A 113772-nucleotide genomic window follows, 5' to 3' on the forward strand; every position below is an offset into this window, starting at 1 on the left:
GCTAGGCCGCCTCCGCCTCCGGCACCCAGGCCCGCAGCGCGTCCCCCGCGTCGTCGTACACGGGTACGTCCCGGCGCAGCCGGGTCAGATCCAGGACCCGGCCCGCGGTGCTGTCCGGGCGGACCACCACACGGACCCGGGTGTCCGGATGCAGCGACCTGCTGACGTCGCCGACGAGCCGCACGCCCTGGGAGTCCATGAAGCCGGTCCCGGAGAAGTCGAGGACCAGAACCCGGAGCCGGCCGGGCGCCCAGCGGACCGCGCTCAGCACGAGCGCCAGCACCTCGGAGGCATTGCCGAAGTCGATCTCGGGGGGAAGCGGCAGCAGCAGGCGGCCGGGGGGATCGTGCACAGCACGGAGTCGGGGCTGGACGGACACGGTACTCACCTGGCAGACATTCGTCCGGATACCGGCAAGGCCGTTCCTCACCCGTTCCGTCCATTGCACCACGCCCGTGCCCCATGGGGAAGCGCCTGCCCGGTGACCCACCTCATGGGCGGCACGCCGTCCCGCGGGACGTCCGTACGGTCATGACTGCCGGGATGTCCGAGACTCTGGACCGGGCGATGGTCCGCAGCAACGGGCTCGGCACGCTGCTGCGCGATCTGACCGACCGTGCCGTGCGGGAGGCGCCCGGCGCCGTGGCGAGCAGCAGCACGGTGCGCCGGGCGGACCGCCTGCTGACCCTCGCCGGCAGCAGCGGACCGCCGAGCGGCCCGGACCTGTACCGCTACGAGTACGGCGCGGGCCCGTGCGCGGCCGCCGCGGAGACCGGCGCCGAGCGGTGCGTCCCCGATCTGGCCGCGGACGACCGCTGGCCACGGTTCGCCCGCATCGCGCTGGCCGCCGGGGTGTGCGGCGTGCCGGCCGTCCCGCTGCGGCCGGCCGAGGGCGAGCCGGGCGCGGCCCTCAGCCTCTACGGCGAGCGGGCCGGTTCGCCCGCCGAGAGCCGCTCGGCGGCGCAGGTCTTCGCCGCCCGGGCCGCGGACGCGATCGACACGGTGCTGCGCGTCGAACGCCTGGGGCAGACCGCGGCCGATGTGCGCACCGCGCTGCTCTCCCGCAGCGTGATCGACCAGGCGATCGGGATGCTCTTGGCCCATGAGCGGATCGCTCCGGACCGGGCCCTGGAGCGGCTGCACCGCGCCTCACAGAACCGGAACATCAAACTCCGCGATCTCTGCGGCCTGTTGGTGGCGCGCACGGCCGAGGGCGCCTCAAGCGGCCGGCAGTGACTCCCCCTGCACCACCTGGATGTCCAGCTCCACCTTGAGCGTGGTCCCGATGGCCGCGACGCCCGCCTGGAGGATCTGGTTGTAGTTCATCGCGAAGTCCTCCCTGCGCAGCTCGGCCGTGGCGTGGAAGGCCGCCCGGGTGCCGCCCCACGGGTCCTCGCCGGTGCCCAGACAGGCCAGGTCCAGGTCGACCGGCCGCACGACCCCGCGCATCGCCAGCTCGCCGTGGACCGTCCAGCGGTCGGGCCCGGCCTCGGTGAGCCCGGTCGACCGGTAGGTGATCTCCGGATACCGCTCCACGTCGAGGAAGTCGGCGGACCGCAGATGCGTGTCGCGCAGGTCGTTGCCGGTGTCGATGGACGCCGCCGCGATCACCGCCTCCACCCGCGACGTGGTGATGTCGTCCGGGGCGATCTCCACGCTCCCGGTGAACTCGGTGAACCGGCCGCGCACGCTGGAGATGCCCAGATGCCGGGCGACCGCGGCCACGCTCGAGTGTGCCGGGTCGATGGTCCACGGCCCCGGCGGAGGCAGCTCGGTCCCGCCCCGCCGGGCCAGGGTCACCGTGCCGACCTCGGCCCGCCCGCTCGCGGTGACCAGGGCGCTCGCGGCGGCGGGCGCGTAGCCGACCGCCGTGACGATCACCGTGTAGGCGCCCGGAGCCAGCGGTGTCGCGTCCCGCACCGCTCCCTCGGCGTCCGCCTCGGCCCGCAGCACCTGCGCGCCGGTCCTGTCGGTCACCGTGACGACCGCGTGCGACACGGCCCATCCGTCCCGCGTACGGATCCTCGCGGTCAGTCCCATCCCGTTTCTCCCTGCAGAAACACGCACATGAGTCGAGGACGGCCCGCGGCCGGCGGTGCACCCGGAGCCCTCCGGGCACGCCCCGCCCGCCGCGGGCCGGAATCCGGCTACTCGCCGGGGTGGGCGAGTTCGATGTCGTGGCCGTCGACGCCCTGCCCGGCGACCGTGAGGGCCGTCGCCACGGGCGGGTAGCCGGTCGCGATCACGGTGTACTCGCCGGCGTCCAGGTCGGTGAAGGCGTACGCCCCGTCCGGGCCGGTGGTCGCCGTGCCGACGACGTTGCCCGCCCCGTCGACGAGCGTCACGCGGGCGTCGGCCAGCGGACCGTGCGGCGCCCGCACGACCCCCTGGACGCGGGCCCCCGCCTCCAGGCCGACCTCGACCCGGGTGACCCCGGCACCGCCCACCTCCACGGGCAGCGCGCGAGGCCGGAAGCCCTCGGCGCTGACCGCCACCGTCACCGTGCCCGGCACCAGTTCGGCCAGCGAGAACTCGCCCTGCTCACCCGTGGTGGCGGTGGCCATCAGGTCCCCGCGCACATCGGTCACCACGACCATCGCGTCCTTCACCGGCACCCCGCCGTCCGCGGCGCGCACCACGCCGGCCAGGCCGCTGGTGCCGCTGAGCAGCACGTCGTAGGAGACCGTCTCGTCGTTCACCACCACGGTGGAGGCCTGCGGCTGGTAGCCGTCGGCCGAGGCGATCAGCACGTACGAGCCCGCGCCGGGCGCGTCCACCGCGTAGGACCCGTCGTCCTGCGCGACCGACCGGCCCAGCTGCCGGCCGCCCAGCGAGATCAGCGTCACCGCGGCCCCCGCCACGGCCGCGCCGCCGTCCCCGCGCACCACACCGCGCACGGGCACACCGGATGCGGAGTTCCCCGCCTCGTCACTCGCCGGAGCGGCCGCGGCCGGCTGCTCCGGAGCCTCGACGGGGCCGGCCCCCGCCACAGCAGGAACCGCTTCCTGCTCCTTTTCCTTCTCCTTCTCCTTCGCCTCCTCGGCGGCCTGCGCCAGCGCGCCCGAGGTCTTCAGCGGGACCTCCTTGATGAACAGGGTCACCAGGAAGGCGAGGAAGGCGACCGGCGCGACGTACAGGAAGATGTCGGCGATGCCGTGCCCGTAGGCGCTCTCCAGCCACTCGCGGATGCCGGGCGGCAGCAGGTCCATGTCCGGGATCGAGCCCCCGCCGGACACCTGGGCGGCGGCTGCCTGCTCCTTCGGGCTCAGCTGCCCGATGGTGTCCTCGGCGTAGTGGCTGATCCGGGTGGCCATCACGGAGCCCAGCACCGAGACGCCCACCGCACCGCCGAGCGACCGGAAGAAGGTCACCACGGAGGAGGCGGCGCCCAGGTCGGTCGGGGCCACCTGGTTCTGGGTGCACAGCACCAGGTTCTGCATCATCATGCCGACGCCGAGACCCAGCAGAGCCATGAAGACCGCGATGTGCCAGTACGGGGTGTCGTAGCGCATGGTGCTCAGCAGGCCCAGGCCCGCGGTCAGCAGCACGCCGCCCGCCAGCAGCCAGGACTTCCACCGGCCGGTCTTGGTGATGATCAGGCCGGAGACCGTGGACGAGACGAACAGGCCGCCGATCATCGGGATGGTCATGACGCCGGACATGGTCGGCGACTTGCCCCGGGCCAGCTGGAAGTACTGGCTGAAGTAGACGGTGCCCGCGAACATCGCGATGCCGACGAACAGGGAGGCCAGCGAGGCCAGCGTGATGGTGCGGTTGCGGAACAGGCGCAGCGGAATGATCGGCTCGCTCGCCCTGGTCTCCACCACCAGGAAGATCAGCGCCAGCAGCACCGAACCACCGACCATGACCCCGGTCTGCCAGGACAGCCACGCGTACTTGTCGTCGGCGAAGGTCACCCAGATCAGCAGCAGGCAGACCGCGGCGGTGATGAAGAAGGCACCGGCCCAGTCGACCTTCACCTCGCGCCTGACCAGCGGCAGCTTCAGCGTCTTCTGCAGCACGAGCAGCGCTGTCACGGCGAACGGTACACCGACGTACAGGCACCAGCGCCAGCCCAGCCAGCTGGTGTCGGTGATGACACCGCCGAGCAGCGGGCCGCCGACGGTGGCGACGGCGAAGGTCGCGCCGAGGTAGCCGGAGTAACGGCCGCGCTCCCGCGGGGAGATCATCGCGGCCATGATGATCTGCGCCAGGGCGGCCAGACCGCCGGCGCCGAGCCCCTGGATGACACGGGCACCGATCAGCATGCCCGGGTTCTGCGCCAGGCCGGCCACCACGGAGCCGATCACGAAGATGATCAGGGCTATCTGGACCAGCGCCTTCTTGCTGACCAGGTCGGCCATCTTGCCCCACAGCGGGGTGGTCGCCGTCATCGCGAGGAGCGAGGAGGTGACCACCCAGGTGTAGGCGCTCTGGCCGCCGCCGAGGTCGGAGACGATCTCCGGCAGGGCGTTGGTGACGATGGTGGAGGACAGGATCGCGGCGAACATGCCGAGCAGCAGGCCGGACAGAGCCTCCATGATCTGCCGGTGCGTCATCGGAGCAGTGCTGTCGGAGGAGCCTCCCCCGTGCTTGGCATGAGCCCGCACACCGGATGGTGTGGTCGTTGCCATGGGCTTCCTTCTCTTATGTGCGTGCGGAGGTACGAGTGGTCTGAGTGGCGGGAGATGCTGCGCGGCAGTCGCCGAAGCTGTCCCTGAGGCGGCCCATCAGATGGGCGAGCCGGCCGATGTCGTCGTCGGACCAGTCGGCGAGGCGTTCGGCGAGCAGCTGGGTGGTGCGGCGGAACATCTCGTCGAGCTGGGCCTGGCCGGCGGGGGTGAGGTGCAGGATGCGGGAGCGTTTGTCCGCGGGGTCCGGGAAGCGTTCGATCCAGCCGCGTTCGGCGACGTGGGCGACGTGGCGGCTGGTGACGGACATGTCTACGGCGAGGAGCTCGGCGAGCCTGCTGATGCGCATGTCGCCGTGGCGGCTGAGCAGGGTCAGGACGGCCGCGGAGCCGCTCTGGCAGTCGGCCGGCATGATGCGGCGCAGCTCACGCTTCACGGCTCCGAAGGCGCTGAACTGACGGACCAGCTCTTCGTAGGGCGCCTGATCGGGCACGGCACCTCCCATTCGTTGCTTAGAGCAACCATAGATATTGATGGTTGCCGCAGGCAAATAAAACGGGGCTCCGTGGCCTCAAAACTTGGCAAAGGCAACTATTGGCGGCAGTAAAGGGGGCGCCGCCCGATCCCCTGTAGGGGTGCCGCCCGCTCCCTCGCCCCGTCCCGGCACCCGGAGCGGGTGCTCACCACGGCCACGTGAACCCCACGCAGCCGCACCGGACCTGCACAGCACCCCGCTTGGGCCCCCGGCCCGGGATTCGCTAGGGTCTCGGGGCATGGCTGACACCCACAACCCGCAGGGCAACCACGACCCGGCCGGCAGCACTCAGATGTTCCGCGCGTTCGTCGACGAGGCCTCCCAGGGCGGCCGGTCCAACGCCTCCGGCGGCGGCTCCCGCATCGGCCTGATCATCGGTGTCGTGGTGGCCGTGGCCGTCCTCGCGGCCGTCGCCTGGCTCGCGTTCAAGTAGGCCGAGGCGCACAGATCCGGCGCGTCGCGCGACACACGGCGGCCGCCGATGCGCTCGGTGAGCGCCCCGGCGGCCGGCTCCGCGTCAGTCGGTCAGTCGGAGATCAGACCTTCCCGCAACTGCGCCAGCGTCCGCGTCAGCAGCCGTGAGACGTGCATCTGCGAGATGCCGACCTCCTCACCGATCTGCGATTGCGTCATGTTCGCGAAGAACCGCAGCATGATGATCCGCCGCTCCCGCGGCGGCAGCTTCGCCAGCAGCGGCTTCAGCGACTCCCGGTACTCCACGCCCTCCAGGGCCGCGTCCTCGTAGCCCAGCCGGTCCGCCAGCGAGCCCTCGCCGCCGTCGTCCTCCGGGGCCGGCGAGTCCAGCGACGACGCCGTGTACGCGTTGCCGACGGCCAGCCCGTCGACGACGTCCTCCTCCGACACCCCGAGCACGGCCGCCAGTTCCGGCACCGTCGGCGACCGGTCCAGCTTCTGCGACAGCTCGTCACTCGCCTTGGTCAGCGCCAGCCGCAACTCCTGCAGCCGCCGCGGCACCCGCACCGACCAGGACGTGTCCCGGAAGAACCGCTTGATCTCGCCGACCACCGTCGGCATCGCGAACGTGGGGAACTCCACGCCCCGTTCGCAGTCGAACCGGTCGATCGCCTTGATCAGCCCGATCGTGCCGACCTGGACGATGTCCTCCATCGGCTCGTTGCGCGAGCGGAACCGCGCCGCCGCGTACCGCACGAGCGGCAGGTTCAGCTCGATCAGGGTGTCCCGGACGTACGCCCGCTCCGGGCTGTCCTCGTCCAGCGCGGCGAGCCGCAGGAACAGGGAGCGGGACAGAGTACGGGTGTCGAGAGCCTCGGTGGCCGACAGCTCCGCGGCAGGCTCGGCGTCCAGAGCCGTGCCTTCGTCGACGGGCGGGAGGACGGGCGGGACGGGGCCGAGTGCATCGAGAGCATCGGGCGCTGTCTCGCTCTCCGCGAGCGTGAGCACCTTCGAGCTGCCCTGGTCTGCGGACATGCCACCCCCTTTGGGTCGCGGGACGGTCGCGGCGAGCGCTCCCGTCCGAGGAACGCAGCCTTCACCTGAATACCGGCGCCGAGGCTCCGGCAAACGCGTCTCCGGCAGAATGTCACATGTCGGCAACGCGCTGTAGTGACATGTCGACATCCGAGATGCGAATCCGCCCTGGAAACAGGCGGTCTGACGGCGTTTCGGCCAAAAAGTAAGCACAGTTCCGCGGGTGGGCGATTCGCTCTTCGAGGTGATCCGTCGATCACCTGTCCGCCCGCGCACGGGCCCGGGTTCACGACCTTACGCGACCGCGACCGAGGCCCCGCTCCCGTCCGGCCGACTCGTCCGTCCGGCCGTCTCGCCTCGCGGCCCTCCCGGCCGTCTCGTCCGTCCGGCAGGGCTACGCATCGATCCTGTTCGCCGACCGCAGCCGCTGGAAACTCCGCGCCAGCAGGCGCGACACATGCATCTGCGAGACCCCGAGCTCCGCGCTGATCTGGGACTGCGTCAGATTGCTGTAGTACCGCAGCAGCAGAATCCGCTGCTCCCGCTCGGGCAGTTGCACCAGCAGATGCCGTACGAGGTCGCGGTGCTCCACACCGTCCAGCGCCGGGTCCTCGTAGCCGAGCCGGTCCAGCAGCCCGGGCAGCCCGTCGCCCTCCTGCGCAGCCTCCAGCGAGGTCGCGTGGTAGGAGCGCCCCGCCTCGATGCAGGAGAGCACCTCCTCCTCGCTGATGCGCAGCCGCTCGGCGATCTCGGCCGTCGTCGGGGTGCGCCCGAACGCGGTGGTCAAGTCCTCCGTCGCGCTGTTGACCTGCACCCACAGCTCGTGCAGCCGGCGCGGCACGTGCACGGTGCGCACATTGTCGCGGAAGTACCGCTTGATCTCGCCGACCACCGTCGGCATCGCGAAGGTCGGGAACTGCACGCCCCGGTCGGGGTCGAAGCGGTCGATGGCGTTGATGAGTCCGATGGTGCCGACCTGGACCACGTCCTCCATCGGCTCGTTGCGCGAGCGGAACCGTGCCGCGGCGTAGCGCACCAGCGGAAGATTGGCCTCGATGAGCGCCGCGCGTACGCGGGCGTGCTCCGGGGTGCCCGGTTCGAGCTCCTTGAGCTGGGCGAAGAGGACCTGGGTCAGTGCCCGTGTGTCGGCGCCCCGGCGCTTGGCGGGGACGGGTGCGGCTGCGGGAACCTCGTCCTGGGGCGGCGCAGTACTGGCCGACACGGTCAACGCCACCTCTTATCCGTCAACTCATCCGTCAAAAGCGGTCATAGCATCACAAGACAGGCTAACCGTGTGCAAGCACCGCATATTTCGTGTTGAGGGAGAAGGGGGGCGTCGCAGAAAGCATCACCAGCATGCGAAAACCCTCCGCCGTGACGACGGAGGGCACGAGGCGAACGGGTGAACCTGCCCTGTCGAGTACCCGATCGCAACGCGATCAGGGCTCGCTCGGAGCTCGGCCGGAGCTGGTCAGAACTCGTAGTCCGCGATCACCCAGGTGGAGAACTCCCGCCAGAGCGCCACCCCGGCCTGATGATCGGGGTGCTCCACATAGCGGCGCAGCGCGTCCGTGTCGTCGAACGCGGAGTTGATGGCGAAGTCGTAGGCGATGGGGCGGTCGCTGATGTTCCAGGCGCACTCCCAGAACCGGATCTCGGGGATCTTGCCCTCCAGAGAGCGGAAGGCCTCCACGCCCTTCACGACCCGGGGGTCGTCCCGCTCGACGCCCTCGTCGAGCTTGAAGAGCACGAGGTGGCGGATCATCACTTACCTCCGTTGGCCAGCCAGGTCATGAAGTCGCCGAGGGCCTTCGCGGCTTCCGAGATGCCCTCGAAGCCTATCTGGACGTAGTCCGCCGCCTTCTCCGGATCGGTGATGATCACATACAGCACGAAGACCGCGACCAGGTACACGGCGAGCTTCTTAGAGTTCACCGCCATCGCGGCCCTCCCCTGTCACAGTCGTCACGGTGATGCGCTGGTGTCACACGCCCGAACGGGCCCCATGATCGCACGAAGGGCCCCGTCCGACGACGGGGCCCTTCACAAGCGGTAGCGGAGGGATTTGAACCCTCGGTGACTTGCGCCACACTCGCTTTCGAGGCGAGCTCCTTCGGCCGCTCGGACACGCTACCGAGGGAGACCTTACAGCACAGTGCGGCGTGGTCCGAAATCGATATGCGTACGCACACCGGCGGGAAGCCGGCCGGCGCCTCACGGCCCCCGGGAGGGCCTCCTCACCGCCCCCGGGAAGAACCCTCACCGCCCCGGAAGAACTCCGTGAGCGGCCGGGCGCACTCCTCGGCGAGCACGCCCTCGATCACCTCGGGCCGGTGGTTGAGCCGCCGGTCGCGGACCAGGTCCCAGAGGGAGCCGACCGCGCCGGCCTTCTCGTCCCGGGCGCCGTAGACCACCCGGTCCACCCGGGCCTGCTGGATCGCGCCCGCGCACATGGTGCACGGCTCCAGCGTGACCACCAGGGTGCAGCCGGCCAGCCGCCACTCGCCGAGTGCGGCTGCGGCCCGCCGCAGCGCGAGCACCTCGGCGTGCGCCGTGGGGTCGTTGCCGGCCTCCCGCTCGTTGTGCGCGGAGGCCAGCACGGTGCTGCCGTCCGGGGCCAGCACCACGGCGCCCACGGGCACGTCCCCGCCGCTCACGGCGCGTTCGGCCTCGGCCAGGGCGAGCCGCATCGCGGGCCGCCAGGGGTCGCGTACCGGGTCCGGCGGCCCTGAGGTGTCCGTCATGATCAGCGGACGGTCTCCAGGACCTCCGAGGCGCCGAGCGCCTCGGCGATCGTGTTGACGGCGTCCTCGGTCAGCGTGGCCAGCTCCTTCTCGCTCACGCCCAGGTCCTCCAGGATCTGGGCGTCTCCGACCGGGCCGTGCGGTACGGACCCGGCGCCCGTGTCGGCGTCGTCGTCGGCGGGCTCGCCGTCCTCCGTTCCGTCGAGGTCGAGGGCGTCCAGGTCGGTGCCGTCGTCCCCGGGTTCACGGCCGAGCAGCTCGTCGGTGAGCAGAATCTCCCCGTAGCTGCTGCGGGACGCGGCTGCGGCGTCGGAGACGTAGATTCGAGGATCCTCGTCCTCGCCCTCCACGCGGACGACGCCGAACCAGCCGTCCTCCTGCTCGATCAGCACGAGCACCGTGTCCTCGTCGGGAGAGGCTTCCCGAGCCAGGTCGGCCAGATCGGACAGGGTCTCCACATCGTCGAGCTCTGTGTCGCTCGCTTCCCACCCGTCTTCGGTGCGCGCGAGCAGTGCGGCGAAGTACACCGTGACTCTCCCACTGGTCATAGGCGTGCCGGTTGGGGATCCTCCCGGCGGAGGTTGCGGGCGGCAAGTGCTCTTACGAGCCCACCCATTCGGAATCGTGGCAGAAACAAAGTCCCTGAGGGACGTCTTCGGCTCCCTGTGTCCGGCAGTTTTGATCGCATGTCGCGTCGCATGGTGTGTCGTGTGTGCCTGAGCGGGTCCGCGCGGGGCCCGCCGGCGCACGCGTTGTCGCCACATGCGGATCGTACGCGCGTGCCGTGTCCGCAGGGCCACTTCCGCCAACGCCCGTGTGTTCCCGTAGCTTCCCGGGACTTCCCGGAACTTTCCCCGGGGGACCGGGCTACCAGCGGAAGGTTCGCATCCGCATCGCGTGGCGCAGCCGGGCCGCCTTGGCGCGGCGCGGCTGGACGCGGTCGCGCAGGGCGCGCGCCTCGGCCAGCTCGCGCAGGAACAGTGCGCGCCGCCGGCGCCGCTCGTCCTCCGTCTCGGACACGCCGGGACCGCGGAGGGCCCCGGCGGACGGCGGATCGTCTCGGAAGTCCTGTTCAGGCATCGGCTCACCACCCCGGTCCGTTCCTCCCACCTTCCCCCCGACGGGCGGTTTGACGCCAGCGATCGGGTGACGGGCGGCCCGGCCCCGGTGCGGGCGGGCGGGGACGCCGGGGCAGCCGGGCCCGGCTACTGTGGGGGCATGCGTCTCCACGTCGTCGACCACCCCTTGGTCGCCCACAAGCTCACCACGCTGCGCGACCAGCGCACCGACTCCGCGACCTTCCGCCGTCTCGCCGACGAGCTGGTCACCCTGCTCGCCTATGAGGCGACGCGCGACGTGCGCACCGAGCAGGTGGACATCCAGACGCCGGTGGAGCGGACCACGGGCGTGAAGCTGTCCCACCCGCGGCCGCTGGTGGTGCCGATCCTGCGGGCCGGGCTCGGCATGCTGGACGGCATGGTCCGGCTGCTGCCGACCGCCGAGGTGGGCTTCCTCGGCATGATCCGCAACGAGGAGACGCTGCAGGCCTCCACGTATGCGACGCGGATGCCGGAGGATCTCTCCGGGCGTCAGGTGTATGTGCTGGACCCGATGCTGGCGACCGGGGGCACGCTGGTCGCGGCGATCCAGGAGCTGATCAAGCGCGGGGCGGACGATGTGACCGCCGTGGTGCTGCTGGCGGCGCCGGAGGGTGTGGAGGTCATGGAGCGGGAGCTGGCGGGGACGCCGGTGACGGTGGTGACGGCGGCGGTCGACCAGCGGCTCAACGAGCACGGGTACATCGTGCCGGGCCTCGGTGACGCCGGGGACCGCATGTACGGCGCGGCGGAGTAGCAGTCCCCGGGGGAGTCGTGCGCGGCGCGGCGGGGTACCGCCCGCGACCGCCCTCCCCGCTCTCGGACGCCGCCCGAGGGGCATGTCCTCGCCCCGGGGCGGCACGACCGCCCGCGGGCCACGAGCTCGCGAGCCGCTCAGCAGCCCTGCTTCGCCGTGGGGGTCGGGGAGGGCCGGGTGAGAGCGGTCAGGGCCTTGTCGGCGTCGGCCTTCTCGGCCAGGGCGCGGAACTTGTCGCCGATGATCAGATCGACCTCGGTGCCCTTGCGGGAGGCGTCGGTGCGGCGCTCGGCGCCGTCGACCTGGGTGGCGAGCACCTGCAGCGAGGTGTCACGGGCCGACGCGGGGCCGAGCAGCACCGCGGTGCCCTTGACCTTCTTGTCGTACTCCTTGGTCGCGTTGCCGATCTCGCCGATGACGAAGCCGCGCTTCTTCAGCTCGTCGGCGGTCTTCTTGGCCAGGCCGGAGCGGGTGGTGGCGTTGAGGACGTTGACCTTGAACGCGCCGGGCTCCGGCAGCGGGGCCGCGGTGGGCGTGGGGCCGGCCGCGGCGGCGCAGGCGGCCTTGGTGCCGGCGGCGCTCGCGGGATTGCCGCCTCCGGTGAAGACGTCGATGAGCTGGAGCGTGCCCCAGCCCGCGCCACCGAGCACGGCCGCACAGGCGATGGTGAGGACGACGAGCCTGCCCCGCCGGCGCCGTCGCATCCGCGGGTACTTGTCACCCGTGATCCGGTACTGGCCGCCCATGCCGGGGGGAGTCAGCATGCTCATGAGCGCAGCGTAGTGCGCTCCGGCGACTCTGCCTACTAGATGATCAATCGACTGGGTGCAGTCCGACCCGAAAGGGGCACTACGTCCCCCGGTGCCGGAGCGGCTCAGTCCAGTTCGAGCACGCGGGCGTGCAGCACCTGACGCTGCTGGAGCGCCGCGCGCACCGCGCGGTGCAGGCCGTCCTCCAGATACAGGTCGCCCTGCCACTTCACGACGTGTGCGAAGAGGTCGCCGTAGAAGGTCGAGTCCTCCGCGAGGAGGGTCTCGAGGTCGAGTTGTTGCTTTGTCGTCACCAGCTGATCGAGGCGGACCGGGCGCGGAGCCACGTCCGCCCACTGCCGGGTGCCCTCCCGGCCGTGGTCGGGGTACGGCCGGCCGTTTCCGATGCGCTTGAAGATCACACGGAAAGCCTACCGGTCGAGACGTTCCGGGCGCAGCCATGGCGACGCAGTGCGACGCTGAAAAAGACACCCGAAAGCCGGACGAAACGGGAACAGGTGCCCGAGATGAGCGAGCGCAAGACCATTCCGCAGGCCACCGCTCCCGAAGGGCCCGGCAGCGCCCCCGCCCTCCCCGAGGATGCCCTGAAGATCGCCGCCGGCTACGCCTTCGCCGGTCCCGCGCTGGACCTGGGCGCCCTTGTCTGGGACGGGCAGTGCCAGGCGGACGCGCAGATCAGGGTGCCGCTGTCGATGCTCAACCGGCACGGCCTGGTCGCGGGCGCCACCGGCACCGGCAAGACCAAGACGCTCCAGCTGATCGCCGAACAGCTCTCCGCGCAGGGTGTGCCCGTGTTCCTCGCGGACGTCAAGGGCGACCTGTCCGGCATCGCCAGGCCGGGCGAACCGGGGCCGCGGATCGAGGAACGCGCCCGTGACGTGCACCAGGAGTGGACCGCCACCGGCTTCCCCGCCGAGTTCTACGCCCTCGGCGGCATCGGCCCCGGCATCCCGGTGCGGGCCACCGTCACCAGCTTCGGGCCGCTGCTGCTGTCCAAGGTGCTGCAGCTCAACCAGACCCAGGAGCAGTCCCTCCAGCTGATCTTCCACTACGCCGACGGCAAGGGCCTCGAGCTGATCGACCTCAAGGACCTGCGGGCCGTCGTCGCCTTCCTGGCCTCGGACGAGGGCAAGCAGGAGCTGAAGTCCATCGGCGGTCTGTCCCCGGCGACCGCCGGGGTGATCCTGCGTTCCCTCACGGCCTTCGAGGCGGAGGGCGCCGCCTCCTTCTTCGGCGAGCCGGAGTTCGACACCGCCGAACTGCTGCGCACCACCGAGGACGGGCGGGGCGTCGTCTCGGTGCTGGAGCTGGCCGCCGTGCAGGACCGGCCGGTGCTGTTCTCCACCTTCCTGATGTGGCTGCTGGCGGACCTGTTCCACGATCTGCCCGAGGTCGGCGACATCGACCGGCCCAAGCTGGTCTTCTTCCTCGACGAGGCGCATCTGCTGTTCGACGACGCGTCCAGGGCGTTCCTGGACTCGATCACGCAGACGGTGCGGCTGATTCGCTCGAAAGGGGTCGGCGTGTTCTTCGTGACGCAGACCCCGAAGGACGTCCCGGCCGAGGTGCTCTCGCAGCTCGGCAACCGGGTGCAGCACGCGCTGCGCGCCTTCACCCCGGACGACCAGAAGGCGCTGAGGGCCACGGTGAAGACCTTCCCCGACTCCCCGTACGACCTGGAGGAGGTGCTCACCGGCCTCGGCATCGGGGAGGCCGCGGTGACCGTGCTCAGCGAGCGCGGCGCCCCGACCCCGGTGGCGGTGACCCGGCTGCGGGCGCCGCAGTCCCTGATGGGGCCGGTGCCGGCGGAGGAACTCGAGCGGGTGGTCCGGGAGTCGCCGGCGTACGAACGCTATGCACAGGCTGTGGACCGCGAGTCGGCGTACGAACGGCTCGCCGCGCGGCAGCAGGGGACGGGTGCGAAAGGGCCGGACGAGGTGCGCGAGGGAGGGGCGAAGGGCCCCGACGAGGTGCGTGCGGCCGGAGGGAAGGGCCCCGACGAGGTGCGCGGGGAGGCCGCCGGGGCGGGGAAGAGCGCCGGGCGGCGGGGTGCGCCGCGCGAGAAGCGGGAGGACGGCGGATCGCTGGTGGAGCAGGTCACGGGCAGCGGGGTGTTCACCTCGCTCGCCCGGTCGCTGGGCACGCAGATCGGGCGGGAGATCACCCGGTCCGTCTTCGGTACGGCGCGGCGGCGCCGGAGGCGTTAGCCGGTCTCGGGCCGGGCGGGTCCGGTAGCCGGCGTCACGTCCTGCGGCGGCGGAGGCGGTGTGGTCCGCCTCCGCCGCGTCATGTGTGCGCGTCAGCCGCGGCCCCGGCCGCGTTCGGGGGCGGTGCGCCGGCGTTCGGAGGCGTCCGCGGCCGGCGGAGCGGTCTTCCGCGCGGGCGCCTTCCTGCGGTCGGGCCGCGGGGGCAGGGGGGTGCCGTTGCGGGCTGCCTCGGCGCGCAGCAGGGCGCGCATGACGGCGTAGGGGTCTCGTAGCACGGGGTGTCTCCTGTTCCGGTGCGTTCCTCGTTCCGGTCGGTCGCTGTGCGCGAACCGGCGGGCGGGCGATGCCCGGTCCGGTCAGCAGCGCAGGACCACGGAGCGCAGGGCGTCCGGCGGGCGCGGGGGACGATGCGCCGGGGCCGGCCGGAGGAGGGTGAACGGAAGGCGGTGCGCGGCGAGGGGCGGGAAGGGCTCCGGGCGCGGGGCGGTGGGGTGCGGCCGGGCGGCTCGGGTGATGGGCCGCTGGGCGGTGTCCTGCGGGTCGAGTCCGGCGGAGGTGCTCTCCGAGCCGCCCGCGCAGCCGCCTCCGGCCACGGCCGGGACGGAGTCCGCCAGGGCCGGGTACGGGTGGGTGCCCTGCAGGAAGAGGGCGAGCAGGAGCACCAGTGACCGCAGCAGCAGGAGCGCGGGTCGGCGTCCGCCCGCCGGGGCCGGGCCGCTCATCCGGCCGGCGCCGGGACCCGGGCTCCGCGGGCCGGCCGGTGGCCACCGCGGACGCGGGCGGGGGCCAGGGGCCCGTCAGGTCCCCGCGAACGGTGCGGGCCGTGGGGACCTTGAGAGCCGGGCGAGCTGCGCGGGCCGTACGGGCCGTGCGGGTCGGTCGGCGCGTTCTGGTGCGGGTCGTGCGCGTCCGGCGGAGCGGGTGAGCCGGGGCTGCGCGGTCCACGCGGTGACGGCTCGTGCGGTCCGGGGCCGTGGCCGTCACGGGGGCCGCGCTCCGGATCCCAGGGAGAGCCGCTGGGGGGCTCGGTCATGCTTCCATCTGGGATCCGTGCGGTGCGGAAGGCCACCGGGGGGAGTCCATTGCGGTGGATTCCGGTTCGGCCTGTCTCCTGGTTCCCGGGGCGACGGTTCTCGGGGCGACGGGGCTATGACGTCTTCGCCGCCTTGGCGGCCTTGGCCGCGGCCTTCATCTCCTGCTTGTGGGCGCGCACCTTGGTCAGGGACTCGGGGCCGGTGATGTCGGCGACCGAGCGGTAGGCGCCGGGTTCGCCGTAGGCGCCGGCGGCCTCGCGCCAGCCCTCGGGCCGGACGCCGAGCTGCTTGCCGAGCAGGGCCAGGAAGATCTGGGCCTTCTGCTTGCCGAAGCCGGGCAGGTCCTGCAGCCGTCGGAGCAGTTCCGCGCCGCTGCCCACGTCCCGCCACACGGCCTCGGCGTCGCCGTCGTAGTGCTCGACGAGGTACCGGCACAGTTGCTGGATGCGGCCGGCCATCGAGCCGGGGTAGCGGTGCACCGCCGGCTTCTCGGCGAGCAGCGCCGCGAACGCCTCCGGGTCGTACGCGGCGATCTCGTGTGCGTCCAGGTCGTCGGCGCCCATCCGCCGGGCGATGGTCGCCGGGCCCTTGAACGCCCACTCCATCGGGATCTGCTGGTCCAGCAGCATGCCGGTCAGCGCGGCGAGCGGACTGCGGCCCAGCAGCGCGTCGGCCTCGGGGTCCTGGGCGAGGTGCAGAGTGACATCCATGCCCCGATGATCGCGCGCCGCGGCTCAGCTCGCGCGCCAGTACCCCAGGGCGTGCATCCGCTGCTTCGGCAGGTGCAGCTCCTTGCGGACGAAGGAACTGAGCGCCCGGGTGGTCCTGGCCTCGCAGGCGATCCAGACGTACGGGTCGGGCGTGGCGCGCAGCAGGCCGGGCAGCTCGGTGCGGACCCGCCGCACCAGGTGGTCGCCGTCCTCCTTGCGCGGCACCGCACGCACCTCGTGCCGCTCCGGGGCGGCGGCGCACGGCAGCCCGTCCAGCGAGCCCTCGAACCAGATGGTCGCCGGTGCGGAACCCAGCGCGCCGAGCAGCGAGTTGATCGCGGGCAGGGAGGCCGGGTCGCCGATCGCGAAGACGTGGGAGGGGACGGGGTCGGGGTGCTGGAAACCGGTGCCCTGGACGGTCGCCTCGATGGTGTCGCCGGCCTTCGCGGCGCGGGCCCAGTCGCTGGCGCAGCCCTCGTGCAGGGCGAACTCGACGGCGAAGGTCCCGGCGGCGGGGTCCGGGTCGACCAGGGTGTAGCCGCGCTGGTGCGGCTTGCCCGCGTTGTCGAACCACAGCCGCACCCACATGGTCGGGTGCACGTCGATCGCGCCGAGCAGCCCTCCGTCGGTGAAGTGGACCCTCCGGTAGTCCCCGGTGACGTCCTCGGCCCCTGTCACGGTGAGCACGAAGTCCTTCGCCCGCATCAGCTTGAGGACCGCGCCCTCCCATCCCCGCCCCTGCCCCATCGGTTGTTCACCCTTCGACTACGATTCCCGCACCAGTACTTAGGGGAGCCTAACCTAAAGGGGAATGAGGGCACAGTGGCCGGCGAGATCTTCCGGGACGCTTGGGGCATCCCGCACCTGCGAGCGGACAGCGCGCTCGAACTGGCCCGCGTCCAGGGCCGGGTCACCGCCCTCGACCGGGCCTGGCAGCTGGAGGTCGAGCGGCACCGGCTGCAGGGCACCTCCGCGTCCTTCCTCGGCGCCGAGGCCCTTCCCTGGGACCGGCTCGCCCGCCGGGCCCGGCTCGCCGACACGGCGCAGCGCTGCTTCGAGGCCCTGGAGCGCCGGGACCCGGAGACGGCGGAGTGGGTCCGGGCGTACGTGGACGGTGTCAATGAGGGGCTGAGTGCGGCGTCCGCCCCTGAGTTCGGGCGGGCCGGAGTGCTGCCGGGGCGCTGGAGACCCTGGACCCCGCTCGGGGTCTGGCTCGCCACGCACATCCTCTTCGCCGGCTTCCCCGCGAAGCTCTGGCGCGAACAGGTCGCCGCCCACCTCGGGGCGGACGCCATGGGGCTCTTCGCCGCCGACGGGCCCGGCACCTCCGGCAGCAACGGCTGGCTGGTCGCCGGGGAGCGCACCACCACCGGACACGCGGTGATCGCGGGCGACCCGCACCGCTTCATCGAGGACCCCGGCGTCTACCAGCAGATCCACCTGTCCTGCCCGGAGTTCGACGTCGTCGGCCTCGCCGTGCCGGGCGTCCCGGGCATCGCCCACTTCGGGCACACCGGCTCCGTCGCCTGGGCCATCACCAACGCCATGGCCGACTACCAGGACCTCTACCGCGAGCGACTGCGCCGCACCGGGGCCGGAATCGAGGCCCTGGACCCCGACGGCACGTGGCGGCGCGCCTCCCGGCACACCGAGACGATCGAGGTGGCCGGGGAGGAGCCGGTGGAGACGGAGGTCGTCGAGACCGCCCGCGGTCCGGTCGTCATCGGGGGACCCGAGGGCCCGGAGGACGGGACCACCGGAGCCGCCGACCCCTCCGCGCCCCCGCTCGCCGTCGCCCTGCGCTACCCGCCCCGCGTCACCGGGGACCTCGGCTTCTCCGCGCTGCTCCCCCTGCTGCGGGCCCGCACCGTCGGCGACGTCGACCGGGCCCTCGACCTGTGGGCGGAGCCCGTCAACGTCGTGCAGGCGGCCGACACGGACGGCGGCACCCTGCACCGGGTCGCGGGCCGGGTGCCGGTGCGGGCCGAGGCCAACCGCCGGCGCCTGGTGCCCGCTTGGGAACCCGGCCACGACTGGCGGGGGTGGCACGAGTCACCGCGGGCCGGGCTGACCCACGGGGTCGCCGTGATGGCGAACCAGCGCGGGCTCGCGGAGCCCCTCGGCGTCGAGTTCGCCCCGCCGCACCGAGCCGAGCGGATCGCCGAGCTGCTCGCAGGACGGGAGCGCTGGTCCGCCGCCGACATGCCCGCCATCCACACCGACACCCATCTCGCCTCCGCCGCCGCGCTGCTGGACCGGCTCGCCGCCCTCGACCCCGCGGGACTGAGCGGACCCGCCGCGGGTCTGCGCGAGCGGCTGCTCGGCTGGGACCGCCGCATGGACGCCGGCAGCCCCGAGGCCGCCCGCTACGCCGCGGTGCGCGGTGCGGTCGTACGGCGGCTCGCGGCACAACCGGCGTTCGCCGCGCTGGCCACGCCGCCCCCGTATCCCGAGGTGTTCCTGCCCTGGCTGGCGCTGCTGCCGCGGATCGGCTTCGCCCTGGAACACCTGCTGAACGCCCGCGAGTTGTTCGGCATCGACCGCACCGGCGTGGTGCGCGAGGCGCTCGAGGAGGTGGCCGCCCGGCCGCCCGCCGGCACCTGGGGCGACACCCACCGCCTGGCCCCGTGGCGGGCCCTGCCGCCGGAGGAGGCGGACCGGGAGCCGGGGCTGTCCGGCGATCACGACTGTGTGCTGTGCACCTCGGCCGTGCCCGGCGTCACCGACCTCGCCGCCCGCGGCCCCGCCGCCCGCTACGTCTGGGATCTGGCCCGGCGCGAGAACAGCGGCTGGGTGGTGCCGTTCGGCGCCTCCGGGGTGCCGGGCTCGCCCCACCACCGCGACCAGCAGCCGCTGTGGCTGGTGGGAGACCTCGTCCCGGTCGTCACCGACTGGGCGCAGCTGACGAAGGAGTCCGATGTCTGACCCGTACGCCTCCCGTCCGGCCGTCCACGAGCAGGAGGTCGACGGCTTCGGCCGGGTGCGCATCCTGCCGCTCGACGTGCCCGCCGACGCGCCCCTGCTGCACCGCTGGGTCAGCCAGGAACGCGCCGTCTTCTGGGGCATGAACGGTCTCACCGAGCGTCAAGTGGCGGAGATCTACGCCCACATGGACACCCTGGAGACCCATCACGCCTTTCTCGTGGTCAAGGACGGCACCCCGGCCGCGCTGCTGCAGACCTACGAGCCGGAGGCCGACCGGGTCGGCGAGTGCTACCCCGTCCGGCCGGGCGACATCGGCGTGCATCTGCTGATCGCGCCCGCCGAGGACGGCGCCGCCCGGCACGGCTGGACCGCCGGGCTGGCCACCGCGATAACGACCTATGTCTTCCACGGAATGGGCCGCCGCCGGGTGGTGATCGACCCGGACGTGGCCAACGAGAAGGCGATCGCCCGCTTCCTGCGGCTGGGCTTCCGGGCGGGCCCGGTGGTGGTGCTGCCCGAGGTCGACCTTCCGGATGTGTACGTGCCGGAGAAGAAGGCACAACTCGCCTTTCTCACCCACGAGGTAGCCTTCCGCAGGTGACGCCCGACGAACTGGTCGCCCACTTCCGTATGGAGCCGATCCCCCGCGAAGGAGGACGGTTCCGGCAGATGTGGGCCGGTCCGCAGCGCCCCGACGGCCGCCCCGAGGGCACCGCCATCGTCGCCCTGCTCACCGACCGGCCCGGCGACTTCTCCGCGCTGCACCGCCTGCCCACCGACGAGATCTGGCACTACTACCTGGGCGACCCGCTGCAGATGCTGCTGCTCTCCCCGGACGGCACGTCCCGCACGCCCGTGCTCGGCCCCGACGTCCTGGGCGGCCAGCACGTGCAGCTCACCGTCCCCGCAGGGACCTGGATGGGTGCCCGGGTGGCGCCGGGGCGGTCGTGGACGCTGTTCGGCTGCACCATGGCCCCGGGGTTCACCTGCGAGGGGTACGAGCAGGGGGACGCGGCGGAGCTGATCAACCGCTATCCGCAGCGTGCGGCGCAGATCATGGAACTCTGCCGCACATGACGGGACATGGACTGCTGACGGGTCAGGTCGCTCTGGTCACGGGTGCGGGCGGCGGCCTGGGGCGGGGCATCGCGCTGCGCCTCGCCGCGGAGGGCGCCAAGGTCGCGCTGCACTGCCGCACGGCGGTGACCTCCGCAGAGGAGACCGCCGCCCGGATCGAGGAGTCGGGCGGTGCGGCGGTGGTGCTGGCCGGGGCCGACCTCACCGACGAGGACGCCTGCCGGGACCTGGTGGCCCGGGCGGCCGAGTGGGGCGGCGGCACGCTGACCGCGCTGGTCAACAACGCGGGTGTGCAGCCCGTCCAGGAACTGCCCGGCATGACGGCGGCCGAGTGGCGGGCGGTGCTGGACACCAATGTCACCAGCGTCTTCGCCTGCACCCAGGCCGCGGCCGAGCGGATGCGGCGGAACGGCGGCGGCTCCGTCACCCACATCGCCTCCGTGGAGGCCCGTCTGCCCGCCCCGGCCCATGCGCACTACTGCGCCTCCAAGGCGGCGGTGGTGATGCACGCCCGCTCGGCGGCCCTCGAGTACGGCCCGTGGGGCGTGCGCGTCAACACGGTCTCGCCCGGGCTGATCGACCGCGAGGGCCTGGCGGAGGACTGGCCGGAGGGTGTGGCCCGCTGGCGCCGGGCCACCGGCCGCCTGGGCCGCCCCGAGGACATCGGCGACGCCTGCGCCTGGCTCGCCTCCCCGCTCGCCTCCTGGGTGACCGGCCACGACCTGGTCGTCGACGGAGGAGCCTCGGCCCGGCCGACCTGGTGAGCAGCCGGGGGCCTCGCGGCCCGGGCGCGATGAGCACAATGGGCCTGCCGTCCGTACTAGGCCAAAGGCGAGGCCAGGAGGCGAGTGGGTCGTGCGAGGGCTGCCAGACGAGGTGACCGGAACCGGCGGGAGGGGGCGCGGGCCGGACGGGGTCGCCGGCGGTCCGGGGGACCGGCGGCTGTCGCGGCTGATGCTGCTGGGCTCCCTGCTGGTACTGCTGGTCCTGGGCAGTGCCGCGCCCGCGGGCGCCCATGCCGCGCTGCGCTCCTCCGACCCGCCGGACGGCAGCGTCGTCAAGACCGCTCCCCGGCACATCACCCTCTCCTTCACGGAGTCCGTCGGCCTGCTGGAGGACTCGTTCCGGATCTACGGCCCCGACAACCGCCGCGTCCACCTGGGCGAGCCGGAGCACGCCCGGGACGCCCCCGACACCGCCCGGGTGGCGCTGCCCGGCGAACTGGCCGAGGGCACCTACACGGTCGCCTGGCGGGTGGTCTCCGCCGACAGCCACCCGGTGTCCGGCGCCTTCACCTTCTCCGTCGGCAAGCCCTCGCCCACCGCACCCGCCGCCCCCGCCGAACCGGACGAGCACCCGGTCACCGCGAGCCTCTACGACACCGCCCGCTATCTCACGTACATCGGCGCCGTGCTGCTGATCGGCGCGGCGGTGTTCGCGGTGCGGTGCCGTCCCGCCGACACCCGGCCGCTGCGGCTGCCGCTGTTCACCGGCTGGTGGACGCTGCTGGCCGGCACCGCGGTGCTGCTGGTGCTGCGCGCTCCCTACGAGAACGGCACCTCGCCGGCCACCGCCCTCGACCCCTCCGCCGTGGGCAGGGCCCTCACCGGGCGCCCGGGCCTCGCCCTGCTGGTCCGGCTGGCGCTGGTCCTGGTGACGGGCGCGGCTCTGCTGCTGCTCGCCCGGCGCCGCGCGTCCGGCCCGAGGCACCCCGTCCAGCTCGCGGCCGGTGCCGTGCTCGCCGTGGGGCTCGCCCTCACCTGGGCGGCGGCCGAGCACGCCTCGGCCGGGATCCAGGTGCCGGTGGCGATGGTCTCCTCGGTGGTGCATCTGCTGGCGACCGCCTGCTGGCTGGGGGGCCTGACCGCGCTGCTCCTCACCCTGCACCGGGCCCGGCGGCCGGTCTCGCCCGACACGGTCGCCCGCTTCTCCCGGCTGGCCTTCGCCTGCGTGGTCGTGCTCGCGGTGACCGGCGTCTACCAGTCCTGGCGCGGCCTCGGGTCCTGGCCGGCGCTCACCGGGACGTCCTACGGGCGGACCCTGCTGGTGAAGCTGGTCCTGGTGGCCGCGCTGCTGCTGGTCGCCGGCCTGTCCCGGCGCTGGACCGCACGCCTGGCCGCGCAGACCGCGGAGCCGCCCGGGGCGCGGCGGGCGCCGGAGCTGGTGGGGGTGTCCGCCGCCTCCGGGGCGGCCGCGGCAGGGCGGGCGCCCTCGTCGTCCGCCGCCGGTAGCGGGCCGCCGGTGTCCTCCGCGTCCGCGGGCGGCGGGGACGAGGGGCCGGTGTCACCGGACGCCGCCGGGGAGCCGCCGTCCCCGTCCCCGTCCCCGGAGGACGCCGGTCCGCACCGCCGCGCGCTGCGCCGCTCCGTGCTCGCCGAGGTGCTGGTCGCCGCGGTCGTGCTGCTGGTGACGACCGTCCTGACCAGCACTCTCCCGGCACGCGCCGAGGCGGAGGCGGCGTCCGGTGAGACCGCGGCGGCCCCCGTCGCCGGGCTGCCCGGTGCAGCCACGTTCCAGGTCCCCTTCGACACGGGCGCCCCGGGCGGCACCGGATGGGTGCAGGTCTCGCTCGACCCCGCCCGGGTCGGCGAGAACGGGGTGCAGGCGGTCGTGTTCGGCGCCGACGACGGCCTGGTCGCCGTGCCGGAGGTGCGGATGACCTTCACGCTGGAGTCCAGGGAGGTCGGGCCGATCGACGCCGGGCTCACCGACCGGGGCGGCTACTGGGCCACCAGCGACCTGACCCTGCCGCTGCCGGGCGAGTGGACGATGCGGCTGACGGTCAGGACCTCGGACGTGGACCAGGTGACCGAGACCCGGCGGGTGCGCATCAGCCGCTGACGCGGGTCTCGCCGTCCTCGGCGGGCGGTGGCGCCGTGGTGGAGCGCGGGATGATGTGCGTGGGCAGCACGATGTGCCGGCAGCGGTCCGCGGCGTCCGGATCGTCGATCAGCGACAGGGCCAGCTCCCCGGCCTCCCGCCCGAGGTCCTTCGGCGACTGGGCCACCGTGGACAGGTCGAACCAGTCCGCCAGCGGCTGGTCGTCGAAGCCGAGCACGGACATCCGCTCCGGCACCGGGATCCGCGACCTGCGCAGCGTCCACAGCACGGCCACGGCGACCCCGTCCTGCTCGGCGAAGACCGCGGTCGGCGGCTCCCGCAGGCTCAGCAGATGGCCCATCGCCTCCGCGGTGCTGCGCTTGTCGCCGGTGCGGATGCCCACCATCAGGTCCTCGTCGAGCTCGATGCCCGCCTCGGTCAGCGCCTGCTGGTAGCCGAGCAGCCGCTCGTTGGAGCTGAAGGAGAAGCCGCTGGCGCCGAGGGTGTGCAGGAACGCGATCCTGCGGTGGCCGAGGTTCAGCAGATGCCGGGTGCCGGCCGCGGCCGCGGCCACGTCGTCCACATAGACGCTGGGCCGCCCTTCGACGTGCTGGCTGACGTAGATGACCGGCATGCCGAGGTCGTCCAGGCGCGCCATCTCCTTGTCGTTGAGGTCGAAGGAGAACACCAGCAGGGCGTCGGCGTTGCGCCGGGCGGGGAGGCGGTCGAAGAACGAGGTCCGCTCGGCCATGTCGGGGATGAGATAGACGCTCAGTTCCATGCCGGCCGACCGCAGCAGCGGGCCCAGGCTGGACAGGGCCGCGCCCATGAACCACGCGTCGAGCGTGGGCACCAGCACCGCCACGTTCCCGGTCTTGCCGGTCACCAGGCTGGCCGCCTGCCGTGAGACGGCGAAGTTCAGCTCGCGCGCGGCCCGTTCGACCCGCGCGCGGACCTCGGGGGAGACGGTGGACAGACCGCGCAGGGTGCGCGAGACCGTGGAGGTGGAGACCCCGGCCCGTTCGGCCACATCGGCCATCGTGGGGTGGCGCTGAGCAGGTGGCATGAGCGGGACGTTAGCACAGGAAACGCTTGCCGGAGCCCCTCACGTGACAGCGCTGTCACGCTGGAAGAAACAGGACATGGAGGCTGGTAAGCCGTGTCCTGGGCGGCTGAATTCTCTTCATTACCCCGACGTAACGCATTGACTTCGACCTGGGGTGACCCTAGCGTGCAAGCGTTGTCACGGGAGAGGGCACACCTTCCGCCCGCTCTACCCCCCACCTGTGCTCTGAACTGCGGAAACGTCAGTGCGCCTGCTGATGACATCGCAGTCACAAACGTCCCCCGTATGCGCCCGTACGACGTGCGATCAGGAGATCCAGTGAAGACCAGAAGCACCCGAGCGATTCCGAGTGCGGCCGTGCTCACCGTGGGCGGGCTGCTGCTCACCGCCTGCGGTTCGTCCGGTGACGGCGGCTCCGGGCAGGCCGGCCCCGCCTCGTTCGAGGGGCGCGGGCCCATCAGCTACGTGGCCGCCAAGGACACCACCGGCACCATCCAGCCGTTGATCGACCGCTGGAACAAGCAGCACCCGGACGAGAAGGTCACCTTCATCCAGCTGCCCACCGACGCGGACGCCCAGCGGCAGCAGATGATCCAGAACGCGGAGACGAAGTCCGACGCCTACACGGTGCTCTCCCTCGACGTCGTGTGGACCTCGGAGTTCGCCGCCCACCAGTGGATCGACCGGCTGCCCGAGAAACAGTTCCCGCTCGGCAGGATGCTCGAGCCGGTGGTGGAGACCGCCAAGTACCGCGACGGCCTCTACGCGGTCCCGCACAGCTCCGACGGCGGCATGCTCTACTACCGCACCGACCTGCTGAAGAAGGCCGGCGTCAAGGCTCCCCCGAAGACCTGGGCGGAGATGAAGGACGCCTGCGCGAAGGTCCAGAAGCTGCCCGAGGGCAAGGGCGTGGGCTGCTACGCCGGTCAGTTCCAGAAGTACGAGGGCCTGACCGTGAACTTCTCCGAGGCCGTGCACTCGGCGGGCGGCGTGGTCACCGGACCCGACGGCAAGCCCGACGTCGACACCCCGGAGGCGAAGCAGGGCCTGGACTTCCTGGTCGGCTCGCTCAAGGACGGCACCATCCCCAAGAAGGCCGTCACCTACCTCGAGGAGGACGGCCGGCAGGCCTTCCAGAACGGCAAGCTGGTCTTCCTGCGCAACTGGCCCTACGTCTACTCCCACGCCCAGAAGAGCGACGTCAGGGGCAAGTTCGCGGTCGCTCCGCTGCCCGGCCTGAACGGCCCCGGCTCCTCCAGCCTCGGCGGGCACAACCTGGCCGTCTCGTCGTTCGCCAAGAACAAGGCGACGGCGCTCGACTTCATCAAGTTCATGACCAGCGAGCAGAGCACCGAGACCCTCCTGAAGGAGGCCTCGCTCGCCCCGCCGTACGCCTCCCTGTACGACGACCAGCAGCTGATCGACCAGTACCCCTACCTGCCGGTGCTCAAGGAGTCCATCGTGCGCGCCGTGCCCCGGCCCCGGGTGGTGCCCTACGGCGATGTGACCGCGTCGATCCAGCGGGAGGCCTACGCCGCGCTGACGGGCTCCAAGAGCAGCGCCGACGCGCTGAAGGCGCTGCAGGCCGACCTGCAGAAGTCCGTCGCGCAGTGAGGAGGCGGGCCGATGTCGCACACCCGTGTTCCCCCGCCGTCCCCGGACGCTGACGTCGTGACCGGTGCCCCGGCCGTGCCGGCCCGTACCGAACGCCCCGCCCCGCGCGGCGGGCGCAGGACGGTCCGTGCCACCAGCGGCACCGCCGGCATGGCCGCCCTGCTGGTGTCCCCGACGCTGCTGGTGCTGGCCGTCGTGGTGCTCTACCCGACGGTGATGGCGCTGCACGAGTCGCTGTACGGGCCGAAGGGCCTCGACCCCGAGACCGGGTTCATCAGCGACACCGAACCGTTCGTGGGCCTGCAGAACTACGCCGACATCCTCGGCGAGGCCGGTGAGCGCTTCTGGAACGCCTTCTGGAACACCACGTTCTTCACCGTCGTCACGGTCACCCTGGAGACGGTGATCGGGGTCGCCATGGCCCTGATCATGCACAAGGCGTTCCGCGGCCGCGGCTTCGTGCGGGCGGGCATCCTGATCCCCTGGGCCGTGCCCACGGCCATCTCCGGTCTGCTGTGGCGGTGGATCTTCAACAGCGACGGCGTGGCCAACGCCCTCCTCGGCCGGCAGATCCTGTGGACCAGTGAGGGCTTCCAGGCCAAGCTCGCGGTGATCGTCGCCGAGGTGTGGAAGACGGCCCCGTTCATCGGCCTGCTCGTGCTCGCCGGCCTCCAGGTGATCCCCAAGGAGGTGTACGAGGCCGCCCGCATCGACGGCGCCGGCCGGGCCCGCCGCTTCTGGCACGTCACCCTGCCGCTGGTGAAGCCCGCGCTGCTGGTGGCGGTGCTCTTCCGCTGCATGGACGCGCTCAGGATGTTCGACCTGCCGTACATCCTGATCGGTGCGCAGAAGAACTCGGTGGAGACGCTGTCGATGCTCGCCCAGAACGAGGCGTCCAACGTGCGCTTCGGGCCGGCCTCCGCCTACGCGGTGATCCTCTTCGTCTATGTCTTCCTGATCGCGCTGGCGTTCGTCCGGCTGCTGGGCACCGACCTGGTCGGGGACACCGGTACGCCGGAGCGGAGCCGGAGGTTCGGCCGGCGCCGCAAGTCCGCGGAGGTGACGGCATGACCGCTTCCACGCTCACGATCACACGGCGCCCCGCGCGGCGGCGCCGGCACAACGGCCTGCTGTACGCGGGAGTCGCGGCAGTGGTGATCTACTGCCTCGCCCCGTTCTACTGGATGCTGGTCTCCAGCCTGCGCCGCAGCTCGGACATCTTCGACACCTCGCTGCTGCCCTCGCCGGTGTCCTTCGAGAACTACACGAGGGTGTTCGACCCGGCCCAGGGGTTCGGGCGGGCGCTCCTCAACAGCCTGGTCGTCGCCGGGGTCACCACCGTGGCGGCGCTGCTGCTGGCGACGTTCACCGCGTACGCCATGGCCCGGCTGGAGTTCCGCTTCAAGCGGCTGATCCTCACCCTGATCATCGCCACCTCGATGTTCCCGGTGGTGTCGATCGTGGTGCCGCTGCTGAAGCTGTTCACCGACATCGGCTGGATCAACACCTACCAGTCGATGATCGTGCCGAGCATGTCCTTCGCGCTGCCGCTGGCGGTGTGGAACCTGACCACGTTCTTCCGGCAGATGCCGGACGAGCTGGAGCACGCCGCCATGGTGGACGGCTGCACCCGGGGCCAGGCCTTCCGCAAGATCATCATTCCGCTGGCCGCGCCGGGCATCTTCACCACCGCGATCATCACCTTCATCGCGGCCTGGAACGAGTTCCTCATCGCCCTGTCGATGACCAACCGCCCGGAGATGCAGACCGCCCCGGTCGCCATCTCCAAGTTCACCGGGGCCACGACGTGGGAGACCCCCTTCGGCAGCCAGATGGCCGCCGGAGTCGTGGTCACCATCCCCTTGGTGATCATGGTGCTGCTGTTCCAGCGCCGGATCGTCGCCGGCCTCACCGCCGGCGCGGCCAAGTAACCCCGTACCGCTGTCCGTCCGACCGTTCCCTCTTGCTCAGGAGTACTCGACGCCCATGTCCGGCACCGCAGCACCCTGGTGGCGCAGCGCCGTCATCTACCAGGTCTACATCCGCAGCTTCGCCGACGGTAACGGCGACGGCGTCGGTGACATCGCCGGCATCCGCTCCCGTCTGCCGTATCTGAAGTCGCTGGGTGTGGACGCCATCTGGATCAACCCCTGGTACAAGTCGCCCATGGCGGACCACGGTTACGACGTGGCCGACTTCCGGGAGATCGACCCGCTCTTCGGCTCCACCGCCGAGGCGGAGCGGCTGATCGAGGAGGCGCATGAGCACGGGATCCGCGTCATCCCGGACATCGTGCCCAACCACACCTCCGACCAGCACGCCTGGTTCCGCGCCGCACTGGAGGCGGGACCGGGCAGCCCGGAGCGTGAGCGCTACATCTTCCGCAAGGGGCGCGGGCCGGACGGCGCCGAACCGCCCAACGACTGGGTGTCCTGCTTCGGCGGCCCGGCCTGGACCCGCGTCCCGGACGGCGAGTGGTACCTGCACCTCTTCGCCCCCGAGCAGCCCGACCTCAACTGGCAGCACCCGGACGTGCTCGCGGAGTTCGAGTCGATCCTGCGCTTCTGGCTGAGCCGGGGCGTGGACGGCTTCCGCATCGACGTGGCGCACGGCCTGGTCAAACACCCCGACCTGCCCGACCTGCCGCCCCGCCGCGACCCCGACGCGGAGCCGTCCCGCCCGCACCAGGACCACCCGCACTGGGACCGCGACGAGGTCCACGACATCTACCGGGTCTGGCGCAAGATCGCCGACGAGTACCCCGGCGACCGCTGCTTCGTCGCCGAGGCCTGGGCGGACACCCCCGAGCGGCTCGCCGCCTACGTCCGCCCCGACGGTCTGCACACGGCGTTCAACTTCAACTTCCTGATGTCGGGCTGGGACGCCAAGGACCTGCGCGACGTCATCGACGATTCCCTCGCCATGCTCGGCGCGGTCGGGGCCCCCGCGACCTGGGTGCTCTCCAACCACGACGTCATGCGCCACCCCAGCCGCTTTGGCCGCGAACGCGTCCGGCGCTGGGCGGCCAACGAGCGCTACGTCCCCGAGGGCCCCCTCGACCTGGAGCTGGGCATCCGCCGGGCCCGCGCCGCGACCCTGCTGATGCTCGCCCTGCCCGGCGGCGCCTACATCTACCAGGGTGAGGAACTCGGCCTGCCCGAGGTCGAGGACCTCCCCGAGTCCGTGCTGCAGGACCCGGTCTGGGAGCGCTCGGGGCACACCGACCGGGGCCGCGACGGCTGCCGGGTGCCCATCCCGTGGTCCGGCGACAGCGCCCCCTACGGCTTCAGCCCCGACGACGCCACCGCGTCCCCCTGGCTGCCGCAGCCGGCCGGCTGGGCGCGCTACAGCGTGGCCGCGCAGACCGGCGACCCGGACTCCATGCTGGAGCTCTACCGCGCGGCCCTCGGGCTGCGCCGCGAGCACCCCGCCCTCGGTGACGGCGGCCTCACCTGGCTGGACGCCCCGGAGGGTGTGCTCGCCTTCACCCGCTCCCCGGGCTTCGTCTGCGTCGTCAACCTCTCCGCGGAGCCGTGCGAGCTGCCGCCGCACTCCTCCGTCCTGCTCGCCAGCGGTCCCCTGGAGGACGGCCTGCTGCCGGCGGACCAGGCGGTGTGGCTGCGGCAGTAGGCACCCCCTGGCCGGCATCGGCGGGTGGGCCGGCCGGCAGCAGCGATCGCCGCCGGCGGCCACCGGCTTTCCGGCCCGCTCCCGTCCCCCCCGGGGGGACGGGCCGGGACGAGCCCCGCCCCTCGGGGCGGTCGGGAAGCGCCCTTCCTCTTCGCTCCAGGGAACCCGGAAGGCGCACTTCCCGCCGGGCGTCCGGGACGGCCCCGCTCTCCGGGGGCACCCGGGAACCGCCCGGTCCTCCTCCGGGGCCGGGGCCGCGACGTGCCCGCGGTTTCCGGCCCCGGGGAGCCGGGCGCACAGGAGGTTCTCCAGGCCCGGACTGCCGGATGCCGAGGGGTTCCGCCAAGTGCCGGAGTCCTGCGCGCTGGGCCGGTCCGTCCGCCGGGTCGACGTGCGCGATCCGGGCGTTCTGCACGAGGCGAGCGCACGACGGCTGCGCACGGCGCTCGAAGGGAGGCGGTTCACCGGGACCCGGCGGCACGGCAAGCGGCTGCCGCCCGCGCCGGCGGCCCCGTGCTCGCGCTGCACTCCGGCATGACCGGCAGCCTGCACTGCGCCCGCCCCGGCGATCCCGTCCACGTGCACGACCGGGTGCCGTTCACCCTGACCGGCGGGCACCGGCTCCCCTACCGCGACCAGCGCAAGCCGAAGGGCCCGTGGCTGCCGGAGGACGCCGCCGCGGCGGACCGGCTGCTGCGGGACCAGGGGCCCGACGCCCCGGCGGTGGACCGCGACGGGTTCGAGGCAGCGCTGGCGGGGCGCCCTCCCGGGTCAAGGCCGTCCTCACCGACCAGTCCGCCCTGGCCGGGCTGGGCACTCTGCTGGCGGACGAGGTGCTCTGGCGGGCCGGAGTCACCCCCGCCCGGCGCGCGAGCGACCTCACCGAGGGCGAACGGCGGCGGCTGTACACCGGGATGCGCCGCGCCCTGCGCTCCACGGTCCCCGGCGGCCGCGTACCGGCACGCGACACCTGGCTCACCGGGCACCGCGACGCCCCCGACCCGCACTGCCCGCGCGGCGGCGGCCCGCTGCGCCGCTCCCGGCCGGCGGGCCGCGGCACGGTGTGGTGCCCCCGGTCCCGGCCCGAGGACGGGCCGCGGCGCTGACCGCGGCGGTTACCCTCTCGGGGTGACAGAGAACCTTCCTCCTTGCCCCAAGTGCTCCTGCGCCTACACCTACGAGATGAACACCCTGGTGGTCTGCCCGGAGTGCGCCCATGAGTGGTCGCTCGCCGACAGCACCGCCGAGGAGGCCGACGGCTCCGGCGAGCGCGTGGTCCGCGACTCGGTCGGCAATGTGCTGCAGGACGGCGACAGCGTGGTCGTCGTGAAGGCGCTCAAGGTCAAGGGCCACCCCACCGGGATCAAGGCCGGCACCAAGGTGCGCGGCATCCGTCTGGTCGACGGCGTCGACGGCCACGACATCGACTGCAGGATCGACGGCTTCGGCGCGATGCAGCTGAAGTCCAGCGTGGTCAAGAAGGCCTGACCCGGCCGGCCGCGCCCGTTTCCGGCCCGGCCCCTCCTCGCTTCCGCCTCCCGGGGCGTCGCGGTCCCGGCCTCCCGGGGCGTCGCGGTCCCGGCTTCCGGGGCGTCGCGGTCCCGGCTTCTTCGGGCATCGATGGATTGACGAATTGCAAAAATTCGCAATTGATTAGATGCTTTGCTGGTCATTCCCGCAGTTCCCGCCCCGCCGCGTTCCGCGCCGGGCGCCCGCGGGAGTCCGTCCAGACGCTGGGGAAGCCGAGGAGTCGTGTCCGTTCCGCTGTACCAGGCCAAGGCCGAGTTCTTCCGGATGCTCGGGCACCCGGTACGGATCCGGGTGCTGGAGCTGCTGCAGGAGGGGCCGCGGCCGGTGCGCGAGCTGCTCACCGAGATCGAGGTGGAGCCGTCCAGCCTCTCCCAGCAGCTGGCGGTGCTGCGGCGGTCCGGGATCGTCACCGCCACCCGCGAGGGCCCGACCGTCGTCTACGAGCTGGCCGGCGGTGACGTGGCCGATCTGATGCGGGCGGCGCGCCGGATCCTCACCGAGATGCTGGCCGGCCGCAACGAGCTGCTGACCGAGCTGCGGGACGGCGAGGTCGCCGCGCGATGAGCTCCAGGATCCGCCGGGCCGGGGCCCGGATCGTCTCGCTGCTGCCTGCCCGCGCCGACCTGAAGCAGATGGGCCGCGACCCCCGCAGGGACCTGCTGGCCGGGCTGACCGTCGCCATCGTGGCGCTGCCGCTCGCGCTCGGCTTCGGGGTGTCCTCCGGGCTCGGCGCGGAGGCCGGCCTGGCCACCGCCGTGGTCGCGGGCGCCCTGGCCGCCCTGTTCGGCGGCTCCAACCTCCAGGTGTCGGGGCCCACCGGCGCCATGACGGTGGTGCTCGTCCCGATCGTCGCCCAGCACGGCCCGGGCGGTGTGCTCACCGTCGGCCTGCTGGCCGGGCTGATGCTGGTCGCCCTCGCCGTGCTGCGGGCCGGCAAGTACATGCAGTACGTGCCCGCACCGGTGGTGGAGGGCTTCACCCTCGGCATCGCCTGCGTGATCGCCCTGCAGCAGGTGCCCAACGCCCTCGGCGTGCCCAAGCCGGAGGGCGAGCGGGTGCTCGTCGTCACCTGGCGGGCGGTCCAGGAGTTCTGGCACTCCCCGAACTGGACCGCCGTCGCCCTCGCCGTCTCGGTGGCCGCGGTCATGCTGATCGGCGCCCGGCTGCGCCCGTCCGTGCCCTTCTCGATCGTGGCGGTCATCGCCGCGACGGTGGTGGCCCAGGTCGCCGGCCTGGACGACGCGCAGCCCATCGGCGACCTCCCCGCCGGGCTCCCCGCGCCCTCGCTGTCCTTCCTCGAACCCGGTGAGCTGGGCACCCTGCTCGCCCCCGCGGTCGCGGTCGCCGCGCTGGCCGCCCTGGAGTCCCTGCTGTCGGCCTCCGTCGCCGACGGCATGACGGTCGGCCAGAAGCACGACCCGGACCGCGAACTGTTCGGCCAGGGCCTGGCCAACATCGCCTCGCCCCTGTTCGGCGGCGTCCCCGCGACCGGAGCCATCGCCCGCACCGCGGTCAACGTCCGCACCGGCGCGAGCTCCCGCCTCGCCTCCCTCACCCACGCCGCGGTCCTCGCCGTGATCGTCTTCGCGGCGGCCCCCCTGGTGTCCAGGATCCCGCTCGCCGCGCTCGCCGGCGTGCTGCTGGCCACCGCGGTCCGCATGGTCGAGGTGGGCTCCCTGCGCGCCATGGCGAAGGCCACCCGCTCCGACGCGCTGATCCTGGTCCTGACCGCGGTCGCCACCCTCGCCTTCGACCTCGTCTACGCCGTGATCACCGGCCTGCTCGTCGCCGGAGCCCTCGCCCTGCGCGCCGTCGCCAAGCAGGCCCGCCTCGACCAGGTCCCGCTCGACCGCGGCGACCACAGCGCCGAGGAGCACGCGCTGCTCGCCGAGCACATCGTCGCCTACCGCATCGACGGCCCGCTGTTCTTCGCCGCCGCCCACCGCTTCCTGCTGGAGCTGTCCGAGGTGGCCGACGTCCGCGTGGTCATCCTGCGCATGTCCCGGGTGACCACCATGGACGCCACCGGCGCCCTGGTCCTGAAGGACGCGGTGGAGAAGCTCAACCGGCGCGGCATCCTCGTGCTCGCCTCCGGCATACGCCCCGGCCAGCGCCAGGTCCTCGACTCCGTCGGCGCGCTGGAGCTGCTGCGGCCCACGGGCCGGGAGTTCGCGACGACCCCCGAGGCCATCCGCGCCGCCCGGGACCACCTGGAGACCACCGGCGTCCTCACCGTCCCGCCCGCCCGCACCCCGAGCGCCGCCGAGGACGGAGCCCTGCGCTGAGCCCGCGGCCGGCGCGGAACGGCCCCCGGGCCCTCACGCGACGTACTTCACACCGCCTCGCTTGGGTGCGGCCGGTGCCGCAGGCGAGGATGGGCCGCATGTGGGTGACGACTGTGTGCACGCGAGGCGCCGGGGCGCGGCCGGCGGGACCGTGCGGCCGGACCGCTGGGGAGGCGACGGCACGATGAGCACGCCGCTCTACCAGCTGAAGGCCGAGTTCTTCAAAACCCTCGGCCACCCGGCCCGCATCCGGGTCCTGGAACTGCTCAGCGAACGCGAGCACGCGGTCGCCGAGATGCTCCCCGAGGTGGGCATCGAACCGGCCCACCTCTCCCAGCAACTGGCCGTGCTGCGCCGGGCCAACCTGGTGGTGACCCGCAAGGAGGGCTCCACCGTTCACTACTCGCTCACCAGCCCGCATGTCGCCGAGCTGCTGCGCGTCGCCCGGACCATCCTCTCCGGCGTCCTGGCCGGCCAGGCGGAGCTCCTGGCGGACCTGCAGGCGACGAGCCAGGGTGAACCCGAGGGGCGCGCCCCGCGCTGACGCGGCGTCGGTGAAGCCCGGAGCGGACGCCTGCCGGGTCCAGGCCCGTCCCCGTACCGGACCTGAGCCGCCCTTGCCGGCACCGGAGCGCCCGTACCGGACCGGTGAAGGGCGCGACCGGTGTTGACGCGCACTTCGGTCGACTCCCCGTCCCACGCCCAGGGCCCGTGCCACGATGGCGAGGTGACGACCCCTCGGTCCTCCTCACCCGTCACCGGGAGCCCGCCGGCCGGTCCGCCCCGGGGCCTGGGCCCCCGCGCCGCCGTCGCCCTGGTGTTCACGTCCTCGGCCGCGGTGCTGGTGGTCGAGATCGTCGCCCTGCGGCTGCTCGCCCCCTACCTCGGGCTCACCCTCGAGACCAGCACCATGGTGATCGGCGTCGCCCTCACCGCGATCGCCGTCGGCTCCTGGACGGGCGGCCGCCTCGCCGACCAGATCGACCCCCGCCGGCTCCTGGGCCCGGCCCTCGGGGTGTCCGGAGCCGTCGTCGCCCTCACCCCCGCCGTGCTGCGCACCGCCGCCGAGCGGGCACCCGCGCTGCTCCTGCTGACCGCGGCGCTGACCATCCTGGTCCCGGGGGCCCTGCTGTCCGCCGTGACACCGATGGTGACCAAGCTGCGGCTGACCAGCCTCGCCGAGACCGGCACGGTGGTCGGGCGGCTGTCCGGCGTGGGCACCGCGGGCTCCATCGCCGGCACCGTCCTCACCGGCTTCGTCCTGGTGTCGCGGTTACCGGTCAGCGGCATCCTGATCGGCCTCGGCCTGCTGCTGGTGGCCGGTTCGGCGCTGGTGCAGTGGCGGGCGCGCGGCTGGAGCGGCGCCCCCGCCCTCACCCTGGCCGTGATGGCCGGCGGCCTGGCCACCACGGTCGCGCCCGGCGCCTGCGACCTGGAGACCCGGTACCACTGCGCCCAGGTCGTCACCGACCCCGGCCGCCCCGGCGGCCGCACCCTCCTCCTGGACGGCGTCCGCCACTCCTACGTCGACCTCGACGACCCCACCCACCTCGAGTTCACCTACGTACGCGCCCTCGCCGCCGTGGTCGACGCCACCCGCCCCGAGGGCGAGCCGCTGGCCGCCTACCACCTGGGCGGCGGCGGGCTCACCTTCCCCCGCTACCTCGCCGCCACCCGGCCCGGCACCCGCAGCGTCGTCTCCGAGATCGACAGCGGGGTCGTGCGGATCGACCGCGAGCGGCTCGGCCTCGGCTCGGTGCCCGGCGTCGAGGTACGGACCGAGGACGGCCGGCTGGGACTGCGCCGGCTGGACACCGGCAGCCGCGACCTGGTCGTCGGCGACGCCTTCGGGGGCTTCAGCGTGCCCTGGCACCTCACCACCGCCGAGGCGATGAGCGACGTACGGCGGGTGCTCGACGAGGACGGCCTCTACGCCGCCAACATCATCGACCACGGCGCCCTGGCCTTCGCCCGCGCCGAGGCCGCCACTCTCGCCCGGACCTTCGCGCACACCGCCCTCGCGGGACCTGTCGGCGGCACCCGCCCCGAGGGCGGCAACATGCTCCTCCTCGCCTCCGACCGCCCCTTCGACCCGCGCGCGCTGCAGGAAGCGCTCGACGCCCGCGGAACCGGCTGGCGGATCACCACCGGCAAGGCCCTCACCTCATGGATCGCCGGCGCCCGCCCGCTCACCGACGACCACGCCCCCGTCGACCAGCTCCTGGAGCCCTACGGCCCCAGTGGTGGCCGCTGACGCCGACGCCGCCGGCCTCCGGCACTTCTCCGCACGAGACACCCACGCTCCCGCTCACGGGGCCCGTCCCCGCCGGCGGCGCCCATGCCTTCCGCTCCCGGCACCTGGGTTCTCCCGCTCGCGGCGCCCGGCTCTCACCGCGCGGGCTGCACCGCCCGGGGCCTCGTGCCCTGGCCCGGTGCCGTCTCGCCCCCCCTCCGGCCGTCTGCGCCGGGTCGCCGTGCTCGTGCTCGAGGGTGCCAAGCCGCTCGACGTCGGGATCCCCGCGCAGGTGTTCACGACCCGCGCGAGCACGCCCTGCGAGGTGCGGGTGTGCGGGGCGGCGCCCGGGCTCGTGGCCGGCGCCGACGGGCTGTCGTGCTCGGTCGCCGACGGCCTGGACGCGCTGGGCTGGGCCCACATCGTCTTCATCCCCGGCCACCGCAACCCCGACCGCGACGACCCGCGGCCCGCCGTCGTCGAGGCGCTGCTCGCCGCCCACGAGCGGGGCACCCGGCTCGCGGCCATCTCCACGGCGCCTTCACCCTCGCCGCCACCGGCCTGCTCGACGGCCGCCACACCAAGGTCGTCGCCTGGTACGACAACGAGTGGGGCTTCTCCCACCGCGTCATCGACACCCTGGAACTCCTCGCGGCCCGCTGAGCGGGCAGCCGTCGGCAGGACATGGCCCCGGCCAGTGCCTGCGCCGACGGCTGCTCATGCGGATTCCCGATCACCGGCAGGGGGCCGACGGAATCCCCGGCCCCCTCGCCTGCTTCGTCCGCCGGTCAGAGCATGTGCGGTGCCAGTCCGGCCGTTCCGCCCCCGATGACCGGAACGAGCAGCACCAGCCACCCCCGCACGCTCCGCGTGGGCGATTCCTCCTGCCGGACCATCAGCGCCAGGGCCATGCCCGCCATGGCGGGAAGGACGATGCCGAGGATCGCGAGGACCAGCAGATTCGGCACGGAGTGGCGGGTGATGGCCCACCCGGCCCCCAGGCTGAGGGCCGCGGCGGTGATCATTTCTTCCGTCGGCTGGATGAGCCCCAGGCGAGGCCGGTCTGCCCCGGCAACCCGCGCCCCGGTACGGACGACGGCGAGCATCCAGATGATGCCTGCCACGACCAGCAGGGTTTCGCAGGCGAGGACTGTGCTCGCTGCCAGCACGTGATTCCCTTCGATCGTCGCTACGAGCAGGCGGCCTTTACGCCTTCGAGCCCCAGGAGCTGGGTTCCCACCCACTGGAGGTCGTTGGCCAGGGTGTGCTTCTTGCCCTTGCGGATCGCCTTGATCGCGCTCACGATCCGCTGCACGCCGACGCGTTTCGCGACCTTGACGATCTTCACCATCCTGGCGGCGGGCAGCAGATGGGTGCCGATGGCCACCGCCACCGCGCCCGTGCAGCCGAAGCCGGGCCAGCCGAAGCGGAGCTGAGCCCGTCCCGAGAGGTTCGCGTTCCGCTCCTTCTGCTTCAGGTAGTGATGGTGGCGAGGACGGCGCCCGCGGTGAGTGCCGAGACGAGCACAGCGGTACCGCGCGTGAAGAGAGTTCGGTCGGTCGTCCCGAAAGACATCTGTTCCCCGTGAACGTGCGTGCTGGTTGCGGTCGCGATCCCCGCCGTGTCGTGGAGGAGAGGACACCGAGAGGCGTGGAGCGTCCGCGTGGTCAAGATCAACTGAAACAGGCGCCGATGCCCGGGGCTGTGGTGGAGGCCACTGTTCCGCCTGCATTTTCCCGCCATTTCTGCGGTGATTACGCCTTCGTAACCTTTCGATCCCAGGTAGCTGAGGAATGGAACCTTCAGATGAAAATCGCGCTCGCCTGGTGCCCCGCCGCAGAGGTGCTCGATTGACCGGCCGTTCACAGGTACGAAACATTCCGAAATGAGTGATTCATCACCCAGGCGTAGGGTGTTTGCCGTGCGTTCGGTCACGTGCGTCGGGCAGTCCTGCGTCCTGAGCGCACTGCCTTCGGGCGCCCGAAATCGCCGCACGCGCTGCCGTGCGCCCGGGGCGGACCGGTGCTGCCATCTCGAGCCATCACACGGAGGAGTATTCATGGGCACGGTCACGACGTCCGACGGGGCGGCCATCTTCTACAAGGACTGGGGGCCGCGGGATGCGCAGCCCGTGGTGTTCCACCACGGCTGGCCGCTCAGTGCCGACGACTGGGACGCCCAGATGCTGTTCTTCCTGCAGCAGGGCTACCGGGTGATCGCCCATGACCGGCGCGGTCACGGGCGCTCCGAACAGACCGCCGGCGGTCACGAGATGGACACCTACGCCGCCGACGTCGCGGCGCTGACCGACGCCCTGGACCTGCGCGACGCCGTGCACATCGGCCACTCCACCGGCGGCGGAGAGGTGGCCCGGTATGTGGCGCGGGCCAAGCCGGGACGCGTCGCGAAGGCCGTGCTGGTGGGCGCGGTGCCGCCCATCATGGTCAAGTCGGAGAGCAACCCCCAGGGCACGCCGATCGAGGTCTTCGACGGCTTCCGCGCCTCTCTCGCCGCCAACCGCTCCCAGCTCTACAAGGAGGTGGCCTCCGGACCGTTCTACGGTTTCAACCGGCCCGGCGCGGAGGTCTCCCAGGGGCTGGTCGACAACTGGTGGCGGCAGGGAATGATGGGCGCCGCCAACGCCCACTACGAGTGCATCAAGGCCTTCTCGGAGACCGACTTCACCGAGGACCTGAAGCAGATCGAGGTGCCGGTGCTGGTGATGCACGGCACGGACGACCAGATCGTGCCCTACGAGGACTCGGCCCCCCTGTCCGTGAAGCTCCTGAAGAACGGGACGCTGAAGACCTACGAGGGCTACCCGCACGGCATGCTCTCGACCCACCCCGACGTCCTCAACCGCGACATCCTGGAGTGGCTCAAGTCATAGAGGACGGCGCGACGGGAGACGGCGAGAACAACGACGAGGGCCCCACCGGTGACCGGTGGGGCCCTCGTCTCGCCCTCTCGGGCGGCTGCGGAGGATACGAGATTCGAACTCGTGAGGGGTTGCCCCCAACACGCTTTCCAAGCGTGCGCCCTAGGCCGCTAGGCGAATCCTCCGCCGGAAACATTACATGACCGTGAGGAGTGCTCGCGAACTCGTTCCGCTCCCGGGGGATGAGGTAGCCTGTGCGGAGCCCCTCACGCGGCGCTATCTGACTGAACTCCCCCAGGGCCGGAAGGCAGCAAGGGTAGGTCGGCTCTGGCGGGTGCGTGGGGGGCGCTCGCGTTCCCGGGGACGGTCGGGCGCCGGGGGCGCCGGTTCTGCGGGCGGGTCTGGATGTCAGTGGACGCCTATAACCTCGTAGGCGTGTCGTCTCTCGCGCTGTACCGCCGCTATCGCCCGGAGTCGTTCGCCGAGGTCATCGGGCAGGAGCATGTCACTGACCCGTTGCAGCAGGCGCTGCGGAACAACCGGGTCAATCACGCGTACCTGTTCAGCGGTCCGCGTGGCTGCGGCAAGACGACCAGCGCGCGGATCCTGGCCCGCTGCCTGAACTGCGAGAAGGGCCCCACGCCCGACCCCTGCGGCGAGTGCCAGTCCTGCCGTGACCTCGCCCGCAACGGCCCCGGCTCCATCGACGTCATCGAGATCGACGCCGCGTCCCACGGCGGCGTGGACGACGCCCGCGACCTGCGCGAGAAGGCCTTCTTCGGTCCCGCCCGCAGCCGGTACAAGATCTACATCATCGACGAGGCCCACATGGTCACGTCGGCCGGCTTCAACGCGCTGCTCAAGGTCGTCGAGGAGCCGCCCGAGCATCTGAAGTTCATCTTCGCGACCACCGAGCCGGAGAAGGTCATCGGGACGATCCGCTCCCGGACCCACCACTACCCCTTCCGTCTCGTCCCCCCGGGCACCCTGCGGGACTACCTCGCCGAGGTCTGCCGCAAGGAGAACATCCCCGTCGAGGACGGGGTGCTGCCCCTCGTGGTGCGCGCCGGCGGCGGTTCCGTGCGTGACTCGATGTCGGTGATGGACCAGCTCCTCGCCGGCGCCGGGGACGACGGTGTGACGTATGCCATGGCCACCGCCCTGCTCGGCTACACGGACGGCTCGCTGCTCGACTCGATCGTGGAGGCGTTCGTCACGGGCGACGGCGCCGCCGCCTTCGAGGTCGTCGACCGGGTGATCGAGAGCGGCAACGACCCGCGCCGCTTCGTCGCCGATCTGCTGGAGCGGCTGCGGGACCTGGTCATCCTGGCCGCCGTTCCCGACGCGGCCGAGAAGGGGCTCATCGACGCCCCCGCCGATGTGGTCGAGCGGATGCAGGCGCAGGCCGGGACGTTCGGCCCCGCCGAGCTCAGCCGCGCCGCCGACCTGGTCAACGAGGGCCTCACCGAGATGCGCGGTGCCACCTCGCCGCGCCTGCAGCTGGAGCTGATCTGCGCCCGAGTGCTGCTGCCGGCCGCGTACGGCGACGAGCGGTCGGTCATGGCGCGCCTGGACCGGATCGAGCGCGGGGTGAACGTCTCCGGGGCGGGTGCCGGGGCAGGTGTGCCCGCGATGGGGTACGTGCCCGGGCCCGACGCGCATGTGCCGGCTCCGGCACAGGGGGGTGCCGGAGCCGGTCAGGGGCAGGCGCCGGGCGGTGCCCCGGTCCCGCCGGGAGGCGGTCCTGCCGCGGCGAGGGCTGCGGTGCGGGCTCCCGGCGCGGGCAGCGGTGCCGGTGCGGCTCCGGCCGCCGCAGCAGCCCCGGGTGCCGTGTCGGCAGCCGCTGCTGCGGACGCGCCCGCTCCCGCAGCACCCCGCCCCGCCGGGCCCCCGGCCCAGGGGGCACCCGGTGCGGCTCCGGCCGCGCCACCCTCGACCCCGGCGCCCGGCGCCTGGCCCACCGCCGCCCCCGCGGGCAGCGGCGGGCGCCGTCCCGGCGGCTGGCCCACGGCCGCCCCGGCCGGCGGTGGCGGCCAGGGGCCCGGTACTCCGTCCGCGCCCGGTGCCGGGAACACTCCGGCCCCCGCGGGGCAGGCGGCGCCCGCGCAGCCGGCCGCCCCGGCCGCCCCGGCCGCCGGCGGTCTCGACCCGCGCGGGCTCTGGCCGGACATCCTGGAGGCGGTCAAGAACCGCCGTCGCTTCACCTGGATCCTGCTCAGCCAGAACGCCCAGGTGAGCGGCTTCGACGGCACCACCCTCCAGCTCGGCTTCGTCAACGCGGGCGCCCGGGACAACTTCCTCAGCAGCGGCAGCGAGGACGTGCTGCGCCAGGCGCTGGCGGAGCAGTTCAACGTGCAGTGGAGGATCGAGGCGATCGTCGACCCGTCCGGCGGCGGGGGCGCCCCGTCCCCGGGCGGCCCCGGCGGAGGCCGCCACGGCGGGGGCGGCGGCACCGGCTACGGGCCCGGCGGCGCGGGCGGTCCCTCGTACGGCGGTCCGGGTGCGGGCCAGGGCGGCGCCACCGGGGGCGGCCCGGGATCCCCGGCGCCGCACGGGCCGGGCCCCGCGGCGTCGGCCTCCGCACCGAGCGGCCCGACCGCCTCCGCCCCGGCGGCATCACGCCCCGCCGCTCCGGAGGCGCCGGCCCCGGTCTCGCCCGAGGACGACATCCCGGAGGACGACGACCCCGACCTGGACGAGTCCGCCCTCTCCGGGCAGGAGCTGATCATCAAGGAGCTGGGCGCGACGGTCGTCGAGGAGATCACGCACGAGTAGCGGCACCGGGAGCACCGGGCTCGGCGGACACCCACCGGGCCCGGAGGGCGGCTCACCGATTCGAGTTCGGAGAAAAATACAAACACCTCTCCCTCCTCTCTTCGGAAGCCCGCACAAAACCAAGCGCGCGGCTCCCGTTAGGCTGACCCCCGTGAAGGTCCTCGTCATCGGAACCGGCGCCCGCGAACACGCCCTGTGCCGCTCCCTGTCCCTCGACCCCGACGTCACCGCCCTGCACTGCGCTCCCGGCAACGCCGGCATCGCAGAGATCGCCGAACTGCACCAGGTCGACGCCCTGGACGGCGCCGCCGTCGCCGCGCTGGCCGGCCGGCTCGGCGCCGATCTCGTGGTGATCGGCCCGGAGGCGCCGCTCGTCGCCGGTGTCGCCGACGCCGTGCGCGAGGCGGGCATCCCCGTCTTCGGCCCGTCCAGGGAGGCCGCGCGGCTCGAGGGGTCCAAGGCCTTCGCCAAGGACGTGATGGCGGCCGCCGGCGTGCCCACGGCGCGCTCGTACGTCTGCACCACCGCCGAGGAGGTGGCGTCCGCGCTCGACGCCTTCGGCGCCCCCTACGTCGTCAAGGACGACGGGCTCGCCGCGGGCAAGGGCGTGGTGGTCACCGACGACCTGGAGGCGGCCAAGGCCCACGCCGCCGCCTGCGACCGGGTGGTCGTCGAGGAGTACCTCGACGGCCCCGAGGTCTCCCTGTTCGCCGTGACCGACGGCGAGACGGTGGTGCCGCTGCAGCCCGCCCAGGACTTCAAGCGCGCCCTGGACGGCGACCAGGGGCCGAACACCGGCGGCATGGGGGCGTACTCCCCGCTGCCGTGGGCCGACCCGAAGCTGGTCGACGAGGTCAAGGAGACGGTGCTGCAGCCGACCGTGGACGAGCTGCGCCGGCGCGGGACGCCGTTCTCCGGCCTGCTCTACGCCGGCCTGGCGATCACCTCGCGCGGTGTGCGGGTGATCGAGTTCAACGCCCGCTTCGGCGACCCGGAGACCCAGGTGGTGCTGGCCCGGCTGAAGACCCCGCTCGCCGGGCTGCTGATGGCCGCCGCCACCGGCAACCTCGCCCATCTGGAGCCGCTGCGCTGGAGCGACGAGGCCGCGGTCACCGTCGTGATCGCCTCGCACAACTATCCGGGCACCCCGCGCACCGGTGACCCGGTCACCGGCCTGGACGAGATCGCCGCCAAGGACGCCCCGCACGCCTATGTGCTGCACGCGGGGACCCGCAAGGAGGGCGACAGCGTCGTCAGCGCGGGCGGCAGGGTGCTGTCCGTGACCGCCACCGGCGCGGATCTCACCGAGGCCCGCGAGCGCGCCTACCGGTCCGTGGCCCGCATCCGCCTCGAGGGCTCCCAGCACCGCACGGACATCGCCGCGAAGGCCGCCGAGGCCGCGGCGCAGGGCGCGTAGGCCCGGCCACGGCTCATCCGCACAACGTCCAGGGCCCCGGATCCGTCTGAGGATTCGGGGCCTGATCCTTGCTGTCCGTCATCCACCTTTCCCCAAAGCCATTCCATCGAGTGAGCGATGAGCTATCCGGCTGACGGGGGACGGGGCCCCAACTATGGTGCCGCGCAAGCGTTCCGGCACTTGGCCCACCGGCATTGCGATGTCAGTGGCGGGTGCCACAGTGGGGGAGTGAGCAAAGCCAGGACAGTCGGGACCGTCGGGAGGGGGTGAGGTCGGGTCATGAGCGGACACGGCATGGGTGTGGAGGCGGGCGCACAGGCCGCGCGCTCCCGGGCGGTCGCCGTGCTGCGGGTGCGCAGCCGCGCCCTGGCCGTCGCCCTGCTCCCCGCCGCCGCTGCGGTGATCCTGCTCGCCGGCGGCTCCACCGGGCATCTGCCCGGCACGGGCTGGGACGTGGCCCGCTCGGTCGTCACCCCGGTCGCCGTTCTGGTCCTGCTGGCCGCCGCCGGGGTCGCCCTGGTCGTCGCCCGGTCCCGGCCCGCCGTGAGCCCCACGGTCGCGATCACCGAGGAGGCCGCCCCCGACCTGTACCGGCTGGTGCGCGACCTCGCCGACCGGCTGGACGTCCCGGCCCCCTCGGCCATAGCGCTCACCCCGGACTGCGACAGCTGGCTGGAGGACCGCACCCATCCGGCGCACGACCCGCCGCCCGAGGTGGAGCACGACGACATAGCCGGTGCGGGCGAGGACCTGCCGGACCGCTCGGCCGCCGCGCCGGTGCTCGTCATCGGCTCACCGTTCCTGTGGTGGATGCGGGTCGGCGAACTGCGCGCCGTCCTGGCGCCGGTGGTGGCGGGTACGGGGCCCTCGGCGCACCCGGACATAGCCGCGGCCCGGCGCTTCGTCCGGGGACTCGACGCGGCGGTGGCCGTGGCCTCGGCCCCCGGCCGGGGGCCGGCGTACCGGGCGGTGCTGGCCGGTGTCGGCTGGGTGGCCCGCCTGCTGCTGCGCAGCTGCCGGGTACATGCCGCGGAGATGGAGCGCGGGGTCGCCTCGGCGGCGGCCGAGCGTGCACAGGCTGTGGACTACGGTCTGCGGATCGTCGCCCAGGAGCAGGTGGGGCTCGCCTACGCGGGCTGGGACCGGCTGCTGACCCGGGTGGCGCTGCCCGCCTGGCGGATGGGCCGCTGGCCCTCCCGGCTGAACGCGGGCGTGGTCGCGGCCCTCACGGAGCTGTCCCGCCGGGACCGGCTGGCCGAGGGGTTCGCCTCCCGGCTCGGCGAGCGCCCCGCCTGCGACCTGCTGGAGGAGCCCGGCATGGTGGACGAGGCGACCTCCTTGCTGGCCGCCCGCCTCTTCCACGGCGGTCCCGCCGACCCCGACCAGGACTGGTCGCCGGTCCACTGGGCCGACTACCCGGAGGAGGTCGTGGACCGCAAGTGGCGTGCCGACGCGGCCCGCCTGCACCGGGTCCTGGACACCCTCGGCGTCCGCCCCGGCCCCGCGGACGACCCTCCGGGGTCCGCCGCCCCGACCCTCTCGCGCGTACTCGATCACCTGACGACTCCGCCGGCTCAGGAAGCGCGGGAGGCCCAGGGCGCCTCCTCCGCCGTCCCGGCCCGCACGACCTCGGCGTCCGCCCCTCCCGCCCCCGCGTCCCCGGCGCCCGCGCCCGCCGACGGGACCGGTGCCACGCCCGTGGAGCCAGACGCGTCCACCGCTGCCCCGGCGACCCCCTCGCCCGCGTCCCCGGCCTCCGGGAACTCCGCCCCCGCGGACTCCGCCTCCGCGTCTCCGGCCTCCGGGGACTCCGCCCCCGCGCCCGCGGATGCGGGCGGTACCACGCCCGCGGAGCAGGACACGGCCCCGGCCGCCCCGGCTCGGGCGCCCGCGACTTCGGCCTCCACCTCCACCTCCGTGGCGCCGGCCTCCGCCGACCCGACCGGTGCCGCGCCGGTGGCCGAGCACGCGGCCGCTGCCGCCCCGGCCCGTGGGTCCGCACCCACGGGTGCGGCGGAGGGCCCGCCCGCGCCCCCGGCCTCCGCAGCCTCGTCGTCCCTGACCTCCGCCCCCGCGCGTCCCGGCCAGGCCGGCCACCACCCCGCCGCTCCCGCACCCGCCCCCACCGGCACCGCCGATCCGGCGTCCACCACGCCGGCGCAGCCCTCGTCGGCACCGGTGCCGGCCTCCTCGCCCCCGCCCCCGGCCTTCGCCGAGGACGAGGAGGAGCTCGCCCCCACCACGCCCAGAAGCGCCGCCCTGGCGGCCCGCCTCAGTGCGGAGCTGGCCCGTGAGGAGGCCGCCGCCGGTACCGCCCGTGCCGCCCGGAGGGCCTTCGCCGAGCCGGGGCCGGAGACCGGGGAGGTCTGGGACGACCGGGGCCTGCCCCTCTTCCCGCTGCAACCGCCACGCACCCCCCGCGAGCTTCTGGCCGACCACATCACCGCGATGGTGTGCTGCGCGGCGATGGACACGGCCGGCGCGGTGCCAGGTCTGGACTGGCTGGACGGCCCGGTGCTGCTGGTCGGCGGGGAGCGGGCTCCCGACCTGTCCCCGCAGGTCCTCACCCTGATCGAGAGCGGCGACCCCACCGCGCTGCGGCTGTGGCTGGCCCGGCAGGGCATACGCCCGGAGAAGCCCGTCCGCCTCGTCTGAGCCGTCCCCTCCGGCCGGTTCTCGGAGCCCACCCTTCCGCTTTCGGTCAATTCGCGACGAACGGTGACGGAGCACGTGCGTAATGTGATGTGCTGGGACCGTTCGTGCTCAGCGGCAAGGGCTCGCGACATACGACAAACACATAATGGCGGAGGGGAGTTGCCATGGGTTCACAGCGGATCCGCCGCTGGGAGTCCGGAGCGATGGCGCATGCCGTGACGGACCCTTTCGGGCAGGGCCCCCTCCCGTGGCTGCGCGGCAGCGAGACGTACTTCGACGAGACCGGCAGGCTCGTCCCCTGGTACGCGGACCCCGACCCCGAGACGCACGCCCCGCGCCCCGGCGCACCGAAGATCCCGGCCCCGCGCCGGTCCCCGGGACCGCGCGCCGCCGACGACGTGCACCGTCAGATCAAGGGTTTCGCCTCCACCGGGGCTGTCGCGCCCGGCGAGTCCATCGACTTCCACATCACCGTCGACCCGCCCCAGGACTTCGACGTCGACATCTACCGCATCGGCCACTACGCCGGACACGGCGCCACCAAGATCACCTCCAGCCCCCGGCTCTCCGGCATCGTGCAGCCCCCGCCGCTCACCGCCGACCGCACGGTCTCCTGCCACCACTGGTGGCTGTCCTGGCGGCTGCCCGTCCCCTCGTACTGGAGCACCGGCGCCTATGTGGCGGTGCTGACCACCGCCGACGGCTACCGCTCCCACGTCCCCTTCACCGTCCGCGACGACCGCCCGGCCGACCTGCTGCTCGTCCTGCCCGACATCACCTGGCAGGCGTACAACCTCTACCCGGAGGACGGCCGCACCGGCGCCAGCTTCTACCACGCCTGGGACGAGCAGGGCCGCCTCCTCGGCGAGGCCGACGCCGCCACCACCGTCTCCTTCGACCGGCCGTACGCGGGCGCGGGCCTGCCGCTGCACATCGGCCACGCCTACGACGTCATCCGCTGGGCCGAGCGCTACGGCTACGACCTCGCCTACGCCGACGCCCGCGATCTGCACGCCGGCCGCATCGACCCCGCCCGGTACCGGGGCATCCTCTTCCCCGGCCACGACGAGTACTGGTCGCAGCCCATGCGCAGCGCCGCGGAGCACGCCCGTGACCAGGGCACCTCCCTGGTCTTCCTGTCCGCCAACACCATGTACTGGCAGGTGGAGCTGGCCCCGGCCCCCTCCGGAGCCCCCGACCGGCTGCTGACCTGCCGGAAACGCCGGGGGCCCGGCCGGCCGGCGCTGTGGCGGGAGAGCGACCGCGCGGAGCAGCTGCTGCTGGGCATCCAGTACGCCGGCCACGTCCCCGAACCGCACCCGCTGATCGTCCGCAACGCCGGGCACTGGCTGTGGGAGGCGACCGGCGCGCAGGAGGGCGAGGAGATCGAGGGCCTGGTCGCGGGCGAGGCCGACCGCTACTACCCGCGCACCCCGCTGCCCGAGCACGAGGAGCGGGTGCTGCTCGCGCACTCCCCGTACACCGACCGGCACGGCGTCCGCCGCCACCAGGAGACCTCCCTCTACCGGGCGCCCTCCGGGGCCTGGGTCTTCGCCTCGGGCACCTTCGCCTGGTCCCCGGCCCTGGACCGGCCCGGCCATACCGACCCGCGCATCCAGCGCGCCACCGCCAACCTTCTCGACCGCATCTGCAAACGCGACTGAGCCCGGGCCGCAGGTCCCGCTGTCCGGGGCGTTCCTCCCGTACGGGAGAATCGGGGCATTGGACAGAACCACGGGGAGGAACCGTGTCCGGATTCGTCGAGAAGCCCGAGCCGATCCAGGTGCCGGGTCTGGTGCATCTGCACACCGGCAAGGTGCGCGAGCTGTACCGGAACGAGGCGGGCGACCTCGTGATGGTCGCCAGCGACCGCATCTCCGCCTACGACTGGGTGCTGCCGACCGAGATCCCCGACAAGGGCCGGGTGCTCACCCAGCTGTCCCTGTGGTGGTTCGAGCAGCTCGCCGACCTGGTCCCGAACCACGTCCTGAGCACCGAGCTGCCCGAGCACGCCCCCGCCGACTGGGCGGGCCGCACCCTGGTGTGCAAGTCGCTGAACATGGTCCCGGTGGAGTGCGTGGCCCGCGGCTACCTCACCGGCTCGGGTCTCGCCGAGTACAACGAGTCCCGCACGGTCTGCGGGCTCGCCCTGCCCGAGGGCCTGGTGGACGGCTCGGAGCTGCCCGCGCCGATCTTCACCCCGGCCACCAAGGCGGCCGTCGGCGAGCACGACGAGAACGTCTCCTACGAGGAGGTGGCCCGCCAGGTCGGCGCCGACACCGCGGCCCGGCTGCGCCAGGCGACGCTGGCCGCCTACTCCCGCGCCCGGGACATCGCCCGCGACCGCGGGATCATCCTCGCCGACACCAAGTTCGAGTTCGGCTTCGACGGCGACGAGCTGGTCATCGCCGACGAGGTGCTCACCCCCGACTCCTCCCGCTTCTGGCCGGCCGAGCAGTGGGAGCCGGGCCGCCCGCAGCCGTCGTTCGACAAGCAGTATGTGCGCGACTGGCTGACCTCGCCCGAGTCCGGCTGGGACCGCACGAGCGAGCAGCCGCCGCCGGCCCTGCCGGAGAAGGTCGTGGAGGCGACGCGCGCCAAGTACATCGAGGCATACGAGCGCCTCACCGGCGTCACCTGGAGCTGAACCCCCGCCCCCACGGCGGCGGGGCGGCACGACGAAGGCCCCGGTCACCGACCGGGGCCCTCACGCGAGCGGACGACGAGGCTCGAACTCGCGACCTCAACCTTGGCAAGGTTGCGCTCTACCAACTGAGCTACGTCCGCGTTGCGCCGTTGCGCGAGAGCAACTATACCCAACCTCGCTCGCGGGCGAGACGCACCGCCGCATGACGGTTCTCCGCCCCCAGCTTGGAGACCGCCGAGGAGAGGTAGTTCCGCACGGTGCCCTGGCTGAGCGCGGCCCGCTCGGCGATCTCCGCCACGGGCGCACCGTCGGCGGCGAGTTCCAGCACCTCGGCCTCGCGCGCGGTGAGCGGTGAGTCACCCGCGGCGATCGCGTCCGCGGCCAACTCCGGATCCACATAACGGTTTCCGGCATGCACGGTGCGGATGATCTCCGCCAGCCGCTGGGCGCTGACCGTCTTCGGCACGAACCCCCGCACACCCGCCGCGAGCGCCCGCTTGAGATGTCCGGGGCGGCCGTGACTGGTCACGATCATGACCTGGCAGGACGGCAGTTCGGTGCGCAGCGATGTGGCGACCTTCACACCGTCCGCGCCGGGCATCTGCAGATCCAGGACGGCCACATCGGGTTCATGGGCCCGCGCCATCGCCAGCGCCTCCGGCCCGGACGCCGCCTCGGCGACCACCACCAGGTCGTCCTCCAGCGACAGCAGCGCCGCCAGCGCTCCCCGGATCAGATGCTCGTCGTCGGCGAGCAGCACCCGCACCTGCCCGCTCACCCGACCACCGCCGTCAGCGGCACCTCTGCCACCACCCGGAACACCCCTCGCTCGGCTCCTGCTTCCAGCGTCCCCGCCACGGCGGCGAGCCGTTCGCGCAGCCCCGCCAGGCCCGAACCGCCGCCGCTGTCCGTGACGTCGCTCACTCCGTCGTTCTCCACCGTCAGGACCACCCGTTCGTCCCGCCGCCGCACCGACACCGTGCACCGCTGGGCGTTGCCGTGCCGCAGGACGTTGGTGGTGGCCTCGCGGACCACCCAGCCCAGCGCCGACTGCACGGCGTCCGGCAGCCCCGTCACCGGGTTGCTGACCTCGCAGTCGATGCCGGCCGCCGTCAGCACGCCCCGCGCACCGGCGAGTTCGGCGTCCAGGTCGGCCTCGCGGTAGCCGCGCACCACCTCGCGGACCTCCCGCTGGGACTCCTGCGCGATGCGCTGCACCTCGATCATCTGCTCCACGGCCTCCGGCCGCCCGCGCCGGGCGAGCTGCACCGCCAGCTCGCTCTTGAGCGCGATCACCGCGAGGTTGCGGCCCAGCACGTCGTGCAGGTCCCGCCCGAAGCGCAGCCGTTCCTCGGCGACGGCCAGCCGGGCGCGGGTCTCGCGGGCCTCGTCGAGCTCGTAGACGGCTCTGAGCAGCCAGACGGAGAAGACGGCCGTGAAGGCGACGAAACCGCTGCCGCACAGCACCATCGCCGCGACGAACAGCGCGGGGACCGGCGAGTTGCTGAGCACGAGCACCACCACGGCGGCCCCCGCGGAGAAGCCCGCCACGACCGCGTACACCTGCCGCCGCTCGCGCAGGCCGAGGCTCAGGATGCCGACCCCGTAGACCATGACGATGCCGAAGATCGAGCCCGCCGTGGATCCGGCGCCGTCGTCCTGCGGACCGTGCTCGGCGACGGCGAACGCCAGGAAGGTGACCACCGCGGTGAGCGCGCCGAGCGCCACCAGCAGCCGCACGGGCTGCTCGCGTCTGCCGCGCACCCAGTCCACGGAGCGGGAGACGGTGAGCACACAGACGGCCGCATGGGCGCAGACCAGGACGGCCAGGACGACGCCGACGGCGCCGCCGATCGAGCCGAGGGCCGGCAGTGCGCCCACGACGAGCTCGAGCACCGCGAAGAAGTGGAACGACCCCCGGGTGTACGTCTCGACCTTCGCCGGGGTGCTCTTGCCCCGCCACCATGTGCCCGGCCCGCGCATGCACCGTCTCCCTGTCTGCCTCAGCGCCGGGGCTCCCACCGGAACCACCGCCGTACAGCAAACACGCCGCCCGCCGTCCAGGCCAGCGCCACGATCAGGGCGCTCACCGTCTCCGACGCCGTGAGGTCGCCGGTCCAGCCGCCGCGGACCAGGGTGATCACCGGGGTCAGCGGCAGCAGTTCGCACACCGAGGCGGCCGTGTCGGGCAGCATCTGGAGCGGGAAGGTCATGCCGGAGCCGAGCAGCGACACCATCACCACGGGCAGCGTGGTGACCTGGGCGGCCTCCACGGTGCGGGTGAAGGCGGAGGTGCAGGCGGCGAGCGCGGCACACATCACCAGGCCCAGCAGCAATCCCAGGACGGCCAGGTGCGGGGCGCGGGGCGCGGGCATGTCGAGCAGTACCGCGCAGCCGGTCACCAGGAGCACGGACTGGCCGAGTCCGGTGGCGGCGGCGGGCAGCGCGGAGCCGGCGAGGATCTCGTGGTCGCGCAGTTCGCCGGTGCGCAGCCGCTTGAGCACCAGTTCCTCGCGCCGCGAGGTGTAGACGGCGACGAGGGCCGAGTACACGGCGAAGAGCAGCGCGAAGCCGACGGCGGCGGGCAGGATCAGTGCGCCCGGGGTGAACCCCACCTGGTCCAGATCCATGTCCGTGGTGAACGAGTACACGCTGAACGGCAGGATCAGCGGCACCAGCAGGGCGGCGACCAGGGTTCCCCGGTTGCGCCCGAACAGGGTCAGCTCGGCGCGGGCCAGGGCCGCCATCCGGCTCGCCGGGGTGGTCATGGTGCCGCTCATGCCGCGTACTCCTTCTTCTCCGCCTGCCGTGTCCCGCGCGCCTTGTGCGTCTTGTGCGTCCCGGACGGTTCCGCGGTGCTCCGGGACGCGGAGGCCTCCCGCGCGATGCCCAGGAACGCCTCCTCCAGCGAGGCCGACCGCACGTCCAGCCGGCCCAGCTCCACCCCGGCGCCCTCGGCCCACACCAGCAGCCGGGTCGCCGCCCGCTGGAGGTGCCGGGTGTGCAGCCGCACCAGCCGGCCGTCGGTCTCGTGGCCGCAGACGCCCATCTCGCCGAGCGGCGGCAGGTCGCCGAGGTGATAGCCCTCGGGCAGCTCGAAGCTGATGCGCGAGGGCTGGGCCGCGGTCACCTCGGCCGGGGTCCCGGCGGCCGCGATCTCCCCGTCGTGCAGGATCGCCAGCCGGTCGGCCAGGCCCTCGGCCTCCTCCAGGTAGTGCGTGGTGAGCAGCACGGTGGTGCCCGCCTCGCGCAGCCGGCGGACCAGCTCCCAGGTGTCCCGGCGGCCCTCGGCGTCCAGGCCGGTGGTCGGCTCGTCCAGGAACAGCACCTCGGGGTCGCCGAGCAGGGCGAGCGCCAGGTCGAGGCGCCGCCGTTCGCCCCCGGACAGCTGCTTGACCCGTACGCGGCTCTTCGTCGTGAGCCCGACCCGCTCCAGCACCTCGGCGGGCGGGCGTGCCCCGCTGACGCACCCGGCCCACATCCGGGTGGTCTCCGCGACGGTCAGGTCGGACGGGAAGCCGCCCTCCTGGAGCATCACCCCGGTCCGCGGCCGGACGGCGGCGCGTTCGGCGAAGGGGTCGTGGCCCAGCACCCGCACCCGTCCTCCGCTGGGCGGGGCGAGTCCCTCCAGCAGCTCGACGGTGGAGGTCTTGCCGGCGCCGTTGGTGCCGAGCAGGGCGAAGATCTCGCCACGGCCCACCGAGAAGGTGATGCCGCGCACCGCCTCGAACCCGCCCCCGTAGACGCGCCGCAGGCCTGTGACCTCGATCACGTGCTCGTGTTCGTTCGCTGTCATGCCTTCAGCGTCCCGGCCGCCGGGCCGCCGCGGCAGTGCGCGCTGTCATCACCGGACATGACAAATGTCAGATGGCGGGCGCCGGGACCCCGCCCCGGTCCGCAGCGGACAACTCCGGTACGGAGTGCGCCGGAACACGAAAAGACCCCGGTCCGATGGACCGGGGTCTCCTTCCCGAGCGGACGACGAGGCTCGAACTCGCGACCTCAACCTTGGCAAGGTTGCGCTCTACCAACTGAGCTACGTCCGCATTGCCTCCGGTCGGCTTTCACCGGCCGGTGCGAGCACCAGCCTACCTGATCCACCACAGTGGTCGGTACGCGATGCAGAGCGGGTGACAGGAATTGCACACTGCGCCTTCCCCCTGGAAGGGGGATGTTCTACTACTGAACTACACCCGCCTGGCTGACCGGGCCGGGCCTTTGCGGCCTTGCCCGTCGGCGTGTCCCCGACTCTAGCTGATCAGCAGGGGTGCTGCGCAAGTCGGTTGCCCGCCGGGCCCGCTGAGGCCCCGTCGAACCGGCCGGGACCCGCCCGGCAGGGGCCGTGTCACCGGGCCGTGGCGTCGGGAGAGCCACACGGCCCGGGCGCGCACCGCCCGGGGCTCACTGCGCCGCGCTCACTGTGCCGCGCTCGCTGCGCCGGTCTCCGCGCGGGCTCATGGCGCCCACTCACTGCGCCGCGGCGAACGCCTCGTACACCTTCTTCGGGATCCGGCCGCGCGCGGGCACGTCCATGCGGTTGGCCTGCGCCCAGGCGCGCACCGCCGCCGGGTCGGGGGCCACCTGCGTCTGCCGGTAGGCCTTGCCGGAGCGCGAGCGCTTGCGGCCGGCCTTCACATACGGGGCCAGCGCCGACCGGAGCTTGTCCGCATTGGCTTCATTGAGATCGATCTCGTACGACTTGCCGTCGATTCCGAAGGCGATCGTCTCCGCCGCTTCCGAGCCGTCGATGTCGTCAAAGAGAGTGACCACGACCTTCTGCGCCACGAATATCGGTCCCTTCCGGAGCACGGCATACAGCTCAGCTGCGATGACGTGCCGACTTGTCGGTTATTGCCAATTCATTTCTACCGCGCACGGCATTGGAATGTGAAGCCCGACTAAAACGCTCCGCGTGTCCGTGTGCAATGGGTATCACGAATCATTCGGCAATCTTTCCCGGATTTTTTCTCGGGTGACCCCATCGGTGCCCGATCGTGATGACGCTCACGTAGTTTCCTACAACTCTACTCGCGTAGAAATTTTGTACGGGTAGTCTGAAGGGACCTGCTCAGCACCACACACCGGGAGTGCCAGTGGCACGCGTCGTAGTCGACGTCATGCTCAAGCCGGAGATCCTCGACCCCCAGGGCCAGGCGGTGCAGCGCGCACTGCCGCGGCTCGGTTTCGAAGGGATCTCGGACGTCCGCCAGGGAAAGCGTTTCGAACTGGAAGTTGACGGGCCGGTCGACGAGGCCGCGCTCGCCCGCATCCATGATCTTGCGGAATCCTTCCTCGCCAACACCGTGATCGAGGACTTCACCGTGCGCGTGGAGTCCGAAGAGGCAGTCGCGGAGGCCGCGAAGTGACCGCTCGTATCGGCGTCGTCACTTTCCCGGGCAGCCTCGACGACCGGGACACGCAGCGCGCGATCCGACTGGCCGGCGCCGAACCCGTGGCGCTCTGGCACAAGGACAAGGACCTCAAGCAGGTCGACGCCGTGGTGCTGTGCGGCGGTTTCTCCTACGGCGACTATCTGCGCGCCGGGGCCATCGCCCGCTTCTCGCCGGTGATGGACACCGTCATCGAGCAGGCCAGGGCCGGCCTTCCCGTGCTCGGCATCTGCAACGGCTTCCAGATCCTCACCGAGGCCCATCTGCTGCCCGGCGCCATGCTCGGCAACGACCACCTGCACTTCATCTGCCGCGACCAGAAGCTGCGGGTGGAGAACGCGAGCACGGCCTGGACCAGCGACTACGAGCAGGGCCAGGAGATCAGCATCCCGCTGAAGAACATGGACGGCCGGTACGTCGCCGACGAGTACACCCTCGACAAGCTCGAGGCGGAGGGCCGCGTCGCCTTCCGGTACCTGGACTTCAACCCCAACGGCTCGCTGCGCGACATCGCGGGCATCACCAACGAGGCCGGCAACGTCGTCGGTCTGATGCCGCACCCCGAGCACGCCGTCGAGCCGCTCATCGGCACCGGCCGCACCGACGGCCTCCCGTTCTTCACCTCGATCCTCAAGAAGCTGGTCAACGCATGAGCCGGACGCCTCTGGACACGGTCGAGCACGCGGCCGCGACCCCCGACGTCGAGCTGCCCTGGGCCGAACTCGGCCTGAAGAAGGACGAGTACGAGCGGATCGTGGAGATCCTGGGCCGCCGCCCCACCGGCGCCGAGCTCGCCATGTACTCGGTGATGTGGTCCGAGCACTGCTCGTACAAGTCCTCCAAGGTCCACCTCCGCCAGTTCGGCGAGAAGGCCCCCGAGAACGACGCCCTGCTGGTCGGCATCGGCGAGAACGCCGGTGTCGTCGACGTCGGCCAGGGCTATGCGGTCACCTTCAAGGTCGAGTCGCACAACCACCCGTCCTACGTCGAGCCCTACCAGGGCGCGGCCACCGGCGTCGGCGGCATCGTCCGCGACATCATCGCCATGGGCGCCCGCCCGGTCGCCGTGGTCGACCCGCTGCGCTTCGGCGCCGCCGACCACCCCGACACCAAGCGGGTGCTGCCCGGCGTCGTCGCCGGCATCGGCGGCTACGGCAACTGCCTGGGCCTGCCCAACATCGGCGGCGAGGTCGTCTTCGACGCCTGCTACCAGGGCAACCCGCTGGTCAACGCCGGCTGCATCGGCGTGATGCGGCACGAGGACATCCACCTCGCCAAAGCCTCCGGCGCGGGCAACAAGGTCATCCTCTACGGCGCCCGCACCGGCGGCGACGGCATCGGCGGCGCCTCGATCCTCGCCTCGGAGACCTTCGACGACGCCAAGCCGTCGAAGCGCCCGGCCGTCCAGGTCGGCGACCCCTTCCAGGAGAAGCTGCTCATCGAGTGCACCCTGGAGGCGTTCAAGGAGAAGCTGGTCGTCGGCATCCAGGACCTCGGCGCGGCCGGCCTGTCCTGCGCCACGTCCGAGCTGGCCTCCAACGGCTCCGGCGGCATGCGCGTCACCCTCGACGACGTCCCGCTGCGCGACTCCACGCTCTCGCCCGAGGAGATCCTCATGAGCGAGTCGCAGGAGCGCATGTGCGCGGTCGTGGAGCCCGACAAGGTCGACCGCTTCCTCGAGATCTGCGACAAGTGGGACGTGATCGCCACCGTCATCGGTGAGGTCACCGACGGCGACCGCCTGGAGATCTACTGGCACGGCGAGAAGATCGTCGACGTCGACCCGCGCACCGTCGCCCACGAGGGCCCCACCTACGAGCGCCCCTACGCCCGCCCGGCCTGGCAGGACGAGCTGCAGGCGGACGACGCGGGCAAGCTGCCCCGCCCGCGGTCGGGCGAGGAGCTGAAGGACCAGGTCCTGAAGCTGGTCGGCTCGCCGAACCAGGCGTCCAAGCAGTGGATCACCCAGCAGTACGACCACTTCGTGCAGGGCAACACCGTGCTGGCCATGCCGGAGGACTCCGGGATGATCCGGATCGACGAGGAGAGCGGCCTCGGCGTGGCGATCGCCACCGACGGCAACGGCCGCTACGCCAAGCTCGACCCGTACACCGGCGCCCAGCTCGCGCTCGCCGAGGCCTACCGCAATGTGGCCGCCACCGGCGCCAAGCCGCTCGCGGTCTCCGACTGCCTGAACTTCGGCTCGCCCGAGGACCCGGCGGTGATGTGGCAGTTCGCGGAGGCCGTGCGCGGTCTGGCGGACGGCTGCCAGCAGCTCGGCACGCCGGTGACCGGCGGCAACGTCTCGCTCTACAACCAGACGGGTGAGGCCGCCATCCACCCGACCCCGGTCGTGGCCGTGCTCGGCGTCATCGACGACGTGGCCCGCCGCACCCCGGTCGCCTTCCAGGAGGAGGGCCAGCTGCTGTACCTCCTCGGCGACACCCGCGAGGAGTTCGGCGGCTCGGCCTGGTCCCAGGTGATCCACGACCACCTCGGCGGACTGCCCCCGAAGGTGGACCTGGAGCGCGAGCGGCTGCTGGCCGAGATCCTGATCTCCGCCTCCCGCGACGGCATGATCGACTCCGCGCACGATCTGTCCGACGGCGGCCTGATCCAGGCGGTCGTGGAGTCGGCGCTGCTCGGCGGCAAGGGTGCGCGGCTGGTCGTCCCGGACGGGCTCGACGCGTTCACCTTCCTGTTCTCCGAGTCGGCCGGACGTGCGGTCGTCGCCGTGCCGCGCTCGGAGGAGCTGCGGTTCACCGACATGTGCCGCGCGCGGAACCTGCCCGCCACCCGCATCGGCGTCGTCGACGGCGACACGGTCGAGGTGCAGGGCGAGTTCACGCTCACCCTCCAGGAGCTGCGCAAGGCCCACGAGGAGACGATCCCGGCGCTGCTGGCGTAGCCGTCACCTCCGTACGCCTCCGTACGCACCGCTCGAAGCCCCGTCCCGGTCCGCCGGGACGGGGCTTCGGCTTCCCGGGCCGGCTCCGGGCAGCCACGGCACTTGCACGTAATTACGTAGTTACGTAATCTCGTAGCCGTGGAACTCGAAGAACGCGTCGCCGATCTGGAACGCCGCATCGCGGCACTGGAGGCCGCCGGGCACCGTGCCCCGCGCCTCGGCGAGGGGGACTTCTGGGCCCTGGAGGGACTGAAGGCCCGGCTCGCCGAGTTGCGGGCGGACGACGGGGGCGTGCTGTTCACCGGCGCGGTCCGGCTGCCGACCGGGGAGCGCTGGGAGTGGCAGCACGGCGCGCTCACCGAGGGCCTGCTGGACGACGACTGGCCGGCCGCCGCGGACGCGCTGGCCGCGCTCGGTCACCCGGTCCGGCTGCGGCTGCTGCGGGAGATCCTCGGTGGCCGCCGCACCGCGGCCGAACTGGCGGAGCTGGAAGGGGTCGGCACGACCGGCCAGATCTACCACCACCTGCGCCAGCTCACCGCCGCCGGCTGGCTGCACACCACCGGCCGGGGCCGCCACGAGGTGCCCGGCACCCGGGTCGTGCCGCTGCTGGTGGTGCTCTCCGCGGCGCGCCACTGACCGCACGGACCAGGCGCGGAGCCGGCCGGCCCACGGCAGGGCGCGGGACCTCGACGGCACCGACACACAGGGGTGAGCCATGACCACGACCGCACGCAAGCTCGTCAAGACCGCCTACCGCGCCTTGCTGATCGCCTTCTTCGGCCTGGTGATCGCCCATGCCGCACTGGACCTGGGTCACTCGGTGTGGTGGGACTTCATCCCGCTCGCCCTCGCCTACGCCCTGCTCATCGCGATGGGCCGCTGGGGCGGCACCCCCGACAGCCCCCGCAACGCCCGTGAGCCCGCCGAGGTGGAGCCCCCGGTCACCGGCCGCTGGATCGCCATGAACAGCCCGGCCGACCACACCCCGAGCCACCGCACCCACGCCTACGGCCAGACCTTCGCCATCGACGTCGTCGCCGAACCAGCGCCCGGCTCCCGGCCGGCGTTCCGCGCGCTGTGGCCGGTGGCCCGCCGCAACGGCGACTTCCCGGCCTTCGGAGCCCCGCTGCACGCCGTGGCCGACGCCACCGTCGTACGCGCCACCGACCGGGCACGCGACCACCTCAGCCGCACCTCGCTGCCCGCGCTGGCCTACCTGATGATCCTCGAGGCCAACGTCCGGGACCTGCTCGGCGCCGGGAGGATCCTCGGCAACCACCTGGTCCTCGACCTCGGCGACGGCACCTACGCCCTCTACGCCCACCTGCAGCGCGGCTCCCTCACCGTCCGCGAGGGCGAGCGGGTGCGCGCCGGACAGGTCCTCGCCCGGGTCGGGAACTCCGGCAACAGCACCGAACCGCACCTGCACTTCCAGCTGATGGACCACCCCGACCCGGACATCGCGCGCGGCGTCCCCTTCACCTGGCGCGGCATCGGCGTCCCGCGCAACAACGAGGCGTTCGACGCACCCGCGGCACCCGGAGCACCCGCACCGAGGGCCGGCGCCCCGGCATAGGCTGCCGCCATGCCACCGGCCAAGAAGCGCACCCGCTCCTACGACTTCGCCAAGATCCGAGCCGCCGTCCTGGCCCAGTTCGGGAACGTCCGCCGTGCCGTGCAGGGCCTCGACGAGGCGCAGCTCGCCCTGCCCACCCGGCTCGGCGACTGGACCGTCAGGGAGCTGGCCGTGCACCTGACGACGGGCGTGGACACGGTCCGCCGTGGCCTGGAGCGCGAGGAGCCCGCCAGGGCCGAGCTGACCCTGCTGGACTGGCCGTCCGTCACCGCCCGCGGCTCCGAGCTGATCGCCGGGGGCGCCCGCGACCTGGCCGCCGCCCGGCCCGATCTGGACGCCCTCTTCGCCCAGACCCAGGAGGGCCTGGTGAAGGCGCTGGACCAGGCGTCCGGCGACCGGCTGATCGCCGTCCGCACCGGTGCCATGACCCTCACCGACTTCCTGGTGACCCGGGCCGTGGAGCTGGTGGTGCACACCGACGACCTCGACGCCGCCGTGCCCGGCCTGGACGTCCCGCAGGAGCGGCAGGCGCTCGCCGCCTGCACCCGGCTGCTCGCCGACGTGCTCGCCGCGCGGGTGCCGGGCGGGGCCACCGAGGTGCGGATCCCGCCGTTCGCGGTGGTGCAGTGCGTCGAGGGGCCCCGGCACACCCGCGGCACCCCGCCGAACGTCGTGGAGACCGACCCGCTGACCTGGATCCGGCTGGCCACCGGCCGCACCGCCTGGGCGGACGCGCTCGCAGAGGCACGGGTCCGCGCCGGCGGCGAGCGGGCGGACCTCAGCCCGTACCTGCCGTTGATGGGCTGACCGGACCCGTCCCGGCCGGCGCCGGGGTGGAACCAGCCGCTCCGCCCTTCCGTCGAATCGGCATGTACAGGCAGAAGCGGCACACGCAGCGCACGATCCGCACGGCGGCCGTCGCCGCGCTCGTCCCGCTGGCGGTCGCCTGCGGCAGCGAGCAGGGCGGCCAGGCCGGGGGCGGCAGCAGCTCGGCCCAGCCCGCGGCGGCGGTCACCGGAGTCCGCTGGAGCATCGACAGCGTCACCGTCGACGGCACCACCCACCGCGCGCCCACCGACGCGCACATCACCATCGGGGCCGGCGGACGCTCCGCGGGCAGCTACGGCTGCAACACCTTCAGCGCCCGCACCGAGGTCGAGGGCGACCGCATCCGGCTCAGCGACCCGACCGCGACCGAACGGGCCTGCGAGGGCAAGCCGATGGCCTTCGAGAAGACCCTTGCCCGCACCCTCACCGACGGCGGGGAACTGAAGACCGAGGTGAACGACGGCCGGCTGACCCTCACCGCCTCCGACGGGGCCGTGATCCGCCTGAAGCGGAGCGAGGACGCCCCGCTGAAGGGCACCGAATGGACCGTCACCACCCCGGACACCCGCAGTCGCGCCCACCTCACCTTCGACCCCGAGGAGAACACCGTCGCCGGCAGCCTCGGCTGCAACGAGGTGAACGCCGAGGCCACGGTGCGCGACGGCCATATCACCCTGGGCGTGCCTGCCGTGACCCGAATGATGTGCGAAGACTCACTCATGGACAGTGAACGCACGCTGATGAAGCTGTTCGACAGCACGGTCGAGTACCGGATCGATCATCGGACGCTCACCCTGACCAGCGAAAACGGCATCAGCGTCCGGGCCGTCGCCGAGTAGCGATCCACTTCAGGGGCCGCATCCCCGTTTCGGAGCAGTGCCCGGCCTCGCCTACACTCAAGGGCGTGCCACGTGGTGACGGACGACTCAACCACGACCTGCTCCCCGGTGAGAAGGGCCCCCAGGACGCGTGTGGCGTCTTCGGAGTCTGGGCTCCGGGCGAAGAGGTCGCCAAGCTCACGTACTTCGGGCTCTACGCCCTCCAGCATCGGGGTCAGGAATCCGCGGGTATCGCGGTCAGCAACGGCTCCCAGATCCTCGTCTTCAAGGACATGGGCCTGGTCTCCCAGGTCTTCGACGAGACCTCGCTCGGTTCCCTCCAGGGTCACATCGCGGTCGGACACGCCCGCTACTCGACCACCGGTGCCTCGGTGTGGGAGAACGCCCAGCCGACGTTCCGTGCCACCGCGCACGGCTCCATCGCGCTCGGCCACAACGGCAACCTGGTCAACACGGCCGAGCTCGCCGAGCTGGTCGCCGAGCTGCCCCAGGACAACGGCCGCGCCCCCAAGGTCACTGCCACCAACGACACGGACCTGATCACCGCCCTGCTGGCAGGACAGCGCGCCGCGGACGGCGAGCCGGTGACCGTGGAGCAGGCCGCGCATGTGGTCCTCCCGCAGGTCAAGGGCGCCTTCAGTCTCGTCTTCATGGACGAGAACACCCTCTACGCGGCCCGCGACCCGCAGGGCATCCGCCCGCTGGTCCTCGGCCGCCTGGAGCGCGGCTGGGTGGTCGCCTCCGAGTCCGCCGCCCTCGACATCGTCGGCGCCGCCTACGTCCGCGAGATCGAGCCGGGCGAGTTCGTCGCCATCGACCAGAATGGTCTGCGCACCTCCCGATTCGCAGAAGCGAAGCCCAAGGGCTGTGTCTTCGAGTACGTGTACCTGGCCCGCCCGGACACCGACATCGCCGGCCGCAACGTGTACCTCTCCCGGGTCGAGATGGGCCGCAGGCTCGCCCAGGAGTCCCCGGTCGAGGCCGACCTGGTGATACCCACCCCGGAGTCCGGCACTCCGGCCGCCATCGGCTACGCGGAGGCCTCCGGCATCCCGTTCGGCGCCGGTCTGGTGAAGAACGCCTACGTCGGCCGGACCTTCATCCAGCCCTCGCAGACCATCCGCCAGCTCGGCATCCGCCTGAAGCTGAACCCGCTCAAGGAAGTCATCAAGGGCAAGCGCCTGGTCGTCGTCGACGACTCGATCGTGCGCGGCAACACCCAGCGCGCCCTGGTCCGCATGCTCCGCGAGGCGGGCGCCGCCGAGGTCCACATCCGGATCTCCTCGCCGCCCGTGAAGTGGCCCTGCTTCTTCGGCATCGACTTCGCCACCCGCGCGGAGCTCATCGCCAACGGCATGACCATCGAGGAGATCGGCACCTCGCTCGGCGCCGACTCCCTGGCCTACATCTCGCTGGACGGCATGATCGAGGCGACCACCATCGCCAAGCCCAACCTGTGCCGCGCCTGCTTCGACGGCGAGTACCCGATGGACCTGCCCGACCCGGAGCTGCTCGGCAAGCAGCTGCTCGAGACGGAGCTGGCCGCCGGCCCGGCCGCCACCGCCGCGGTCGACGCGATCCGCCGCCCGTGAGCCTCGTACGTTCCACCCGAACCGAAAGATCCCAGGCAATGTCTGAGACATCCACCGGTGCGTCCGGTGCGTCCTACGCGGCTGCAGGCGTCGACATCGAGGCGGGCGACCGTGCCGTCGAGCTGATGAAGGAGTGGGTGAGGAAGGCCCGCCGTCCCGAGGTCCTGGGCGGCCTGGGCGGCTTCGCCGGGCTCTTCGACGCCTCCGCCCTCAAGCGCTACGAGCGGCCCCTGCTGGCCTCCGCCACGGACGGCGTCGGCACCAAGGTCGACATCGCCCGGCAGCTCGGCATCTACGACACCATCGGCCACGATCTGGTCGCCATGGTCATGGACGACATCGTGGTGTGCGGGGCCGAGCCGCTGTTCATGACCGACTACATCTGCGTCGGCAAGGTCCACCCCGAGCGGGTCGCCGCCATCGTCAAGGGCATCGCCGAGGGCTGTGTGCTGGCCGGCTGCGCCCTGGTCGGTGGTGAGACGGCCGAACATCCCGGCCTGCTCGGTCCGGACGACTTCGACGTCGCCGGCGCCGGTACGGGCGTCGTGGAGGCCGACCGGGTGCTCGGCGCGGAACGCATCCGTACGGGTGACGCGGTGATCGCCATGGCGTCGTCCGGGCTTCACTCCAACGGGTACTCCCTGGTCCGGCATGTGCTGCTGAACCAGGCCGGGCTCGCCCTGGACGCCCGGATCGAGGAGTTCGGCCGCACCCTCGGCGAGGAGCTGCTGGAGCCGACCAAGATCTACTCGCTGGACTGCCTGGCGCTGATGCGCACCACCGAGGTGCACGCCTTCAGCCATGTCACCGGCGGCGGGCTCGCGGCCAACCTGGCGCGGGTCGTCCCGGACGACCTGCACGCGGTGGTCGACCGGTCCACCTGGACCCCGGCCCCGGTCTTCGACCTGGTCGGCCGGACCGGCTCGGTGGAGCGGCTCGAGCTGGAGAAGACCCTGAACATGGGCGTCGGCATGATCGCGATCGTGCCCCAGGAATCCGTCGACGTGGCGCTGACCACGCTGGCCGACCGCGCCGTGGACGCCTGGGTGGCCGGCGAGATCACCGCTCGCGGCGACCACGAGACGGGCGCGGCGCTGGTGGGCGACTACGCCGGCTGATCATCGGAGGGCTGCCTGCTCCCGGACCGCCGGCCCGGGCAGCGGGCAGCACGAAACCCGGTCGGTGACCCTCAGGTCCCGACCGGGCCGATGCTCAGTGACAGGTCAAGCGCCGCGACGCTGCTGCGAGGACTGGCCGTCCTCGTCCTCCTCGTCGTCCTCGTAGAGGTCGGCGTACTTGGCGTACAGGTCGTCGTCGTGCTCATCGTCCGCGAAATGGTCGCCGTTCGGCGACTGCTTCGACGTCGATGCGCCCAGCTCCTCGGCCAGGCGTGCGAGGTCCGTCCCACCGCTGTTGTACTTCAGCTGGCGGGCGACCTTCGTCTGCTTGGCCTTGGCCCGGCCGCGCCCCATGGCTCGACCCCCTCAACGACGGGGCTCGACGGCCCCAGAGTCTGACACGCGTTCATGGTCCGGAACGGACTCTCCGTGGAGAGGCCGGTCCGTAGGGCTTCCACGGTACCTGAGCCCGCGCCCATACGGTACGTCGCCCGCACGACGTGCCCGCGCCCAGGACCTTCGAGGCGCCCCGTCCTCGCTGGTCAATGGCGATTTTAACCACTTGTCCCCCGGCGACCCGCCGGGAGAAGTGAGAGTTCTCTCTAACTGCCCACCGGCGGGTACCGGTCAAACGTGCGACAGGCGCTCGCGCGCACGACCGCCGGCGCGGGACGGTTCCGCGCCGGTGCGTCGCTCAGCGCGCCGCGCCTGCCTCGGCCATCCGCTGCTCGGCGATCCGGTCGGCCGCGGCGGCCGGCGGAATCCCGTCCGTCTTCGCACGTGCGAATATGGCGAGCGTGGTGTCGAAGATCTTCGACGCCTTCGCCTTGCACCGGTCGAAGTCGAAGCCGTGCAGTTCGTCGGCGACCTGGATCACGCCGCCGGCGTTCACCACGTAGTCCGGCGCGTAGAGGATCCCGCGGTCCGCGAGGTCCTTCTCCACACCCGGGTGGGCCAGCTGGTTGTTGGCGGCGCCGCAGACGACCTTGGCGGTGAGCACCGGCACGGTGTCGTCGTTGAGCGCCCCGCCCAGCGCACAGGGGGCGTAGATGTCCAGGCCCTCGGTGCGGATCAGCGCGTCGGTGTCGGCGACGGCGCGGACACCGGCCGGGTGCCGGTCGAGGACCCGGCGCACCGCGTCCTCGCGGACATCGGTGATGACGACCTCGGCGCCCTCGGCCCGCAGGTGCTCCACCAGGTAGTGGCCGACCTTGCCCACGCCCGCGACGCCGACCTTGCGCTCCCGTAGCGACGGGTCGCCCCACAGGTGCTGTGCGGAGGCGCGCATGCCCTGGTAGACGCCGAAGGCGGTGAGCACGGAGGAGTCGCCCGCGCCGCCGTTCTCCGGGGAGCGCCCGGTGGTCCAGCGGCACTCGCGCGCCACGACGTCCATGTCGGCGACGTAGGTGCCGACGTCGCAGGCGGTGACGTACCGGCCGCCGAGCGAGGCGACGAACCGCCCGTAGGCGAGCAGCAGCTCCTCGGTCTTGATCTTCTCCGGGTCGCCGATGATCACGGCCTTGCCGCCGCCGTGGTCGAGACCGGCCATGGCGTTCTTGTACGACATGCCGCGCGCCAGGTTGAGCGCGTCGGCGACGGCCTCCTCCTCGTCGGCGTACGGGTAGAACCGCGTACCGCCGAGGGCGGGGCCCAGCGCGGTGGAGTGGATGGCGATGACGGCCTTGAGGCCGCTGGCGCGGTCCTGGCAGAGCACGACTTGCTCATGGCCTCCCTGGTCCGAGTGGAACAGGGTGTGCAGGACGCCGTCTGATACGTCGGTCACTGTGGTGACTCCTGAGTAAGTAGCGGCGGGTGTGAGCAGCCCCGTACGGGTGGCGGGGTCTGTTGAGCACGAGACTAGAGCCTGCCGGGCCCGTCGTCGGCCCCATGGCGGGGATCCCCTCCGACCGGAGTACTCGCGTGCGACGATTTGCGTGGATTCACCGACCGCCCGCGCGTGTCCGTCACGCGCCCGCGAAAGGTTTTCCCGGCGCAGCCCGGGGGAGGGAGCAGGCGTGCCCAAGGTGACCTCGGTGATCGTCCCGTACGCGACCTACCTGCGCGTCTACGAACCGCTGGCCGCCTTCCCGCAGCCCGAGCGCGACCACTGGGCGCGCTACGCCCGCCGTCCCGACCGGCCCTCGTACCAGGACGAGCTGCGCCGGGCCCTGGCCGGCCTGGTCCCCACCCCGCCGGTCGCGGTACCCGTTCACGAAAGCGACGACGCGTTCGTGCTGGAGATCGACGGCGTGGTGTGCGTCTGCCCGTGGCGCACCCGGCTGCGCGGCTGGCAGGCGCTGGGCGAGCTGGCCGAGGAGTTCCCGCTGCCGGTGCTCGACGCGCTGCTGCCGCCGGTGGTGCGGCGCGAGGCGGTCCAGGACTACGAGCGCTGGCTGGCCGACCACCCCGACGCCCGGCCGTGGATCCGCACCGCGACCTGGCAGGTGCCGATCAACTGGTTCGTGCTCTTCTCGGACGAGGAGCGCGAGTACAGCAAGGGCTCCGCCGACGAGGCGCCGGTCCTCCGCTACCGCACGCCCATGGTCGAGGCCAGGCGGCGGGTGGCGCGGGGGCTGCGCGCGCTGAGGAACGCCATGGACGAGGGCCCGCTGATCGACGGCCTGGTGGACGTGGGGCGCTGGCTGGAGGAGTTCCACCCCCGCTCCTACGTGGAGCTCGACTACGGCGGCCTGGTGCACGCCCTGCCGCCCGGGGTGCTGGAGGACGACCACTCCGCGGCGGACGTGGCGGAGGGCATCGCCGCGCTGCGGGCGGGCGACGGGGAGACCGCGGGCGCGGCGTACGGCCGGCTCGTGGAGCGCTGGCGGGCGGTGCGGGACCTGCGCTCGGCGAACTGAGTGCTCAGCGGGCCCTGCGCACGCAGAGTGAGCGGACGAGCGCGAACTGGCGTTTGACCAAACGCCCTTCTTGAGGTTTCGTCTTCGCCCTGAGGCCGCGTCAACAGCCGCCCGACAACGGACAAGCGTGACGGACCGCACGTACAAGGCCCTTGCGTCGCTTGCCCACCCTCATGCCAAAATAGGACAAGGAGTGCGGGGAGGACTCCTCCGTCCTACTGTGCTGCATTGTGGGCGGAATCTCAGCATTGCACGCTTTGGGGGGTCTCCGTGACTCCTGATCGCCCTGTGACTGATCGTCACAGCGGCGTGACTGTCCGCTATGGCACGGTCCATCGGCTTCCGCGGCTGATGAACACCTGGGAGGGCAATTCCGTCGGTTTGGCCGACGCCGCTGGACAGATGGTGTAGTTGTAGTGCCGAGGACAAGCCGTTCGTCCTATAACCGACTCGACTCGCGTCCGCCATTTCGGGCAACGCGGGTCAAGGTGCAGAATTTAGAGGAAAGAACCGAGAAGGTTCGGTTCTCCCGAGGAGGCCGCTCATGACCGCTCGCACCCCTGATGCCGAGCCGCTGCTGACCCCGGCTGAGGTCGCCACCATGTTCCGCGTCGACCCGAAGACGGTCACGCGCTGGGCGAAGGCCGGCAAGCTCACGTCGATCCGCACGCTCGGCGGGCACCGCCGCTACCGCGAGGCCGAGGTCCGCGCTCTGCTCGCGGGCATCCCGCAGCAGCGCAGCGAGGCCTGAACAACTGAATATCCGGGCAAATCGGCAGGTCCCCCAACCCGCCGAGGCGCCCGTCATCCATAGCTCCAAGCGACGCGGGGACTGCCCCAACAGGCCCCTCGCCCACACCGATCAGAGCTTCATCAGCCGCTGAACCTGGGTGCGTCGTCGATCGCGCTGGACCTCCGCCGGGTCCAGCGCGATCTTTTTTGTGCGTCCCGCGGGTCTCCGGGATGCGGTTGTGCGCGGGCTTGTGGAGGCCTGTGGGGAGAGTGCAATGGCACATATTAAATTGACGGGTTGTAGGAGAGGGTTAAAGGCGGTACCTCTGAAAACTCATGCGGTGACACCCGTCACATGGAAGGCGTCTTGATGAGCCTGTGGCATATGCGCTAAACGGAACGGGCGTTGGCGGTGTCCCTGCTGTCGGCGGGGCGGGGGCCGGACTCCATGGCCAGCCGCAGCAGCCGATGGCAGATCGGGCAGTGGCGGGTGAGATGCCGGTACGACGTGGCGGCCGCCAGATGCGCCCGCAGCAGTGCACGTGCCCGGTAGCCGCTGCCTGAAGCCCCCATACACCACCTCCGAGAAGCCACCCGGGAAGCGGGTCCCCTGACTTCTGGCGTACTGGCAGAGTGCGGGGCCGTCAAGACGGCAGGGAGAGCGCGCCGAAGCGGCGCAGAGCGGCACAGAAGCCCACCAGGCGGTCTGGACGGCCGTCGGCGCGCCCTCTGGGCCCGAAGGGCGGACGGAAGCCTGTGGGAGCGGTCCCGCGCCGCAGGCGGGCGCCGGGGCCGGCGGCGGTGACGCCGCGGTCCCGAACGGCGACGAGTGGCCAAGAGGCCGGCGGAGTCCAGGCGTGGGAACGCGAAGAGGCCCGCATCCGTGACGGATGCGGGCCTCTCGGGATGCGGTCCTGACGGGATTTGAACCCGCGGCCTCCACCTTGACAGGGTGGCGAGCACTCCAAACTGCTCCACAGGACCAGGTTTCGCAGCACGATTCGTGCTGTGCGCTGCGAGAAGAGACTGTACAGGAGCCGAGCCCCCGGGTCGAACTCACCCTGTGTGCCGATCCCGTCACGGCGCCAGGGTGTCCCCGTCACGGGGCCAGCGCGTCGATCGCCTTCACGATCCGCTTGTCCGACACCGGGTACTTCGTGCCCAGCGCGTGGGCGAAGTAGCTGACCCTCAGCTCCTCGATCATCCAGCGGATCTCCAGGACCTTCTGCGGCACCGGCCGCCCCTGCGGCTGCTGTTCCAGCAGCCAGGCGTACTCGTCCTGCATCTCCTGGATCTTCTGCATCCGCGTGGTGTCCCGCTGGACGTTCGTCGGCATCTGCTGCAGCCGGCGGTCCGCGGCCACCAGATAGCGCAGCAGGTCCGGCAGACGGTGCAGGCCCGCCTCGGTCACGAAGCCGGGCCTCACCAGCCCGTCCAGCTGCGCCCTGACGTCCTGGAGGTTGGCCAGCAGGGCGGGGCTGCGCACCGATTTCAGGCGCCGCTCGCAGGACTGCCAGGCGGCCAGCACCTGCTGCACCTGGCCCACCGCGCGGACGGTGGTGTCCACGATCTCCGCGCGGACCTTGTCGTAGAGCTTGCGGTAGGACTCCTCGTCCCACGCGGGGCCCCCGAAGTCCGCGATCAGCTTGTCGGCCGCGGCCATGGCGCAGTCGTCGAACAGCGCCTGCACCGAGCCGTGCGGATTGGCGGACAGCGCGAGCTTCTGGGGGTTCGTCAGCTTTTCGGACGCGAACTTCGCGGGATTGACCGGGATGTTGCGCAGGATCAGCCGGCGGGTGCCCTTCCACATCGCCTCGGCCTGCTCCTCCTCGGTGTCGAAGAGGCGGACCGAGACGGTGTCGCCGTCGTCCACCAGCGCCGGAAAGGCACGCACCGGCTGGCCGGCCCGGCGGGTCTCGAAGACCCGCGTGAGGGTGCCGATGGTCCAGTCGGTCAGACCCTTGCGCTCGAGCGACTCGCCGCCCGCGCGGACCGCGCTGGCGGCCGCCGCCTTGGAGATGGCCTTGCGGGCCTTCGGCTTCAGCCGCAGCTTCAGCGCCTGCAGGTCCTTGTCCTCGTCGATCTTGCGCCGGCGCTCGTCGACGATCCGGAAAGTGATCTTCAGATGGTCGGGGACCTTCGACCAGTCGAAGTCCTCCGCCTCGAAGGGCACACCGACCATGCGCTTCAGTTCCCGCGCCATGGTGACCGTCAGCGGCTCCTGCAGCGGCACCGCACGCTCCAGGAAGGCCTTCGCGTAGTTGGGGGCGGGCACGTAGTTGCGGCGGACGGGCTTGGGCAGCGAGCGGATCAGCTCGGTGACCAGCTCCTCGCGCAGGCCCGGGATCTGCCAGTCGAAGCCCTGCTCCTCGACCTGATTGAGCACCTGGAGCGGGATGTGCACGGTCACACCGTCCGCGTCGGCGCCCGGCTCGAACTGATAGGTGACCTTGAACTTCAGCGGGCCCTGCCGCCAGGTGTCCGGGTAGTCGGCCTTGGTGACCGCCTCCGCCGACTCCCTGATGAGCATCTCCCGCTCGAAGTCCAGGAAGTCCGGCTGCTCGTGCCGCTTGCGCTTCCACCAGGAGTCGAAGTGCGCGCCGGAGACGACATGTTCGGGGATCCGCTGGTCGTAGAAGTCGAACAGGGTCTCGTCGTCGACGACGATGTCCCGGCGCCGGGCGCGGTGCTCCAGCTCCTCGACCTCGCTGAGCAGCTTGCGGTTGTCCGCGAAGAACTTGTGGTGGGTGCGCCAGTCGCCCTCGACCAGCGCGTTGCGGATGAACAGCTCCCGGGACAGCTCCGGGTCGATCCGCCCGTAGTTCACCTTGCGCTGGGCGACGATCGGCACCCCGTACAAGGTGACCTTCTCGTAGGCCATCACCGCCGCCTGGTCCTTCTCCCAGTGCGGCTCGCTGTAGGTGCGTTTGACCAGATGGCCCGCGAGCGGCTCGACCCACTCCGGCTCGATCCTGGCGTTGACCCGGGCCCACAGCCGGCTCGTCTCCACCAGCTCCGCCGACATCACGAAACGCGGCTGCTTCCTGAACAGGGCCGAGCCGGGGAAGATCGCGAACTTGGCGTTGCGGGCGCCCAGGTACTCGTTCTTGTTGCCGTCCTTCACATCCTTCATGCCGATGTGCGAGAGCAGACCGGCGAGCAGGGAGACATGGATGCGGTCGGCGGGGGCGTCCTGGTCGTTGAGATGGATGCCCATCTGCTTGGCGACCGTGCGCAGCTGGGTGTAGATGTCCTGCCACTCACGGATCCGCAGGAAGTTCAGATACTCCTGCCTGCACATCCGGCGGAAGGAGCTGGAGCCGCGTTCCTTCTGCTGTTCGCGGATGTACCGCCACAGATTGAGGTAGGCGAGGAAGTCGCTGGTCTCGTCCTTGAAGCGGGCGTGCAGCTGGTCCGCCTGGGTCTGCTTGTCGGCGGGCCGCTCGCGGGGGTCCTGGATGGACAGCGCGGCGGCTATCACCATCACCTCGCGGACGCAGCCGTTCTTGTCGGCCTCCAGCACCATGCGGGCCAGCCGCGGATCGACCGGGAGCTGCGCCAGCTTGCGGCCGGTCTCGGTGAGCCGCTTGCGGGGGTCCTTCTGCTTCGGGTCCAGCGCGCCGAGCTCCTGCAGCAGCTGCACACCGTCGCGGATGTTGCGGTGGTCCGGCGGGTCGATGAACGGGAACTTCTCGATGTCGCCGAGGCCGGCCGCGGTCATCTGCAGGATGACGGAGGCCAGGTTGGTGCGCAGGATCTCCGCGTCGGTGAACTCCGGGCGGGAGAGGAAGTCGTCCTCGGAGTACAGGCGGATGCAGATGCCGTCCGAGGTGCGGCCGCAGCGGCCCTTGCGCTGGTTGGCGCTGGCCTGCGAGACCGGCTCGATCGGCAGCCGCTGGACCTTGGTGCGGTGGCTGTAACGCGAGATGCGGGCGAAGCCGGGGTCGACGACGTACTTGATACCGGGGACCGTGAGGGAGGTCTCGGCGACATTGGTGGCCAGCACGATCCGGCGACCGGTGTGCGGCTGGAAGACCCGGTGCTGCTCGGCGTGCGAGAGCCGGGCGTACAGCGGGAGCACCTCGGTGGATCTGTACTGCTTCTTGTTGAGCGCGTCCGCCGTGTCCCGGATCTCCCGCTCACCGGAGAGGAACACCAGGATGTCGCCGGGCCCCTCCGCCATCAGCTCCTCGACGGCGTCGATGATCGCGGTGATCTGGTCCCGGTCGGCGTCGTCGGAGTCCTCCTCCAGCAGCGGCCGGTAGCGGACCTCCACCGGGTAGGTCCGGCCGCTGACCTCGATGATCGGGGCGTCGCCGAAGTGCCGGGAGAAGCGCTCCGGGTCGATGGTGGCCGAGGTGATGACGACCTTGAGGTCCGGGCGCCTGGGCAGCAGCTGGGCGAGATAGCCCAGCAGGAAGTCGATGTTGAGGGACCGCTCGTGGGCCTCGTCGATGATGATCGTGTCGTAGGCGCGCAGCTCGCGGTCGGTCTGGATCTCGGCGAGCAGGATGCCGTCCGTCATCAGCTTGATGAAGGTGCCCTCGGGGTCCACCTGGTCGGTGAAGCGCACCTTCCAGCCGACGGCCTCGCCGAGCGGGGTGCGCAGCTCCTCGGCCACGCGCTCGGCGACGGTGCGGGCGGCGATCCGGCGGGGCTGGGTGTGCCCGATCATGCCCCGCACGCCCCGGCCCAGCTCCATGCAGATCTTGGGGATCTGCGTGGTCTTGCCGGAGCCTGTCTCACCGGCCACGATCACGACCTGGTGGTCGCGGATCGCCTCGGCGATCTCGTCCTTCTTCTGGCTGACGGGCAGCTGCTCGGGGTAGGCGACCTCGGGCACCCGGGCCCGGCGGGCGGCGATCCGCTCCTCGGCCCGGCCGATCTCCGCCTCGATCTCGGCGAGCACGGCGGCACGCGCCTCGGGCTTGCGGATCTTGCGTGCGCCCTCCAGCCGCCGGCCGAGACGGTGCGCGTCCCGCAGGGACACGTCGGAGAGCCGGGAGGCGAGGGCGCCGAGGGCGGGGGCGGGTGCGGGATGCGTGGACATACGGATTCCAGGATCTCATCCGGCCGAAAATCCCGGCGAATGGTTTTGCGGGTCGCCGCCGGCGCGCGCCCTGACCGGACACCGGCGCGGGCGCGACGCCGGGCACGCTGGACATCGACAAGGGCCCCGACCGTTCGGTCGGGGCCCTTGGGCTGTGGCTGGGGCCGGGGTCGAACCGGCGACCTTCCGCTTTTCAGGCCGTGTCCAGACCGATGCTGCCCCGCTCATGGCAGCCGAGGAAGGGCGGCAATTACTGCGGTTGTGCGCTGCTGTTGGCGTACGGGTTGGCGTACGCCAGGAACACCTGTGCCTCAGGTCACCACTGGCAGAACGCCACGCTCGCGTCATCCCCGGACTTGTAGCGGGGCCACCGGATGCCGGTCGGGTCTGTCGCCTCGATCCTGCGAACGTTTTCGATAAGGGCACTCGGTCCTCCCCTGCGGAGTGTGACGAACACCTCATCCCAGGTGGCTTTGCCGTACTCGGTCACGAGTCTCGACACCCCGTCCGACATGACTGCCGCACTCCGGACTTCGTCCAGCTTCGTGGTGCCCGTCAGTCCGTGCTGGGCAGCATCCGGATTGGAACCTGCCACCCAATACCCGTCGGAGGTGTTGCGCACCTCCCGCTGTGCCAGAACGAGCCGTTGCAGTGCCTCTCTGTGCCCCGGAGTGTGGGTCTCGTGACGCTCCACCTCTGCACGCAGCTCGGGAAGAACCTCGTCCACCCGCTGATCGGTGATCACGTTGTAGCCGGTCTTGCTGTCGAAGACGATCGGAGAGTCCGCTAGAACGAGGTGGTCCAGGACGCCGTGCTGCTCGCGCAGGATGGCCACCGTGGCCGATGGCGTGCCGGGGTTGCTGAGGTCGCACTGAGGGTGCAGCGCAGCGACGCGCCCGAGAGCTTCCGCCAGTCCGTCCGCCAACGGCACGTCGGGCTCGGCCAGAGTCGCGAGCAGGTGTCCACCTAGGTGTGCGACGTACCAGGGGACACCGTGACGGCATCCGGTGGGGAGGCCGGCGGTGCTTAGCCCGTCTAGCACGATGGCGAGTGTCGGGGAGCCACCCACCCAATCTTCGTTGGGGTTGGCTCCGCCGGGGCGGGTGTCGAAGCAGACTCGCATGATCAGCTTTCGTGTCGGTAGATGGGGGTGACGCGACGGCTCTCCGTGATTTCCAGGGTGTCCGGGTTGTACCGACAGGAGATCAGCGTCGAGAAGCGCTTCGTCCGCACCTCGCGGTACAGCTCTGCCAGGTTGTGCTCCAGGAAGTGCACGACTCCGTTGGCGCCGATGGCGTGAATGCCGGCGATGTAGAGGAACGTTCCCCGGCCATCGAGACGCGGGAGCCGCCCCAAGTAGCCGAAGTCACCCGCTGAACCGTCCTCGTCCTGCGGGGACCTGTACCTCTCCCCGGTGTGCTGATCCACGAGGTGCCAAGCATGGTCCTTCTCGAACCGTAGGTTGTCGTCCCCTTCGAGTACCTGGGCGATGATGGGGGACAGGCGCGGTCCGCAGATGACCACATGGTTGTCGCGGTTCACTGGTCCAGCCGAAGACAACCGCATCGGTCCGGACCGTGCCACTCCCGCCGGTCGTGGTGAAGGCGCTAGCGGCTGGGCCTGGAGATCCGGTTTCATGATCTGCGTCACTCGGCTGTGTCGCTGCTACTCGATCTCGGTACGCCGCCGCACATCGTCCGGCAGATCGTCGGTCACAGTGACATCGGCGTGACCATGAAGGTGTACGCCCACGCCTCGCTGGACGAGCAGCGGAAGGCACTCCGGAGGCTGGGCGACACCCTCTCCTGAGCGGCGTTGGCGCCGGTTGGCGTAGATGGGACGAAAAAATCCCCTCTCCGTCGTCGACGGAGAGGGGATATGCCCTGGTCAGGGCGGTTGTGGCTGGGGCCGGGGTCGAACCGGCGACCTTCCGCTTTTCAGGCGGACGCTCGTACCAACTGAGCTACCCAGCCATGGTGTTTCACGTGAAACACCAGCGGTCCTGACGGGATTTGAACCCGCGGCCTCCACCTTGACAGGGTGGCGAGCACTCCAAACTGCTCCACAGGACCATGCGTGACGTACGACAGTGTCGCACAGAGTGGTGCGTGCCCCCAACGGGATTCGAACCCGAAATCGTTACCATCCTGACCTGCGGAAACCCCGGAGGATCGGGACAAAAACCCCCGTTTGCGTCTTCCTCGATCCCGCTCCGTCTTCCTCGATCCTGGTCTCGTGCTGACATGTCAGCACGAGACTCCCGATCCGTGCAGGCGCAAAGTCGGAACCCGGCACCATCGAGATGACCGCGGGTCACTTCCTCCGCCGGAGTGTTCGAGTCGGCACGGTTGTCAGCGCGAGGGGTCAGCGGGTAACAGACCCGGACTCGGGGCGAGGGAGCTCGTTGAGGTCGAGGGTGAAGACGCGGCCGTCGGCCAGGTCGATCGGGAGCTTGCCCGTGCCGTACTTGTGGGTGTGCGCGGCGATGTAGCCGGTGCCGTTCGGCTGGGTGTGCACGACGACTTCCTGCGCGTACGGGTCCACGACCAGGTAGACCGGGATGCCGTAGCGGCCGTACTTGGCGGTGCAGTCGTCGTAGTCCTTGCGGGCCGAGGAGGTCGAGACGACCTCGGAGATCAGCAGGACGTCCTCGAAGCTGTACCGCTTGCCCTGCTTCCGCGCGTCCTCGCGGAGGATCGCGAGATCGGGGGCGGAGTTCTCATCGGCAGGGAAGTCGATGTACACCTCGGACGTCACCTTCGCGTGACGGCCCAGAGCGAGCGTGTCGATCTGCATCGAGCGGATCGTGCTGGAGTGCTCCTCGCTCTGCGGAGTCATGATCACCTTCCCGTCGGCGCCAAAGAAGACCGTGTATCCCTCGGGAAACTCGGTGTGCATGATTGCGTCGACACTCATCAACGCCTCCTTCCCGTGTGACGTCAGGATACGGCGGCCAGCTCCGAGGGCATCAGATTTCCCAGTCGAAGGATCACACGCCGACGGAACGTGGCTCGCGGCTACCTGCCATGCCGAAAGGGGCGTAGAGACAGCGGCGGTCGCGCCGCGTCATCCCCGGTGAAACGGTGATTCCTCCCCCGGGATCCCTGCGTCAGGAGCCAAGGCAGTAGTTCCATCTCCCGCCCTGACCAGCCCGGTCTCGTACGCCGTCACCACCGCTTGGACGCGGTCGCGGAGCTGGAGCTGGGGGCTTGGCCAGGATGCGGGAGACGTGGGTCTTGACGGTGGTCTCGGAGAGGTGGAGGCGGGCGGCGAGTTCGGTGGTGCTCAGGCCCTGGGCGAGCAGGCGCAAGACGTCGAGTTCGCGTGGGGTCAGTGCGGCCATGCCCGGATGGGGCGCGGCGGGCGCCGCTACTTCAGGCGCCTGGCGGGCGTGGCGTTCCACGAGGCGGCGGGTGATGGCCGGGGCGAGGGGCGCGTCCCCGGTGCGGACGAGGCGGACGGCGGCGACGAGGTGTTCCGGGGTGACGTCCTTGAGGAGGAAGCCGCTGGCACCGTCCGCCAGTGCCTCGTAGACGAGGTCGTCGAAGTCGAAGGTGGTCAGCATGATCACGCGGGGCGTCGTGGCCGCGTCCGGGGAGTCGTGCATGATGCTGCGGGTGGCCTCCAAGCCGTCGAGGTCGGGCATGCGGATGTCCATCAGCAGCACATCCGGGCGGATGCGGGGGACCGCCTCCACCGCCTGGGCTCCGTCGGCGGCCTCGGCGGCCTCGGCGGCCTCGGCGACCACGTCGATACCGTCGGCCATGAGGATCATGCGGAAGACGGTACGGACAAGGCCCTGGTCGTCGGCGACCACGACGCGGAGCGGGTGGCCTGGCATGACGTCTCCAGGGGGATCGCGGCGGTGATCCGGTAGCCGCCGTCAGGGGTTGGTCCGGTGTCGAGGGCGCCGCCGTACACCGCGATTCTCTCCCGCAGGCCGATCAGCCCATGGCCGCCCACTCCGGCCGCACCGGCACCCGAGCTGCCGCCGGTATCGGTGACCTCGACCCGCAGGGCCTCGGCTCGTAGGTGAGCGTTACGGTCGCGCTCGCGCCCCGTGCGTGCTTCGTGGTGTTGGTCAGCGCTTCCTGGACCACCCGGTAGACGGCCAGACCGGTGCCGGACGAGACCTGGCAGGGGGTGCCGGTGACCGTCAGTTCGACGTTCAGACCCGTCTCGCGTACCCGGCCGACGAGGGCGTCGAGTCGGTCCAGGTCGGGTTGTGGGGCGAGGTCTTTGCCGGGGGCGGCGGGATCGCCGTCGGCGTTCACGGTGAGCAGTCCTATGGTGTGCCGCAGTTCCGCCATCGCCGAGCGGCCGCCCGCTTGCACCGCGAGGAGTGCCTCGTGGGCCATCCCGGCCTCGGCGTCCATGATCTTCCGTGCGGCGCCGGCTTGGATGATCATCATGGAGACGTTGTGGGTGACCACGTCGTGTCCCTCCCAATCCCCGCGGGTCGCGACGGCGAAGCCGGCCGTGGCGACGGCCCGGCGCGATCTGGAGGGGCGCGTCCGCTGACGGCTACTTCGCCGCCGTCACCGCCTGGACGACCGCGCTGCTGGCTCTGGCGGCGACGCGCTTCGTGTGCCGTCCGTGGCTCGCCGCACGGAGAGTCAGTGATCCCACCCGGCCACGAAATGGAAAGCGCCCTGGACGCTGCGCTGTCCAGGGCGCTCTCGGCGCGGTGGCTGGGGCCGGTATCGAACCGGTGACCTACTGCCCGGTCTGCAGACCATCGTGGCCCCCTGGCCAGCTCGTCCGCCGCCGCCCAAAGGCCGTGGTCGAGGAGGCGGCATTGCCCTCTGGCCACACGCCTGGTCGCGGCACCGTGTGAGCCGCCGCTCGAACCGCCTGCCAGGCGAGTCAGGAACCTGTCCTCAACAGCGATCAAGAAGCTCGGCGGGCGCAACCGCTTCGACGCCGCCCGCATCGCGACGGAAAGCGGCTGGATCTGAGCACAGCAGCGGGATCTGGCGAAGACGGCTGAGGGGGCCGAGCCGGATCCTGGACACCGAGCCCGCCGTATTCATTGGCGACGAATCCTTTACCGTGATCGGGATCGCCAGCGACGTGCAGCGAAAGCCCGAGGTGTTTCTCTCCATCCTGGTGCCACGCGCTACCGCCGAGGAGCTGTGGGGGGCGCCTCGGGACGGCTCGTCCATGCTGATCGCCACCCGGCTCGGCGCCGCCCAGCAAGTCGCCACCGAAGCCGCCGTCGCGCTACGGCCGGATCATCCCGAGTACCTCAAACCCCTGCCACCCACCGAACCGAAGAAGCTGCGCAGCACCGTCAGCTCGGGCCTCGGCCAGCTGTTCTTGCTCCTCGCCCTGATCTGCCTGCTCATCGGCACCCTCGGCATCGCAAACCACCTTGGTAGCGGTCCTGGAGCGCACTGGCGAAATTGGGCTCAGACGTGCCCTGGGTGCCCGCGCACGACACATCCCCGTGCAGTTCGTCGGCGAGTCGGCGCTGCTCGGCATCCTTGGCGGCATCGTCGGTACCGCCCTGGCCGCGTTCGCCATCATCCCGGCCTCGCCGTGGTGGGCGTTGTGGCAGTGCAGCATCCACTGGCCCGGGTTGCCGCGTCGAAGAAGACGAACAGCTTCTTCTTGGGCAGCACGATCGCGGTGTCCCTGCGCGGCCGCGCGCCGCCGTCGAACATTCTGTGGCCGGCGCTGGGCGATGCGGGTCGCCTCTCACGGCGCCGGGCTGGGAGTGAAGGTGAGGCCGTGGCGGTAGATCGCCGCGGCGTCGGCGGTTCGGCCCTCGGCCATGAGCAGGTCGCCGAGTATGCGGCAGGTCGTTGCCACTTCGAGGGCCGCACCGATACGGCTGTACTGCTCAACGGCGCGGTGCAGGAGTGTTTCGGCGCGGGTCTTTTGTCCGGAGTGTATGGCGATATTGGCGTCGATGCGGTCCAGTTCGGCTGCTTGTTCCGGGTCCTGGCACGTGGCGGCGAGGGTGCGGCAGTCGGCCAGCACCGCGGCGGCATCGCTCTGCCTGCCCAGCCGGCACAGCACCTGGGCGAGCTCAGCGCCCGCGTTGACTTGGCGCGGAGTGGCGCCCGTGCCCTCAAGGATCTCCAATGTGCGTCGCAGTTCTGCCTCCGCCTGGGGCAACCGGTCTTGGCCTGCCAGCAGATAGCCGAGTGCGAAGTGGCAGGTACACCGAAGCCCGCCGGGCCGAGGCGGTCGGTGCATTCGGCGGCGACCCAGCGCCAGTTCCATTCCCAGAGGTTGGCGACGGCGTCGCCGTTCGGGGCGCTGGTGGCCGTGGAGTGCGGGACGCCGGTCTCGGCGTCGGCGGTCGCGGAGGTCAGGGTGATGGCGGCGGGGGTTGTGAGGGCCAACGCCGAGAGCGTGACGGCCCACCGGGATGTTCTCTTCACGCTGTTTCCTTCATGTGGGGGTGGGTGGGGTCCGTGACTGGGGCTCGGACGGCCTGCTCGGCCGTCCGAGCCCCAGTCAGTTGATCACTTCAGGTAGGGGCCGTCGGTGCCGATCTTGCCGGGGCCGTTCAGGACGTATGCCCGGAGATTGCCCTTGCCGGGGGCGGGGACGGACAGCGTGCCGTCCGTGACGTTCTTGGTGTCCCCGGTGACGGCGTCGGTGTAGGTGCCGTTGGGCACGCCGGTGAAGCCGGCTTCACCGGAGACGGTGACCAGGACGAAGCTGTCGGTGTCCCCGCTGGTGTAGCGGCGCTTGTAGGCCATCGTTCCGGAGATGCCCTCGGTGGAGTACTGGCCCATCTGGAGGGCGGGGATGGCGCGGCGGATCTGGTTGAGCCGCTGTACGTGCTTGACCAGGGGCTGGTCGAGGGTGTTCGCGATCTCGCCGCTCGCGCTGTCGACCTTCCCGAACTCGGAGGCGGTGACAGACCCCGCCAGGTGGTCGCCGTAGTAGGCGCGGCCGGTGGACGCCAGCGGACACGTGGGCCCGCAGTCGATCTGCTTGCCGGCCTGGAACTCGATCTCCGAGCCGTACAGCAGGGTGGGCACGCCGCGGAAGGTCCACATCAGCGACATGTTCTCGGCCCACGCGTCGGTGCCGCCGGCGTAGCGGGTGGAGGACTTGTTCGGGCCGTAGTCGTGGCTGTCGACGTAGACGGCGTTGTACGTCGCGTCGTTGACGCTGTCGTCGGAGTCCTTGCCGTTGTTGAAGGCGTTCGGGGCGTCACCGAAGTTCATGTGCATCCGCATGTCGATGATGTTCATGCCGGAGAACTTCGAGCGGTCGGGGGCGTGGTAGGTGTTGCCGTCCAGGAAGGCGTTGGTGGAGGTGGGCTGGTTCGCGGGGCCCTGCGCCTGCTCGTACTCGTACATCTCCAGCGCCGCCTGGGCGTCGTCCGCGCTGTAGGTCTTGCGTTCCTTCCAGGTGTAGAACTGCGCGGAGTGGTTCACCGAACCGCGGTTCCACTTGTCGTTCACGAAGGCCGCCACCTCTCCGAAGACGTAGAAGTCGTCGGCCTTCGCCGCGCCGTACTTGGCCACCAGGCGATCGTGGATGGCGGGCAGGAAGCGGCGGTTGAAGGTGGTGCGGGGGATGTGTACGGCGGTGTCGATGCGGAAGCCGTCGACGCCCATGTCGATGTACTTGTTGTAGGTGTCGATCAGATACTTCTGTACGTCGGCGTTCTCGGTGTTGAAGTCGGCCAGGTCCTCGTGCAGCCAGCAGCTGCGGGAGTCCTCGCCCTCCCAGTTGCCGATCCAGCACTGGTGGTACAGGGAGGCGGGAAACATGCCCTTGGTCGGGTTGGGCCACTGGCAGTTGTAGTTCTTGCGGCCCTCGGGATCGGTGGTGCCGGTGGGCTTGCCCCAGTCGGGGCAGGTGCTGTCGGCGGGCTGCTCGGAGGACCAGACGTCACCGTTGTAGGTCTTGCCCTGGGCGTTCTCTTCCAGGGGGTTGTACTCCTTGCCGGCCACGGGCGCGTCGTAGTAGTCCGACCAGTCCGCGTCCCGGATACCGAAGACGGTCGGCTCGAACAGGCCCTTCGCGCCCCAGCGTGAAGAGTGGTTGTAGACCACGTCCTGATAGATCTTGATGCCCTTGGCGTGCGCGGCGTCGATGAGCTGCTGGTAGGAGACGCCGTCGGACTCAAGGCGCGGGTCGATCCTGTAGAAGTCGTAGCCGTGGTAGCCGTGATAGTCGTAATCAGACCTGTTCATGACAACCGGAGTGATCCAGATCGCGGAGAACCCGAGCCCCTTGATGTAGTCGAGCCGGTCGGCCAGGCCCTTGAAGTCACCACGGAACATGGGGTCGCCGTTCGCGGCGTTGCCCGACTTCTCGTGCTGGCTGCCGCCGCGGTTGTTGGACGCGTCACCGTCGTAGAAGCGGGCGGTCATCGCGAAGTAGATCGAGTCCTTGCGGGGGTCACCTCCGAGCATGGTGGCGCTCGCGGCGCTCCCGCTCACCGCGCCCGGCTCGGCGGCAGGAGCGGCGAGAACGGTCGTCGGCAGCAGGGCGGCGAGAAGGCCCGCGAGGGCAAACCCGAGGACGGCGGCGATGCGCCCGCTTCTTCTGGGTGGGGACACGTTCCTGTGCACTGCGGCTCCTTCAGTGGGGGAAGGGCAGGGCTGCGCAGGACGGTGCACACGTGCAGCCCCACGGACAGTTCCTGTCATCCCTTGCAGGAACTTGCCGCAAGATATTGCGGAACGGAGGCCGCGTAAAGGCTTCGCGCACCGCGTTGTGGTGCCGGACTCTGCCGCGCCACCCTCCCTCCATGGGCGTCCGCAGGTACGGCACGACCATGCGGGCACGGGCACCGTGGTCAGCGGACGGTGGTCCCGTCTCCCCGGTCGCACAGGGCCAGTTCGTCCCGCGTCGGCAGTCCCTCCCAGTCCCCGCGGGTCGCGACGGCGAAGCCCGCCGTGGTGACGGCCCGGCGCAGGCGGCCTGTCGCATCGGCGCCGTCGAGAGCAGCGGACAGATAGCCGGCCACGAAGGCGTCGCCCGCGCCGACAACGTCGACCGCTGGAACGCGCCGGGCCGGCAGGTCGGCGCGTCCTTGCGCGGTGTAGACGGTGGCGCCCCGCGCACCGCGCTTGACGACGACGTCCCTGACTCCCTGCGCCAGGAGGCTCTTCACGCCGTCGGCCTCCCCCATGACTCGTTCAAGGGCGAGAGGCAACTCGTCTTCGGAGGCGACGAGTAAGTCGGTACCGGCCAGCAGTGGCCGGAGCGCCTCGCGGGCGCTGTCGGTCGTCCACAGCCGGGTACGGAAGTTGACGTCCAGGCAGACTGTGATTCCCGCCTGGCGGGCCGCCGTCACGGCGGCCCGGGCGGCCTCGGCCGCCGATGGGGCGAGAGCAGGGGTGATGCCCGTCAAGTGCAGGACGCGCACTCCGGCTGTGAGGGCGGGAAGGACGTCCGCGGCAAGGAGGGCCGAACCGGCGGATCCCGCGCGGTAGTAGTGCACACGCGTCAGCGTGCCCAGGCGCGGCTCTGTCAGCAGCAGCCCCGTAGGGCGGCCAGTGTCGTCCGTGACCGCATAGTCGGTGTCGATGCCCTCCGCGCGCAGCGTGCGCAACACGAGCGCACCGAGTTCGTCCGCGCCGACCCGGCCCACCCAACGCACTCGGTGGCCGAGCCGGGCGAGGCCGATCGCGACGTTGGATTCCGCCCCCGCAGCGGACAGGCCGAGGCATCCGCCCAGCCGCAGGGGCCCGTCGGCCCGCAGCGCTGCCATCGTTTCGCCGAATGTGACGACATCCGGAGCACTCACCGACACCGTCCCTCCGTCGCCGTGCGGAACTGAGCCGCACGCCTGCGCAGTTCGCTGAGGTCTCCGCCGTCCGCCGCGTCCCCGATAAGGGGAGATCCCACGCCGACGGCGACCGCACCCTCGGAGAGGTATGCGCGGGCGCGAGCCGCGTCCACCCCGCCGACGGGCACGAACGGCACGTCGGGGAACGGACCGCGCAGCGCCTTCAGATAGCTGGGTCCGGTGGCGGAGGCGGGGAAGAGCTTGACGGCGCACGCTCCGCGGGCGACGGCACTTTCGATCTCGCTTGGTGTGAGCGCCCCCATCAGTACGGGAACCTCGTCGAGCCGGCTCGACGACAGGCCGTCGACAAGTCCCGGGGTGACAAGGTAGGACGCGCCGGCCTCGATCGCACGTACGGCGTCCGCCGCCGTGCGCACGGTTCCTGCGCCCACCAGTGACTTCGGACCGAGTTCCGCGCGGGCCTGCGCGATCACGTGCAGCGCGTCCGTGGAGGTCAGCGAGATCTCGACAACCTCGATGCCCTCCTCGGCCAGGGCGATCACCGTGCGTAGCGCGGACTCCGGGGCCGTGCCGCGCACGATCGCCAGCAGACGCCCCGCACGCAGCGAGTCCATGAGCCGGACGTGAGGGGGAGGCGAGCCCACAGGGTTCATTGGACGGGTCTCTCCAGGGTGGTGAGTTGTGCGGGGGTGGAGCTGGGTGGCGGGTGCTTCTGCTTCATGTCGGGCTCGCGCGTGTGAACGCGGGTCCGGAATGCGGGGAGCCGCCGGAGAGGCCGAAGTCACGCGTACCCGGGGCTCACGTAGCCGACGCCGGCGCGCCCTACCGGAACGTACTGGCCCCATCTGCCGCCGCCGTGGTAAACCCGTCCGTATCCGCCTGATCCGTCCTGAACGAGGATGCCGCTCATTCCGGTCGGCGTCAGCGTCGGCCACGTGGCGTAGGTACCGATCCCGTCGGTGGCGATGTGCGCAGGGTCGGGTTTCGGGAACAGCGTGTCCCTGAAGGTGTGGTGTGACGGGTCGGTCTCGACCCATACCGACCCTCGCTCGATCTCGAATCGCAGAGGGGAGAATCCGTCCGAGGAGCCGAACCACATGAGGATCGGCAGGCCGCCCTCGTAGGGGGCGCCCTTCTCATGCAGATCGACCCGCCGCAGCTTGTAGACCCCAATGGGTTTGTCCGTCTTGGAGGCTTCCACTTTCGTGAAGATCCCCTGGTAGTTCGAGAAGCCCGACAGCCCGTCGACCCGGAGTTCCTTGACGCCTCCCCAGAACTGAAGAACGTCGGCGTGGAGGCCGCTCTTGATGCCCTTGCGTCCTTCGATCCGGCAGTTCTCGATCTGGATGATCGCCTCCGGCGCATCGCCACCAATTCCGTCTGCCACGACGTCGGTACCGGAGAACAGAACTCCTTCGATGTGGACGATACGGCCGTTGGTCATCGGGCGGTTCCAGGTGGTCTTTCTGATGTTGAGTCCGCCGTCGGCGATCTCTCCACCGATGATGACGATGTTGCGCCCGCCGAAGATCTGAAAGCCCCCGGTGGTCTGCAGCTTCGTCACCACGTAATCCGTGTCGGGGTCCAGGCTCAGGTTCTCTGACGATGTGATCTCGATCGGTGTATATCCCGAGGTGTTCGGCGGTGCCCACTTCAGCGGTTCGGGAGCCGCCTCGGCAACGCTGCCGATGAGTCCGGATGACCCGGAGATGCCCAACGCGCCTCCGGCGACAGCCACCCTGCGGAGGAAGTTCCGACGGTTCATTGCATGACGTGCCATCGTTGCCACCTCTGTCATCGCTCGTGCGAACACATGCCGCGAGTTCTGCAAAGCGTCGGCCTCAGTGTCGACGCCTGCTGCCACGTGCCCTGCGCCGATACGAAGGGGCATGGCCTCAGGCGATCGGCCAGGTCTTTATGAACTCGGTGTTGCGCATTGGTTTCACGCTATGGATGGACAGCCGCAGTGGATTGGACCCCGTGGTCAAACCCTGTACTTTCTGGTCGCCAGGTTGTTTATCGGCGTCCTATGGCCCGCCGGTGTTCTTCGGCTGGAACAGGTATGTCCCCTGAGCGTCAAATGAGGCCCCCCCGGCAATGTGACTCGATGCAGGGTCGAGTACGCTCTGGCACGCTCATGGTCGGGATTGGCGCAAGCCCGTGCGTAGTTGGGGGGGATTGACTTCAGCGGGAAAGGGCCGTATGGCGAAACAGGCGGATGAGTGCCTTTTGGATCGACGCCCACCGGTTTGGGATTAGGTGCCGCGCCCGGCGGCAGGTGGAGCTTTGGCAGCGGGATGAGCGGAGAGCGTGAGTATGGGCAACCGTCACAGAGCAGTTCTGGCGATGCGGGCAGGGATCGCAAGGAAGATCTTCTCCAGCCGTACGCGGGCAAGGATGCGGGAAGTCGTCGATGTCGATTTCGACGTGTGCCTCGACAGCTTTGACCGGGCGTCGGCGCTGTCCGCACTGGCCGAGGCACACATTCTGCTGACCGGCTGGGGGGCTCCGCGGGTCGACGCCGACGTGCTGCGGCATGCTCCCGAGCTGGCCGCGGTGGCACACGCCGGAGGCTCGGTGAAGGCGCACCTGGACCGGGCGTGCTGGGAGCGCGGAATCGCCGTGTCGACGGCGGCCGGCGTCAACGCGCAGCCGGTCGCCGAGTACACCCTGGCCATGATCCTGCTCGCCGGCAAGAAGGTCCATCCCATCTGGCGGCGGTACCAGGAGCGACGGGAGCACATCGATCTGCTGGAGGAATTTCCGGGGATCGGTAACCACCAGCGCCGGGTGGGCATCATCGGACTGTCCCGCATCGGGCGGCGGGTCGTGGAACTGCTCAGGCCGTTCGATCTTGTGCTCGCAGCCTACGACCCCTACCTGGACGACGAGGAGGCCGCGAAGCTCGGGCTGCTCCGCATGTCGCTGGACGAGTTGATGAGCTGGGCGGACACCGTCACCCTGCACGCGCCGGCGCTCCCTGAGACCCGACAGATGATCGACGCGCGACGGCTCGCTCTGCTGCCGGACGGGGCCACCGTGATCAACACCGCCCGCGGTTGGCTGGTGGACCACGACGCGCTGCTCGCCGAGCTGTCCGCGGGGCGGCTGGATGCCGTGCTCGATGTGACCGAGCCCGACGTGCCGCCGAGCGATTCGCCGCTGTACCGTCTGCCGAACGTCACGCTCACCCCTCACCTGGCCGGCGCCATGGGCAACGAGCTGTACCGGCTGGGGGACTGGGTGGCCGACGAGGTCGGACGGTTCGCTCGCGGCCTGCCGTTCGCGGCGCCCGTCTCACTAGAGGATCTGGCGCGGATGGCCTGACGCCACAGCCGCGCCGCGACCCCCAGGTCGCGGCGCGGCAGGGGCGAGGGGCGGGTGCGAGGCCCGCAGGTCTCACTCAGCAGCGGCGGGAGAACCGGGCGTGATGGCTGTCGCCGAGCCCGGCGCTGGTGTCGATGCTCAGCACGAGGGACGGCGAGGATCGGGTCACCGTGACGGTGGGATCGGCTTCCGCCAGACGGTACGAGCCGAGGGTGAGTTCGATCCCGACGGTCTTGCTCGACTGCGTCGGATCGGCGACGCTGACCACGAGTTGGTCGCTTGTTCTGCGCAGCATGACCGAGCATGGGGCCGACACACGGATGTTGGCCAGGTCCGCGGCGGCGAAGAAGTTGACACCGAACTCGTTGTCGTTCACCCGTACGGCCTGGACGTCCTTCGTGTTGGCGAGGATCTGGAAGTCCGGGTTCTCCGCGAGCGCCGCCGTCTGTGCGGCATCCGCGCCTGGCACCAGCACGTACGCGTAGTCCGCCCCGGTGGGGGAGGTGCCGTGGTCCAGCCACATCGTGACGAAGCGCCGCGTGGTCGGGTCGCTCTTGCTGTTGCCGATGTCCTGCCACGCGCCGGTGCGCTCTTCGCGCAGCGCCGACAGCCGTGCGCCGGTCCGCGGGAAGAGATAGCCGCCGACTCCCTCCAGGTGGGCCCAGCGCACCTTGCGGGTGGCCGACCAGCCCAGCTCGGTCGGCTGGACCTCGCCGTCGAGGGTCAGTACGTTCCTGCCGCTTGTGTGCAGGCTCCGGTTCTCCACGATGGTCTCGACCGGATGGCCGCTGACGTCGGTGATACCGGCGCCCAGGGCGATGACGTATTTGTCGAAGCAGAACCAGGACTTGCGCGCGCGCAGCGGCGGCTGCTTGCCGACCAGATCGCGGTGCTGGATACCCTCCAGGTCCATACCGACGGCGCCGTGGCGTCCTTCGAGTGAGGCGCCGCCCACCCAAGTGGCGCTCGCTGGATGTGCCTCCCCCCATTCCCCGCCCGTCTTGTCCGGCAGCGGCATCTTGTTCAAGGTGATGCCGGGAATCCGGTACGGGTCGACGGTGGGCCAGTAGTCGTCATCGAACTGGCCGTTGTCGGCGTCGTTGTAGAGGTAGGTGGCGCCTTCGCCGGTGTGGAAGCCCTTGCGGTTCTCGCCCGCGCCGGTCTCGTAGTAGGCAACGCGCTTGCTGGCCATCGCGATGCCGAGCGCCCAGCCGGGCCGGCGGTGCACCGCGCGCGCCATGCCGGCGAACATGGTGAACCCGACCGGTTCGGGCGCCGGCTTCACCGAGTCGTCGGCGAGCAGCCGCGAGAGCACCGCGATGCGCGGGATGCTGGCGTCCTTGAAGACGTTGTCGTAGGTGTCGCGGTCCAGCCAGCCGCGGCACATCGCCCGCCATCGTGCTGCCCGCTGCGGATCGTCCTGTTCGACGCTGTCGGCGAGTACGGTCACGCGCTCGATGACGGTGTGTGCCTGATGGTGGCCGCGCTCGCCGAAGCGGCTCAGGGACCGGCCACGTACGAAGTCCATCATCTGGTTGTTGAAGACGACCGGCGCGTAGGTGCGTTCCACGGAGTCCAGGAACACGCTGCGGTTCGCCCCGAACTCCCAGGGGGACCCGGTCAGCAGCGCGAGGAGGTCGATTACCCGGCTGAGCAGGATCACGCCGTAAGCGCCGGTGTAGGCCACGGTCTTGTGGTGGATGTACGAGCCGTCCTGGTAGAGGCCGTCCCCTGAGCTGACGTAGCGGAAGATCTCGCCGAGCGCGTCCCGGGCCTGGGTGATCTTTTCGCCGGATCTGCCGAGGATTCCCCGCAGGGCGACGTTCAGGCACAGGTCGGCCCGGTTGGCGCCGGTGGAGAGCTCGGTGTAGGGCTCCTGCATGTTGTACCGGGGGTCCGGCACGAACCGGTCGACGGCGGCCAGATAGTCCGCCAGGTCGGCGGGGTCGATGGAGTCGTGGACCAGAGCGCAGGTGTTCAGCATCTGGGCGGGGCCGCCGATCTCGAAGTCCCACCAGTTGGAGTACTCGCGCGGGATGCCGGCGTTGTAGCCGTGGTCGTGGGCGGTCTTGAGCCCCGCCACCACATCGGCGAGCACGTCCGGGTTCTGGTAGTAGGTGCAGCCCGGTGTCGCCCAGCCTTTGGCGATGCCAGCCAGCCGCGTGTAGGTCGAGGTGATGATCCAGGACGCCTGGGTGTCGTTCGGGTCGGACAGGTCACGGAACCGCAGGTCGGTGAAGACCTGGGTCCGGTCGGGGCTGCGGTCGATGCGGTAGCGACCGGTGCGTACGGTGCTGTCCAGGCCTCGCAGCCCGTCGCGGAAGAGCGGGTCGGACGGATCGAACGGGACACCCGTCAGCCGGTCGCGCCACGCCAGACGCAGGTCGTCGAACGCGTCGGCGGTCGTCCCGGTCGCGGCGGCGGCACGCGGCAAACCGCTCGCCGCCAGAAGAACGCCGCCGCCGATTCCGGCGAGAAGCCGTCTCCGGCTCACCCCTGCCGTCTCGCCGGTCGAGGATTCGCTGGTCATACTTGTCCCTCTCCTTCGCCTGAAGCTCCGTCCAGCGGCCGCGGACGTGGCCGTCCGCACATCACCGGTGCCGGGCTCGCCGTGGGCGCCGGACAAGCCACGCCATGCCACGCGACCGTCAATCAGCGGCGAGCGCGACGGACTGGGGAGGCCGCCGGCGCCCGAACCCCCGGGCGCACCCTGGGCGCCGAGCCGTAACATCTCGTTCACACAGTGGTGCGCAACGTATCGGCCGCCCCGGAGCGCGTCTTGCATACCGTGGGCCTGCCCTGTACCTCGCGGTCAAGATCATCGAATTCGGCGCGAGGCGCGCAGCCCGGCGGCGCTGTCCGCCGGGACCGGCGAAGGGAGATAGCCCTCGGCGTGCAGGATGCGCGCGTACCTGGCCACGGTGGACGGCAGGACGTTGATCCGTCTTTGCGTGTCGCTGAACCAGTCGACGATCCGCATGAAGCGCGACCCGCTGCGCCAGATGTACGGGCCGAAGGCGATCACGGGGGCGTCCATGGTGGCCAGGACCCAGCCCGGGGCCGTGTGCGACACGTTCTCCCGCAGCTCCTCGACGGTGGTGATCCGCACGAACGGGGAGGCCTGCGCGATGGAACGGGGCGACTGGTTGAGCACGAGCAGGCGCTCCCCGGCGTGGAGCACGGCGTTGCGTCCTGGGCCGGCGGAGGAGATGGCGTAGTCCAGGCCGGCCCGCTCCAGCGCCTGGTAGGTCTCGGTCCGGGCGGGTGCCATGGTGGTCAGGTCGGTGTCGCAGAACGCGTAGTACCCGCGCGGCGCCCACCCGGCCACGTCGCGGATCGTCTCCAGGGCCGCGGCGCAGTGCTCGTACAGGGCCTGGGGCGGGCACTCGTACTCGGCGAGCACGCCCCGGCCGCCGGAGTGCAGCAGCGGCTCGATGAGGCCGCGCAGCCCCCCGCGGTCCCGGTCGACGGCGATCAGCTCCCACTGCTGCGGGCAGGTGAGGTAGCGCTCGGCGTGCACGGACAGGCCCATCTTCAGCCCGGTGGCGCCGGCCAGGTCGAGCAGGTTGAGCATCGCCTCGTTGTGCGCGACCTCGCCGGAGTGCCACACCAGCGATGCCAGCACCCGGCCCTCGGCGGCGAATTGGCGCAGCTCGTCGTCGGTGTACTCCTGCGGCGGCGCGGCGTCGGCAGCCCACCGGTGCGGTTCGGCGGCCAGCACCGGGAACGGCGGCCGGTTGGGCTCGGTGATCTGCAGGGCGATCCCGCGCCGGGACCAGGCGAACAGGTCTCCGTCGCCGGTCTGCCTGCCGACCATGACGGGGTTGCCTGTGGCAAGCGCCAGCTCCGCGGCCTCCTCCGCGGCGGCGGAGGTCTCCTCGGTGTACGGGGAGAAGCGCACTTCGGCGGCCGGCAACTCCGTCCTCGGGGCGTGCACGGCCACCCGCTTCTCGCGGATCAGCCGGGGAAGCTGCGCCAGGATCGCGGTGCGGTCGCCGAACGCCACCCCTGCGGCATCTGGGCCGTACCGCCGTGCGATGTCGAGCGGCGTGGCGGCCTCGATCGGCTCACCGCGGTCGGGGAAGCCGAGCGCGCGCCGGTGCACGATCTCCGGATACAGGTACGGCGCCAGCTCGGCGGGGCCGGTCAGCCGAAGGTCCGGCAGCGGGACGTCCGCGTGGGCGAACGCCTGCGCGTACAGCTCTTCCACATCGGCCGACCGGCCGGCGACCGGAAGGCCGAAGGCCGTCACCGAGGACGCGAACACCTGGGGCCGGCCGAGCTGGAAGACGGTGACCTCGAAGCGGGCGCACAGGGCGTTGAACTGCCCGTGGTGTCCGCCGCCGAGCACGGTGGAGCCGGTCTCGGCGAACAGCGAGCCTTCCCGCGCCGACTCCAGATATGCCTCGAACAGCACCCCCGCGTCGGCGGCCAGCCAGCCGAGCGTGGCCGCCGCGAACGGGGTGGCCGGGTCGTCGGCGGCTGCCAGCAGCAGCCACAGCGGTCGTTTCATGCCGAAGTCTCCTCGGGCAGCAGCGTCGCGGGGGTGCCGGGTACCGCCAGCCCGGCGTGCAGCAGCGCCAGCTCGGCGAAGAGCGAGTTGGCCCACGCGAACCAGGGGCGGGTGAAGTCACCGGGGTCGTCGGCGTGGAAGCCCTCGTGCATCAGCCCGGTGCCGCCGTCGGTCCGGGCGAGGGTCTCCAGCGCGGCGGCCCGCTCGTGCGGGTCGGCGGCGGTCAGCCCCTGCATGGCCAGCGAGAGGTGCCAGATGTAGCGGTCCCCGCCCAGGTGCGGGCTGCCGATGCCGCACGCGGCGGATCCGGTGTAGTAGTACGGGTTGCCGCTGCTGAGCACGAAGCGGCGGGTCGCCCGGTACAGCGGATCGGTCACGGAGCACCAGCCCAGGTAGGGCAGCGACAGCAGGCTGGGGATGTTCGCGTCGTCCATCAGGACATGCCTGCCGAGGCCGTCGGTCTCATAGACATAGACCGGCCCGTGCTCCGGGTGCGCGCTGACCCCGTGGGCCGCGATGGCCGTGGGCAGCTCGGTCGCGTACGCCCGCGCCCGGACGGCGAGATCCGCCACGCCGACCGACTCGAGCAGGTCGGCGAGGTGGCCGGCGGCGACGGCGGCCATCGCGTTGGCGGGCACCAGGTAGTGCCGCTCACAGCGGTCGTCGCTGGGGCGGAATCCCGACCAGATGAGACCGGTCGGTGCGGTGGGCGTGCCCTGCCCGCGGCGCGCCAGGGACTCGCCGGGCCGCAGGAACCGGTAGGACGAGCGCCGGTCGTGGTCGCGTTCGATGTCCCAGGTGTCCAAGATCGCCCCGGCCGCGGCGGTGAACGACGCGTCGAGGTGGTCGGTGCGGCCCGTGGCCTGCACGATCTGATGGGCCAGCAGCACCGGGTAGCACAGTGAGTCCAGCTCGTACTTGCGCTCCCACACCAGCGGGTCGGCCCCGGTCCCGTCGCCGGGACTGAAGCAGGCGCCGCTCGGGGTCTCGTTGAACGCGTTGGCGTAGGGGTCGTGGGCCACTTGTGCGAACTGCCGTCTCGACACCCCGACCAGCAGGTCGGCGAAGCCGGCGTGCTCGGCGGCCGGCAGCAGGTACGGGCGAACCTGGGCCGTGGAGTCCCGCAGCCACATGGCGGGGATGTCCCCCGTGATGACGTACACCGTGCCGTCCGGCGCGGGCCGGACCGTGGTGGCCAGGGTGTTGCGGAAGGTCCCGCGGAACATGGCGGCCACGGCGGGCAGTTCACCGCCAAGCCGAGACGACACCTCCGCGGCGATGTCGTCCAGCACCGCCAGCAGTGGCTCAGTCCGCATACGCACGCACCTCATACACGCGCGCCTCAGGGGCACCGTTCGTAGCGAGCACCTCCACGCGTACCGCCTCCGTCGTGGTGGAGGCCACCGTCACCTCGCGGTGGCGCAGGTAGTTGCCGGTCTCGCTGTGCAGCTGCTGCCACTGGCCGTCCAGCAGGGCGAGCAGCCGCCAGTCGCGTACGCACTGCGGCGTGCGGTGGAAGGCCGGCCGCTGGTCGGTGCGCAGGTCCAGGTCGGTGTCGAAGGCGACGGTGAACCGCGAGAGCGTCTGCGGCACCGGCCAGCGCAGCTCCAGCCACTGCGGCAGCCCGGGCTCGGAGATCCACAGGTTCGGCAGGTCCTCCGGCCAGGCCCGCCCGTTGACCGCCGCCTCGGGTTCGTAGGGCCGGGACGGAGGCGACAGGCGCAGCTGGTGGGCGCCCTTGCGGTACTGCCGCCACAGTTCGAAGGCGGGCAGTTCCACCTCCTCGCTGGAGAAGCACCTCAGGTGGGCGTTCTTCTGCTCCGGGCCGCCGGGCGAGGTGGTCAGGTACTGGGCGACGGTGCCGGTGGGGATCGGCGCCGCCACCGCCCATTCGACGCCCTCGGCGGCGCTCACGGAGATCCGGTACGGCCGTCCGGTCTCGCCGAACGCGGCCACCGGCGCGTCCAGCCAGCCGTCGAACCCGGCCGGCACGTCCACCTCACACGAGCCGGCCGGCTTGCCGCGGTCCCGGTCCCAGATCCGGCGCAGCTGGTGGACCTCCACCCGCAGCCGCGCCTGCGCGCCGCTGCGCAGCCGCAGGGCCACGGCGTCGAGCCTGCCCGCGGGCAGCGGCACCACCTGAGCCCGCGCCGTATCCAGCGGCAGCCACCGGGCCACGTCACCCTCGAAGCTCAGCGGTGCCGCCGACGAGGCGGTGACGGTCGCGTGCCGGGCGAGGTCGCCCGCGTCGTCGTTGCGCGCGCCGAGCAGCCGCACGTCGCGGCGGAGCAGCAGCTGGCGCAGCGGACCGATGTGCGGGCCTTCCGGGTCCGCGGTCTGGCGCGGCGTGAGCCCATGGCGCACCGCGTAGCCGGCGGCGATCCCCACCGCCTGGCCCTGGGCGCCCAGCGAGACCTGTACCCGGACCGGTCCCAGCGCGACGTGGCTGACCGACAGCGCGCGCCCGGTCATCCACAGGTTCGCCACGTTCCTGCTGTAGTAGGCCCGCAGCGGCAGGCTGAACGGCGCCACCCGGATGTAGCTGGAGTAGTGGGCGTCGATGTTCTCGCGTTCGGCGGGTTCGGTCCGGTTGTTGACGCCGCCCGGGATGTGCAGGTCGATCCACCAGGCGGCGTACGCCACGCCGTCCGGCCACTCGGCATCGTCGTGCAGGTGGTGCTCGGTGACGACCACGTCTCCGAGCAGGCGGCGGCTCTCCCGCTTGCCGGGTATCTGGCCGATCCAGTCCAGGACGTAGTGGGCCGCCTCCTCCTTCTGAGGGCTGTGGTTCTTGATGTAGTTCCAGACCCCGAGCACGTGCCGGTGCAGCTCCTCGCGGATCTCCTGCACGTCGTCGATCTGGTGGAAAGGGGTGTTGACCTCCAGCCACCAGTAGCCGCCGAAGGTGTCCTTTTTGATGTGGTAAAGCCGCCGGTCGTGGACGAAGTCCTCGGGGCTGGTGTAGCGGGCGATCCAGTCCGGAGCCTGGTAGGGCGCGGGCCGGTCGATCCGCTTGGCGCGCATGGTGATCGTGCTGCCGAGGGTGGCCTCGTCCGCCACCACCGGGGCGAGCGGCTCGCCGTACTGCGAGCGGGCCTCCCGGCCGTAGTGGTACTCGGCGCCGGCGAGGAAGCCGACGGTGCCGTCGCCGGTGGCGTCGATGAACTGCCGGGCGCGCAGCAGCAGCTCCTTCTCGGTGGCGAGCTGGCTGGCGTGCACTGCGGTGATGCGGCCGTGGTCGGTGACCACCCCGCGCACCGAGGTGTTGCGGAACTCCGTGAGCGTCGGCTCCCGCCGCGCCGCCTCCGCGAGCGTCATGTCGTACAGGCTGTTCATCAGGCCGTGGTCGAAGAAGTGCTCGTGGTTGCCGGCCCGGTCGGTGAGGATGAGCTCGTGCGCCAGCCCCGTCTCGCCGGCCCACGCGGCGCCATGCGAGGCGCCGTACGGCACCACGCGGATCTCGCTGGAGGAGTTGCCCCCGTACACGGGCCGGTCCTGGACGAGGGCGACCTGAGCCCCCTCCCGGGCGCAGGCGATGGCGGCGCACAGCCCCGCCAGCCCTCCTCCGACCACGACCACATCGAACTCGTAATCCTGCGCCGGCGTGGTGCTTATCGGCGCACCAGGAAAGTCCATGATCAGTCCCCTTGGCGCATGCGCGCCCGTTCGTCATCGGATGCGGGCCAGGCTAGGGGGCGCTCGGGCGGTGGCCTTGCATCTCGTGATGCGGCCTGTACGTTCTGGTGTCTTCGGCGAAGAAGTGCGCGACGGCCCGGGCTCAGAACCCGGGACTTGTGGTTAGGATCCCGGCCTATGGTCCCCACACCAGTTGTACGTGTTGTGCCCCGCAACTGCCCGCCAGGACGCCTCGGCCGGGTCCGCTACGCCGGCCGGGTCGACCACGGGCGCGGCCTGCCGGTGCCGCCGATGCGGCGTTTCGACGCCTTCGGGCTGATGTACCTGTGGCAGGGCGAGGGCATCTATCGCACCCCGGAACGCGCGATTCCGCTGCGGGCCGGCGACCTGGTCTATGTCGTGCCGGGCATGCCCCACTGGTACGGAGTGACCAAAGGCCGCGACTGGAACGAGGTGTTCATCGTCTTCGAGGGGCCGGCGTTCGAGCTCGCTCAGCGCCAGGGTCTCATCGACGCGGACCGGCCGGTGCGCCATGTCGCCCCCGAACAGTACTGGCGCTCCCGCATCGAAGCATTCCGCACCGGCCGGGTGCCGCGCACCTCCGCGGGGGCCGACTCCGAGGTGTGCCAGGTGCTGCAGCTCCTGGTGGACATCGCCGGACGCGATCAACTCAGCACGGCCAGGGCGCCGGCCGGCTGGCTTGCCGAGTCGCAGGCCAGGTTGTGCGCCAGCCTTTCCGAGCCGCTGGAGCTGAGCACGATCGCCGACGCCGTCGGTCTGCCGTACGAGACCTGGCGGCGGCGGTTCAGGGACGCCGTAGGGGTGGCCCCGGGCCGGTACCGCATGCAGCACCGGCTGGACATGGCCCGCCAGCTGCTGCGGCAGACCTCGCTCTCGGTGGCCGACATCGCCGCCAACCTGGGCTTCACCGACGAGGCGCACCTGGCCCGGCACTTCCGCCGGTACGTGGGTATGACCGCGGGGCAGTACCGGCGTGAGGGCGAGTGAGGCCGCCGGTCAGCTCGCGGGGCGGATCGCGCGCAGCCATCTGTCGGCCAGCAGCGCGTGTCCCGCGTCCGTCAGGTGCACCCCGTCATCCGTCCACACCCGGTCGGGGACGCCCGCGGTCGCGTACATCCGGTCGACCGCGACAAGGGTCGCGTCGAACTCGGCGGCGAGCTTGCGCACCACGTCGATCTTCAGAACCAGGTCGTCCAGCCACAGGCACTGCTCTGTAGTGACCGGGATGAGGAAGGGCTCGATCAGCACCAGCTCGGAGCCGCAGCGTTCCTTGGCCGCCGTGAGGATGTGCCGGTAGTCGCGCTCGAAGTCGTCGGGGGATGTCTCCTCGCCGGCCGTGAAGCGCCGCCAGGTGTCGTTGACGCCGATCAGTACCGACACGACCTGCGGCGACAGCTCCAGGCAGTCCCTCTCCCAGCGGGCCCGCAGATCCCTGACCCGGTCGCCGCTGACGCCACGGTTGAAGAAGGTCGCACCATGATCCGGGTACTGAGCGGTGAACCAGGCGGATGCCATCCGCGCGTACCCGTTGCCCATACCGCCGGGCTGCTGTCGGCGCCTGCCGGCATCGGTAATGCTGTCGCCGATGAACAGAACCCGGGCCCCCCGTGCCACCACCGCTGTCATGTGATCCTCTCTGGTCGGCTCTCCCTGGGGCACCCGCCTGTCGGGCGGCGCCACTCCGTCACCGGGACGGTAGGCACAACGCCGCGCTCCTGCCTTGGACATTCCCGCATCGTCTGTACGTTCTGGCTCTGCCGGCGGCACGACGCCCCCACGTCGGCCGTCCACGCAGCGAATGTGAGCATGGGCAGTCCCGTTCTTCAGCCTTCGTTGATACATCGCAGCAGCGGATACTTCGTGAGTGCGCCGGTGTCGATCTCCTGCTGGGTGCGGATGTTGAAGGTGGCCGTCTCGCCCGGCAACAGGGTGACGAGTTGGTCGTCGATGGTCGCGTCGGGGTCCAGCCGATCGACGAAGATCGCCAGCTCCCGCACGAGGGTGTGCGCCGTGACGTGCAGCCGCAGCCCGCCCGGACGCGGCAGCGTTGTGATCTCGAATTCGGCCGGCGCGTAACGCATCGCGGTGTCCTCGGCGAAGCACCGGAGCGCCCGGCTCGCGCCCAACCGGACGTCCAGCAGCTCGGCCGCCGGGTCCCCGGGCACGGCACAGCAGTACGGCAGCGGAACCACGGCCGTGGCGCGCGGAGCCGTGGTGACCGAGACGCGTTCCTCTGCCAGCGCCTCGCCCGTCACCCTGCGGCGGGTGAGGATGAGGTCGCCGGTCCAGGGCACGTCCGTGTCGTTGACGGCCACGACCCGCCCGTCCTGGACGGTGAGCAGCCGGTCGGCGAAGGCCCGGCGCAGCGCGTACCACAGCGGCTTGCGGCGTCCGTCGCCGTCCACGGCGGCCCAGGAGGTGACCGGCCAGCAGTCGTTGAGCTGCCACACGACGGCCCCCGTGCAATAGGGGGCGAGCGCGCGGAACCGCTCGACCCCGTAGGTGACGGCGCGGGCCTGGTTGAGCTGGGTGTAGTAGTGCCAGTCGTCGAACGTGTCCGGCCGGGGGAGATGATCGCCCAGGCCGCGGAGCAGCTTGAGCTGTCCGTCGCGCGCCTTCTGGCGCGGAGAGTCAGGGGTCAGCGGGCTATCGGGGACGGATCGCCGCAGGGTCGCGTAGGTCGGGGGGCCCTGGAACCCGAACTCGGCGACGAATCTGGGGGTGTAGGCGTCGTAGTGGGAGTAGTCCCGCTCGTTCCACACCGTCCAGATGTGTATGGTGCCGCGGGATGGGTCCCGCGGGTCGGCCTCAGGCGTCCCCGAGTACGGGCTGCCGGGCCAGTACGGTCGGGTGGGGTCCAGCTCGGCCACGATCCGCGGCAGCAGGTCGAAGTAGTACCCGGCCCCCCAGCTGCGGCCGTCCAGTTTCTCCTGCCATCCCCAGTGGGCGCGGCCTTCGAGGTTCTCGTTGTTGCCGCACCACAGGGCAAGACTGGGGTGGCCGGCAAGACGGACGACGTGTTCGCGCGCCTTTGCCGCCACCTCGCCGCGCAGCGGCTCCTGCTCCGGATAGGCGGCGCAGGCAAAGGGGAAGTCCTGCCAGACCAGCAGCCCCAGCCGGTCGGCCAGCTCGTAGAACTGCTCCGACTCGTACGTCCCGCCTCCTCACACCCGCAGCAGGTTGGCGCCGGCATCGACCGCCTGCCCCAGCTGCTGCCCGAGCCGCTCATCGGTCACCCGGGTGGGGAAGCAGTCGTCCGGAATCCAGTTGAACCCCTTGACGAAGACGGGCCGGTCATTGACCCGCAGCCCGAAGACCGAGCCCCCGGCCGGGTCGGGCGCGGTGTCCAGTTCCATGGTCCGGAAGCCGATCCGGCGGGTCCACACCTCGTCGCCGAGACGGACCGTGAGCGGGTAAAGCGGCTGTTCGCCGTACCCCCGCGGCCACCACAGCCGGGGGCCGGGAACCCTCAGGGACATCACCCCTTGGTCCTGCCCGGGGGGCAAGGTCAGCTCCTGGAGGACACCGGCCACCTCGGCCGTGACGGTCAGCGGGATCTGGACCGCCCGTTCCACCGCAACGTGCACGTCCACCCGGCCGTCCGCACCGTCGACGGACACCAACGGACGCACTTCGGCGAGCCGCGCCGCCGACCACGAGTGCAGTGTGATCGGTCGCCAGATCCCCGAGGTGACCAGCGTCGGCCCCCAGTCCCAGCCGAAGTTGCAGGCCATCTTGCGGATGAACGGGTAGGGCTCGTCGTAGGACGCCGGCCGGTCCCCGAGTCGTGACCGCAGTCGCTCCGCGTACGTGTAGGGGGATTCGAACTCCACACGCAGTCGATTGCTTCCCGGGGTCAGATGCCGGCCCACGTCGAAGCGGTACGAGCGGTGCATGTTCGCCGTGGTGCCCACGGTCGCTCCGTTGACGGACACGGTGGCGACCGTGTCCAGGCCGTCGCACAGCAGGTCAATCCGGTCGTGCCCGTCCGGTCGCCAGTCGAACGTGGTCTCGTACACCCAGTCGGAGCGGCCGATCCACTGCAGCCGGTCCTCGGCATCGCCCCGGTACGGGTCCTCGATCAGGCCGGCGGCCAGCTGTCGGTGTGTACGCAGCCGGGCACGGTCGCGGGCACCCCGGCCATCCCCCGGGCATCGCTGGTCACGGTCCAGCCCTCATGCAGCGGGCGATACTGGCTCATCGGAATTGCCACTTTCTGGTAGGTGCAGCGCGGTGGACGGCGGCGGCCCCGGCCGCCAAGAGGCGGCGTGATGCGCGCTGTTGTCGTCAGAACTCCGGCCAGCCCGGACCGCCGGTGAAGTGCTCGGGTGCGCCGGGGGCGAAGTCCACCACCTGACCCTGTGCGCGCAGCTCCTGTTGCAGAGCAGGTACGTCGATCTCCTGGACCGGGGTTTCCTCCCTGGCCGCTGTGGCGGCGGCGCATCCGGCGGCGTGGCCTGCCGTCATCCAGGTGCACTCCAGGCGGTAGGTGGAGAACGCGACGTGGCTGAAGCTGGCGGCTCCGGGCACCAGCAGGTTGGCGCACTGGGCGGTGCGGGGTGTCAGTGCGCGGTAGGGGATCTGGTAGGCCCGTCCGATGCGCCAGATGCGGCCCTCGTTGACGAACGCGGTCGGTGTTGCCGCGAGCCGCTGGACGTGGTGGCTGTCGACGAAGTGGCTGCCGACGGCCACCGCGTCCGTCTTGCGCCGGTCCTGGCGTACGTCCCGCTCGGTCATGACGTAGGCCCCGCGCATCCGGCGCGCTTCACGCACGTACAGCTGGTAGGGCCAGTGGTCGTTGTCGGCGAACTCGTCCTTCGCCAGCCCCCACCGGCGCATCTGGGTGCGGAGGTCGCCGGGCACGCTCTCGTCGTGGGCGAGGAAGTGGAACAGGCCGAGTGTGTAGTCCCGGTGGTCGGCCACGATGCGCTTGCGGTCCGCGTAGCCGGCGTCCGGATAGTGTCGTTGGCCGCCCAGGTGGCCGAGGGAGATCAGGGCGTCCTGCCGGTTGTTGACCTCCTTCTTGTCCGGTCGGCCGGGGGCGTGCTGGTAGAAGTCCAGGATGTCGTCGAGTCCGACGCCGGCGCCCCTGCTCGCCTCGTGCCGCAGCCAGTTCTCGAGCAGCCGGTAGCGTGCCCGGTCGTAGTGGTCGGGCTCGGGGATGGGCGCGCGGTTGTCCGGGTCGTCGGAGAAGGTCAGGCGCCAGTTGAAGCACATCACCGTGCCGTCGGCCGCTCCTTCGGCCAGGGAGGAGGCCCAGCCGCTGATGCCCGGCAGCAGCCGTCCGTCATCGTCGAGGGTGGCCGCTCGTACCACGGTTGCTTCGCGGCGCAGGCCGGCGAGATCTTCGCCGAACTCCTCCCGGCCCTCCCGGCCCCAGGTGTAGTCCACGCCCGCCCGGGCCATCAGATCGCCTTCGTAGCTCGCGTCCACGAACACGTTTGCCGTGACGGGGGTGTCGTCGGTCAGCTTGATGTGCTGGATGCGGTTGCCCGCCTTGTGCACGTCCGCCACTGCCCGGCCGAAGCGGGTCACGACCCCGGACTCGGCGAGCATGTCGGTGAATACGAGCTCGGCCACGGCCGATTCGAAGTAGTAGGCGGGCTCGGCCATCCCGTAGTGCTTGCCGAGCCGCTGGTAGAACTCCTGGGCGATGCCGCCGAAGGTCCAGGTGAGCATGTGCTCGGACTCAGCCGTGTTCAGTCCGCTGGTACTCAGGCCGCCGAGGTGCCGGGTCGGCTCGATCAGCAGCACCCGCGCCCCGTGGCGGGCGGCTGCGACCGCCGCCGCCACGCCGCCGGGCACGCCGCCGTAGACGGCCACGTCGTACTTCGGCTGCCGCGCGTTGCCGTCCCGTCCCGATGCGTCTGTGCCGCCGTGCGCCATCACCACTCCCCGGGAGAGCCGTCGTCGCGACGCACCTGAGGGGTGCGCCAGCGGTGTCCTGCCTGTGCTGCCCGCCTGACCTCCCGCTCGTCCACCGCGATGCCCAGGCCGGGCCCAGTGGGTCGTGCCAGACAGCCGTCGCGGCAGGCGAACACCGCGGTGTCGAGGAGATAGTCGAGTCCCGTCGATCTGCCGTAGGGACCGCCGAAGAGGACCTGCTCCTGGATCAGGAAGTTGGGCGCGGCGAAGGCGACCTGGAGGCTGGCGGCCAGCGCGATGGGACCGAGTGGGCAGTGCGGGGCCAGCGCGGCGTCGTACATCTCGGCCAGCGCGGCGATACGGCGCACCTCGGAGATGCCGCCGGCGTGGGACAGGTCGGGCTGGACCACCGCGACTCCCGCGTCGAGTGCCGGGCGGAAGTCCCACCGGGAGTACAGCCGCTCGCCCGTGGCGACCGGGATGGTGGTGCAGGAGGTGATCTGACCGAGTCGGCCGCTCAGCTCCGGCACCACCGGCTCCTCGACGAACAGCGGCAGCAGAGGCTCCAGCAGCGGCAGTAGTCGGCGGGCATCCGCGAGCGACAGCCGGCCGTGCAGGTCGAGGGCCACGTCCACGTCGTCGCCGACCCTCTCGCGGATCCCTGAGACGGTGTCGGCGATCCGCCGTATCGCGGCGGGGGTGCCCAGCAGGCGGCTGCTGGGGGCCGGGGAGACCTTCACGGCCGTGAACCCTGCCTCCACCTGCCGCGCAGCCTGCTCGGCGAGGTCGCCGCGCTCGACGGCGATGTGCGCGTACATCCGGGCCCGGTCCCGGACCGCGCCGCCGAGCAGCTGGTGGACCGGCACGCCCAGGGACTTGCCCGCGATGTCCCACAGGGCCTGGTCCACGCCGGCGACGGCGCTGGAGAGCACCGGGCCGTGCCGGTAGAAGCCCCCTTTGGTCAGCACCTGCCAGTGATCCTCGATGCGCAGCGGGTCCTGGCCGACCAGATAGTCGGCGAACTCGTCGACGGCTGCCGCGACGGTGTGGGCGCGGCCTTCCAGGATCGGCTCGCCCCAGCCGGTGATGCCTTCGTCGGTGGCGATGCGCAGGAAGCACCAGCGGGGCGGCACCAGGAAGGTCTCGATCTCGGTGATCTTCATGTCAGTCCCTGCGGATACTCCAGCCGCCGTCGACGACGACGCTCGTGCCGGTGATATAGGAGGCTTCGGTGGAGGCCAGGAAGGCCACGACCGCGGCCACCTCCTCGGGCTGTCCGACCCGGCCGAGGGCGGTGAGGCCGCCGATGCGTTGCAGCGTCTCGGGCGACGGGTCCCGCCAGGCGCCGGTGAGCACCGGGCCGGGGAGCACGGCGTTGACGCGTACCTCCGGGCCGTATTCGACGGCCAGCTCCCTGGCCAGTGCGCACAGCGCCCCCTTGGTCGCCGCGTAGGCGGAGTGGCCGGCGACCCCGGCCAGCGCGTGGACGCTGGAGGTGAGCACGATGGCGCCGCCCCGGGCGGCGAGGTCGCCGATGAAGGCGCGGACGGCCAGGTGCACCGAGGCGAGGTTGACCGCCAGATGTCGCTGCCAGACCTCCGGCGTCATCCGGTGAGCCGGGCCCACTGCCTGGAAGGCGGCGTTCAGATGCAGTACCCGGGCCGGCCCGAACGTCTCGTGCGTGTGCTGGCGGATCCGCTGCCAGTCTTCCTCGCCGGCCACGTCGGCCCGCATCGCCGACGCGGTCCCGCCCTCTGCCTCGATCTCCCCAGCGACGCGGGCGGTGGCATCGGCGTCGAGGTCGACTGCGACCACCGAAGCGCCATCGGCGGCAAGCCATCGGGCGGTGGCGGCGCCGATGCCCGACCCGGCGCCCGTGACCACCGCGACCGTACCCGTGAACCGGGCGTGCCGCCTCACCGCTCGCACCGCAGGGTCTGTGCGGCGATCACGCGGCGGTACCAGTGGTAGGAGTCCTTGGGCAGCCGCTCGCCGGTGGGGTAGTCGACCCAGACGAGGCCGAACCGCTTCGAATAGCCGGCCGTCCACTCGAAGTTGTCCAGCAGCGACCAGCAGAAGTAGCCGCGCAGGTCGACTCCCGCCTCGATCGCCGCCGCTGCGGCGCGCAGATAGCGCTGGAGGAAGGAGATGCGCTCGGCATCACGCACCCGTCCGGTGGGGTCGACGTAGTCCTCGTAACAGCAGCCGTTCTCCGTGACGTACAGCGGCGGCAGACCCGGGTACTTCTCGCGCAGCCACAGCAGCGTGTCGCGGAAGCCGTCAGGGCATACCGCCCAGCCGAAACCGGTCAGCTCTGCGCCCGGGGGCGGTTCGGTCACCGCGCCGAGGTCGGTGGCCCGGCGCTCCCCAGGCGGGGGGAGTTCGCAAGCCCGCGCCACCCACGACTTGTAGTAGTTCACTCCGAGGAAGTCCAGCGGTGTGCTGATCCTCGCCATGTCGCCGTCTCGGACGAAGGTGAAGTCGCAGATCGGTTCGTAGAAGTCGGTCAGCAGCTTCGGATACGCCCCGTCGAGCACCGCGTCGGAGAACCATCGGGTGGCCAGCGCGTCCGCCCGTGCGGCAGCGGCGATGTCCCCGGGCTCCTGTGTGGCCGGGCTCGTCGGCCCGAAGTTCAGGGTGATCCCGATCCGCCCCGCGGCCCGGCCCAGCGCGCGCAGCGCCGCCACCGTCTCGCCGTGTCCGAGCAGCAGATGGTGGGCGGCCGCGATGGCGCCCCCACCGAGCCGCAGCCCCGGTGCGTGCGACCCGGCGTATGCGTAGAAGGAGGCGCCGATCGGCTCGTTCAGGGTGATCCAGTACGGCACCCGGTCCGCCAGGGCGTCGAAGACCACGGACGCGTAGTCGGCGAACCACATCGCGCAGTCGCGCTCCTGCCAGCCACCCTGGTCCTGCAGCGGCTGGGGCAGGTCCCAGTGGTAGAGCGTGACCATGGGAGCGATGCCGCGCGCCAGTAGCCCGTCGACGAGCCTTCGGTAGAAGTCCAGGCCGCGCTGGTTGACCGCGCCCCGCCCCTGCGGGATGACACGTGGCCAGGCGATGGAGAACCGGTAGCCGCCGACGCCCAGGCCGGCCAGCAGGTCCAGGTCCTCCTCCATGCGGTGGTAGTGGTCGCAGGCGATGTCACCGGTGTCCCCGTGGAGTACCGCACCCGGCTTGCGGCAGTAGGTGTCCCAGATCGACGGGCCGCGGCCGTCCTCCCTGGCGGCTCCCTCGATCTGGTAGGCCGCCGTGGCGGTGCCCCACAGGAACTCCGGCGGAAACGCGGGCAGGTCCGGCTCAGGGATGTCCCGGCTCTGATTCATCGTTGCTCCTCAGCGCATTCCGGTGGTGGCGATGCCGCGGATGAACAGCCGTTGCAGGAACAGGAAGAGGACCAGCACCGGCAGGCTGTACATCACCGCCGCGGCGGCGATCAGGTGGAACAGCGGCCCGCTGTTGGGCGAGGTGTACAAGGACCCCACCGCCACGGCCAGCGTCGAGCGGTCGTCGTCGAGTAGCAGCACCGGCATCACCCAGTCGCCCCAGATCCACACAAACGACAGCACGAAGCTCGTGGCCAGGGCAGGCTTCGCCAGCGGCAGGAAGATCTGCCAGAACGCCCGGAAATATCCGCAGCCGTCCATGATGGCCGCATCCTCCAGTTCGGTGGGCAGGCCGGCGAAGAACTGCCTGAAGAGGAATGCCAGGAACGACGAGCCGGACAGCCCCCACAGCACCCACGGCCAGTAGGTGTTCAGCAGCCCCACCTTCGAGAACAGCAGATAGGTCGGAATCAGGGTGATGATGTGCGGAATCATCAGCGATCCGATCAGGACCGCGAAGACGGCCCGCTTCCCCGGTGCGGGCAGCCGGGCCAGGGCGAAGCCGACCATGGCCGAGGACAGGGTCACCAGCCCCGAGTACAGGACGGCGATGATCACAGAGTTACGGGCATAACCTAGGAAGTCGACATATGTCAGGGCTTTCGTGAAATTGTCCCAGCGCAGCACCTCCGGCAGGACGTGCGGGGGAAACGCCTGCAGCTCACCAGGCCCCTTGAGCGCGATGGTCAGCAACCAGAAGAGGGGCAGCAGGAACAGCCCGGCACAGACCACCAGGACCGCGTATATGCCCGCCCGGCGCAGGCGTCCGGCCATGCGCGTCATCATGGTGCCTCCTCCCGGCCGCCGGGGCCGGACTCGTAGTAGACCAGCTTCCGCGTGGCCCGGAACATCACGGCGGTGTAGCCGACCGTCACTGCGGTCAGCAGCCACAGCAGAGCCGAGGCGTACCCGAGATTGCCGTTGGCGAACGCCTCGCTGTAGACGTGCACCATGTAGAAGTACAAGCCCTCTCCAGGACTCGCGTTCAGACTGGCCTGCCCGGCCGAGGCGAGCAGGAGCGCCGGCAGGTAGATCTGAAAGGTCTCGATCACGCCGATGACGAGCTGGAAGAACAGCACCGGTGACATCACCGGCAGCGTGACCCGGGTGAACGTCTTCCACGGCCCGGCACCGTCGATAGCCGCCGCCTCCCCCAGCTCCCGCGGAACACCCTGCAAACCGGCCAGCGAGATCACCATGCTGCTGCCAACCCGCCACATGATCATCAGCAGCAACACCACCAGCGCCTTCTCATCGACCAGCCACTCCACCGGACCTTGGTCGAAGAAGGCCAGCAGCCATGTCGCCGCACCGCTGTCCCGGTCGAACAGCATCCGGAAAACGAAGGCCGAGGCCACCGGCGGCACCACCACGGGCAGGAAGAAGATCGCCCGGAACACGCCCCGCAGCCGCACCCGCTGGTTGACCAGAGCGGCCAGGAACAGGCCCACAGCGATGGTGGCGGGCACCACCACGACGACGAACACCAGCGTGCGCAGCAGGCTGGACCACGTGTCGGGGTCGGTGAAGGCGGTCTCGTAGTTGCGCAGCCCGACGAACCCCCAACGCGGCGAGAAGCCATCGTAGTTGGTGAAGCTCAGCGCCAGCGCGTAGCCGAGCGGGAACAACGTCAGCAGCACGAACCCCAGCAGCCAGGGGGAAGCGAAGAGATAGAACGTACGAGGGCGGTGGCGACGCCAGCGCCGTCCCCGTGCCGGAGGCGCGGTGGCCACGGTACGGGCACGGGGACGCGCCCGGGTAGGGACCGTCACTTGACCTTGTCCCTTTCCTGATCGATCAGCTCGTTGACCTGATCATTGAGCGAGTCCGCGACCTTGCCGGCGGCTGTGTCATTCGATACGGCGGACTTGAACTCGGCCTGGAGCACCTTCTTCAGCGACTCCGACCGCAGATAGGGGGTGTTCACCACGACAGCGCTGTAATGCTCCAGCTCACGCCGCTGCGTGTCGTAGGACTGCTTCGCCTCGGGGGTGTTCTTCGGCAGCTCGCCCTCCAGCGACTTCAGGGACGGCAGCCCCCTGCCCTCAGCGGCACGCCGCTTGCCCGCCGCCCCGCCGACGTAATACTCGATAAACCTCCACGCGGCGTCCTTGTTCTTCGCCTTCGCCGGAATCCACACGCCGGTGCCGTAGTAGCACGGGCTGATCCTGTTGCCCGCGAAGGTGGGCGCGGGCAGGAAGCGTGACGCCTTGCGGAGGTCCGGCACATCAGCCATCGCCTGCTGATACCAGTAGCCGGCGGTGTAGAGGGCGATCCGCCCGGCCTTGTACGTGGTGCCGTCCCAGCCGGCTGGATTGGGCCGTGTCGGCCCGTAGGAGACTCCCGCCCGCGCCAGATCTATCCAGAACTGGAGGGTCTTGCGCGCCTCCGGGCTGGAGAAGTCGACCCTGGTGTAGTCGTCGTTGAACAACCGACCGCTCTGGGCGCTCACCATGTGGGCGAGCTGCGCCATGTCGAAGTCGACTGTGCCGCCGTAGCCGAACACGGCCGTCTTCTTGTCGGAGGTCTTCCGGGTGAGCTTGCGCGCGAGGTCGATGAGGTTCTCGTACGCCAGCGGTTCGGTGTCGGGCGGAACCGGCACTTTGGCCTGCTCGAACAGCTTGGTGTTCGCCCACAGCATCGCGTCCTGGGAGTAGTCGATGGTGAGTCCGTAGCGCGGGCCCTGGCCCTGCGCCGTGCCGTCGAAGCGCCACAGGTCGTTGATCCCGGCGAGGTCGCTCTCCTTGATCACGGAGCTCTTCTGCAGGTAGGGATCGATCTCCGCGGCCAGCCCGCGTACCGCGAGGTACGACGAGAACGTCGCCGTCTCGCGGGCCACGTCCGGCGGGTCCCCGGCGGCCAGCATCGCCGTCAGCCTGGTCGGATCGTGCTTGACCAGCTTGACCGCGATGTCCGGGTTCTCCTTCTCGAAACCGGAGATCACATCGGCGGGCAGCTCGCTCGGCTCCAGCATCACAGTGAGTGTGGTGGCAGCCTTGGCGCCACCGCCGCTGTCGACCGAGCAGCCGGCTAGCCACGGCGACACCGCCGCTCCGCCCGCGGCCGCCGCAGCGCCCCCCAGGAACCGGCGGCGGCTCAAGGTTCTGTCTGTCATCTGTGGACATCCTTCCGAATGCGACAACTCCGGCGCGCGGTCCGTCCTCGGGATGCGACCGCGTCAGGTGCGGGCGGGCCGAGGATCCACCGAGTCCTGGCCACGGCGGGGCCGACAGGCACGAGCAGCGAGCGCGCCGGACGGCGACGACCGCGCGCCGGAGACTCAAGGGCGGTGCACCGCCGTGCAGGCAATCCGTTGGGGCCGAGCTGACTGCCGGTTCCCGCGAAAGCAGCACCTCAGATCACCTCCGGATGGGTACCTGTTACACAGCGTTCACGCGGTGGGCCAGAACCTACGCAGCACAGGGGTCGGCTGATTGCATGCCGTGGTGGCGACCTGTACGTGGTGGTCGCGCGGCCGGTCAAGGACAGGCAGGATCAGAGATGCGGCGTCGGTCGGCGATGGTGTCCCACGAACTTGGCGTAGTCGGTCAGGTCTGTGGAACCGCGTGGACGTCTGCTCGGGCCGTGCACCGCACCCGCTTGCGGCGATTGCTTCCTAAGCAAGAGGCAGGCCATCGCGTAACTCTCCCTGGTGAACGGCCAGTTCAACCGGAAGAGGACACGATGGCCTTCCTTGAGTTCGGCCAGGCCCGCGGCGGTGAGCCGCTCCAGGGCGGCGGGTTGAGCGCAGCAGGCCTGGACCGGCGTGGTGGCGTTCGACCCAGGCTTTGTCGGGGAATGTTCGCCGGCTGGACCGCTTCCCGTACCCCTGATCCTGTCATGTCCGCGCTAGGTTCGGCTAGGTTCGGCCTATGGATCGCTACCATGCGCATACATGCCACCACGACCACGTCCGAGACCCGGACCGGGCAGCTTCGTACGGCCAGATCGATCCGAGCGCGCGACCAGTAGGCCGGCGGGCCTTGCTCGCCGGCGTCGGGGGCCTGCTGATGCTGGCCGCGATGCCCGGAACCGCGCGGGCCGCCCACGCGACCATGGCCGGTTCGTCCGTACCGCTGGTCGCCGCCGCACGGTCTTCCAAGCTCACGCAGGGAACGACGCTCGTCCACGCGGACATGCACAACCACACCGTGATGTCTGACGGCGACGGCTCGGCGGACGCCGCGTTCGCCTCCATGCGCGAGGCCGGGCTCGATGTCGCGGCGCTCACCGACCACACCACGCTGTTCGCCATCGAGGGCCTGAGCTCGGGCGAGTGGAACACCCAGGGCCAGCTCGCGGACGCGGCCAACGACCTGGGGATGTTCACCGCGCTGCGCGGTTTCGAGTGGTCCAGCCCCACGCACGGCCACGTCAACATCTGGAATACCGGCGACTTCGCCGACCTGGGCCGGGCCGGCAGCCCCGGAAGCCTGTACAGCTGGCTGGCGGACCGGCCCGCCGGCGTGGCGAGCTTCAATCACCCCGGGCGCGAGGAGGGGCGGTTCAACGACTTCGCGTTCAACTCCTCGGTGCTGAACCAGATGGTCGGTCTGGAGATGTTCAACCGCACCGACGACTACCTCTTCGAGGGCTGGTCCTCGGGTGTCACCTCGCCGCTGGTCGCCTGCCTCAATGCCGGGTGGCGGCCCGGCCTCACCGGCGTCACCGACGAACACGGAACCACCTGGGGGTTCCACGAGGGCAAGGGACGCAGCGGCCTGTGGGTCACCGAGAACACCCGCACCGCGGTATTCGAGGCGATGCTGGCCAGGCGCTCCTTCGCCACCCGTGTCTCCGGGCTGCGGGTCGACGCCACGGCGGGCGGCGTCCGCATGGGCAGCAGCATCCCCCTTGCCTCCGGTGATGTCCGCTTCCTCGTCGACGTCGACCGCGGCCCGGACTGGGACGGCAAGGCCCTGACCATCCAGGTGCTCCGCCCCGACACCTCGGCGCCGAGCGTCGTCGACGTCATCGAGACCGTCAACGGCACCGTCGCGGACTTCACTGTCCCGCTGGATGTCTCGGACGGTGACTGGGTCGTGCTGCGCATCTCGGACCCCACCGTGGCCAACGGCACACCAGGCCCGGACGGCCACCCCTGCAACGACTTCGGTGTGGCCTACACGAGCCCGTGGTGGCTCCAGCCCTGACAGTGCCGCGGCAGGTTGTGGGCAGCGGGGCGAACCGCTCGTACTGTGTTGGGGCCCGAGACGATGACCTCCGCGTCGTGGTCGTAGAGGGCCTGCACGAGGGTCTTGGCGACTTCGCCTGAGCAAGGCGTCATCGTGCCACGGATCACGATCTGCTGTGTGCCGTGCACGGCAGCACGGGAGTCCGGCGGCAGACGGAACCCACCCGGCCGCGGACAGCGAGAGTGCCCTGGACGCTGCGCTGTCCAGGGCACTCTCGGCGCGGTGGCTGGGGCCGGGGTCGAACCGGCGACCTATCGCTTTTCAGGCGATCGCTCGTACCAACTGAGCTACCCAGCCGTCAAGACCTTTTGCAAAGCCTTGGCGGTCCTGACGGGATTTGAACCCGCGGCCTCCACCTTGACAGGGTGGCGAGCACTCCAAACTGCTCCACAGGACCAAGCTAGCATCCGTGTCCAAAAAATCCGGACACATGGCGCTATATGTGCCCCCAACGGGATTCGAACCCGTGCTACCGCCTTGAAAGGGCGGCGTCCTAGGCCGCTAGACGATGAGGGCTATCGGCCCGCCTGGGCGCTTCTCAGCGCGTCGGGGACGTGAGAAGCATATGGGATGGCGGGATGGTTCGCCAAAACGGTTTCAGGAGGTGCTCGGGGAGGGGGACGCGGGCGAGGGCGTCGCGCCGGGCTGGTTCTCCTCCGGCAGATGGCGGCTGACCTCCGCCGTGGTCAGGCCGAGGCCGCCCAGCTCGATGGCGTCCCAGGCCTGGAGCCTGCGGGTGTCGCGGTCGAAGTAGAGGATCGACGCCTGGATCGGGTCGGGGTGCTCCCCCTCCACCGCGCGCAGCCCGCTGCCCCCGGTGGAGCCCTCCACGCGCAGCCGCGTGCCGTACTCCATGACCTCGGTGTCCTGCCGGTGCAGATGGCCGGCCAGCACCAGCGGGACCGTGCCGTCGACCTCCCGGGCCGCGGACGGCTCGTGCACCACGGCCACGTCCACCGGCCGGCCGGCGGCCCGGTGGTCGCGCAGGGCGGAGGCGAGGCGGGCGCCCGCCAGTTCCTGGGACATCTCGGCCCCGGCCTTCCCGGACCGGTCGGGCGTGAACTGGGGATCGCCCATCCCGGCGAAGCGCAGGCCCGCGATGGTCCTGGCCCGGCCGTCGTCGAGCACGTGGACGTTCTTCAGGTCCTCGAGATAGCGCTGGGTGACGCGGGAGTCGTGGTTGCCGCGGACCCAGACATAGGGAGCGCCGAGATCCTCGATCGGGTCGAGGAAGCCGTTCTCGGCGGCGGTGCCGTGGTCCATGGTGTCGCCGGTGTCCACGATCACATCCACCTGGTACTGCTCCACCAGCGAGGCGATGATCTTCCAGGCCGCCGGGTTGAGATGGATGTCCGACACGTGCAGCACCCGGATGGTGCTGGGGTCGGGCTGGTAGGCGGGGAGCGTGGAGGTGGCGTCGTACAGCTTGGTCACATTGGTGACCAGGCGCGCCAGCTCCTTCTGGTAGACGTCGAACTCGGTGACGATGCTGCGCGCGTCGCCGACCAGCGACGGGGCCGAGGAGAGCAGTCCGGAGAAGCGGGGCTCCAGCACGGAGTCCGGGTTCCAGGTGGCGTACGCGGTGCCGCCGGACGCGCCGAGCAGGGCGAGGGCGAGACCGCCGGCGGCCAGCGCGCGGCGTGGACGCCGGTAGACCAGCAGGCCGAGCGCGGTGGCGCCGGTGACCACGGCGACACAGGAGCGCACGGCCAGATCGGCGGTGCCCCGGGTGACGTCCCGGGCGACCTCGTCCTGCAGGCCGGAGATGCGTTCGGGGTGGTCCACCAGGGCCTGGGCGCGGTCGGGGTCGAGCTGGTCCACGTTGACGTCGAGGCGGACCGGGGCGATGTGGCTGTCCAGTTCCAGCGCGCCCAGCGGCGAGACATTGATCTTCGTGCCACCGGTGAAGGAGGGCCGCAGGGTCATCGTGGTGTTCATCGGGCCGACCGGGACCCGTACATTGCCCACCACGAGCAGGCCCAGCCAGGCGCCGAGGACGACCACGGTGATCAGCCCGAGGGCGCGCAGCCAGGGGTTGCGCTGCGGCGCCAGGACGGTCGTCTCCGGTGCGCGCCGGCGCGAGCGGTGGCCTCGGGGAACCCGGATGTGTTGCATGGCGTTCCTGACGGCGGCGGGGACGCGGGCCATTGATCCCGTATGCCCATACAGAGTGCCGGATATGCCGGGCGTCGCGCTGGACTCGTACGGACGGGTCGTACCTGACAATGGCTGGTGTGCTGGAGATGACACGCGAGGAGTTCGAGGAGCTGGTCGCGGAAGCGCTCGACCGGATCCCGCCGGAGCTGACGCGGCTGATGGACAACGTCGCGGTGTTCGTCGAGGACGAGCCGCCCGCCGACGATCCCGAGCTGCTGGGGGTGTACGAGGGGACCCCGCTGACCGAGCGCGGCGAGTGGTACGCCGGGGTGCTGCCGGACCGGATCACCATCTTCCGCGGGCCGACACTGAGGATGTGCGAGTCGCGGGAGGACGTCGTCGCGGAGACGGAGATCACCGTGGTGCACGAGATCGCGCACCACTTCGGGATCGACGACGCCCGGCTGCACGCCCTCGGCTACGGATAGGTCCCCGGGTACGGACACGGCCCGGGCCGATCACGGGTACGACCGCGGATACGACTTCGGCGTGTCCTCTTGCGGGCAGGGGGAGTTGGGCATGGCAACCCGCTACTCCCATCGGAGGTGGCCCCCGTGCCCCGCAAGCTTGTTCCCGTCCGCCTGGCCGCCACGCTGGTGGCCGTCGCCGCTGCCGCCGGCTGTATGAGCGTCGGCGAGGACGGTGCGGGCGGGGGCGCAGAGCCGACGCACTCGGTGAAGCCGGGCGGCAAGGTTCCGGACGGGGCGGCCGCACCCGGCGGTGGCGAGGCCGGGCACGGAGTCGCCGCCGGCGAGGGCAGGGCCGCGGACGGCGAGCACGCGGAGAAGGAGAAGAGGAGCAAGGACGGCAGGAAGCGGTCCGAGAAGTCCGCGCGCCCCGGCACCTCCCCGTCTCCGGGGGCGAGCCCGTCCCGGCCGGCCGGCGGCAAACCGGGCGGGCCCGCGAAGCCCGCGCCGGACGAGCGGCCCGTGCCGCAGCAGCCCACCCGGACGCCGGATCCGCAGCCCACACCGACCCCACCCGAGCCGTCCGGTGAGCCGGAGCCGACCGCACCGGAGCCCTCCTCCTCGGCGCACGAGCCGCCGCAGACCCAGTTGGCGCAGCGTGAGCCCGCGCCGGAGGCGGGGGCGCCGGCGTAGACGTGACCTCCTGCGGTCCGGTCGCCGCGACACGCTCGGTCCGGCCGGCGTGGCCGACCTCGTCGGCCGGCGTGACAGACTCCGACCGGACCGCCGCCCCACCGCGCTGGCCTGCCGCGGTACTCCCGGACCGGGGCCCGGTTTGCTTTCGGGGCCCCCGGGTGCGTATGGTGGCAGATCGTTTGATCCCATTTGCCCGGCGCCACTGCAGAGCGCGCCGTGTGGCGCGTACTCTCTCCCTTGCCGTGGTGGACCGCATCGAGGCGGTCGTATTGCGAATCGCGAATCACGGAGTTGACGGGCGCGTGCCGAAGAGACTCCGGAAGGTTTCGCATTCGTATGCCCATCGCCAGTACTGATCACGTCGTCGTGCCCGAGAACTCTGAGAATGCCGACGGCATTCAGAACCTCGCGGACGCCGGCACCACCCCCGAGCAGGCCCCCGAGGTCACCTTCGCCGATCTCGGCCTCCCCGAGGGCGTCGTGCGCAAGCTCGCGCAGAACGGCGTGACCACCCCCTTCCCGATCCAGGCCGCGACCATCCCGGACGCCCTGGCCGGCAAGGACATCCTCGGCCGTGGCCGCACCGGCTCCGGCAAGACCCTCTCCTTCGGTCTGCCGACGCTGGCGCAGCTCGCCGGCGGCCGGACCGAGAAGCACCGGCCGCGCGCCGTCATCCTGACCCCGACGCGTGAGCTCGCCATGCAGGTCGCCGACGCGCTCCAGCCCTACGGCGACGTCCTCGGCCTGAAGATGAAAGTCGTCTGCGGCGGCACCTCCATGGGCAACCAGATCTACGCCCTCGAGCGCGGCGTAGACATCCTCGTCGCCACCCCCGGCCGCCTGCGCGACATCATCAACCGCGGCGCCTGCTCGCTCCAGAGCGTGGAGATCACCGTCCTCGACGAGGCCGACCAGATGTCCGACCTGGGCTTCCTGCCCGAGGTGACGGAGCTGCTCGACCAGGTCCCGGCGGGCGGCCAGCGCATGCTCTTCTCCGCCACCATGGAGAACGAGATCAAGACGCTCGTCGAGCGGTACCTCGACGACCCGGCCACCCATGAGGTGGACGCGGCCCAGGGCGCGGTGACCACCATGTCGCACCACATCCTGGTCGTGAAGCCCAAGGACAAGGCGCCGGTCACCGCGGCCATCGCCTCCCGCAAGGGCCGCACCATCATCTTCGTCCGCACCCAGCTCGGCGCCGACCGCGTCGCCGACCAGCTGCGCGAGGCGGGCGTCAAGGCCGAGGCACTGCACGGCGGCATGACCCAGGGCGCCAGGACCCGCACCCTGGCCGACTTCAAGGACGGCTACGTCAACGTCCTGGTCGCCACCGACGTCGCCGCGCGCGGCATCCACGTCGACGGCATCGACCTGGTACTCAACGTGGACCCGGCCGGCGACCACAAGGACTACCTGCACCGCGCCGGCCGCACCGCCCGCGCCGGCCGCACCGGAACCGTCGTCTCCCTCTCCCTGCCGCACCAGCGGCGTCAGATCTTCCGGCTGATGGAGGACGCCGGCGTCGACGCCACGCGTCACATCATCCAGGGCGGCGCAGCCTTCGACCCCGAGGTCGCCGAGATCACCGGCGCCCGGTCGATGACCGAGGTGCAGGCCGAGTCCGCGGCCAACGCCGCCCAGCAGGCCGAGCGCGAGGTCGCCCAGCTCACCAAGGAGCTGGAGCGGGCGCAGCGCCGCGCGACGGAACTGCGCGAGGAGGCGGACCGGCTGATCGCCCGGGCCGCCCGCGAGCGCGGCGAGGACCCGCAGGCCGCGGTGGCCGAGGCCGCCGAGGCGGCCGCGGAGATCTCGCTGCCGGAGCAGCAGGCCGGGCGGGACATGGACCGCACCGAGTACGCGCCCGCTCCCGCCGAGCGCCGCGAGCGCCGCGACGAGCGTGACGGCGACCGTGGGGGCTTCCGCCGCGACGACCGCCGGGACGACCGGGGTGACCGTGGTGGCCGCTCCTTCGAACGGCGTGACGACCGGGGCGGCTTCAACCGTGACCGGGACCGTGACCGCGGGGGCTTCCGCCGGGACGACCGCCGGGACGACCGGGGCGGCCGTTCCTTCGACCGCGACCGTGACCGTGGGGGCTTCCGCCGGGACGACCGGGGTGACCGTGGTGGCCGCTCCTTCGAACGGCGTGACGACCGGGGCGGCCGTTCCTTCGACCGCGACCGTGACCGTGGGGGCTTCCGCCGGGACGACCGGAGTGACCGTGGCGGGCGCTCCTTCGAACGCCGCGACGACCGGGGCGGCCGTTCCTTCGACCGCGACCGTGACCGTGGGGGCTTCCGCCGGGACGACCGGAGTGACCGTGGCGGGCGCTCCTTCGAACGCCGCGACGACCGGGGCGGGTTCGGCCGCGACCGTGACCGGGGCGGCTTCCGTCGCGACGAGCGCGGCGGCCACCGCGGCAGCGACCGTCCGTTCAACCGCGACCGCCAGGGCGACCGTCCGGGCTTCCGCTCCGGCGGCCACGACCGCCCGTCCCACGACCGTCCCTACGGCCGTCGTGACGACCACCGCGGCGGCTCCTTCGGACGCCGCGAGGACAAGCCCCGCTGGAAGCGCAACGGCTGACCGGTGAGCGAAACCGACCGGAAGGGCCCGCACGACGACCGTCGTGCGGGCCCTTCCGCTCGTACGGGTGACCGTCCGACGCTCCCGTCCCGGATACCCGATCGGCGAGACGGCCACGTGCAGCTATGCTCGGGGAGGCAACATCGCCGAGGGCCCTTAGCTCAATTGGCAGAGCAGTGGACTTTTAATCCATTGGTTGTGGGTTCGAGTCCCACAGGGCCTACCTCCCGCGGACGGGGAGCACGACCTCCGAACTGCCTCGCAGCGCCTGACCGGGCATCAGCCGGGTCGGGCGCTGCGGCGTCCGTACGGCGTGCCGCCGGCCGAGTGGCGCGGACCTTACGGACGGCCGGTGTCAGCGCTCCGTGAGCTCGGACGGCACGTCATCACCCGGGTGGCCCGGTGACGCCGGCTCACAGGAGGCGGCCGTCGTCCGGGTCCGTGGCCGCGGTGAGGCGGTGGTGGGCCGCGCGGGCGTGCGCCAGCCGGGACGTGGTGGTGCCGACGAGGGCGGCGGCGAGCAGACAGCCGAGCCAGCGGGTGTCCCGCGAGCCGGCCCAGGTGAGGACGCCCTCGGGCGGAACGGCGAACGCGTTGAGGAACAGCCAGCACAGCACGGCCGTCCCAGGGGCCGCGGTGAACCGGGCCCACACGCCGAGCGCGGCGGCGAGCAGGGACAGTGCGGTGAGCGCGAGGCCGGGGCGGCCCGGGCCCGGCAGCGTGTTGATCAGCAGCACCAGGGTGAGCGCACCGCCGAAGGCACCGGCCCACACCAGCCCGGTGGCGGCGGGCTCGGGAACCGGCTTCCGCTCGGTTCCGAGGCGCACCCACTGGATCATGCTGACGCTCCCCTCCCGCTGCCTGCCGGACGCGAGTCCCGAGCGCCTTCGATTTTCCCACCCCGGCCGAGAGCCGCCGGGGGTGCGTTCCGGCCCCGGGCGGGGCGGAGGAAGGACAGCGGGATCAGGAGATGTAGAGGAGAGGAAGGGGAGGAGCCCCCACAGGGGGCCGAGCCCCGGACGAAGGCCGGCGAGGCGGGCCTGGGAGGGGCAGCTGGGCGGCCGGAGCAGCGGGCCGAGCAGGGCCGGTGGGGCGGACCGGGGAGAAGCAGCGGGGCGGGTCGGGGAGAATCAGCGGGGTGGGTCGAAGAGCTGGACGGCTATACCGCTGGCGACCAGACCCGCGGCGATCATCAGGCCGTCGGGCAGGACCAGGCCCGCGAGCAGCAGGCCCGCTCCGATGATCAGCGCGAACCAGGCGCGGGCGCGGCGGAACTCGCGCGGGCGGGCAGGGCGCCCGTGGGTGAACGAGTCCGCGAAGCGGGGGTCCTCCTGCTGGAGGCGGGCCTCGAGATCGACGAGGCGCTCGTCGTCCGACTGGGGCACGGCTCCTCCTTCCCGACCGTCAGTGGCAGCGAGGGCGCCGTCACCTTCAGGCTCCCTCGCCCCCGCACCGCCGACCATCGGGTCCGGCCCCCATATCCCCGTGCCCAGGACCCCATATGCCGGGTGCCATGCCCCCCAGGGGCGCCGGAGCGCTGCTGTGGCCTTGCGGTGCGGAAATGGGTGATGCCACGGATGGCGTACGGCGGGGACAGCGTGCAGGCTGGGGGCGACGGCCCCGTGCCGCGCCCGGGGACGTGAGCCTCCACGGCTGGCGCCGCACCGGGAGCGGCTGGTCTGCGACGCACGGTGAGGAGGCGGTGGGGTGCCCCTGTTCTGGCGGATCTTCCTGCTGAACGCCGTCGTGCTGATCACGGCCACCGCTCTGCTGCTGGGACCCGTCACCGTATCCACTCCGGTGCTGCTCACCGAGGCCGCCGTGCTCACCGTGGGACTCGCGGCCATGCTCGTCGCGAACGCGCTGCTGC

The 113772-nt window shown here is 71.4% G+C and carries 95 protein-coding genes, 12 tRNA genes, 1 other RNA gene and 11 pseudogenes (1 of these 119 only partly in view); 51 read left to right on the top strand and 68 right to left on the bottom strand.

The window, feature by feature from the left end; genetic code table 11:
• Position 1: 1 nt before the first annotated feature.
• Entirely contained in the window at positions 2-352 is a 351-nt protein-coding gene (locus HCJ93_RS18000) for an STAS domain-containing protein (RefSeq protein ID WP_309141436.1), read from the bottom strand.
• Positions 353-543: 191 nt separating this feature from the next.
• On the opposite strand from HCJ93_RS18000, the gene HCJ93_RS18005 reads away from it, so the two are divergent.
• On the top strand, positions 544-1236 hold the full coding sequence (locus HCJ93_RS18005; RefSeq protein WP_240967681.1) for a GAF and ANTAR domain-containing protein: 693 nt from the start codon (positions 544-546) through the stop codon (positions 1234-1236).
• Here the strand turns inward: HCJ93_RS18005 and HCJ93_RS18010 are convergent.
• From HCJ93_RS18010 to HCJ93_RS18020, 3 genes are all read right to left on the bottom strand, one after another.
• Positions 1219-2040 (bottom strand): YceI family protein, encoded by an 822-nt coding sequence (locus HCJ93_RS18010; RefSeq protein WP_167996759.1) that lies wholly within the window; start codon positions 2038-2040, stop codon positions 1219-1221. The two genes, HCJ93_RS18005 and HCJ93_RS18010, sit on opposite strands and share 18 nt — an antisense overlap.
• Before the next feature lie 107 nt (positions 2041-2147).
• Positions 2148-4559 carry an MFS transporter gene (locus tag HCJ93_RS18015; RefSeq protein WP_507202075.1) on the bottom strand — a complete coding sequence of 804 codons (2412 nt, stop codon included), beginning with the start codon at positions 4557-4559 and terminating at the stop codon, positions 2148-2150.
• 88 nt (positions 4560-4647) lie between these two features.
• Complete coding sequence (locus HCJ93_RS18020; RefSeq protein WP_206317595.1) at positions 4648-5136, bottom strand: MarR family winged helix-turn-helix transcriptional regulator; 489 nt, start codon at positions 5134-5136, stop codon at positions 4648-4650.
• Between the two features lie 268 nt (positions 5137-5404).
• Between HCJ93_RS18020 and HCJ93_RS18025 the strand changes: the two genes are divergently transcribed.
• Positions 5405-5599 carry a hypothetical protein gene (locus tag HCJ93_RS18025; protein ID WP_167996762.1) on the top strand — a complete coding sequence of 65 codons (195 nt, stop codon included), beginning with the start codon at positions 5405-5407 and terminating at the stop codon, positions 5597-5599.
• A gap of 92 nt (positions 5600-5691) precedes the next feature.
• Here HCJ93_RS18025 and HCJ93_RS18030 read toward each other — a convergent pair whose 3' ends face one another.
• The 8 genes from HCJ93_RS18030 to HCJ93_RS18065 form a co-directional block, all read right to left on the bottom strand.
• Positions 5692-6615: an RNA polymerase sigma factor SigF gene (locus HCJ93_RS18030; RefSeq protein ID WP_167996763.1), complete on the bottom strand. Its 924-nt coding sequence runs from the start codon at positions 6613-6615 to the stop codon at positions 5692-5694.
• Between the two features lie 394 nt (positions 6616-7009).
• Positions 7010-7843: an RNA polymerase sigma factor SigF gene (locus HCJ93_RS18035; RefSeq protein WP_167996852.1), complete on the bottom strand. Its 834-nt coding sequence runs from the start codon at positions 7841-7843 to the stop codon at positions 7010-7012.
• 243 nt (positions 7844-8086) lie between these two features.
• On the bottom strand, positions 8087-8380 hold the full coding sequence (locus HCJ93_RS18040; RefSeq protein ID WP_167996764.1) for a Dabb family protein: 294 nt from the start codon (positions 8378-8380) through the stop codon (positions 8087-8089).
• A complete protein-coding gene (locus HCJ93_RS18045; RefSeq protein ID WP_167996765.1) occupies positions 8380-8556 on the bottom strand; it encodes a hypothetical protein in 177 nt (58 codons plus the stop codon). The genes HCJ93_RS18040 and HCJ93_RS18045 overlap by 1 nt, the downstream gene beginning before the upstream one ends.
• Before the next feature lie 109 nt (positions 8557-8665).
• Positions 8666-8750: transfer RNA gene (locus HCJ93_RS18050), tRNA-Ser, on the bottom strand.
• A gap of 102 nt (positions 8751-8852) precedes the next feature.
• Positions 8853-9359, bottom strand: coding sequence for a tRNA adenosine(34) deaminase TadA (gene tadA, locus HCJ93_RS18055; RefSeq protein WP_167996766.1), 507 nt, complete (start codon positions 9357-9359; stop codon positions 8853-8855).
• 2 nt (positions 9360-9361) lie between these two features.
• Entirely contained in the window at positions 9362-9886 is a 525-nt protein-coding gene (locus HCJ93_RS18060; RefSeq protein ID WP_167996853.1) for a tRNA adenosine deaminase-associated protein, read from the bottom strand.
• Positions 9887-10226: 340 nt separating this feature from the next.
• Positions 10227-10439: a hypothetical protein gene (locus tag HCJ93_RS18065; RefSeq protein ID WP_167996767.1), complete on the bottom strand. Its 213-nt coding sequence runs from the start codon at positions 10437-10439 to the stop codon at positions 10227-10229.
• A gap of 138 nt (positions 10440-10577) precedes the next feature.
• On the opposite strand from HCJ93_RS18065, the gene upp reads away from it, so the two are divergent.
• Positions 10578-11213 (top strand): uracil phosphoribosyltransferase, encoded by a 636-nt coding sequence (gene upp / locus HCJ93_RS18070; protein ID WP_167996768.1) that lies wholly within the window; start codon positions 10578-10580, stop codon positions 11211-11213.
• A gap of 137 nt (positions 11214-11350) precedes the next feature.
• Here the strand turns inward: upp and HCJ93_RS18075 are convergent, their stop codons facing one another.
• Both HCJ93_RS18075 and HCJ93_RS18080 read right to left on the bottom strand, forming a co-directional pair.
• Positions 11351-11959, bottom strand: coding sequence for a LytR C-terminal domain-containing protein (locus tag HCJ93_RS18075; RefSeq protein WP_167996854.1), 609 nt, complete (start codon positions 11957-11959; stop codon positions 11351-11353).
• A 128-nt stretch (positions 11960-12087) separates the two neighbouring features.
• The gene (locus HCJ93_RS18080; protein WP_167996769.1) at positions 12088-12384 is read right to left on the bottom strand and encodes a type II toxin-antitoxin system VapB family antitoxin; all 297 of its coding nucleotides are present in this window, start codon (positions 12382-12384) and stop codon (positions 12088-12090) included.
• Positions 12385-12489: 105 nt separating this feature from the next.
• On the opposite strand from HCJ93_RS18080, the gene HCJ93_RS18085 reads away from it, so the two are divergent.
• Positions 12490-14190 (top strand): helicase HerA-like domain-containing protein, encoded by a 1701-nt coding sequence (locus tag HCJ93_RS18085; protein WP_167996770.1) that lies wholly within the window; start codon positions 12490-12492, stop codon positions 14188-14190.
• Between the two features lie 92 nt (positions 14191-14282).
• On the opposite strand, the gene HCJ93_RS18090 is transcribed toward HCJ93_RS18085, so the two are convergent.
• The 4 genes from HCJ93_RS18090 to HCJ93_RS18105 all read right to left on the bottom strand — a co-directional run bounded on the left by HCJ93_RS18090 (position 14283) and on the right by HCJ93_RS18105 (position 16681).
• Entirely contained in the window at positions 14283-14465 is a 183-nt protein-coding gene (locus HCJ93_RS18090) for a hypothetical protein (protein WP_167996771.1), read from the bottom strand.
• Between the two features lie 81 nt (positions 14466-14546).
• Positions 14547-14912, bottom strand: coding sequence for a hypothetical protein (locus tag HCJ93_RS18095; protein WP_167996772.1), 366 nt, complete (start codon positions 14910-14912; stop codon positions 14547-14549).
• 425 nt (positions 14913-15337) lie between these two features.
• Positions 15338-15934 carry an HhH-GPD-type base excision DNA repair protein gene (locus HCJ93_RS18100; RefSeq protein WP_167996773.1) on the bottom strand — a complete coding sequence of 199 codons (597 nt, stop codon included), beginning with the start codon at positions 15932-15934 and terminating at the stop codon, positions 15338-15340.
• Between the two features lie 24 nt (positions 15935-15958).
• A complete protein-coding gene (locus tag HCJ93_RS18105; RefSeq protein ID WP_167996774.1) occupies positions 15959-16681 on the bottom strand; it encodes a siderophore-interacting protein in 723 nt (240 codons plus the stop codon).
• Positions 16682-16756: 75 nt separating this feature from the next.
• Here HCJ93_RS18105 and HCJ93_RS18110 point away from each other — a divergent pair, with 75 nt between their 5' ends.
• From HCJ93_RS18110 to HCJ93_RS18130, 5 genes are all read left to right on the top strand, one after another.
• Positions 16757-18859 (top strand): penicillin acylase family protein, encoded by a 2103-nt coding sequence (locus HCJ93_RS18110; RefSeq protein WP_167996775.1) that lies wholly within the window; start codon positions 16757-16759, stop codon positions 18857-18859.
• A complete protein-coding gene (locus HCJ93_RS18115; RefSeq protein ID WP_167996776.1) occupies positions 18852-19460 on the top strand; it encodes a GNAT family N-acetyltransferase in 609 nt (202 codons plus the stop codon). Before HCJ93_RS18110 ends, HCJ93_RS18115 begins: the two co-directional genes overlap by 8 nt.
• Entirely contained in the window at positions 19457-19936 is a 480-nt protein-coding gene (locus tag HCJ93_RS18120; protein WP_167996777.1) for a cupin domain-containing protein, read from the top strand. The genes HCJ93_RS18115 and HCJ93_RS18120 overlap by 4 nt, the downstream gene beginning before the upstream one ends.
• Positions 19933-20700 carry an SDR family NAD(P)-dependent oxidoreductase gene (locus tag HCJ93_RS18125; protein WP_167996778.1) on the top strand — a complete coding sequence of 256 codons (768 nt, stop codon included), beginning with the start codon at positions 19933-19935 and terminating at the stop codon, positions 20698-20700. The genes HCJ93_RS18120 and HCJ93_RS18125 overlap by 4 nt, the downstream gene beginning before the upstream one ends.
• A gap of 190 nt (positions 20701-20890) precedes the next feature.
• Entirely contained in the window at positions 20891-22777 is a 1887-nt protein-coding gene (locus HCJ93_RS18130; RefSeq protein ID WP_167996855.1) for a copper resistance CopC/CopD family protein, read from the top strand.
• On the opposite strand, the gene HCJ93_RS18135 is transcribed toward HCJ93_RS18130, so the two are convergent.
• Positions 22767-23822 (bottom strand): LacI family DNA-binding transcriptional regulator, encoded by a 1056-nt coding sequence (locus HCJ93_RS18135; RefSeq protein WP_309141437.1) that lies wholly within the window; start codon positions 23820-23822, stop codon positions 22767-22769. The genes HCJ93_RS18130 and HCJ93_RS18135 overlap by 11 nt on opposite strands.
• A 318-nt stretch (positions 23823-24140) precedes the next feature.
• Between HCJ93_RS18135 and HCJ93_RS18140 the strand changes: the two genes are divergently transcribed.
• The 13 genes and pseudogenes from HCJ93_RS18140 to HCJ93_RS30205 form a co-directional block, all read left to right on the top strand.
• Positions 24141-25436, top strand: coding sequence for an ABC transporter substrate-binding protein (locus HCJ93_RS18140; protein WP_309141438.1), 1296 nt, complete (start codon positions 24141-24143; stop codon positions 25434-25436).
• A 57-nt stretch (positions 25437-25493) separates the two neighbouring features.
• Positions 25494-26507, top strand: a complete 1014-nt coding sequence (locus HCJ93_RS18145; RefSeq protein ID WP_309141439.1) for a carbohydrate ABC transporter permease — start codon at positions 25494-25496, stop codon at positions 26505-26507.
• Positions 26504-27367, top strand: a complete 864-nt coding sequence (locus HCJ93_RS18150) for a carbohydrate ABC transporter permease (RefSeq protein WP_167996780.1) — start codon at positions 26504-26506, stop codon at positions 27365-27367. Before HCJ93_RS18145 ends, HCJ93_RS18150 begins: the two co-directional genes overlap by 4 nt.
• Positions 27368-27422: 55 nt before the next feature.
• Positions 27423-29066: a glycoside hydrolase family 13 protein gene (locus tag HCJ93_RS18155; protein WP_167996781.1), complete on the top strand. Its 1644-nt coding sequence runs from the start codon at positions 27423-27425 to the stop codon at positions 29064-29066.
• 346 nt (positions 29067-29412) lie between these two features.
• Positions 29413-29651 (top strand): annotated as a pseudogene (locus HCJ93_RS30195) (DNA-formamidopyrimidine glycosylase family protein); the annotation flags it as partial.
• 71 nt (positions 29652-29722) lie between these two features.
• Positions 29723-30172 (top strand): Fpg/Nei family DNA glycosylase, encoded by a 450-nt coding sequence (locus tag HCJ93_RS30040; protein WP_309141440.1) that lies wholly within the window; start codon positions 29723-29725, stop codon positions 30170-30172.
• 22 nt (positions 30173-30194) lie between these two features.
• Positions 30195-30554: a zinc ribbon domain-containing protein YjdM gene (locus HCJ93_RS18165; RefSeq protein WP_167996782.1), complete on the top strand. Its 360-nt coding sequence runs from the start codon at positions 30195-30197 to the stop codon at positions 30552-30554.
• Between the two features lie 264 nt (positions 30555-30818).
• Positions 30819-31160: an ArsR/SmtB family transcription factor gene (locus HCJ93_RS18170; RefSeq protein WP_167996783.1), complete on the top strand. Its 342-nt coding sequence runs from the start codon at positions 30819-30821 to the stop codon at positions 31158-31160.
• Positions 31157-32881 (top strand): SulP family inorganic anion transporter, encoded by a 1725-nt coding sequence (locus HCJ93_RS18175; protein ID WP_167996784.1) that lies wholly within the window; start codon positions 31157-31159, stop codon positions 32879-32881. The genes HCJ93_RS18170 and HCJ93_RS18175 overlap by 4 nt, the downstream gene beginning before the upstream one ends.
• A gap of 184 nt (positions 32882-33065) precedes the next feature.
• Positions 33066-33425: an ArsR/SmtB family transcription factor gene (locus HCJ93_RS18180; RefSeq protein WP_167996785.1), complete on the top strand. Its 360-nt coding sequence runs from the start codon at positions 33066-33068 to the stop codon at positions 33423-33425.
• Positions 33426-33608: 183 nt separating this feature from the next.
• Entirely contained in the window at positions 33609-35135 is a 1527-nt protein-coding gene (locus tag HCJ93_RS18185) for a fused MFS/spermidine synthase (RefSeq protein WP_167996786.1), read from the top strand.
• Positions 35136-35361: 226 nt separating this feature from the next.
• A pseudogene (locus HCJ93_RS30200) lies at positions 35362-35595 on the top strand (type 1 glutamine amidotransferase family protein); the annotation flags it as partial.
• A gap of 26 nt (positions 35596-35621) precedes the next feature.
• Positions 35622-35777: pseudogene (locus HCJ93_RS30205) on the top strand (type I glyceraldehyde-3-phosphate dehydrogenase); the annotation flags it as partial.
• Positions 35778-35902: 125 nt separating this feature from the next.
• On the opposite strand, the gene HCJ93_RS18195 reads toward HCJ93_RS30205, so the two are convergent.
• Positions 35903-36238, bottom strand: coding sequence for a hypothetical protein (locus HCJ93_RS18195; RefSeq protein WP_167996787.1), 336 nt, complete (start codon positions 36236-36238; stop codon positions 35903-35905).
• 65 nt (positions 36239-36303) lie between these two features.
• Positions 36304-36501 (bottom strand): hypothetical protein, encoded by a 198-nt coding sequence (locus tag HCJ93_RS18200; protein ID WP_167996788.1) that lies wholly within the window; start codon positions 36499-36501, stop codon positions 36304-36306.
• Positions 36502-36764: 263 nt separating this feature from the next.
• Here HCJ93_RS18200 and HCJ93_RS18205 point away from each other — a divergent pair, with 263 nt between their 5' ends.
• Both HCJ93_RS18205 and HCJ93_RS18210 read left to right on the top strand, forming a co-directional pair.
• Entirely contained in the window at positions 36765-36968 is a 204-nt protein-coding gene (locus tag HCJ93_RS18205; RefSeq protein WP_167996789.1) for a hypothetical protein, read from the top strand.
• Positions 36969-37173: 205 nt separating this feature from the next.
• A complete protein-coding gene (locus HCJ93_RS18210; protein WP_167996790.1) occupies positions 37174-38004 on the top strand; it encodes an alpha/beta fold hydrolase in 831 nt (276 codons plus the stop codon).
• 88 nt (positions 38005-38092) lie between these two features.
• On the opposite strand, the gene HCJ93_RS18215 is transcribed toward HCJ93_RS18210, so the two are convergent.
• Positions 38093-38177: transfer RNA gene (locus HCJ93_RS18215), tRNA-Ser, on the bottom strand.
• Positions 38178-38249: 72 nt separating this feature from the next.
• On the opposite strand from HCJ93_RS18215, the gene ffs reads away from it, so the two are divergent.
• The 6 genes from ffs (at position 38250) to HCJ93_RS18245 (ending at position 47486) form a co-directional block, all read left to right on the top strand.
• An RNA gene (gene ffs, locus HCJ93_RS18220) (signal recognition particle sRNA small type) lies at positions 38250-38348 on the top strand.
• Between the two features lie 79 nt (positions 38349-38427).
• Entirely contained in the window at positions 38428-40767 is a 2340-nt protein-coding gene (locus HCJ93_RS18225) for a DNA polymerase III subunit gamma and tau (protein ID WP_167996791.1), read from the top strand.
• Positions 40768-40918: 151 nt separating this feature from the next.
• Positions 40919-42184, top strand: coding sequence for a phosphoribosylamine--glycine ligase (purD, locus tag HCJ93_RS18230; RefSeq protein WP_167996792.1), 1266 nt, complete (start codon positions 40919-40921; stop codon positions 42182-42184).
• Between the two features lie 279 nt (positions 42185-42463).
• Positions 42464-44839: a hypothetical protein gene (locus HCJ93_RS18235; protein ID WP_167996793.1), complete on the top strand. Its 2376-nt coding sequence runs from the start codon at positions 42464-42466 to the stop codon at positions 44837-44839.
• Between the two features lie 164 nt (positions 44840-45003).
• On the top strand, positions 45004-46503 hold the full coding sequence (locus tag HCJ93_RS18240; RefSeq protein WP_167996794.1) for a N,N-dimethylformamidase beta subunit family domain-containing protein: 1500 nt from the start codon (positions 45004-45006) through the stop codon (positions 46501-46503).
• A gap of 83 nt (positions 46504-46586) precedes the next feature.
• Entirely contained in the window at positions 46587-47486 is a 900-nt protein-coding gene (locus HCJ93_RS18245; RefSeq protein WP_167996795.1) for a phosphoribosylaminoimidazolesuccinocarboxamide synthase, read from the top strand.
• A 67-nt stretch (positions 47487-47553) separates the two neighbouring features.
• On the opposite strand, the gene HCJ93_RS18250 is transcribed toward HCJ93_RS18245, so the two are convergent.
• The 8 genes from HCJ93_RS18250 to HCJ93_RS18285 all read right to left on the bottom strand — a co-directional run bounded on the left by HCJ93_RS18250 (position 47554) and on the right by HCJ93_RS18285 (position 52271).
• A tRNA-Gly gene (locus tag HCJ93_RS18250) sits at positions 47554-47626 on the bottom strand.
• 23 nt (positions 47627-47649) lie between these two features.
• Positions 47650-48252 (bottom strand): response regulator, encoded by a 603-nt coding sequence (locus tag HCJ93_RS18255; RefSeq protein WP_507202161.1) that lies wholly within the window; start codon positions 48250-48252, stop codon positions 47650-47652.
• An 8-nt stretch (positions 48253-48260) separates the two neighbouring features.
• Positions 48261-49469 (bottom strand): sensor histidine kinase, encoded by a 1209-nt coding sequence (locus HCJ93_RS18260; RefSeq protein WP_167996797.1) that lies wholly within the window; start codon positions 49467-49469, stop codon positions 48261-48263.
• A gap of 20 nt (positions 49470-49489) precedes the next feature.
• A complete protein-coding gene (locus HCJ93_RS18265; RefSeq protein WP_167996798.1) occupies positions 49490-50266 on the bottom strand; it encodes an ABC transporter permease in 777 nt (258 codons plus the stop codon).
• A complete protein-coding gene (locus HCJ93_RS18270; RefSeq protein WP_167996799.1) occupies positions 50263-51282 on the bottom strand; it encodes an ABC transporter ATP-binding protein in 1020 nt (339 codons plus the stop codon). Before HCJ93_RS18270 ends, HCJ93_RS18265 begins: the two co-directional genes overlap by 4 nt.
• 177 nt (positions 51283-51459) lie before the next feature.
• Positions 51460-51532, bottom strand: a tRNA-Gly gene (locus HCJ93_RS18275).
• Between the two features lie 79 nt (positions 51533-51611).
• Positions 51612-51683: transfer RNA gene (locus HCJ93_RS18280), tRNA-Gly, on the bottom strand.
• A gap of 270 nt (positions 51684-51953) precedes the next feature.
• On the bottom strand, positions 51954-52271 hold the full coding sequence (locus HCJ93_RS18285; RefSeq protein WP_167996800.1) for a histone-like nucleoid-structuring protein Lsr2: 318 nt from the start codon (positions 52269-52271) through the stop codon (positions 51954-51956).
• 308 nt (positions 52272-52579) lie between these two features.
• Here HCJ93_RS18285 and purS point away from each other — a divergent pair, with 308 nt between their 5' ends.
• The 9 genes from purS to purM all read left to right on the top strand — a co-directional run bounded on the left by purS (position 52580) and on the right by purM (position 61740).
• Positions 52580-52852 carry a phosphoribosylformylglycinamidine synthase subunit PurS gene (gene purS / locus HCJ93_RS18290; RefSeq protein ID WP_167996801.1) on the top strand — a complete coding sequence of 91 codons (273 nt, stop codon included), beginning with the start codon at positions 52580-52582 and terminating at the stop codon, positions 52850-52852.
• A complete protein-coding gene (gene purQ, locus HCJ93_RS18295) occupies positions 52849-53529 on the top strand; it encodes a phosphoribosylformylglycinamidine synthase subunit PurQ (protein WP_167996802.1) in 681 nt (226 codons plus the stop codon). Before purS ends, purQ begins: the two co-directional genes overlap by 4 nt.
• Positions 53526-55784, top strand: a complete 2259-nt coding sequence (gene purL / locus HCJ93_RS18300) for a phosphoribosylformylglycinamidine synthase subunit PurL (protein WP_167996803.1) — start codon at positions 53526-53528, stop codon at positions 55782-55784. The genes purQ and purL overlap by 4 nt, the downstream gene beginning before the upstream one ends.
• 138 nt (positions 55785-55922) lie before the next feature.
• A complete protein-coding gene (locus tag HCJ93_RS18305; RefSeq protein ID WP_167996804.1) occupies positions 55923-56423 on the top strand; it encodes an ArsR/SmtB family transcription factor in 501 nt (166 codons plus the stop codon).
• A gap of 79 nt (positions 56424-56502) precedes the next feature.
• Positions 56503-57363, top strand: a complete 861-nt coding sequence (locus tag HCJ93_RS18310) for a M23 family metallopeptidase (protein WP_167996805.1) — start codon at positions 56503-56505, stop codon at positions 57361-57363.
• A 9-nt stretch (positions 57364-57372) separates the two neighbouring features.
• Positions 57373-58170: a maleylpyruvate isomerase family mycothiol-dependent enzyme gene (locus HCJ93_RS18315; protein WP_167996806.1), complete on the top strand. Its 798-nt coding sequence runs from the start codon at positions 57373-57375 to the stop codon at positions 58168-58170.
• A 62-nt stretch (positions 58171-58232) separates the two neighbouring features.
• Positions 58233-59030 carry an META domain-containing protein gene (locus tag HCJ93_RS18320; protein WP_167996807.1) on the top strand — a complete coding sequence of 266 codons (798 nt, stop codon included), beginning with the start codon at positions 58233-58235 and terminating at the stop codon, positions 59028-59030.
• Positions 59031-59095: 65 nt separating this feature from the next.
• Positions 59096-60622 (top strand): amidophosphoribosyltransferase, encoded by a 1527-nt coding sequence (purF, locus tag HCJ93_RS18325; protein WP_167996808.1) that lies wholly within the window; start codon positions 59096-59098, stop codon positions 60620-60622.
• A gap of 38 nt (positions 60623-60660) precedes the next feature.
• The gene (purM, locus tag HCJ93_RS18330; protein ID WP_167996809.1) at positions 60661-61740 is read left to right on the top strand and encodes a phosphoribosylformylglycinamidine cyclo-ligase; all 1080 of its coding nucleotides are present in this window, start codon (positions 60661-60663) and stop codon (positions 61738-61740) included.
• A gap of 105 nt (positions 61741-61845) precedes the next feature.
• On the opposite strand, the gene HCJ93_RS18335 is transcribed toward purM, so the two are convergent.
• Positions 61846-62094, bottom strand: coding sequence for a DUF3073 domain-containing protein (locus tag HCJ93_RS18335; RefSeq protein WP_167996810.1), 249 nt, complete (start codon positions 62092-62094; stop codon positions 61846-61848).
• Positions 62095-62434: 340 nt separating this feature from the next.
• A complete protein-coding gene (locus HCJ93_RS18340) occupies positions 62435-63523 on the bottom strand; it encodes a Leu/Phe/Val dehydrogenase (RefSeq protein ID WP_167996811.1) in 1089 nt (362 codons plus the stop codon).
• Between the two features lie 232 nt (positions 63524-63755).
• On the opposite strand from HCJ93_RS18340, the gene HCJ93_RS18345 reads away from it, so the two are divergent.
• On the top strand, positions 63756-64598 hold the full coding sequence (locus HCJ93_RS18345; RefSeq protein ID WP_167996812.1) for a DUF8083 family protein: 843 nt from the start codon (positions 63756-63758) through the stop codon (positions 64596-64598).
• A gap of 544 nt (positions 64599-65142) precedes the next feature.
• Positions 65143-65349 (top strand): developmental transcriptional regulator BldC, encoded by a 207-nt coding sequence (gene bldC / locus HCJ93_RS18350; protein ID WP_003949541.1) that lies wholly within the window; start codon positions 65143-65145, stop codon positions 65347-65349.
• Between the two features lie 371 nt (positions 65350-65720).
• Here bldC and HCJ93_RS18355 read toward each other — a convergent pair whose 3' ends face one another.
• From HCJ93_RS18355 to HCJ93_RS18375, 5 genes are all read right to left on the bottom strand, one after another.
• Positions 65721-65903 carry a DUF6274 family protein gene (locus HCJ93_RS18355; protein WP_167996813.1) on the bottom strand — a complete coding sequence of 61 codons (183 nt, stop codon included), beginning with the start codon at positions 65901-65903 and terminating at the stop codon, positions 65721-65723.
• A 336-nt stretch (positions 65904-66239) separates the two neighbouring features.
• Positions 66240-66314, bottom strand: a tRNA-Asp gene (locus tag HCJ93_RS18360).
• Positions 66315-66429: 115 nt separating this feature from the next.
• Positions 66430-70380: an ATP-dependent RNA helicase HrpA gene (gene hrpA / locus HCJ93_RS18365; RefSeq protein WP_167996814.1), complete on the bottom strand. Its 3951-nt coding sequence runs from the start codon at positions 70378-70380 to the stop codon at positions 66430-66432.
• Between the two features lie 316 nt (positions 70381-70696).
• Entirely contained in the window at positions 70697-71215 is a 519-nt protein-coding gene (locus HCJ93_RS30210; protein ID WP_373563590.1) for a hypothetical protein, read from the bottom strand.
• A 290-nt stretch (positions 71216-71505) separates the two neighbouring features.
• On the bottom strand, positions 71506-71922 hold the full coding sequence (locus tag HCJ93_RS18375; protein WP_240967682.1) for a hypothetical protein: 417 nt from the start codon (positions 71920-71922) through the stop codon (positions 71506-71508).
• Between HCJ93_RS18375 and HCJ93_RS30350 the strand changes: the two are divergent.
• A pseudogene (locus HCJ93_RS30350) lies at positions 71919-72189 on the top strand (site-specific integrase); the annotation flags it as partial. The gene HCJ93_RS18375 and the pseudogene HCJ93_RS30350 sit on opposite strands and share 4 nt — an antisense overlap.
• 90 nt (positions 72190-72279) lie before the next feature.
• On the opposite strand, the gene HCJ93_RS18385 reads toward HCJ93_RS30350, so the two are convergent.
• The 5 genes and pseudogenes from HCJ93_RS18385 to HCJ93_RS18405 form a co-directional block, all read right to left on the bottom strand.
• Positions 72280-72353: transfer RNA gene (locus HCJ93_RS18385), tRNA-Phe, on the bottom strand.
• Between the two features lie 24 nt (positions 72354-72377).
• A tRNA-Asp gene (locus HCJ93_RS18390) sits at positions 72378-72452 on the bottom strand.
• A gap of 292 nt (positions 72453-72744) precedes the next feature.
• Entirely contained in the window at positions 72745-73296 is a 552-nt protein-coding gene (locus HCJ93_RS18395) for a Uma2 family endonuclease (RefSeq protein WP_167996816.1), read from the bottom strand.
• A 150-nt stretch (positions 73297-73446) separates the two neighbouring features.
• Positions 73447-74221, bottom strand: a pseudogene (locus HCJ93_RS18400) (response regulator).
• Positions 74222-74324: 103 nt separating this feature from the next.
• Positions 74325-74813 (bottom strand): sensor histidine kinase, encoded by a 489-nt coding sequence (locus HCJ93_RS18405; protein ID WP_373563591.1) that lies wholly within the window; start codon positions 74811-74813, stop codon positions 74325-74327.
• A 574-nt stretch (positions 74814-75387) separates the two neighbouring features.
• Here HCJ93_RS18405 and HCJ93_RS29190 point away from each other — a divergent pair.
• Positions 75388-75910, top strand: a pseudogene (locus HCJ93_RS29190) (ABC transporter permease); the annotation flags it as partial.
• Here HCJ93_RS29190 and HCJ93_RS29195 read toward each other — a convergent pair.
• The 6 genes and pseudogenes from HCJ93_RS29195 to HCJ93_RS18435 form a co-directional block, all read right to left on the bottom strand.
• Positions 75892-76031 (bottom strand): annotated as a pseudogene (locus HCJ93_RS29195) (multicopper oxidase domain-containing protein); the annotation flags it as partial. The pseudogenes HCJ93_RS29190 and HCJ93_RS29195 sit on opposite strands and share 19 nt — an antisense overlap.
• Before the next feature lie 49 nt (positions 76032-76080).
• Complete coding sequence (locus HCJ93_RS18415; RefSeq protein ID WP_167996817.1) at positions 76081-76611, bottom strand: tetratricopeptide repeat protein; 531 nt, start codon at positions 76609-76611, stop codon at positions 76081-76083.
• Positions 76612-76856: 245 nt separating this feature from the next.
• Positions 76857-78767: pseudogene (locus HCJ93_RS18420) on the bottom strand (alpha-amylase family glycosyl hydrolase); the annotation flags it as partial.
• Between the two features lie 389 nt (positions 78768-79156).
• A complete protein-coding gene (locus HCJ93_RS18425; protein WP_206317618.1) occupies positions 79157-80074 on the bottom strand; it encodes a sugar kinase in 918 nt (305 codons plus the stop codon).
• A gap of 32 nt (positions 80075-80106) precedes the next feature.
• The gene (locus HCJ93_RS18430) at positions 80107-80727 is read right to left on the bottom strand and encodes a bifunctional 4-hydroxy-2-oxoglutarate aldolase/2-dehydro-3-deoxy-phosphogluconate aldolase (protein ID WP_206317601.1); all 621 of its coding nucleotides are present in this window, start codon (positions 80725-80727) and stop codon (positions 80107-80109) included.
• 167 nt (positions 80728-80894) lie between these two features.
• Complete coding sequence (locus HCJ93_RS18435) at positions 80895-82004, bottom strand: twin-arginine translocation signal domain-containing protein (RefSeq protein WP_167996820.1); 1110 nt, start codon at positions 82002-82004, stop codon at positions 80895-80897.
• 455 nt (positions 82005-82459) lie between these two features.
• Here HCJ93_RS18435 and HCJ93_RS18440 point away from each other — a divergent pair, with 455 nt between their 5' ends.
• Positions 82460-83440, top strand: coding sequence for a hydroxyacid dehydrogenase (locus tag HCJ93_RS18440; protein ID WP_167996821.1), 981 nt, complete (start codon positions 82460-82462; stop codon positions 83438-83440).
• A gap of 76 nt (positions 83441-83516) precedes the next feature.
• Here HCJ93_RS18440 and HCJ93_RS18445 read toward each other — a convergent pair whose 3' ends face one another.
• From HCJ93_RS18445 to HCJ93_RS18460, 4 genes are all read right to left on the bottom strand, one after another.
• The gene (locus HCJ93_RS18445) at positions 83517-85970 is read right to left on the bottom strand and encodes a polysaccharide lyase 8 family protein (protein WP_167996822.1); all 2454 of its coding nucleotides are present in this window, start codon (positions 85968-85970) and stop codon (positions 83517-83519) included.
• Between the two features lie 288 nt (positions 85971-86258).
• Positions 86259-87953 (bottom strand): hypothetical protein, encoded by a 1695-nt coding sequence (locus HCJ93_RS18450; RefSeq protein ID WP_167996823.1) that lies wholly within the window; start codon positions 87951-87953, stop codon positions 86259-86261.
• Positions 87950-89269: a glycoside hydrolase family 125 protein gene (locus HCJ93_RS18455; RefSeq protein ID WP_206317602.1), complete on the bottom strand. Its 1320-nt coding sequence runs from the start codon at positions 89267-89269 to the stop codon at positions 87950-87952. Before HCJ93_RS18455 ends, HCJ93_RS18450 begins: the two co-directional genes overlap by 4 nt.
• Positions 89259-91589 carry an FAD-dependent oxidoreductase gene (locus HCJ93_RS18460; protein WP_167996824.1) on the bottom strand — a complete coding sequence of 777 codons (2331 nt, stop codon included), beginning with the start codon at positions 91587-91589 and terminating at the stop codon, positions 89259-89261. Before HCJ93_RS18460 ends, HCJ93_RS18455 begins: the two co-directional genes overlap by 11 nt.
• A gap of 204 nt (positions 91590-91793) precedes the next feature.
• On the opposite strand from HCJ93_RS18460, the gene HCJ93_RS18465 reads away from it, so the two are divergent.
• Positions 91794-92597 (top strand): helix-turn-helix transcriptional regulator, encoded by an 804-nt coding sequence (locus HCJ93_RS18465; protein ID WP_167996825.1) that lies wholly within the window; start codon positions 91794-91796, stop codon positions 92595-92597.
• Positions 92598-92606: 9 nt separating this feature from the next.
• On the opposite strand, the gene HCJ93_RS18470 is transcribed toward HCJ93_RS18465, so the two are convergent.
• From HCJ93_RS18470 to HCJ93_RS30220, 10 genes and pseudogenes are all read right to left on the bottom strand, one after another.
• The gene (locus tag HCJ93_RS18470) at positions 92607-93236 is read right to left on the bottom strand and encodes an SGNH/GDSL hydrolase family protein (RefSeq protein ID WP_167996826.1); all 630 of its coding nucleotides are present in this window, start codon (positions 93234-93236) and stop codon (positions 92607-92609) included.
• A 197-nt stretch (positions 93237-93433) separates the two neighbouring features.
• A pseudogene (locus HCJ93_RS30215) lies at positions 93434-95811 on the bottom strand (glycoside hydrolase family 2 protein).
• An 86-nt stretch (positions 95812-95897) separates the two neighbouring features.
• Positions 95898-97496, bottom strand: coding sequence for an FAD-dependent oxidoreductase (locus HCJ93_RS18480; protein WP_167996827.1), 1599 nt, complete (start codon positions 97494-97496; stop codon positions 95898-95900).
• Positions 97496-98638 (bottom strand): galactonate dehydratase, encoded by a 1143-nt coding sequence (gene dgoD / locus HCJ93_RS18485; RefSeq protein WP_167996828.1) that lies wholly within the window; start codon positions 98636-98638, stop codon positions 97496-97498. The genes HCJ93_RS18480 and dgoD overlap by 1 nt, the downstream gene beginning before the upstream one ends.
• Position 98639: 1 nt before the next feature.
• Positions 98640-99404 (bottom strand): SDR family NAD(P)-dependent oxidoreductase, encoded by a 765-nt coding sequence (locus tag HCJ93_RS18490; RefSeq protein WP_167996829.1) that lies wholly within the window; start codon positions 99402-99404, stop codon positions 98640-98642.
• On the bottom strand, positions 99392-100798 hold the full coding sequence (locus tag HCJ93_RS18495; protein ID WP_167996830.1) for a GH1 family beta-glucosidase: 1407 nt from the start codon (positions 100796-100798) through the stop codon (positions 99392-99394). Before HCJ93_RS18495 ends, HCJ93_RS18490 begins: the two co-directional genes overlap by 13 nt.
• A gap of 9 nt (positions 100799-100807) precedes the next feature.
• Positions 100808-101644, bottom strand: a complete 837-nt coding sequence (locus tag HCJ93_RS18500; protein WP_167996831.1) for a carbohydrate ABC transporter permease — start codon at positions 101642-101644, stop codon at positions 100808-100810.
• The gene (locus HCJ93_RS18505) at positions 101641-102498 is read right to left on the bottom strand and encodes a carbohydrate ABC transporter permease (protein WP_309141443.1); all 858 of its coding nucleotides are present in this window, start codon (positions 102496-102498) and stop codon (positions 101641-101643) included. Before HCJ93_RS18505 ends, HCJ93_RS18500 begins: the two co-directional genes overlap by 4 nt.
• Positions 102499-102626: 128 nt before the next feature.
• Positions 102627-103832: an extracellular solute-binding protein gene (locus HCJ93_RS18510; RefSeq protein WP_167996756.1), complete on the bottom strand. Its 1206-nt coding sequence runs from the start codon at positions 103830-103832 to the stop codon at positions 102627-102629.
• Positions 103833-103901: 69 nt separating this feature from the next.
• Positions 103902-103973, bottom strand: a pseudogene (locus tag HCJ93_RS30220) (twin-arginine translocation signal domain-containing protein); the annotation flags it as partial.
• A gap of 907 nt (positions 103974-104880) precedes the next feature.
• On the opposite strand from HCJ93_RS30220, the gene HCJ93_RS18520 reads away from it, so the two are divergent.
• Positions 104881-106011, top strand: a complete 1131-nt coding sequence (locus HCJ93_RS18520) for a CehA/McbA family metallohydrolase (protein WP_206317603.1) — start codon at positions 104881-104883, stop codon at positions 106009-106011.
• A 265-nt stretch (positions 106012-106276) separates the two neighbouring features.
• Here HCJ93_RS18520 and HCJ93_RS18525 read toward each other — a convergent pair.
• The 4 genes from HCJ93_RS18525 to HCJ93_RS18540 all read right to left on the bottom strand — a co-directional run bounded on the left by HCJ93_RS18525 (position 106277) and on the right by HCJ93_RS18540 (position 108201).
• Positions 106277-106350: transfer RNA gene (locus tag HCJ93_RS18525), tRNA-Phe, on the bottom strand.
• A 22-nt stretch (positions 106351-106372) separates the two neighbouring features.
• Positions 106373-106450 (bottom strand) — tRNA-Asp (locus tag HCJ93_RS18530).
• Between the two features lie 46 nt (positions 106451-106496).
• Positions 106497-106569, bottom strand: a tRNA-Glu gene (locus tag HCJ93_RS18535).
• Between the two features lie 81 nt (positions 106570-106650).
• On the bottom strand, positions 106651-108201 hold the full coding sequence (locus HCJ93_RS18540; protein WP_167996834.1) for a metallophosphoesterase family protein: 1551 nt from the start codon (positions 108199-108201) through the stop codon (positions 106651-106653).
• Positions 108202-108287: 86 nt separating this feature from the next.
• Here HCJ93_RS18540 and HCJ93_RS18545 point away from each other — a divergent pair, with 86 nt between their 5' ends.
• The 4 genes from HCJ93_RS18545 to HCJ93_RS18560 all read left to right on the top strand — a co-directional run bounded on the left by HCJ93_RS18545 (position 108288) and on the right by HCJ93_RS18560 (position 112125).
• Positions 108288-108638, top strand: coding sequence for a metallopeptidase family protein (locus HCJ93_RS18545; RefSeq protein ID WP_167996835.1), 351 nt, complete (start codon positions 108288-108290; stop codon positions 108636-108638).
• Positions 108639-108764: 126 nt separating this feature from the next.
• On the top strand, positions 108765-109310 hold the full coding sequence (locus tag HCJ93_RS18550) for a hypothetical protein (protein ID WP_167996836.1): 546 nt from the start codon (positions 108765-108767) through the stop codon (positions 109308-109310).
• Positions 109311-109649: 339 nt separating this feature from the next.
• Positions 109650-111902 (top strand): DEAD/DEAH box helicase, encoded by a 2253-nt coding sequence (locus HCJ93_RS18555; RefSeq protein ID WP_167996837.1) that lies wholly within the window; start codon positions 109650-109652, stop codon positions 111900-111902.
• A gap of 150 nt (positions 111903-112052) precedes the next feature.
• Positions 112053-112125, top strand: a tRNA-Lys gene (locus HCJ93_RS18560).
• 190 nt (positions 112126-112315) lie between these two features.
• Here HCJ93_RS18560 and HCJ93_RS18565 read toward each other — a convergent pair.
• Positions 112316-112741: a hypothetical protein gene (locus HCJ93_RS18565; RefSeq protein ID WP_167996838.1), complete on the bottom strand. Its 426-nt coding sequence runs from the start codon at positions 112739-112741 to the stop codon at positions 112316-112318.
• A gap of 291 nt (positions 112742-113032) precedes the next feature.
• Positions 113033-113287, bottom strand: a complete 255-nt coding sequence (locus HCJ93_RS18570; RefSeq protein ID WP_167996839.1) for a DUF3040 domain-containing protein — start codon at positions 113285-113287, stop codon at positions 113033-113035.
• 322 nt (positions 113288-113609) lie between these two features.
• Between HCJ93_RS18570 and HCJ93_RS18575 the strand changes: the two are divergent.
• Positions 113610-113772: pseudogene (locus tag HCJ93_RS18575) on the top strand (HAMP domain-containing sensor histidine kinase); its annotated part runs 788 nt beyond the window's last position; the annotation flags it as partial.

Source organism: Streptomyces composti, assembly GCF_012034205.1.
GTDB classification, from domain to species: domain Bacteria; phylum Actinomycetota; class Actinomycetes; order Streptomycetales; family Streptomycetaceae; genus Streptomyces; species Streptomyces composti.

Coding starts and splice junctions, on each gene's coding strand:
- hrpA (WP_167996814.1), bottom strand. CDS start 70,380: ATGTCCACGCATCCCGCACCCGCCCCCGCCCTCGGCGCCCTCGCCTCC.
- HCJ93_RS18435 (WP_167996820.1), bottom strand. CDS start 82,004: ATGCCCCTTCGTATCGGCGCAGGGCACGTGGCAGCAGGCGTCGACACT.
- HCJ93_RS18460 (WP_167996824.1), bottom strand. CDS start 91,589: ATGGACTTTCCTGGTGCGCCGATAAGCACCACGCCGGCGCAGGATTAC.
- HCJ93_RS18310 (WP_167996805.1), top strand. CDS start 56,503: ATGACCACGACCGCACGCAAGCTCGTCAAGACCGCCTACCGCGCCTTG.
- HCJ93_RS18425 (WP_206317618.1), bottom strand. CDS start 80,074: ATGGCAGCGCTGCGGGCCGACGGGCCCCTGCGGCTGGGCGGATGCCTC.
- HCJ93_RS18130 (WP_167996855.1), top strand. CDS start 20,891: ATGCTGCTGGGCTCCCTGCTGGTACTGCTGGTCCTGGGCAGTGCCGCG.
- HCJ93_RS18395 (WP_167996816.1), bottom strand. CDS start 73,296: ATGAGTGTCGACGCAATCATGCACACCGAGTTTCCCGAGGGATACACG.
- HCJ93_RS18025 (WP_167996762.1), top strand. CDS start 5,405: ATGGCTGACACCCACAACCCGCAGGGCAACCACGACCCGGCCGGCAGC.
- HCJ93_RS18495 (WP_167996830.1), bottom strand. CDS start 100,798: ATGAATCAGAGCCGGGACATCCCTGAGCCGGACCTGCCCGCGTTTCCG.
- HCJ93_RS18005 (WP_240967681.1), top strand. CDS start 544: ATGTCCGAGACTCTGGACCGGGCGATGGTCCGCAGCAACGGGCTCGGC.
- HCJ93_RS18150 (WP_167996780.1), top strand. CDS start 26,504: ATGACCGCTTCCACGCTCACGATCACACGGCGCCCCGCGCGGCGGCGC.
- HCJ93_RS18320 (WP_167996807.1), top strand. CDS start 58,233: ATGTACAGGCAGAAGCGGCACACGCAGCGCACGATCCGCACGGCGGCC.
- HCJ93_RS18045 (WP_167996765.1), bottom strand. CDS start 8,556: ATGGCGGTGAACTCTAAGAAGCTCGCCGTGTACCTGGTCGCGGTCTTC.
- HCJ93_RS18240 (WP_167996794.1), top strand. CDS start 45,004: ATGGGTTCACAGCGGATCCGCCGCTGGGAGTCCGGAGCGATGGCGCAT.
- HCJ93_RS18105 (WP_167996774.1), bottom strand. CDS start 16,681: ATGGGGCAGGGGCGGGGATGGGAGGGCGCGGTCCTCAAGCTGATGCGG.
- HCJ93_RS18155 (WP_167996781.1), top strand. CDS start 27,423: ATGTCCGGCACCGCAGCACCCTGGTGGCGCAGCGCCGTCATCTACCAG.
- HCJ93_RS18135 (WP_309141437.1), bottom strand. CDS start 23,822: ATGCCACCTGCTCAGCGCCACCCCACGATGGCCGATGTGGCCGAACGG.
- HCJ93_RS18440 (WP_167996821.1), top strand. CDS start 82,460: ATGCGGGCAGGGATCGCAAGGAAGATCTTCTCCAGCCGTACGCGGGCA.
- dgoD (WP_167996828.1), bottom strand. CDS start 98,638: ATGAAGATCACCGAGATCGAGACCTTCCTGGTGCCGCCCCGCTGGTGC.
- HCJ93_RS18510 (WP_167996756.1), bottom strand. CDS start 103,832: ATGCTGGAGCCGAGCGAGCTGCCCGCCGATGTGATCTCCGGTTTCGAG.
- HCJ93_RS18555 (WP_167996837.1), top strand. CDS start 109,650: ATGCCCATCGCCAGTACTGATCACGTCGTCGTGCCCGAGAACTCTGAG.
- HCJ93_RS18075 (WP_167996854.1), bottom strand. CDS start 11,959: ATGGGCGGCCAGTACCGGATCACGGGTGACAAGTACCCGCGGATGCGA.
- HCJ93_RS18500 (WP_167996831.1), bottom strand. CDS start 101,644: ATGATGACGCGCATGGCCGGACGCCTGCGCCGGGCGGGCATATACGCG.
- HCJ93_RS18020 (WP_206317595.1), bottom strand. CDS start 5,136: ATGGGAGGTGCCGTGCCCGATCAGGCGCCCTACGAAGAGCTGGTCCGT.
- HCJ93_RS18470 (WP_167996826.1), bottom strand. CDS start 93,236: ATGACAGCGGTGGTGGCACGGGGGGCCCGGGTTCTGTTCATCGGCGAC.
- tadA (WP_167996766.1), bottom strand. CDS start 9,359: ATGACGGACACCTCAGGGCCGCCGGACCCGGTACGCGACCCCTGGCGG.
- HCJ93_RS18040 (WP_167996764.1), bottom strand. CDS start 8,380: ATGATCCGCCACCTCGTGCTCTTCAAGCTCGACGAGGGCGTCGAGCGG.
- HCJ93_RS18175 (WP_167996784.1), top strand. CDS start 31,157: ATGAGCTCCAGGATCCGCCGGGCCGGGGCCCGGATCGTCTCGCTGCTG.
- HCJ93_RS18115 (WP_167996776.1), top strand. CDS start 18,852: ATGTCTGACCCGTACGCCTCCCGTCCGGCCGTCCACGAGCAGGAGGTC.
- HCJ93_RS18180 (WP_167996785.1), top strand. CDS start 33,066: ATGAGCACGCCGCTCTACCAGCTGAAGGCCGAGTTCTTCAAAACCCTC.
- HCJ93_RS18415 (WP_167996817.1), bottom strand. CDS start 76,611: ATGGAACTGGCGCTGGGTCGCCGCCGAATGCACCGACCGCCTCGGCCC.
- HCJ93_RS18335 (WP_167996810.1), bottom strand. CDS start 62,094: ATGGGGCGCGGCCGGGCCAAGGCCAAGCAGACGAAGGTCGCCCGCCAG.
- HCJ93_RS18010 (WP_167996759.1), bottom strand. CDS start 2,040: ATGGGACTGACCGCGAGGATCCGTACGCGGGACGGATGGGCCGTGTCG.
- HCJ93_RS18125 (WP_167996778.1), top strand. CDS start 19,933: ATGACGGGACATGGACTGCTGACGGGTCAGGTCGCTCTGGTCACGGGT.
- upp (WP_167996768.1), top strand. CDS start 10,578: ATGCGTCTCCACGTCGTCGACCACCCCTTGGTCGCCCACAAGCTCACC.
- HCJ93_RS18520 (WP_206317603.1), top strand. CDS start 104,881: ATGCCCGGAACCGCGCGGGCCGCCCACGCGACCATGGCCGGTTCGTCC.
- HCJ93_RS18480 (WP_167996827.1), bottom strand. CDS start 97,496: ATGGCGCACGGCGGCACAGACGCATCGGGACGGGACGGCAACGCGCGG.
- HCJ93_RS18355 (WP_167996813.1), bottom strand. CDS start 65,903: ATGGGGGCTTCAGGCAGCGGCTACCGGGCACGTGCACTGCTGCGGGCG.
- HCJ93_RS18085 (WP_167996770.1), top strand. CDS start 12,490: ATGAGCGAGCGCAAGACCATTCCGCAGGCCACCGCTCCCGAAGGGCCC.
- purM (WP_167996809.1), top strand. CDS start 60,661: ATGTCTGAGACATCCACCGGTGCGTCCGGTGCGTCCTACGCGGCTGCA.
- bldC (WP_003949541.1), top strand. CDS start 65,143: ATGACCGCTCGCACCCCTGATGCCGAGCCGCTGCTGACCCCGGCTGAG.
- HCJ93_RS18260 (WP_167996797.1), bottom strand. CDS start 49,469: ATGCGCGGGCCGGGCACATGGTGGCGGGGCAAGAGCACCCCGGCGAAG.
- HCJ93_RS18030 (WP_167996763.1), bottom strand. CDS start 6,615: ATGTCCGCAGACCAGGGCAGCTCGAAGGTGCTCACGCTCGCGGAGAGC.
- HCJ93_RS18270 (WP_167996799.1), bottom strand. CDS start 51,282: ATGACAGCGAACGAACACGAGCACGTGATCGAGGTCACAGGCCTGCGG.
- HCJ93_RS18095 (WP_167996772.1), bottom strand. CDS start 14,912: ATGAGCGGCCCGGCCCCGGCGGGCGGACGCCGACCCGCGCTCCTGCTG.
- HCJ93_RS18015 (WP_507202075.1), bottom strand. CDS start 4,559: ATGACGCACCGGCAGATCATGGAGGCTCTGTCCGGCCTGCTGCTCGGC.
- HCJ93_RS18450 (WP_167996823.1), bottom strand. CDS start 87,953: ATGAAACGACCGCTGTGGCTGCTGCTGGCAGCCGCCGACGACCCGGCC.
- HCJ93_RS18565 (WP_167996838.1), bottom strand. CDS start 112,741: ATGATCCAGTGGGTGCGCCTCGGAACCGAGCGGAAGCCGGTTCCCGAG.
- HCJ93_RS18445 (WP_167996822.1), bottom strand. CDS start 85,970: ATGACCAGCGAATCCTCGACCGGCGAGACGGCAGGGGTGAGCCGGAGA.
- purL (WP_167996803.1), top strand. CDS start 53,526: ATGAGCCGGACGCCTCTGGACACGGTCGAGCACGCGGCCGCGACCCCC.
- HCJ93_RS18430 (WP_206317601.1), bottom strand. CDS start 80,727: ATGGACTCGCTGCGTGCGGGGCGTCTGCTGGCGATCGTGCGCGGCACG.
- HCJ93_RS18235 (WP_167996793.1), top strand. CDS start 42,464: ATGAGCGGACACGGCATGGGTGTGGAGGCGGGCGCACAGGCCGCGCGC.
- HCJ93_RS18540 (WP_167996834.1), bottom strand. CDS start 108,201: ATGGCCCGCGTCCCCGCCGCCGTCAGGAACGCCATGCAACACATCCGG.
- HCJ93_RS18265 (WP_167996798.1), bottom strand. CDS start 50,266: ATGAGCGGCACCATGACCACCCCGGCGAGCCGGATGGCGGCCCTGGCC.
- HCJ93_RS18100 (WP_167996773.1), bottom strand. CDS start 15,934: ATGGATGTCACTCTGCACCTCGCCCAGGACCCCGAGGCCGACGCGCTG.
- HCJ93_RS18455 (WP_206317602.1), bottom strand. CDS start 89,269: ATGCGGACTGAGCCACTGCTGGCGGTGCTGGACGACATCGCCGCGGAG.
- HCJ93_RS18210 (WP_167996790.1), top strand. CDS start 37,174: ATGGGCACGGTCACGACGTCCGACGGGGCGGCCATCTTCTACAAGGAC.
- HCJ93_RS18065 (WP_167996767.1), bottom strand. CDS start 10,439: ATGCCTGAACAGGACTTCCGAGACGATCCGCCGTCCGCCGGGGCCCTC.
- HCJ93_RS18315 (WP_167996806.1), top strand. CDS start 57,373: ATGCCACCGGCCAAGAAGCGCACCCGCTCCTACGACTTCGCCAAGATC.